Here is a 115,343-nt window from a genome sequence, read left to right on the forward strand (position 1 = left end):
GCGTGTGCGGCGGCGCGGCCGCACACGCCACGCCCACCGCTCGACGGTGCCTTCGCGACCGTCCTGCGACCGTCCTGCGGGCGGCCCAGGCGGCCCAGGCGACTCGGGGGATCGGGCGGTCAGGGGATCGGCCGGTCGCGGGATCAGGGGATCAGGACGACCTTGCCCAGGTTGCTCCTGCTCTCGATCGCCTCGTGGGCCCTGGCGGCCTCCTCCAGGGCGAACCGTCCGTGCACGGCGGGCCGCAGGCTGCCCTCGAAGAACAGCCGCCACAGCTCCTCGCGCCACCGCGCGTACCGCTCGGGCTGCTCGCGTGCCGTCCGCGCGATCTGGAACCCCGTCACCGACTTGGCGCCCACCAGCAGGTCGTACGCACGGACGGTGCCGCCTCCCGAGCTGTACGCCACGAGACGGCCGCCGGGCGCGAGCGCGGCGAGCGCCGGTGCGAGCAGTTCACCGCCCACCGCGTCGAGGGCGTAGTCGGCGGGCCCGCCCCACGACTCGTCGGCGTAGGCCACCACCTCGTCGGCGCCGAGTCCGCGCAGGAAGGGGGCCTTGGCCGGGTCGGAGACCGCGGCGACGACCCGCGAGGCGCCGTGCGCCCTGGCGAGCTGGACGGCCAGGTGGCCCACCCCGCTCGCGGCCGCCGTGACGAGTGCGCTCTCGCCCGGCCGGGGACGCGCCGCGTCGAGCGCGCCGAGGGCCACGAGACCGCTGCGGACGAGGGCCACCGCGTCGACGGAGTCGGCGCCGGCCGGCACGGGGCTCGCCATGGCCGTGTGCAGGAGGGCCAGGTCGGCGTAGCCGTGCCCGAAGCACAGGCCGACGACGCGGTCTCCCACCCGGTGTGCGGTGACGCCCTCGCCCACCGCCGCCACCTCGCCCGCCACCTCGCCGCCGAGCGGGATCGGCTCGGCGGCCTCGCGCACCTTCCGTACGACCGGGAGCGTGACGCCGACGGCCTCGGTGCGCACCAGGAGTTCGCCCGGTCCAGGTTCGGGTGCCGGGGCGTCCTCGACGAGCAGCGGGCCGCCCGGCCCCGCACAACGGATACGGCGCATCCGTGACCTCCTGTACGAGTGCGGCGTCCGGGGTGCCCGGCAGCCCTGGGTATCGTTGGGAGTACCAACGATACCCAGGTAATCATGGGGAGCACCAATGATTTAGGGATAGGCTGCTCCCATGCCCGCCACACCGCCCGCGCCGCGCAGCATCCGCTCCCTGCCCAGTTGGCTGCTCGGGCGTGCCGCGGCGCGGGGGCGGGGACTGGTCGCGGAGGTACTGGCGCGCGAGGGTCTGAAGATGTGGCACCACGTGGTGCTGTCCGCCGTCGTCGACCTCGGGCCGGTGGCCCAGGCCGAGCTGGGCCGCAGCATCGCGCTCGACCCCAAGGACCTGGTCGGCGTCCTCAACGACCTCCAGGACGCCGGACTGGTCGAGCGCACCCCCGACCCCGCGGACCGCCGCAAGAACGCGGTCACCGCAACCGCCGACGGCCGCCGGGTCGCTCAGCGGTGCGCAGCGGCGGCCCGGGAGGCGAACGCACGACTGCTCGCGCCCCTGACCTCTCAGGAACGCGAGCAGTTCATGGAGATGCTGCACAGGATCTCGGGCGTACGCGACTGACCTGCGCCCGCCACCGGTGCGCCCGGGGTGCCGGACGCCCGCTCGTGCCGGACGCCCGCTCGTGCCGTCCGGCGACCCGCAGGGGCGGGCCGCCGTGCCCAGGGCGGTCCCCGCGGCGGACGGGGCCCGGCCGGCGCAGGGGGCGCTCCCCGCCGGCCGGGTCCCCGCCTCGTGTCCGCGGGGAGCGGGGGGTCAGCCCTGGGCGGCCGCGGCCCGCAGGGCGATCCGCTGCTCGCCCGCGTACACGTTCATGGATGACCCGCGAAGGAAGCCGACCAGGGTCAGGCCGCTCTCCTCGGCCAGGTCGACGGCGAGCGACGACGGGGCGGAGACGGCCGCGAGGACCGGGATGCCCGCCATCACGGCCTTCTGCGCGAGTTCGAAGGAGGCGCGTCCGGAGACGAGCAGGATCGTACGCGCAAGGGGCAGCCGGCCGCTCTGCAGGGCCCTGCCCACCAGCTTGTCGACGGCGTTGTGCCGCCCGACGTCCTCGCGGACGTCCAGCAGTTCGCCCTCGGGGGTGAACAGCGCCGCGGCGTGCAGACCTCCGGTCCTGTCGAAGACCCGCTGGGCGGCACGCAGCCGGTCGGGGAGGGCCGCAAGCAGGGACGGTTCGAGCCGCACCGGGGGCGCGCCACCGGCCGTGTCGTCGATCGGGAAGCGGGCGGTCGTCCGTACCGCGTCGAGACTGGCCTTGCCGCACAGGCCGCACGACGAGGTCGTGTAGACGTTCCGCTCCAGGGTGATGTCGGGAAGCCGGACGTCCGGGGCGGTCACCACGTCGACGATGTTGTACGTGTTGCCGCCGGTGCCGTGCTCCGCCTCGTCCGCGCCGGAGGCGTCCCCGTACGTCGCCCCGGCGCAGTAGAGGATGTTCTGCAGGTCGTCCGCCGAGGCGAGCACCCCCTCGCTCACCAGGAAGCCCGCCGCGAGCGCGAAGTCGTCGCCCGGGGTGCGCATGGTGATGGCGAGGGGTTTGCCGTTCAGCCGGATCTCCAGAGGCTCCTCGGCGACGAGGGTGTCCGGGCGCCTGGAGATCTGCCCGTCCCGCACGCGGATGACGCGGCGTCGCTCGGTGACACGTCCCATGGTGTGATCAGTCCCGGTTCTGTACGTGCTGATAGCCGAAGCGGCCCTTGATGCAGAGGTTGCCGTGGGTCACCGGGTTGTCGTGCGGCGAGGTGACCTTGACGATCTCATTGTCCTGCACGTGGAGCGTGAGATTGCAGCCCACACCGCAGTATGCGCACACCGTGGTCGTCCGCGTCTGCTGGGACTCGTCCCAGGTGCCCGCCGCCCGCATGTCGAACTCGCTCTTGAAGCTGAGCGCGCCGGTCGGGCACACCTCGATGCAGTTGCCGCAGTACACGCATGCCGAATCGGTGAGCGGTGCGTCGTGCTCCACCGCGATCCGCGCGTCGAAGCCGCGGCCCGCGACCGAGATGGCGAACGTGTTCTGCCACTGGTCGCCACAGGCGTCCACGCACTTGTAGCACAGGATGCACTTGTCATAGTCGCGCACGTACAGGTCGTTGTCGACCTTCGGCCCCTCGTTCAGACGTGCCGCGTCCGGGCCGAAGCGGTCCGGCTCGGCCCCGTACTCCTTGAGCCACTCGGCGGCCCCCGGGGTCGTCGACAGGTCGACGGAGGACGCGAGCAGCTCCAGGACGATCTTCCGGCTGTGCCGGGCACGCTCGGTGTCGGTGCGCACCGCCATACCGGCCTCGGCGCGCCGCGAGCAGGCCGGCACCAGGGTGCGGGAGCCCTCCACCTCGACCATGCACACCCGGCAGGCGTTCTTCGGGGTGAGCGTGTCGCCCTGGCACAGGGTCGGGACGTCCTTGCCCCGGGCCCGGCAGGCGTCCAGGATCGTCGACCCCTCCGGGACCCGCACCGGCTCATCGTCGATGGTGAACTCCAGCAGCCGGCGCGGCGGGGCGAGCGGCACCGCGGTGCCGCGGGCCCCCTGTGCAGTGCCGCGGACGGGGCTTTCAGCGGTGGTCATGCGTACGCTCCCAGACGGTCGATGGCTGACTCGACGGCGTTCCACGCGGTCTGGCCGAGACCGCAGATGGAGGCGTCCCGCATGGCGCGGCCCACCTCACGAAGCAGGGCGATGTCGTTCTCGGCCTCGGCGCCCGTGCGCTCAAGGAGACGGGTGAGGGCCTCCTCCTGACGGACCGTGCCCACCCGGCACGGCACGCACTGGCCGCACGACTCGTCGCGGAAGAACTCCGCGATCCTCAGCAGGATGCGCGGCAGCGGCACCGTGTCGTCCAGCACGAGCACCACACCCGAGCCCAGGGTCGTGCCGGCCTCGCGGGTGCCCTCGAAGGTCAGCGGGATGTCCAGCTCGTCGGGTCGTACGAAACCGCCCGCCGCACCGCCGAGCAGTACCGCGCGCAGCCCCTGCGGCGGCCCGGCGAGCTCAAGCAGCTCCCCGAGCGTGGCCCCGAAGGGCAGCTCGTAGATGCCGGGGCGCGCCACGGACCCGGAGACGCAGAACAGCTTGGGCCCCGTCGACTTCCCGGTCCCGATCGCCGCGTACGCCTCGGCGCCCATGGTCAGGATCGGCAGGACGTTGACGAGCGTCTCGACGTTGTTCTCCGCGGTCGGCTTGCCGAAGAGGCCCTTCTCGACGGGGAAGGGGGGCTTGGAGCGCGGCTCGCCGCGGTAGCCCTCGATCGAGTTGAACAGCGCGGTCTCCTCGCCGCAGATGTAGGCGCCGGCACCGCGGCGTATCTCGATGTCGAAGGCGTACCCCTGGCCCAGCACGTCGTCGCCGAGCAGACCGCGGGCGCGTGCCTGCCCGATCGCGTGCTCCAGACGGGCCAGCGCGCGCGGGTACTCGCCGCGCAGGTACAGGTAGCCGCGGTGCGCGCCGACCGCGTAGCCCGCGATCGTCATGGACTCGATCAGCGCGTACGGATCGCCCTCCATGATCACCCGGTCCTTGAAGGTGCCGGGCTCCGACTCGTCGGCGTTGCAGACCAGGTAGTGGGGGTGGTCCGGCTGTGCGGCGGTCGCCTGCCACTTGCGGCCGGTCGGGAAGGCCGCGCCGCCGCGGCCGACCAGACCGGAGTCGGTCACCTCGCGGATCACCCCGGCGGGCCCGATGTCGAAGGCCCGGCGCAGCGCAGCGTAGCCGCCCTCGGCGCGGTAGTCGTCGAGTGAGGCCGGGTCCACGACCCCGACCCTGCGCAGCAGCACCAGCTCGGGGTCCCTCCCGGTCTTCTCGCACCCGGGGGAGGGCATGCCGGCCTGCGGCACGGCGAGGACGGCCGGAGGCTCCTCGTCCGCCGCGTCGGGCGAGGTGGCCGCGAGCACGGCGGACTCGGTGGTGGCGGGCGCGGCGACCGCCGTGCGCACCGGATCACCGGCCCGTACGGCCAGCGCCGCGGGCGCCCGCTCGCACAACCCCAGGCAGGGACTGCGCTCGACGTGCACCCCGCTGCCCGGCCCGAGCCGCTGCTCGACGCCGGCGCACACCTCGGCGGCGCCGCGTGCCGCGCACGCCAGGTCGGTGCAGACGTGCAGTACGGTCGCGGGGCGCGGCCGCACCGAGAACATCGAGTAGAACGTGGCCACCCCGTACGCCTCCGCGGGCGGCACCGTCAGCCGCCGGCAGAGGTAGTCCAGGGCCCCGTCGCTGATCCACCCGATGCGGTCGTTGATCGCATGCAGCCCCGGCAACAGCAGGTCGCGCCGGTCCCGTGCCGGGCGTCCCCCGCGCGCCCAGCGCAGATCGTCCGCCGAGCGCTCGACCCACTCGCCGGCGGGCGCCTCCCAGGCCGACTCGGGCGGGCCGAGCAGCGCGTCCACCGCGGCCCGCTCCTCATCGGTCGGTTTGCTGTCACCGAAGTGCAGATCCATGGTCCTGCCTCACCTGCCCCTACCTGATTGCCGCGATGGGCAGCTTGTCGATACGGATGGCCGCAGCCTTGAACTCGGCCGTCCCCGCGATCGGGTCGTTGGCCTCGATCGTGAGCCGGTTGGTGTCCACCTCGTCGGGGAAGTGCATGGTCATGAAGGCCAGCCCCGGCCGCAGTCCGGGGTCGATCCACACCGGAGCCCTGACCGAGCCGCGCCGCGAGGTGACCTGGACCTCCTCGCCGAGCACCACTCCGTACCGCTCGGCGTCCTCCGGGCACAGCTCCACGTACTCGCCGCGGCGCAGCGGGGAGGCGAACGAGCCGCTCTGCACCCCGGTGTTGTACGAGTCGAGCCGGCGCCCGGTGGTCAGCCTGATCGGGAACTCCTCGTCGGTGAGGTCCACCGGCGGGTCGTGCTGCACCAGGCCGAAGGGCGCGAGCGGGCCGCGCCGCCCCGGATCCGGATCCCACAGCCTGCCGTGCAGGAACGAGGGCTCCAGCGCCTCCAGGTCCGGGCAGGGCCACTGGATGCCCTGGTGCTCCTCCAGGCGCTCGTACGTCATGCCGTAGTGCTGCGGCGAGACGGACCTGAGCTCGTTCCAGACGGCCTCGGAGTCCGCGTACTTCCAGTCGTGGCCGAGCCTGGCCGCGATGTCGCAGATGATGTCGATGTCCTCGCGGGCCTCACCTGGCGGGTTGACGGCCTTGCGGACCCGCTGCACCCGGCGCTCGCTGTTGGTGGTGGTGCCCTCGGTCTCGGCCCAGCCGGCCGTGGCGGGCAGCACCACGTGGGCCAGCTCCGCCGTCTTGGTCAGGAAGATGTCCTGCACCACCAGGAAGTCCAGCGCCGACAGCCGCCGCACGGCCTGGTCGCTGTCCGCCTCGGACTGTGCCGGGTTCTCGCCGATGCAGTAGACCGCCTTGAGGGCGGCCCCTCCCGGCCGCGGTTCCATCGCCTCGAACATCTCGGTGAGGTTCAGCCCGTAGTGCGGCTGGAGCGTGGTGCCCCAGGCCGTCTCGAAACGGTGCCGGGTCTCCGGGTCGAGGACGTCCTGGAAGCCGGGCAGCCGGTTGGGGATCGCGCCCATGTCGCCGCCGCCCTGCACGTTGTTCTGGCCGCGCAGCGGCTGGAGCCCCGAGCCGTACCGGCCGACGTGGCCGGTGAGCAGGGAGAGGTTGATCAGGGCCCGCACGTTGTCGGTGCCGTTGTGGTGCTCGGTGATGCCGAGGGTCCAGCAGAGCTGGGCGCGTTCGGCACGTGCGTAGGCGTGCGCGAGGTCCTTGATCGCCTCGGCGGGCACGCCCGTGACCTTCTCGGCCAGCGACAGCGTCCAGGGCTCCACCAGCTTCCTGTACTCCTCGAAGCCGCTGGTGGCCCGCTCGATGAACGCCGTGTTGGCCAGGCCCGCGTGGATGATCTCACGGCCGATCGCGTGCGCCATCGGGATGTCCGTGCCCACGTTCAGGCCCAGCCAGCTCTCCGCCCACTCCGCCGTCGAGGTGCGGCGCGGGTCCACCGAGTACAGCCGCGCCCCGTTCCTGACGCCCTTGAGGACGTGCTGGAAGAAGATCGGGTGGGCGAAGCGGGCGTTGGAGCCCCACATCACGATCAGGTCGGTGTGCTCGATCTCCTCGTAGGAGGAGGTGCCGCCGCCGGAGCCGAACGCCGCCGAGAGGCCGGCCACGCTCGGCGCGTGACAGGTGCGGTTGCAGGAGTCGACGTTGTGGGTGCCCATCACGACCCGGGCGAACTTCTGCGCCACGTAGTTCATCTCGTTGGTGGCGCGCGCGCACGCGAACATGCCGAACGCGCCCCGGTGGGCCGCGAGCCCCTCGGCCACCCGGGTCAGTGCCTCCTCCCAGGTGGCGCGGCGGAACGGCTCGTCGCGTGAGTCGCGTACGAGGGGGTGGGTGAGACGTAGGTAGTTGCGCGGGGAGCGTTCGCGCTTCCCCGCCCTGGTGCTCCGGCCCGTGGGGCCGTTGGTGCCGTTCATGCCGCGCTCCTCATGCGGTCTGCCAGCAGGTCCGAAATGGCGTGGACGGTACGGAGCGTCGGCACCGGGACCCCGGTGATCTCCGCCAGTTCCACGACGGCCGCGAGCAGCACGTCGAGTTCGAGCGGTTTGCCGCGCTCCAGGTCCTGGAGGGTGGAGGTGCGGTGGTCGCCGACGCGTTCCGCGCCGGCCAGCCGCCGCTCGACGGAGACACCGGGGCGGCAGCCGAGTGCCTCGGCCACCGCGAGCGTCTCGGTCATCATGATCTCGATGACACGGCGTGTGCCGCCGTGCAGGCACATCTGGCGCATCGTCGCGCGGGAGAGCGCGCTGATCGGGTTGAAGGAGATGTTGCCCAGCAGCTTGATCCAGATGTCGCTGCGCAACTCCGGCTCCACGGGGCACTTGAGGCCCCCCTCGCGCATCGCCTCGCTGAAGTCGGTGCAGCGCTGCGAGAGCGAGCGGTCCGGCTCCCCGATGGAGAACCGGGTGCCTTCCAGGTGCCGGACCACGCCGGGCCCCTTGAGTTCGGTGGCGGCGTAGACGACGCAGCCGATGGCGCGCTCCGGGGCGAGCACGGCACTGACCGCCCCCTCCGGGTCGACGCTCTCGATGCGCGTGCCGTCGTGGGGGCCGCCGTGCCGGTGGAAGTACCACCAGGGGATGCCGTTCTGAGCGGCGATCACGGCGGTGGAGTCGTGCAGAAGGGGCTCGATCAGCGGCCCGCACGCCGCGTACGAGTTGGCCTTCAGGCCCAGGAACACGTAGTCGACCGGGCCGATGTCGGCCGGGTCGTCGGTGGCATGGGCGCGCGCGGAGAAGTCACCGCGGGGGCTGAGCACCTGGACGCCGTGCTGCCTCATGGCCGCCAGATGCGGTCCACGGGCGACGAGGTGCACTTCGGCGCCTGCGCGGTGCAGCGCGGCGCCGACGTAGGCACCGATCGCACCGGCGCCGAGAACTGCGACTTTCACGTGGGGCGCTCCGTTCGGTTGAGGGGACCGAGGGGATGTGTCCCGACGAGGGAGATGAAGCCGGTCCGTGCCGGTCTTCCACTGTGTCGACGAAATATTGTCTACAGTATGGAACCAACCCCAGCAAGGGTTCGGACGTCGCGGGCCCGGGTCTTGACAGAGTCATTGCACTGGGTCGGCGGCCCTGGCCGCCCTCGTCTATTTCTGTGCGACGACTTCCCAAGCACCCGGCCGGTTCTTATCGTTCCTGATCATGAGCACCTCCTCCCGTCCCCCGTCCCACCCGCCCTCCGCGGCGGCCGTGGAGCCCGCACCCGCCCGGCCGGGGGGACCCCTGGCCCCCGAGGGCTGGAGCCGCTGGCTCGTGCCACCCGCCGCCCTCGCCGTCCATCTGTCGATCGGTCAGGCGTACGCCTGGAGCGTCTTCAAGCCCGCTCTGGAGTCCGCGCTCCACCTCAGCGGCACGCAGAGCGCGTTGCCCTTCCAGCTCGGCATCGTGATGCTGGGCCTCTCCGCCGCCTTCGGCGGCACCCTGGTCGAGCGCCGGGGCCCGCGCTGGGCCATGACCGTCGCCCTCGCCGCCTTCTCCACCGGCTTCCTGCTCTCCGCGCTCGGCGCCGCCACCAGCCAGTACTGGCTGATCGTGTTCGGATACGGCTTCGTGGGCGGGATCGGCCTCGGCATCGGCTACATATCCCCGGTCTCCACGCTGATCAAGTGGTTCCCCGACCGGCCCGGCATGGCCACCGGCATCGCCATCATGGGCTTCGGCGGCGGTGCCCTGATCGCCTCGCCGTGGTCCGCGCAGATGCTGGACTCGTTCGGCTCCGACCACTCGGGCATCGCACTCGCGTTCCTGGTGCACGGGCTCGCCTACGCCGTCTTCATGACGCTCGGTGTGCTCCTGGTCCGGGTGCCGAGGAGTGCCGCGACCGGCGCGGCGCAGGGCGGGCCCGCGGCCGCGACCGGCGTGCAGGTCTCGGCCGCCAGCGCGCTGCGCACCCCGCAGTTCTGGTGCCTGTGGGTCGTGCTCTGCATGAACGTGACCGCCGGGATCGGCATCCTGGAGAAGGCCGCCCCGATGATCACCGACTTCTTCGCGGACACCGGCACACCGGTCTCGGCCGCCGCGGCGGCCGGCTTCGTGGCCCTGCTCTCCGCGGCCAACATGACGGGGCGCCTCGTGTGGTCCACCGTCTCCGACCTCATCGGGCGCAAGAACATCTACCGCTTCTACCTGGGTGCGGGCGCGCTGATGTACCTGCTGATCGTGGAGTTCGGCGACTCGGCCAAGCCCCTGTTCGTGCTCTGCGCCGCGGTCATCCTCTCCTTCTACGGCGGTGGGTTCTCGACCCTGCCCGCCTACCTCAAGGACCTCTTCGGCACGTACCAGGTGGGCGCGATCCACGGGCGGCTGCTGACCGCGTGGTCCCTGGCCGGCGTGCTGGGGCCGCTGATCGTCAACCATGTGGCCGACAGCCAGGAGCACGCGGGCAAGCACGGCTCCGGGCTCTACGGCCTCTCGCTGGTGATCATGATCGGGCTGCTGGTCGTCGGGTTCGTCGCCAACGAGCTGATCCGGCCCGTCCACCCCCGCCACCACGTCTCCGCCCAGAGGAAGGCCACCGCAGATGCCGACCCAGCCGTCTGAGTCCGCGCCGACCCCGGCAGCTCCGGCGCCGGCGGGCGGCGGTTCGCCGCGCGACCGCCGGTGGCTGATCCTGCTCTCGTGGCTGTGGGTGGGCCTGCCGCTCGCCTACGGCGTCTACGAACTTGTCCAGAAAGCGGCTCAGCTCTTCACGGGCTGATCCACCCCTCGCCGGAGGGAATTACTCCGGTTGTGACCGATTCGACCGGCGGTATGAGCCCGTGCCGCCGGTCGATGGTGTGATGAGGCCAACTCTCGTTCGGCTGATCTCTTATCCCAAACAGGGGTAAAGAATCGGTAGACTGTAGACGATAGCCAATCCATCTGGCTTCTCCGTATGCCCAGGAGGGGGACCGCGATGTTGTCCACAGGACTGCCCCAGGGGGCGGTACCCAGGCTCGAACGCCCAGGTCCACTGCGTGAGAGGGTCTACGAGGCCCTGCTCGAACTCATCACCACCCGCTCCCTGCGACCCGGCCAGCACCTCGTCGAGAGCGAGCTGGCCGGACACCTCGGGGTCTCGCGCCAACCGGTGCGCGAGGCGCTGCAGCGGCTGAACACGGAGGGCTGGGTCGACCTGCGCCCCGCCCAGGGCGCGTTCGTCCACGAGCCCACCGAGGACGAGGCGGACCAGCTCCTGACGGTCCGCACGCTTCTGGAGGCCGAGGCCGCCCGGCTGGCCGCCGCGAACTCCGACTCGGCCGGCATCGCCGTGCTGGAGGACCTCTGCGCCCAGGGCGACCAGGCTGTCGCCGACGGCGACGTGGAGCTGGTGGTGGCCGTCAACGCGGCCTTCCACCACAAGGTCATGGAGCTGGCCGGCAATCCCGTCCTCACCGAGCTGGCCGGCCAGGTCGACCGCCGGGTCCGCTGGTACTACACGCCGGTCGCCCGGCAGCGCGGCAAGCAGTCCTGGATCGAGCACCGCCAGCTCATCGCGGCGATCACCGCCCGCGACGAGGCACGTGCCACGGAGGTGATGCGCATCCACACGGAGCACACCCGCCGTACCTACCACCAGCGCAACGCCGCTTCCTGATCCTTCCCCGCGCCGCTCCCGGCCCCGCGCGCCCCACCGGGTGCCGCACGCCGAGCCCCGGCCGAGCCCTTCCCCCGGCCGACCGCCGGATCTTCTCCATCCCGCCGCGTACCCCGTGCCGCTTCCTGGCCCGTGCGCAGCGCCCGTGCCCCAGCGCCCGGTAGGCGCCCACCCCGCGCACCGCGGCCCGGGCTTCCCGGCAGGGGCTGCACCGGTATCTCCCGCCCGTTCCGGGTGCTCCACGCACCGCCCCGTGGCCGCCGCGCACCCGCGGCGGCCACGGCTGCGGGGTGCGCCGCATTCCCGCGGGCGCCCTGCCCGCCGTGGAGCCCGCCGCCCGGCCGGGGCGGCCGGTCCGGCCGAGCCCGGCCGGCCGCGCAAAAAGCGCCCGCCGGGACTCTTACATCTGGCCATGTGCGAGCACTACGGTGCGCGAAGATCGTCGTGCACGGTCGCGTGCCGCCCGTCCGCGGCAGGACGGGAGCGGTGCGGTTCGGCCCCCGGCCGCGCCGGGGGCCCGTCCCGCACGTGATCCCGTCGACGGCGGCGGTAGCGGCCGGTCCGCCTCCGCTTTGTCCTGTGACTGGAGAAAGTCTGACTGAAATCACGCTCAAATTCTTCCCACTGTGGGCATGCGCTGCTACGTTCCCCTCAAAAGCCCGACCGAGAGAGCCCAATGAGGCGGGGAGGGGCACGTGAGACGCATGACGGCTCGGCCCGCTAACACGCACCAGGCGCGGTTGCTCAGGCTGCTGCGCGACTCCGGACCCAACTCCCGTGCCCAGCTCGGCGACCAGGTCGACCTGTCCCGTTCGAAGCTGGCCGTCGAGGTGGACCGGCTGCTGGAGACCGGGCTCGTCGTGGCCGACGGACTCGCCGCCTCGCGCGGTGGCCGCCGTTCGCACAACATCCGTCTCGCGCCCGCACTGCGCTTCCTCGGCGTCGACATCGGCGCCACCTCCGTCGACGTCGCGGTCACCAACGCGGAGCTTGAGGTACTGGGGCACATCACCCAGCCGATGGATGTGCGCGAGGGTCCCGTCGCGGTCTTCGAGCAGGTGCTGTCGATGACCGCCAAGCTGCGTGCCTCGGGGCTCGCCGAAGGCTTCGACGGCGCCGGCATCGGCGTGCCGGGGCCCGTCCGCTTCCCCGAGGGCGTGCCGGTCGCCCCGCCCATCATGCCCGGCTGGGACGGCTTTCCGGTGCGCGAGGCGCTGAGCCAGGAGCTCGGCTGCCCCGTCATGGTCGACAACGACGTGAACCTGATGGCGATGGGCGAGCAGCACGCCGGTGTGGCGCGCTCGGTCGCCGACTTCCTCTGCGTCAAGATCGGTACGGGCGTCGGCTGCGGCATCGTGGTCGGCGGCGAGGTGTACCGCGGGACCACCGGCAGCGCGGGCGACATCGGCCACATCCAGGTCGAGCCGGAGGGACGGCCCTGCGCCTGCGGCAACAGGGGCTGCCTGGAGGCCCACTTCAGCGGGGCCGCGCTGGCCAGGGACGCGGAGGAGGCCGCCCGGCAAGGACGGTCGGCCGAGCTCGCCGGCCGCCTCGCCGACACGGGGATCCTCACCTCCGTGGACGTGGCCGCCGCGGCCGCTGCCGGGGACGCCACCGCGCTCGACCTCATCCGGGCGGGCGGCAACCGCACCGGCCAGGTCATCGCGGGGCTCGTCAGCTTCTTCAACCCGGGCCTCGTGGTGATCGGCGGCGGTGTGACCGGCCTCGGCCACACCCTTCTCGCCGCCATCCGCACCCAGGTCTACCGTCAGTCGCTGCCGCTCGCGACCGGCAACCTCCCCATCGTGCTGGGCGAGTTGGGTCCCACCGCAGGTGTCATCGGTGCGGCCCGGCTGATCAGCGACCACCTGTTCTCGCCGGCCTGACCGGCCCGTGCACCACTGCGCACCACCCCGCAGCTCCGCCGGACCGCAGGACCCGTACCGGCGCCCGGCCCCGTACCACCGCGCGAGCACCACCACGGCACGAGCACCACCACCGCACCGCCCGCACCACGGCACGAGCCGCACCACGGCACGAGACGCACCACGGCACGAGCCGCACCACCACCGCACACCGCACCACCACTGGCACTTCCTGAACACCCGCGCACACCGCACCGGCACCACCACCGGCACTTCCTGCACACCGGCACACCTGAACCCGCGCCACCGAACGGCCCGACCGGCACCACCGCACACGCGCACCGTTCACGACCCGCACACCCGCACACCGTGCCGCGCACTGCGCACCACCCGCCTCACCAGCGCACCACACGACCCCGTGCACCCGCACCACCCCGCCCGTGCACCGTCCGTCACCCCTGTCCCAACTGGCCGTACCCGCCGAGGGGAACTCGATGGCACCAGACGCACCGCTGCTCAGCATGACCGGCATCACCAAGGCGTTCCCGGGCGTGAGGGCCCTCGACGGCGTGGACCTCGACGTCCTGCCGGGGGAGGTGCACTGCCTGCTCGGGCAGAACGGCGCCGGGAAGTCCACCCTCATCAAGGTGCTCGCGGGCGCCCACCAGCCCGACGGCGGGCGGATCAACTGGCGGGGCGAGGACGTCACCCTCCGGTCGCCGATCGCCGCCATGCGGCTCGGCATCGCGACCATCTACCAGGAACTCGACCTGGTCGAGGGCCTGTCGGTGGCCGAGAACGTCTTCCTCGGCCACGAGCCCACCAGCGCGGGATTCGTGGTGCGCACGCGCGAGGCCAGGGCCGCGGCGGCCGCACTCCTGCGCCGCCTCGGGCATCCCGAGATCGGCGCCGGGCGGCTGGTGGGCGAGCTGTCCGCCGCGCAGCAGCAGATCGTGTCGATGGCGCGCGCCCTCTCGCACGACGTCCGCCTGATCGTCATGGACGAGCCGTCCGCGGCGCTCGACCCCGACGAGGTGGACAACCTCTTCCGCATCGTCGCCGACCTCACCGCCGACGGTGTCGCCGTGGTCTACATCTCGCACCGCCTGGAGGAGATCCGGCGGATCGGCGACCGGGTCACCGTCCTCAAGGACGGCCGGGCCGTCGCCGGCGGCCTGCCCGCGAAGTCCACCCCGACCAGCGACGTCGTCGCACTGATGACCGGCCGTACGGTCGAGTACGTCTTCCCGGAGCGCCCGTCCGCGCACCGCAGCCGCCCGGTGGCCGGGGCGCCGCGGGGTGCTTCGGCCACCGCCCCCGTCCTGCGGGTCCGCGGCCTCGCCCGCGACGGCGAGTTCGCACCGCTCGACCTCGATCTGCACCCGGGTGAGATCGTCGGCCTCGCCGGCCTGGTCGGCTCCGGCCGCTCCGAGATCCTGGAGACCGTGTACGGGGCGCGCAGGCCCAGCGCCGGTCGGGTGGAGGTGGACGGGACGCCGCTGCGGCCCGGCAGCGTACGCGCCGCCGTCCGCGCCGGGCTAGGACTCGCTCCCGAGGAACGCAAGGCCCAGGCCCTGCTGATGCTGGAGTCCGTCACCCGCAACGTGTCGGTGTCCTCCATGTCCCGCTTCTCGCGCGGCGGCTGGCTCGACCGGCGTGCGGAACGCGCCGCCGCGCAGCGCGCCGTCCGCGAGCTGTCCCTGCGCCCCGACAACCCCGACGTGCCCATCCGGGCGCTCTCCGGCGGCAACCAGCAGAAGGCCGTACTGGCGCGCTGGCTGCTGCGCGGCTGCCGGGTGCTGCTGCTCGACGAGCCGACCCGCGGCGTCGACGTCGGCGCCCGGGCCGAGCTGTACGCCGTCATCCGCCGGCTCGCCGCGGACGGCCTCGCCGTGCTGCTGGTCTCCAGCGAGGTGCCCGAAGTGCTGGGCCTCGCCGACCGCGTGCTGGTGCTCCGCGAGGGCCGGGTGGTGCACGCGGCACCCGCCCGGGAACTGGACGAATCCCGCGTACTCGACCTCGTCATGGAAGGGAGCCCGACATCATGACGCAGCCTGCCTCGCCGGCCCAGCAGGGCGGGCCCGACACCTCGGAGCGCCCCGCCGCCCCCGAGAAGGCCGGGCCCGCACGGAAGACCGCGGGCGCCGGACTCCTCGGCACCCTGCGGGAGCGCACCGACGTGCGCATCCTCTCGCTGCTCGGGGTACTCGCCGTGCTCGTCCTGATCGGGGGCGTCACCAAGCCGGACGAGTTCCTCGACACCAGGAACCTGCAACTGGTCCTCACCCAGTCGTCCGTCATCGGCGTGGTCACCGTCGGGGTCACCTTCGTCATCATGAGCGGCGGCATCGACCTGTCGGTGGGCGCCATCGTCGCGCTCGCGTCGGTGTGGGCGACCACGGTGGCCAGCCAGGAGTACGGCTTCTGGGGGGTGCTGTGCACCGCGCTCCTGGTGGGCCTCGGTTGCGGCCTCGTCAACGGGGTGCTGGTCGCCTACGGCGGCATGGTGCCGTTCATCGCGACCCTCGCCATGCTCGCCTCCGCCCGCGGCCTGGCCCTGCAGATCACCGGCGGCCGGACGCAGGTCGTCAGCATCGACGGCATCCTGCGCCTCGGCGAGCACGACTCCTACCTCCTCGGCATCCCGCCCCTGGTACTGGTCTTCGCGGCCGTGACGGTGGTCGGCTGGCTGGTGCTCAACCGCACCACCTTCGGCCGGCGCACCGTGGCCGTCGGCGGCAACGCGGAGGCGGCCAGGCTCGCCGGCATCGACATCCGGCGCCAGCGCCTGTACCTCTACCTGCTGTCCGGACTGTGCTGCGGCATCGCCGCCTTCCTGCTGATCGTCCTGTCCGGCTCGGGCCAGAACACCAACGGCAACCTCTACGAACTCGACGCCATCGCCGCCGCCATCATCGGCGGCACCCTGCTCAGCGGTGGCCGGGGCACCATCACCGGCTCCGTGCTGGGTGTGCTGATCTTCACCACGATCACCAACATCTTCGCCCTGAACAACCTCCAGACGGACGTCCAGCAGATCGCCAAGGGCGCGATCATCGTCGCCGCCGTCCTGGTCCAGCGCCGCACCTCCACCACGCCCTGAGACGTACGCCGCCCACACGCCCTGAGACGGGAAGGGTCCACCGCCATGCCAGAGATCACGAGCCGCAGAGGGCTGCTCTTCGGTACCGCAGCCGTGTCCGCGGGTGCGCTGCTCACCGCCTGCACCAGCAACGAGCCGTCAAAGGAGAAGTCCGACGAGACCCGGCCCGCCGCCGACGACAAGCCCGGCAAGCACGTCACCATAGGCTTCGCGGGACCGCAGGCCGACCACGGATGGCTGAACGCCATCAACGAGAACGCCAAGGACCGCGCCAGGACCTACTCGGACGTCACCATGGAGGTCACCGAGGGCTCCAACGACACCGCGGCGCAGATCGGGCAGATCGAGACGCTGATCAACAAGAAGGTCGACGTGATCGTCGTGCTGCCGGCCGACGGCAAGGCGCTCACCCAGGTGGGACTCAAGGCCATGCGCGCGGGGATCCCGGTGGTCAACCTCGACCGGGTCTTCAACACCCCGCAGGCCTACCGCTGCTGGGTCGGCGGGGACAACTACGGCATGGGCTTCAATGCCGGGCAGTACATCGGCGAGCAGCTCAAGGGCAGGAAGAACGCCCGTGTCGTGGAGCTGGCCGGCATCGACAACCTGGAGCTGACCCGGCAGCGCACGCAGGGCTTCGACGACGCCCTGAAGAACTACCCGAACATCAGGAAGGTCGCCCGGCAGTCCGCCGACTTCACCGTGGAGTCCGGCCAGAGCAAGATGGCGCAACTTCTCCAGGCCCAGTCGCACTTCGACGCGCTGTGGAACCACGACGACGACCAGGGCGTCGGCGCGCTGCGCGCCATCGACCAGGCCGGCCGCGACGAGTTCCTGATGGTGGGCGGCGCGGGCTCGCTCGCCGCCATGCAGCAGATCAAGCAGGGCAAGGGCGTGCTCCGGGCCACCGTCCTGTACCCGCCGACGATGGCTGCCTCGGCGATCGACCTGGCCCGCGCGCTCGGCCAGGGCAAGGGCATCGGCGGTCTGGCGGAGACCGAGATCCCGACCTCCATCACGCTCTACTCCGCCGTGGTGGACAAGCACAACGTCGACCAGTACATGCCCACCGGGTTCAAGTGATGCCCGCCCCCGCCCGCACAGCCGACGGGGATACCGTCACCGGCAGGAACGACGCGGCCTGCCGCGGAAGCGCCCGATTACCAGGCTGATCGGGGCGGATCCGACGGCAGCGCCGAGGGTGCCGACGCAGCAGCGAGGCCGCGGAGGCCGAGAGAAGGAGGAATTCCGTATGGGACAGCCGCAGGAGCCCGAGAGCGCGGCCGATCAGGACAGGCCCGCCCTGGGGGTGGGCATGGTCGGCTACGCGTTCATGGGCGCCGCCCACTCCCAGGGCTGGCGCACGGTCGGCCGGGTGTTCGAACTGCCGATGAGGCCGGTGCTCGCGGCCGTCTGCGGCCGGGACGGCGCGGCCGTGCGCGGCGCGGCCGACCGGCTCGGCTGGGCGGCCGCGGAGACCGACTGGCGTGCCCTGATCGCCCGCGACGACGTCGATCTGGTCGACATCTGCACTCCGGGCGACAGCCATGCGGAGATCGCCCTCGCCGCGCTGGAGGCGGGCAAGCACGTGCTGTGCGAGAAGCCGCTCGCCAACACGGTCGCCGAGGCCGAGGCGATGACGGCGGCGGCGGAGCGGGCCAGGAGCCGGGGCCGGATCGCCATGACCGGCTTCAACTACCGGCGGCTGCCGGCCACCGCCCAGGCCCGGCGGATGATCGCCGAGGGGCGGCTCGGCACCCTGCGGCACGTCCGCGTGGCGTACCTCCAGGACTGGCTCGTCGACCCCGACTTCCCGCTCACCTGGCGGCTGAACAGGGACAAGGCGGGCTCGGGGGCACTCGGCGACCTCGGTGCGCACATCGTCGACCTCGCGCAGTACCTCGCCGGTGAGGAACTGGCCGGGGTCTCCGCGCTCACCGAGACCTTCGTACGGGAGCGCCCCGTGCTTGACGGCGCGTCCGCGGGGCTCAGCGGCTCGGGCAGCGGCGAGCGCGGGCCGGTGACGGTCGACGACGCGGCGGTGTTCACGGGCCGGTTCGCCTCCGGGGCGCTGGCCTCCTTCGAGGCCACCCGGTTCGCGACGGGCCGCAAGAACGCCCTGCGGATCGAGCTGAACGGCTCGCTGGGCTCGCTCGCCTTCGACCTGGAGCGGCTGAACGAGCTGTCCTTCCACGACCACACGGAACCGGCGGCCACGGCCGGTTTCCGGCGCATCCTGGTCACCGAGCCCGACCACCCCTACCTGGAGGGCTGGTGGCCGCCCGGGCACGGCCTCGGCTACGAGCACAGCTTCGTCCACCAGGCACGCGACCTGGTGCGGGCCATCGCCTCCGACACCCCTGCCGAGCCCTCCTTCGCCACCGGGCTCCAGGTGCAGCGGGTACTGGCGGCGGTGGAGGAGAGCGCCGCGAAGAACGCCGTCTACACGCCGGTGCCACGGGCCTAGCACCGGCCGCCCCGGACCGCGCGGCGCCGCACCCCGCACACCCGCCGCCCTTCCGTCCGCGACAGCTCAGCCCGTACACGGAAGAACCAACAAGCCCGGCACACTTGGAGATCCGGTCATGCCACGTTCCTTCACCCTGTTCACCGGCCAGTGGGCCGACCTGCCCCTCGAAGAAGTCTGCCGGCTCGCCCGGGACTTCGGCTACGACGGCCTGGAACTCGCCTGCTGGGGCGACCACTTCGAGGTCGACAAGGCCCTCGCCGACCCTTCCTACCTCGCCTCGCGCCACGAACTGCTCGACAAGTACGGCCTGAAGTGCTGGGCCGTCTCCAACCACCTCGTCGGCCAGGCGGTCTGCGACCACCCCATCGACGAGCGCCACAAGGGCATCCTGCCGGCCCGTATCTGGGGCGACGGGGAGCCGGAGGGCGTGCGGCAGCGCGCGGCCGCCGAGATCAAGGACACCGCACGCGCCGCGGCCGCGTTCGGCGTGGACACCGTCATCGGCTTCACCGGCTCCTCGATCTGGCACCTGGTGGCGATGTTCCCGCCCGTCCCGGACGGCATGATCGACCGCGGCTACGAGGACTTCGCCACCCGCTGGAACCCGATCCTGGACGTCTTCGACGCCGAGGGCGTGCGCTTCGCGCACGAGGTGCACCCCAGTGAGATCGCCTACGACTACTGGACGACCCACCGCGCCCTGGAGGCCGTCGACCACCGGGCCGCGTTCGGGTTGAACTTCGACCCGAGCCACTTCGTGTGGCAGGACCTGGATCCGGTCGGTTTCCTGTGGGACTTCCGCGACCGGATCTACCACGTCGACTGCAAGGAGGCTCGCAAGCGCCTCGACGGCCGCAACGGCCGCCTCGGCTCGCACCTGCCGTGGGGCGACCCGCGGCGCGGCTGGGACTTCGTCTCCGGCGGGCACGGGGACGTGCCGTGGGAGGACGTCTTCCGGATGCTGCGTTCCATCGGCTACCAGGGACCCATCTCCGTGGAGTGGGAGGACGCGGGCATGGACCGGTTGCAGGGCGCTCCGGAGGCCCTCGCCCGGATGAAGGCGTTCGACTTCGAGCCGTCCAGCGCCTCCTTCGACGCGGCCTTCGGGGGCGGCGACTAGGGCCGGGGCGCAAGGAGGACCCGCAGGGCCCGGCGGCAGGTCAGGTGCCGCCGGGCCGATCCGTGCTGCCCGAGCACTGCTTTGTCCATTGGCTGGAAAAAGTCGAAGTTAACTGCTGCACAAGGGCTTTCCGGCCACGACAAAGCCCGCTACGGTCCTCTGATATGTACAGGACAAGCGCGCCGAGCTGACGCCATATCCCGCAGTCCCGCACACGCCTCGTACGACGAGCCCTCCCGGAGGGATCCGTGCACAGGAAACGTCTGAGACCGCGCAAGGCACTCGTGCCTGTGAACGGCGTACGGCTCGCGGGCGGCCCGCTCGCGAGCGCGGCCCCGGGCGCGGCGGGCCCCGCCGCCGCCGGCCTGATCGACGCCGCCGACGCCCCGGACCTGACCGCCGGGGCCGCCCCCTCCCCGCGGGCACCGGGCACCGGGGCCCGTGACAGGACGCTCCACCCGCCGGGCGAGTGGCACGGCCACGGGACCCGCGTCAGCGGCGAGCACCCGAAGCCCCTTTGCGACGGAGCCGGGACCCCCGCCCCCACGGACGCGGACCCGGCACGCAACCCCACCGGCCAGCGCCCGGGCCCCCGCGACCACGGCGCCGACGAGCAGGTGTCCTTCCGCACGGTCCGGCCGGAGGAACCGCCCGCGGAGGGCGCCTAGGACGGCGGCGGGCGGGAGACGCCGGACTCCCGCCCGCCGTCCCCCCTCCCCGGCGGGCCCCGCGGCCCTCCACCGCCGCGCCCGGCCCGCTCACGGGGGTCGGAACCCGTCTTCCGGCACCGGTTCGCGTACGACAAGGAGGCTGCCCATGTCCGCCGAACCCCGCCCCACCACGTCCCCGACCACGTCCGGCGCCGCGCGGGACGCGCGCCCGGCACCCGGCCCGGGCCCGGCTCCCGCACCCGTCGCCACCACCGCCGAGGACCGTGCCACCCGGGTCGGCGTCTGGCTGATCGGGGCCCGCGGGTCCGTCGCCACCACCGCCGTCACCGGCTGTGCCGCCGTGGCCGCCGGGCTGCACCCGCCGACCGGGATGCTCACCGAGGCCCCGCCCTTCGCGTCCTGCGCCCTGCCCGCCCTGTCGTCCCTCGTCTTCGGCGGCCACGACACCGTCGACTGCCCGCTGCCCAAGCGGGCCGAGGCGCTCGCCGCCGGCGGCGTGCTGCCGCACGGGCTGCCCACCGCGCTGGCCGCGGACCTCGCCGCCGCCGACCGCGAGATCACCGCAGGCGGCCCACTGCCCGGTGACATCAGAACCGAGGACCAGCTCATCGAGGCTTTCGCCGCGGACATGACCGCCTTCGTGCGCCGCAACGACCTGGCCCGCGCGGTCGTGGTGAACGTCTCCTCCACCGAGCCCGCCCCGGCCGGCTCCGCGCTGCCGCCCAGTTCCCTCTACGCGGCGGCCGCCCTGCGGGCCGGCTGCCCCTACGTCAACTTCACCCCGTCCACCGGCCTGCACCACCCGCGGCTGCGGGAGGCCGCCTCGGCCTGCGGACTGCCGTACGCGGGCCGGGACGGCAAGACCGGGCAGACCCTGCTGCGGTCGGTCCTCGGGCCGATGTTCGCCCAGCGTGCGCTGACGGTCCGCGCCTGGTCCGGCACCAACCTGCTGGGGGGCGGCGACGGCGCGTCCCTCGCCGACCCCGCGGCGGCCGCGGCGAAGAACGCCGGCAAGGAACGCGTCCTCGCCGACACCCTCGGCACCGTGCCCGAGGGCGAGGTGCACATCGACGACGTACCGGCGCTCGGCGACTGGAAGACGGCCTGGGACCACATCGCCTTCGACGGCTTCCTCGGTTCCCGCATGGTGCTCCAGACCACCTGGCAGGGCTGCGACTCGGCGCTCGCCGCACCCCTGGTGCTCGACCTGGCCAGGTTGGTGGCCCGCGCCCACGAGGCGGGCCTCACCGGGCCGCGGCCCGAGCTCGGCTTCTACTTCAAGGACCCGGACGACGGCGCGTCCTCGGCGCTGCCCCGGCAGTACGACGCGCTGCTGGCCTTCGCCCGGCGGCTGGAGCCGACCCGATGAGCCCTCGCACGCCCCGCCGCGCCACCGTGGTCGCTGCGGCCATCGCCGCGCTGGCCGGCGGGGCGGTGGCCGGACGGGGCCGGGGCACCGCCCGCGCCGGCGCGGCGGGCCACCGACCCGGCCGCTCGGGGACGGCGGGTGACCGCCGGGCCGCCGCCGCGGGCTCCCGTCCGGCGGCCGGGTCGGACCACGCCCCCGGGCGATCCGGGCGAGCGGCCCCGGCCGGGAGCCCGCGCCCGGGGCGCGCCGCGACCGGCCGCCCCCAGGTCCCGGGCGGTACCGGCCGCGGAACGCTGCGCGCCTGGGCCGAACTGCTGCGGCTGCCCGCCCTCTTCACCGTGCCCGGCGACGCACTCGCGGGCGCGGCCGCGACCGGCGCGCGGGCCGGCCGGCGCACCCTCCTGGCCATCGGCTCCTCCGTCTGCCTCTACGAGGCGGGCATGGCGCTCAACGACTGGGCCGACCGCGCCGAGGACGCCGTCGACCGCCCGCACCGGCCCCTGCCGTCCGGCCGTGTCCGGCCGGCGGCCGCGCTCGCCGCCTCTGGCGCGCTCACCGCGGCCGGCCTCGCCCTGGCCGCGGCCGCAGGCCGGCCCGCGCTGACCGTCGCCACCGGCCTCGCGGCCACCGTCTGGGCGTACGACCTCGGCCTGAAGCACACACCGGCGGGTCCCGCGGCCATGGCCGCGGCCCGTGCGCTCGACCTGCTGCTCGGTGCGGCGGCCACCGGGGGCGGGATCGGTCCCGCGCTGCCGTCGGCGACGATGCTGGGCAGCCACACCTTCGCGGTCACCGCCGTATCGCGCCATGAGGCACAGGGCGGTGCGGCGGGTGCCCCGTCGGCCGCGCTGGCCGCGACCGGTGTGCTGGCCCGGGCGGTCGTCGGTGGGCGCCTCGCCGTACGGCGCGACCCCGCGCACCCGGCACCGGCCGCTCCCTCCGCGCTCCCGGCAGGCCGGCGGGCAGCAGCCGCCCCCGGCCTGCCGGGCCCCGGGGCCGGGGCGCTCCGAGGTGCCGGGAGCACCACGCGGGGCCGGGCCGCGAGCACCACGGGCTCCTCCAGTGCGGCGGACGGCGGGGGCCGCGCCCCGTGTGCCGCGCCGGGCACCCGCCGCCGGGGCGCTCGGAGGCCCGCAGGAGCGTCCGGAGCGGCGCCGGGCCCGTCCGGTGCGGCGGGTCCGTCCCGGGCCGCGGTGGGCGCACCGCCCGGTCCGGCCCCGGGCCGCGCCGCCCCCGTCCTCGTGGGCCTGCGCGTCCGGAGCCCGTCCGACGTGCTGTGCGCCCTGCTGTGCGCGAGCTACGGGGCCACCACCGCGGGCCCCCTGCTGCACGCCGCGCTCAATCCCTCGCCGGAGCTGACCCAGCGCGCCGTCGGCGCCGGCATCCGGGCCACCATCCCGCTCCAGGCCGCGCTCATCGCGCGTGCCGGCAACAGCCGCACGGCCCTGCTGACCGCCGCCCTCGCCCCGGCCGCCCGGGCGTTCGCACGGAAGGTGAGCGTGACATGACCGAACCAGGCACCGCGCTGCGGCCCGCCACGGCAGCCGGGGCCCCCGGCGATCCCCGGGCGCTCCGCTTCGGCTACGGCACCAACGGCCTGACGGACCTCCGTCTCGACGACGCCCTGGGCCTGCTCGCCGACCTCGGCTACCGCGGCGTCGGGCTCACCCTCGACCATATGCACCTCGATCCGCTGGCCCCCGACCTCGCCGAGCGCACCCGGCGGGTGGCCCGCAGGCTCGACCAGCTCGGACTCGGCGTCACCGTCGAGACGGGCGCCCGCTATGTGCTCGACGCCCGCCGCAAGCACGGCCCGTCCCTGCTCGACCCCGACCCCGAAGGACGCGCCGCGCGCATCCGCCTCTTGATCCGGGCCCTCCAGGTGGGCGCCGAACTCGGCGCCTGCGCGGTGCACTGCTTCAGCGGCACCGCCCCGGCGGGCACGGACGGCACCACCGCGTTAAGACGCCTCGCCGAGGGCTTCGGGCCGGTGCTCGACGCGGCCGCCGCCGCGGGTGTCCCGCTCGCCGTGGAACCCGAGCCCGGCCACCTCCTGGCCACGCTCGCCGACTTCCACCGGCTGCGCGCCGAACTCGGCGACCCCGAGCTGCTCGGCCTCACCCTGGACATCGGCCACTGCCAGTGCCTGGAGCCGGAGCCGCCCGAGGTGTGCGTACGAGCCGCGGCGCCCTGGCTGCGGCACGTCCAGATCGAGGACATGCGCCGCGGCGTCCACGAGCACCTCCCGTTCGGGGACGGGGACATCGACTTCCCGCCCGTGCTGTCCGCCCTGGCGGCCACCGGCTACCGGGGGCTGACCGTCGTCGAACTGCCCCGCCACTCGCACGCCGGGCCCGCCCTCGCCCAGCAGTCCCTGCGGTTCCTGCGCTCCGCGGCCACCGCTGCGGCCCGCGCCGAGGCCCCCGCCCACCGGCTCCCCACCCCGGAAGGAGGCACACCGTGACCGGTTCGGATCGCCGCACCGCCGGCACACCGGACCCGCACCGGGCGCCCGCCGTCCCCCGGAGCCCGAGTGCGGGCACCGGCCCCGCGGGGCCACCGCACCCCGGCCGCACCCTGACCGGGGCGGCCGCGGGAGCCTTTCGCACCGGTGCCCAGACGGCCACCGAGACCGCGGGTACGGGTACCTCCGGCACCGCGGAGGCACCGGGCCGCCTCCGCGCCCGACTGGACGCCCGGCTCACCGCCGAAGCGACGGCGTGGCTCGACCGCGCCCTCGCGCAGGCGGCGCAGGCCGGGGGAGCCGGTGAGGCCGCGCAAGCAGCCCGCCCCCCGGCAGGCGCGGCGCCCGCCGGGGCCCCGGCGGCCGCCTCCGGGGCAGCAGCCGGCCCTGCCGCCGCCCCCCGACCCCCTCGCCGGCTCCCCACCTGGGAACTCCGCTTCGCGGAGGCCGGGCGCCGCTGCGGCCCCGAACTCGCCGACGCCGCCCGGGTGCTGCTGCTGTACACGGCCCGTCCCGACGGCTCCGCCGCCACCCGCCTCTACACCCAGGGCAGCGCGGCCGAGCGGCGTGCCGTGCTGGCGGCCCTGCCGTACCTGACCGACGGTCCCGGCGGTCTTCCGCTGGTCGAGGACGCCCTGCGCACCAACGACACGCGGCTGGTCGCCGCGGCCGTCGGACCGTATGCCGCCGCGCACCTCGATCCGCACGGCTGGCGGCACGCGGTGCTCAAGTGCCTGTTCACGGGCGTGCCGGTGGGCGCCGTCGCCGGGCTCGCGGCGCGCGCCGAGGGCGACGCCGAACTCGCCAGGATGCTCGGCGACTACGCCGAGGAACGCCGCGCCGCGGGCCGGCCCGTGCCGGACGACCTCTACCGCGTCCTGGACCTGACGGGCGTCACCGCCTCCCCCGAGGCCCGCACCGCCCCCGGACCGCCCCCGGCGCCCGCGCCCGCCCCGGCCCCCGCGACCGCCCGGGCCCGCACGGCCCCACCGACCGGCGAGGAGTCATGATGCGCATCTTCGACCCCCACATCCACATGACGTCACGCACCACCGACGACTACGAGGCCATGTACGCAGCAGGTGTCCGCGCTGTCGTCGAACCCGCCTTCTGGCTCGGGCAGCCCCGCACCTCGCCGGCGTCGTTCCTGGACTACTTCGACTCGCTGCTCGGCTGGGAGCCCTTCCGCGCCGCCCAGTACGGCATCGCCCACCACTGCACCCTCGCGCTCAACCCCAAGGAGGCCAACGACCCGCGGTGCCTGCCCGTCCTCGACGAGCTGCCGCGCTACCTCGTCAAGGACAACGTGGTCGCCGTCGGCGAGGTCGGGTACGACTCCATGACCCCCGCGGAGGACACCGCGCTCGCCGCACAGCTCCAGCTCGCCGCGGACCACGAGCTGCCCGCCCTGGTGCACACCCCGCACCGCGACAAGCTCGCCGGACTGCGCCGCACCCTGGACGTGGTGCGCGAGTCCGCCCTGCCGCCGGATCGGGTGCTGCTCGACCACCTCAACGAGACCACCGTCAAGGAGGCCAAGGACGCCGGATGCTGGCTCGGCTTCTCCGTCTACCCGGACACCAAGATGGACGAGGAGCGGATGGTGGCCGTGCTCCAGGAGTACGGACCTGAGAAGGTACTGGTCAACTCGGCCGCCGACTGGGGCAGGAGCGACCCGCTGAAGACCCGCAAGGTCGGTGACGCACTGCTTGCGGCCGGCTTCCGCGAGGACGACGTCGACCGTGTGCTGTGGCGCAACCCGGTCGCCTTCTACGGAACCAGCGGGCGGCTCGCGCTCGACGTCGCCGCGCCGGCGCCCAGCCACGAGGGCAACTCGATCCTGCGCGGCGTCCCCAAGGAGCAGCAGCCCGCCGCGAGCCCCCGAGGCGGCCAGGACTCCCGGTGCGGCGGCGGGCGCGGCGCCGCACCGGCGGCGGGGGAGTGAGGCATGCGCTTCCGCCACCCCGACGGCTCCGTCGTCCACCTCGCCTACTGCACCAACGTCCATCCCGCCGAGACGCTGGCGGGCGTCCTCGCACAGCTTCGGGACCACTGCGAGCCCGTCCGCAAGCGGCTGGGCCGCGACCGGCTCGGCATCGGCCTGTGGCTGGCCAGGGATGCCGCGCAGACGCTGGTCACCGACCCCGCCGCGCTGCGCGGCCTGCGCGCCGAGCTCGACCGGCGCGGCCTCGAAGTGGTCACCCTCAACGGCTTCCCCTACGAGGGCTTCGGCTCCGAACAGGTCAAGTACCGCGTCTACAAGCCCGACTGGGCCGACGCCGAGCGACTCAGGCACACCACCGACCTGGCCAGGCTGCTCGCCACCCTGCTGCCGGACGATGTCACAGAAGGCACCATCTCGACCCTCCCGCTGGCCTGGCGCACCGGCTACGACACGGCCAGGGCCCGTACCGCCCGCACCGCCCTCGCCACCCTCGGGGAGCGCCTGGACGCACTGGAGGAGCTGACCGGGCGTTCCATCAGGATCGGCCTGGAGCCGGAGCCCGGCTGCACCGTCGAGACCACCGGCGACGCCATCGCTCCGCTCACCGGGATCGGCCACCCCCGTATCGGCGTCTGCGTCGACACCTGCCACCTCGCCACCTCCTTCGAGGACCCGGCCACCGCCCTGGGCGCGCTCACCGCCGCCCGCGTCCCCGTCGTCAAGTCGCAGCTCTCCGCGGCCCTGCACGCCGAACACCCCCACCGGCCCGCGGTGCGCACCGCGCTCGCGGCCTTCGACGAGCCGCGCTTCCTGCACCAGACCCGCACCCGCACCCCGGCCGGGCTGAGGGGCACCGACGACCTCGGCGAGGCGCTGGCCGGCGGCGCCCTGCCCGACACCGGCCCCTGGCGGGCGCACTTCCACGTCCCCCTGCACGCGGCCCCCGCCGCCCCGCTCACCTCCACGCTCCCCGTCCTCACCGACACCCTCACCCGGTTGGTCGGCGGGCCGGCGCCCCTCACCCGCCACCTGGAGGTCGAGACCTACACCTGGCAGGCGCTCCCCGCCGAGCTGCGCCCGCGCGCCCGCACGCAGCTCGCCGACGGCATCGCCGCCGAACTCACCCTCGCCCGCGACCTCCTGACGGACCTCGGCCTGAAGGAACTCCCATGACACCCCCCGAAGCCGCGCCCGCCCCGGGCGCCCGCCAGGACCCCGCCGCCCCCGCGGCGCCCACCCCCCTGCTCGTCGTCGACGTGGTCGGGCTCACCCCCCGGCTGCTCGGCCACATGCCCCACCTCGGCGAGCTCGCCCGCACCGGCTCCCACGCCGAGCTCGGCACCGTGCTCCCGGCGGTCACGTGCACCGCGCAGTCCACCTTCCTCACCGGCACCACCCCCGCCGAGCACGGCATCGTCGCCAACGGCTGGTACTTCCGCGAGCTGGGTGACGTACTGCTGTGGCGGCAGCACAACGGCCTGGTGGCCGGCGACAAGCTCTGGGACGCCGCCCGGCGCACCCACCCCGGCTACACGGTCGCCAACATCTGCTGGTGGTACGCCATGGGCGCGGACACCGACTACACCATCACCCCCCGGCCCGTGTACTACGCGGACGGCCGCAAGGAACCCGACTGCTACACCAGGCCCCCGGCCCTGCACGACGAACTCACCGCCGAGCTCGGCACCTTCCCGCTCTTCCACTTCTGGGGCCCGGGCGCCGACCTCGTCTCCAGCCGGTGGATCATCGACGCCACCCGCCACATCCTGCGCACCCGCCACCCCGACCTGGCCCTGTGCTACGTCCCCCACCTCGACTACGACCTGCAGCGCTTCGGCCCCGACGACCCGCGCTCCCACCGTGCGGCGGCCGACCTCGACGCGGCGCTCGCACCGCTGCTCCGGGACGCCCGGCGTGAGGGCCGCACCGTGGTCGCCCTGTCCGAGTACGGCATCACGCGGGTGAGCCGGCCGGTCGACATCAACCGCGCCCTGCGCCGTGCCGGGCTGCTCGAGGTGCACACCCAGGACGGCATGGAGTACCTGGACCCGATGGCCTCACGCGCCTTCGCGGTCGCCGACCACCAGATCGCGCACGTCTACGTACGGCACCCGCAGGACCTGGAGGCGACCCGTGCCGTGCTGAGCGAGCTGCCCGGGATCGACGAACTGCTGGACGACGAGGGCAAGAAGGCCCACCACCTGGACCATCCCCGCTCGGGCGAACTGGTCGCCGTGGCGGAACCGGACGCCTGGTTCACCTACTACTACTGGCTCGACGACGCCCGTGCACCCGACTTCGCGCAACTGGTCGAGATCCACCGCAAGCCCGGGTACGACCCCGCCGAGCTGTTCATGGACCCGCAGGATCCGTACGTCCGCCTCAAGGCCGCGGGCGCGCTGGCCCGAAAGAAGCTCGGCATGCGCTACCGCATGGCGGTGGTGCCCCTGGACGCCTCGCCCGTGCGCGGCAGCCACGGCCGCCTCCCCGCGAGCGGTGACAGCGCAGGCGGTCCGCTCATCCTGTGCTCCGTCCCCCGTGCCGTCGGTGGCCGTGTCGAGGCCACCGACGTGAAGTCCCTGCTGCTGCGGCTGGCCGGTCTGAAGTGAACGACCCGCCGCCGACGACGGCGCCCCGTGCCGCCGAGCGGGCCCTCTCCACCACCCCTCGCCACGCCACCCCTCATCACGCCACCCCTCGCCACGCCACCCGATTCCGAGGAGTTTCCGCATGACCCACCGTTCCGGCCGTGCCACCGAGTCCAGCAAGGCGTACGACCCCGAGATCGCCCACCGGCTCAGCAGACGCGGCATGCTCGGCGTGGCCGCGGGCGCCACCGCCGCCGCCCTGCTCGGGGCGCCCGCCGCCGCGGCCCAGGCCGCCCCGGCCCACGGCAGGGGCCGCGGTCACGGACCCGGCGCCGTCCCCAAGGGGCGCCTCGGCATCCAGCTCTACACGCTGCGCGACAAGGTCGCCTCCGCCGGGTTCGCGGCGGTCTTCGACGAACTCGAGCGGTACGGCTACGACGAGATCGAGTTCGCCGGCTACACCCAGGGCACGGGGCCGCTCACCCTGGCCGAGCTGAAGGGCCTGGCCGACGACCACGGCCTCACACCCATCGGCAGCCACGTCGGCTACTACGACGACAACAACCCGTCCGCCTACACGTTCGCGCAGAACCTCACCCAGGTCCTCGACGACGCCGAGGCCCTCGGTCTGCCGCACGTCGGCACCGCGTCCAACCCCGGCCGCTACGGCCCGACGGTGGACGGCTGGAAGCGGGCGGCACAGGAGTTCAACGCCTACGGCGCCGCCGCCAGGGAGCGCGGCATCAAGTTCTACCAGCACAACCACGCGGAGGAGTTCGCCTTCGCGACCGACCGGCCCGACGTGCGCCTGTACGACGTGCTGCTCGCCGAGACCGACCCGGACCTGGTCTTCCTGGAGATGGACATCTACTGGGCGTTCTCGGGGCAGTTCCGCTTCTCCCGGCGCGCCGACGGCACCCCCGCCCCGTTCGAGCCGATCGACTACGTCCTCAGGCACCCGGGCCGCTACCCGCTGTTCCACGTGAAGGACGGCGTACACGACGAGTCCGCCACCGACGGCTACGACATGGTGGACGTCGGGGACGGAGACATCGACTACCAGTCCTTCCTCACCGCGGTGAACCGCACCCACAGGGGCCGGGACCACCACTGGCAGGTCGAACACGATCAGCCGGCCGACTCCCTGAGCACCGCCCGCCGTTCCGCGGCCTACTTGCTGGAACTGAACGAGGGGCGCTGCTGAGAGCCGGCCGGCTCCGTCTCACACCACTTCCCTGCTGATCGGCTGCGGGTTCGGGGTGATCCTCTTGTTGCCCCGGGGCAGGCCCGGGTGCCTCAGGAAGAGCGCCAGACCCGCGGCCACCAGGGAGACCACACCGGCGGTGGTGTACGCGCCGTCGTATCCCCAGGTGTCGATGACCATCGACCCGAGGCCGCCGCCGAACAGACCGCTGACCACCTTTCCGCTGTAGGCGATCCCGTAGTTGGTGGCGTTGTTGTTCTCACCGAAGTAGTCCGGTGTGAGCGAGGCGAACATCGGATAGAACGCACCGCCGCCGAACCCGGAGAAGAAGGCGAACACCAGGAACAGGGTCTCGTTGTTGATGTTGCCCGCCCACAGCACCCCGAACTGCGAGAAGCCCAGCACCAGGATCACGAAGATCAGTGCGTTCTTGCGGCCCCAGAGGTCGGAGAGCCAGCCCACGACGCCGCGGCCGATGCCGTTGACCACCGCGAGGATGCCCGCCGAGTTCGCCGCGACGAGCGGACCGAAGCCCACATCCTTGGCGAAGGGCACCTGGAAGGAGATGCCGAAGATGGAGACACCGGCGGTGATGACCAGCAGCAGCCAGATGAGCGGAAGCTGACCGGTCCTGAGGGCCTCGATCGGGGTGTACTGCTTGGTCGCCGGAGGGTTCTTCGCGAGGCTCCGGGCGGTCTTGCTGCCGGCCTGCTGGTACTTCAGCGGATCGACCTCCGCCGGCCACCAGTTCTTCGGCGGGTCCATGAAGAACCAGCCGCAGACCGCGACCACGACCAGCACGAACACCCCGATCAGGTCGAGCACTTCCTGGTAGTCGCTGGTGTCGAAGGCGAAGTTGAAGACGAAGATGAACGGCAGGGAGCCGTAGGCGAACCCGCCGTTGACGAATCCCGTCTTGCCGCCCCGCTTCTCCGGGAACCACTTGCCCACCATGTTGATGCAGGTCGAGTAGACGAACCCGGACCCGACACCGCCCAGCACGCCGAATCCGAGGATCGCCATCCAGACGTTGTGGAAGTGGGATATCGAGAGGAATCCCAGCAGGGCGAGTACGGAGCCGGCGAGCATGGCTCCGCGCGCCTTGAGGATGCCCCTCTCCCGCATCCATCCGGTCGGGAAGGAGACCCCGGCCTGGAAGAACGTCCAGACGCTCAGGATCCAGAAGGTGTTGCTCTGCGTCCAGTGGTGTGCCGAGGAGAGCGTGTCCTCCGCCGACCCGTAGGCGTACTCGAAGACACTGATGGCCATCATCGCGACCCACGGCAGGTACACCATGAGCTTGCGTGAGTGACCGAGGATGTCCCGGTCGGACTCACCGATGCGATACACGCGGCCCTTGCCGTCCGTCACTTCCCGGTACGGGGCCGTCGCCACGTCCGGTTGTTCAGCTGTGCTCATGTCGTCCCCTTGCTTTCGAAAGAACTGGCCAGCGCCCCCTGTCCAAACCTTTCGCCCGCTCGGGAAGGGCTAGGTGAGCAGCCCGGCAGCCCTTGCCCAGCGGTATTTCGCACCGAGCACCTGAACCGGCTTCTCGGTGGTATAGGGGTAGGCGACGACACCGCGCTCGTAGAGGTAGGCGCATGCCTCCTCGACCTCGGTGTCGCCCGCCAGCGAAGCCACGACCGGCTTCTCGATGCCGCGCTCGCGGAACTCGGCCACCACGCGCGCGGTCAGCTCGGCGAAGACCATCGGCGGGGTCACGATCGTGTGCCAGTAGCCCAGCACCAGCGCATGGATGCGCGGGTCCTCAAGGCCCAGCCTGATCGTCGCCTCGTACGTCGACGGGGGCTCGCCGCCCGTGATGTCCACCGGGTTGCCGGCCGCGCCGAAGGGCGGGATGAACTCGCGGAACGACGCGTCGAGGTCGTCCGGGATCTCCATCAGCGACAGGCCGCTGTCGGTGACCGCGTCGGACAGCAGCACGCCGCTGCCGCCGGCACCCGTGATGATGACGATGTTGTCGCCCTGCGGGGTGGGCAGCACGGGCAGCGCCCGCGCGTACTCCAGCATGTCGTTCAGGCCGGGAGCGCGGATCACACCGGCCTGCCGCAGGATGTCGTCGTACACGGCGTCGTCGCCCGCGAGCGCGCCGGTGTGCGAGCCGGCCGCCTTGGCGCCCGCCGCCGTCCGGCCGGCCTTGAGGACCACCACGGGCTTCTTGGGCACCGTCGCACGGGCGGCGTCGAAGAAGGCACGGCCGTCCTTGAGGTCCTCCAGGTGCATGGCGATGCACTCCGTGTGCGGGTCCTCGCCGAACCAGGTGAGCAGGTCGTCCTCGTCGATGTCGGACTTGTTGCCAAGACCGACGATCGCCGAGACCCCGGTCCTCGTGGTCCTCGCGAAGCCCAGGATGGCCATGCCGATGCCACCGGACTGCGAGGTCAGCGCCACCCCGCCCTTGACGTCGTACGGGGTGCAGAACGTGGCGCACAGGTCCTGCCAGGTCGCGTAGTAGCCGTAGATGTTCGGCCCCAGCAACCGGACGCCGTGCTCCTCGGCGATCGAGACGATCTCGTCCTGCATCTCGTGCTCGCCGGTCTCGGCGAAGCCGGAGGGGATCAGGACCGCGTTCGGGATGCCCTTGCGGCCCACCTCCTTCAGCGCCGACGCCACGAACTTGGCGGGGATCGCGAAGACTGCCACGTCCACGTCGCCGGGCACGTCCGTGACGGTCTTGTACGCCTTGCGGCCCAGGATGTCGTCGGACTTGGGGTTCACCGGGTGGATCTCCCCGGAGAATCCGCCGTCGATGAGGTTGCGCATCACCGAATTGCCGATCTTGCCCGCCTCGTTGGAGGCGCCGATCACGGCGATCGAGCGGGGCTCCATGAGCCGGCGCATCGAGACGAGGATCTCCTCGCGCCCGTACGTGCGCCGCTTCTTCGGCGTGCCCTCGGCAAGGATCACCCGGATGTCCGCGGCGACGGCGCTCTGCGCGGTGGCGATCACCGGGTTGAGGTCCACCTCGGCGATCTCGGGGAAGTCGGTGACCAGCTCGGAGACCCGGCGGATCTGCTCGGCGAGCGCCGCGCGGTGCACCGGCTGCCGGCCGCGCACCCCGCGCAGGATCTCCGCGGCCCGGATGGAGTCGAGCATGGACTCCGCCTCGTCGGCGTCCACCGGCGCGAGACGGAACGTGACGTCCTTGAGGACCTCGACCAGCACCCCGCCGAGGCCGAAGGCGACCACCTTCCCGAACGTCGGGTCGGTCACCGCCCCGACGATCACCTCCTGCCCCTGGGGCAGCAGCTCCTGCACCTGGACGCCCTCGATGCGGGCCTGCGGCGCGTAGGCACGGGCATTCTCGATGATCTTGTGGAAGGCGGCCCTGACGTCCTCCCCGCCCTCCACGCCGACGATCACACCGCCGGCGTCGGTCTTGTGCAGGATGTCCGGCGAGACGATCTTCATGACGACGGGGCCGTCGAAGCGGGCCGCGAAGGCCACCGCCTCGTCGGCGTCCTTCGCCAGTTCCTCACCGGGAACAGCGATGCCGTAGGCGTCCGCGATCACCTTGCCCTCGGGCGCGGTCAGCGCGGTGCGTCCCTCTGCCCGTACGGCATCGAGGAGGCCCCGCACCTTCTGTACGCGGTCTTCGGCCAACAATTCAGATCACTCCGTTCGACTTGAGCAGGCGCAGTTCCTCGTCCCCGAGGCCCAGTTCGCCGACGAACACCTCTTCGTTGTGCTCGCCCAGCAGGGGCGAGCTGGTGATCTCGACGGGGGAGTCGGAGAGCTTCAGGGGGGAGCCGACCGTGGTGAAGGAACCACGCTCGGGGTGGGCGACCTCGACGACCATCTCGTTGGCGACCAGCGAGGAGTCCTCGATGATCTCCTTCGTCGACAGGATCGGGCCGCACGGGATGTTGTGGGCGTTGAGCTTCTCCAGCACCTCCCACTTGGGGAGCGTGGCGGACCACTCCTCGATGAGCTGGAACATCTTGCCCAGCTTCGGCAGCCGGGCCTCCGGGGTCGCCCACTCGGGGTCCTCGGCCAGCTCGGGCCGGCCGATCAGCTCGCAGATGGGCGTCCAGCCGACCGGCTGCACGATCACGTACACGTAGTCGTTCGGGCCGCCCGGCGAGCACTTCACGGCCCAGCCCGGCTGGCCGCCGCCCGACGCGTTGCCGGACCTCGGCACCTCGTCGCCGAAGTCGTCGTTGGGGTACTCGCGCAGCGGGCCGTGCGCGAGGCGCTGCTGGTCGCGCAGCTTGACGCGGCACAGGTTGAGGACCGCGTGCTGCATGGCGACGTTCACCCGCTGTCCGCGGCCGGTGTTCTCGCGCTGGAAGAGCGCCGCGAGGATGCCGGCCACCGCGTGCACACCGGTGCCGGAGTCGCCGATCTGCGCACCGGTCGCCAGCGGCGGACCGTCCTCGAAGCCGGTGGTGGACATCGAGCCGCCCATGGCCTGGGCCACCACTTCGTAGGCCTTGAACTTGGTGTAGGGCCCCTCGCCGAAGCCCTTGATCGAGGCGTAGACGATGCGCGGGTTGATCTCCTGGATGCGGTCCCAGGTGAAGCCCATCCGGTCGATCGCGCCCGGGCCGAAGTTCTCGACCATGACGTCGGAGCGGCGGATCAGCTCGGTCAGCAGCTCCTTGCCGCGCTCCGACTTGGTGTTGAGGGTGATGCTGCGCTTGTTGCAGTTGAGCATCGTGAAGTACAGCGAATCGACGTCCGGCAGGTCCCGCAGTTGCTTGCGGGTGATGTCGCCGGTGGGCGCCTCCAGCTTGATGACGTCCGCCCCGAGCCAGGCGAGTAGCTGGGTTGCGGACGGACCGGACTGGACATGCGTCATGTCGAGGACGCGGATGCCCTCAAGTGCCTTGGTCCCGGTGCTGGTCATGTGGCGTCCACCTCACTTGTACATGGTCTGGTTCATGGTTCCTGGTGCGTACGCGTCGGGGTCGACCCAGACGTTGATCAGGGAGGGCTTGCCCGACTCGCGCGCCCGGCGCAGCGCGGGTCCGATGTCCGCGGGGTCGCGGACCTCCTCGCCGTAACCGCCGAGCATCTGGGCGAACTTGTCGTAGTGCACGTCGCCCAGGGTGTTGCCGATCCGCTCCCGCTCCGCGCCGTACTTGACCTTCTGGCCGTAGCGGATCTGGTTCATCGACGAGTTGTTGCCGACGATGCCGACGAACGGGAGGTCGTAGCGGACCAGGGTCTCGAAGTCCCAGCCCGTCAGGCTGAAGGCGCCGTCGCCGAAGAGCGCGACGACCTCCTTGTCGGGACGCGCCTGCTTGGCGGCGAGCACGAACGGGATGCCGACGCCGAGGGTGCCGAGCGGGCCCGGGTCCATCCAGTGGCCCGGCGACTTGGGCTGGACGACCTGCCCGGAGAAGGTGACGATGTCGCCGCCGTCGCCGATGTAGATCGAGTCCTCGGTGAGGAAGTCGTTGATCTCGCTCACCAGGCGGTAGGGGTGGATGGGCGAGGCGTCGGACCTGAGGTTCGGCAGCCGCTTCTCCAGGGCCGCCTGCTCGGCCGCGCGCAGCTCGTCCAGCCACTCCTTGCGCCGGGAGGCACCGCCGTTGATGCGCCCGGAGGCGGCCTCGGCGACGGACTTCAGCACCAGGCCCGCGTCGCCCACGATGCCCAGGTCGATGTCGCGGTTCTTGCCGACGGTGCGGTAGTCCAGGTCGATCTGCACGACCGTGGCGTCCTGCGAGAGCCGCTTGCCGTAGCCCATGCGGAAGTCGAAGGGCGTGCCCACGATCACGATGACGTCGGCGTTGGAGAAGGCGTAGCGCCGGGAGAGCTGGAAGTGGTGCGGGTCGCCCGGCGGGAGGGTGCCGCGTCCCGCGCCGTTCATGTACGCGGGGACGTTCAGGGCGCGCACCAGCTCGATGGCCGCCTCGGTGCCGCGGGTCGTCCAGACCTGGCTGCCCAGCAGGATCGCCGGCTTCTCGGCGTGCACCAGCAGGTCGGCGAGCTTCTCGATCGCCTCGGGGTCGCCGGCGCTGCGGGTGGAGGCGCGGTACTGCCCGGCCTTCGGGACGCGGGCCTTGCCGACCGGCACCTTGGCGTCCAGGACGTCCCGGGGGATCTCCAGGAACGACGGGCCGGGGGCGCCGTGGTAGCACTCGCGGAAGGCCATCGACACCATGTCCGCGGCGCGTGCGGTGTCCGGCACCGTCGCGGCGAACTTGGTGATCGGCGTCATCATGTCGACGTGCGGGAGGTCCTGGAGGGACCCCATCTTGTGCTGGGTGTGCGCGCCCTGGCCGCCGATCAGCAGCATCGGGGACTCGGCGCGGAACGCGTTGGCGACACCGGTGACGGCGTCGGTGGTGCCGGGTCCCGCGGTGACGACCGCGCAACCGGGCTTGCCCGTGATGCGCGCGTACCCGTCGGCCGCGTGGGCCGCGACCTGCTCGTGGCGTACATCGACGACCTCTATGCCTTCGTCGACGCAGCCGTCATAGATGTCGATGATGTGGCCGCCGCAGAGGGTGTAGATGACGTCGACGCCCTCTGCTTTGAGCGCCTTGGCGACCAGATGCCCGCCGGAGATGAGGTCGGGGGTCGTGTCGCTGCTCTCGTCGGACATGGCGGAGTCCTGTCCCTTCGTAGGGGAGGGGCGAGTGCTCCCGTGCTGCTCGTAGGGGCTCTCACCGGGTGTGCTGCCGGCTTCTGCTGTGGCGTTGTCTGCGGTATTGAGTAGATTGCATACAGTCGACGAATACTGTATGAAGCTTGTTATCCCGCATTCCGGTGGGTGGTGTCCAGGGGGCGTGCACCACTTTTCGAGCCGCAGAGGGATCTTCACCCGGCGGCCACAGCAGTCAGGAGCCGAGATGGACCTGTACGAACACCAGGCAAGGGAACTCCTCGAGGAACACGGCATCGTGGTACCGAAGGCGGAGGTCACCGACGTCCCCCAGGGGGCCCGCGAGATCGCCCGCCGGCTGGGCGGACGCGTCGTCGTCAAGGCGCAGGTCAAGACGGGGGGCCGCGGCAAGGCGGGCGGAGTGAAGATCGCCGCCGATCCCGCGGCCGCCGAACTCACCGCCCGGCAGATCCTCGGCATGGACATCAAGGGCCACACCGTGCGCAAGGTGATGGTCGCCGAGCCGGTCGACATCGAGCGGGAGTACTACGTCTCCTACGTGCTCGACCGCGCCACCGGCCGCTTCCTCGCCATCGCGTCCGCCGAGGGCGGCATGGACATCGAGGAGGTGGCCGCCACCCGCCCGGAGGCCGTCGCGCGCATCCCCGTCGACCCCGGGGAGGGCGTCACCACGGCTCGCGCCGCCGAGATCGCCTCCGCCGCTGGACTGCCGCCGCAGACGGTGGACGTCCTCGTCAGGCTCTGGGACGTGCTGGTGCGCGAGGACGCCCTCCTCGTCGAGGTCAACCCGCTGGTCCGCACCGTGCAGGGCCGGATACTCGCCCTGGACGCCAAGGTCACCCTCGACGACAACGCGCGCTTCAGGCAGACCCGCTGGGGCGACGACCTCGCCGCCCTCGACGACGAGGGCGACGCACTGGAGGCCGCTGCCGCCGAGAAGGGCCTCAACTACGTCAAGCTCGACGGCGAGGTCGGCATCATCGGAAACGGCGCGGGCCTCGTCATGTCCACCCTCGACGTGGTGGCCGGCTGCGGCGCCCGCCCCGCGAACTTCCTGGACATCGGCGGCGGCGCGTCCGCCCAGGTGATGGCCGACGGCCTCGGCGTCATCCTGGCCGACCCCGGCGTCAAATCCGTGTTCGTCAACGTCTTCGGCGGCATCACCGCCTGCGACGCCGTCGCCGACGGCATCGTGCAGGCCCTGGAGACGGTACGGCTCACCAAGCCCCTCGTCGTACGGCTCGACGGCAACAACGCCGTACGGGGCCGCACCATCCTCGACGCGCACCGCCACCCGCTCGTCGAGCAGGCCACCTCCATGGACGGCGCGGCGCGCCGCGCCGCCGAACTCGCCCACGCGCACTAAGGAGCCGGGACATGGCCATCTACCTCACCAAGGAGAGCAAGGTCCTCGTCCAGGGCATGACCGGTGGCGAGGGCATGAAGCACACCCGCAGGATGCTCGCCGCCGGCACGAACGTCGTCGGCGGCGTCAACCCGCGCAAGGCGGGCCGCACCGTCGACTTCGACGTCCCCCGGGACCTCGAAGGTCTGGCAGGCGCCCCCAGCGCGGTCCCCGTGTACGGATCCGTGCGCGAGGGCATGGACGCGACCGGCGCCGACGTCAGCGTGGTCTTCGTACCGCCCGCCTTCGCCAAGGCCGCGGTCGTGGAGGCCGCCGACGCCGGCATCGGCCTCGCCGTGGTGATCACCGAGGGCATCCCGGTGCACGACGCCGTCGCCTTCCAGGCCCACGCCAGGGCCAGGGGCACCCGGGTCATCGGCCCCAACTGCCCGGGGCTGATCACCCCGGGCCAGGCCAACGCCGGCATCATCCCCGCCGACATCACCAAGCCGGGCCGGATCGGCCTGGTGTCCAAGTCCGGCACCCTCACCTACCAGCTCATGTACGAACTGCGCGACATCGGCTTCTCCACCTGCGTCGGCATCGGCGGCGACCCCGTCATCGGCACCACCCACATCGACTGCCTGGCCGCCTTCCAGGAGGACCCCGACACCGACCTGATCGTCCTCATCGGGGAGATCGGCGGCGACGCCGAGGAGCGCGCCGCCGCCTACATCCGCGACCGCGTCACCAAGCCCGTGGTGGGCTACATCGCCGGCTTCACCGCCCCGGAGGGCAAGACCATGGGCCACGCCGGGGCCATCGTCTCCGGCTCCTCGGGCACTGCGGCCGCCAAGCAGGCCGCGCTGGAGGCCGCCGGCGTACGGGTCGGCGCCACCCCCACCGAGGCCGCCCGACTCGTCCTCGACCAGTTGCGGACATGACACCGGCGCATGGCGGTGCCCGCCCCGTGCGGGTACCGCACCCCCGGCCCGATCGCCACGGACGAGTCCGGCGAGCCGGGCCGTGCGGACGATGGGACCCATCCCGCCCCGACTGTGCACCGTGAGCGGAGACCCCCCATGCCACCCACCCTGACTCTGAAAGCCCGCACTTCCTGGTCCGACGCCTGGCAGCGCTGTGTGGCGATCGCGCCGCAGGCGTTCCGCGACGACCGCGTCCTCAACCTGTGGGACTCCACCTGGCAGGCGGACGGCCGGGCCCTGCCCGCCGCCAGCCCCGTCGACCAGACCCCCGTCGCGGGACCGCCCCGCCTCGACCCCGACACCGCACAGCGGGCCGTGCGCGCCGCGCTCGACCAGCACCGCGCCTGGCGGCACATCGCGGTCGGCGAGCGCCGCGCCCGGGTCGCCGCCACGCTCGACGCCCTCACCCAGCACCGCGAGCTACTGGCCCTGCTGCTGGTCTGGGAGATCGGCAAGCCCTGGCGGCTCGCGCAGGCCGACGTCGACCGTGCCATCGACGGCGTGCGCTGGTACGTCGACGGCATCGAGGCGATGCTCGAGGACCGGGTCCCGCTGGACGGCCCGGTCTCCAACATCGCAAGCTGGAACTACCCCATGTCCGTGCTGGTGCACGCCATGCTGGTGCAGGCACTCGCCGGCAACGCAGTGATCGCCAAGGCGCCGACCGACGGCGGTGTCTCCTGCCTCACCCTGGCCTGTGCGCTCGCCGCCCGCGAAGGCATCCCGGTGACCCTGGTCAGCGGCAGCGGCGGACAGCTCACCAAGCCGCTGGTGCGGGCACCCGAGATCGGCTGCGTGTCGTTCGTGGGCGGCCGCGACACCGGTGCCGCCGTCGCCACCGCCGTCGCCGACCTGGGCAAACGCCACATCCTCGAACAGGAGGGACTGAACACCTGGGGCATCTGGAACTTCTCCGACTGGGACCGGCTCGCCGCCACCGTCCCCAAACTCTTCGACTACGGCAAGCAGCGCTGCACGGCCTACCCCCGCTTCGTCGTCCAACGCTGCCTGTTCAACGACTTCCTCGACGCCTACCTGCCCGCCGTACGCACCGTGCGGATCGGGCACCCGCTGGCCGTCGAGCAGCGCGACGACCCCTGCCCGGACCTGGACTATGGTCCCCTGATCAGCGCCGCCAAGGCCAAGGAGCTCAACGACCAGGTGGCGGAGGCCGTCGACCGCGGGGCCGTGCCCCTGCACCGCGGGACCCTTGAGGACGGCCGCTTCCTGCCGGGCCAGGACACCTCCGCCTACCTGCCGCCGGTCACCCTCCTCAACCCGCCCCCGTCCTCCCCGCTGCACCACGCGGAGCCCTTCGGCCCCGTCGACACCATCGTCCTCGTCGACACCGAGGCCGAGCTGCTGGCCGCCATGAACGCCTCGAACGGCGCGCTGGTCGCCACCCTGGCCACCGACGACCGCTCGGTGTACGAGCGTCTGGCCCCGCAGGTCCGCGCCTTCAAGGTCGGCCACGGCACGGCGCGCTCCCGCGGCGACCGTGACGAGCTCTTCGGCGGCTTCGGCGCGTCCTGGCGCGGTGCCTTCGTCGGCGGTGAGCTCCTGGTGCGGGCCGTGACGCAGGGGGCGAGGGGGGAGCGGCTGCCGGGGAACTTCCCGGAGTACCAGCTCATGCCGTGATCCGCCGGGTTCCGGTCACCCACCGCGGCCGGGAACTCGCGGACGGTGTCCGCGGGTACCCGGCCGCACCCGCCGCCTGCCTCCGCCGAGGCGGGCAGATACGCAGGTGAAAGCCGCTCCGAAAGCTTGGTATTGTTGTGTGTGTCGCCGCGGGGATCACCCCGCGAGCGGCGCACCTGGTCCGGGTGGCGGAATGGCAGACGCGCTAGCTTGAGGTGCTAGTGCCCTTTATCGGGCGTGGGGGTTCAAGTCCCCCCTCGGACACCAACCGATTCCCCGCGGTCGCTCTGCGACCGCGGGGAATCTGCATTGTGCGGGACCGTGAGGTGGGACCCGTCCGCGGGAACTCCCGCATGCTCGCGGTGTTCGGTGGCGTCCGAACTCGGCGGGGTGCGCGCAGGTGGCGGCGAGTCGGTGGCCCCGGCTCAGCGCGAGCGATGGTGTCGGCGGCCTCCGCGAAGGCGTTGAGGTCGAGACCGGCAGGACGGTCCCTGGCACGGCGGCGCACGCTCGGCCCGCGCGGTGTTCGCCCCACGGGTGAGCGGTGACGTGCCGAGCTGCCTCGATCCGCCCGGAGCGCCACCGCTGTTCCGACCGAAGGTGGATGACGGACCCCGGGCCCACCCGCGAGGATCTGCCGTTCGCCTTCGGTGCCGACGGGCTTGCCGTCCCGAGCAGCCAAGGACACCGCCCCGGGACACCCTGGGTGCGGCACTCCGGCTCCCGGTCCTCGCACCGCCGGCCGGGGCGCCGGGTCACACAGCCTTGACCTCGCCTCCGTCCATGCGCAGCGCCGACCCGGTCATCCACCTCGCTGCCGGCGAGACGAGAAAGGCCATGAGCTCGGCGATCTCCTCCGGTTGACCGAAGCGTGCGATGCCGGCTCTCCCGGGGAACCGGTCGATCGCCTCCTCGACGGTCATCCCGTGAGAAGGAGCCCACTTCTCGAGGAACGAACGGCGGCGGCCGGTCATGACCGCCCCCGGCAGGACGCTGTTGACGCTGACGCCGTCATCGATGCCGCGCTCGGAGAACGCCTTCGCGAGGGCGGCGATCGCGGCGTTGATCGTGCCCACGGCCGCGGCGGCGGGCTCGGGGGAAACAGCGGTGTTACCCGACATAAGGACGACCGAGCCCTTCGCCTCGGCCAGTGCCGGCCATGCCGCGACCGTCAGGCGCCGGGCGCCGTGGAGTTTGAGTTCCATCCCCGCGTCCCACTGCTCGTCGGTCATCTCGAACAGATCGATCTGCGGGACGGCGCCCGCGATGTTGACCAGGGCGTCGATACGGCCGAACGCCTCCCTCGTCCGTGCCACCACCGCCCCGGCCGCTGAGCGATCCGCGAGGTCCAGGTCGACGGCGAGAGCTTCTGCTCCGGCCGCCCTGACGCGGGAAGCGGTGTCCTCCAGACGGGATCGACTGCGGGCGACGAGAACGACGTGGGCGAAGTCCCGCGCCAACCGGATCGCCGTGGAACGGCCGATACCTTGGCTGGCCCCGGTGACCACTGCTACGGAGTCCGGCATTCGACTCCCCCTTCGCTGTGTGCGGATGTGCCGGCGGTCCGCCATGTCGACCGACCCCCGAACGGATGAAAGCGCGGCTCGGAACCCCGCCCTGCGGCGCTCAGGCCGTGAGGAACTCCCGGATCGCGGCCGCGATCTCCTCGACGTGTGTCTCCAGGGCGAAATGACCGGTCTCCACGAAGCGGACATCGGCCTGGGGGATGTCGCGCCTGAACGCCTCGGCTCCGGCCGGCAGGAAGAAGGGGTCGTTCCTGCCCCACACGGCGAGCAGCGGCGGTCGGCTGGTCCGGAAGTACTCCTGGAACCGCGGGTACAGCGCGACATTGGTCGCGTAGTCGAGGAACAGGTCGAGCTGGATGTCCTCCGCACCGTTGCGCGCGAGGTAGTGGTTGTCCAGCCCGTAGCCGTCCGGGCTGACCCGGCTCGCGTCGGGGACACCGTGCGTGTACTGCCAGACGGTCGTGTCCGGCTGCACGAGCATCCGGATCGCGTCCCGATTGGACTGCGACGGCTCCGCCCAGTACGCCTGGACGGGACCCCACGCGTCGCTCAGCCCCTCCTCGTACGCGTTGCCGTTCTGCGAGACGATGGCGGTGATCCGCTCGGGGTGCCTGGTGGCGATCCGGAACCCGACCGGTGCGCCGTAGTCGAACACGTACATGGCGAAGCGGTCCAGGCCGAGGATCTCCGTGAGCCGATCGATCACATCCGCGAGGTGCTCGAACGTGTAGTCGAATTCCTCCCGTGCGGGCATGCCCGACCTGCCGAAGCCGGGAAGGTCGGGAGCGACGATGTGGAACCGGTCGGCGAGCAGGGGGATCAGCTCCCGGAACATATGGCTCGCGGACGGGAAGCCGTGCAGCAGGAGCAGCGTCGGTGCGTCGGGTCGGCCCGCCTCGCGGTAGAAGACCTCAAGGCCGTCCACGTCCGCCGTGCGGTAGGCGATGTCGGTCATGTCGGTTCACCTTTCTCCAGGGATGCGGCCGGCGGGGTGCGACCGCCGGCGTGTGTAGATTTCAAGTAACTTCTTTGTAAGGTATGGGCTGGTTATGGGCGAGGCGACATGGCGCTTTCCCCGCCTGATGCGTCCTTGTGTGCGAGTGCCGCACGGGCCGTCCGGTGGGTCCGTCAACGACCCGGATCGACCTCGCGCACGGCTTCCAGCACGATGTCGGTGACCACGGATGGCGCCGTGAGCATGGGCATGTGGTCGACGGGCGCCGTGCGCACCTTCGCGCCCATGCGCTCGGCCGCGAAGCGCTGGGTCTCCGCGGGGATCATGCGGTCCTCCTCGGCCACCAGGAACCAGCTCGGCCTGTCCCTCCAGACCGGGCGCCCCACCGGGACCCCGATGCTCCGGGCCGCCAGCGGTCGCTGGGCGGCGGCCAGCTCTGCCTGCTCCTCGGCCGTCGCCTGCTGGGCGAAGGCCCTGGCGAACGCGTCCTCGGGCAGCCAGATCAGCTCGTGTCGATCAGGGCCGAGCTGCGGAGCATCCGGATGCGGCCGCGCCCGGTAGAAGAGGTCGGCCACGGTCTCGCCCTCGTCCGGCGCCAGGGCTGCGACGTAGACCAGTGACGCGACCTTCCGGTCGGCCGTCGACGCGATGACCGCGCCCGCGTACGCATGCCCGACCAGCACCGCGGGCCCGTCGACCAGCTCCAGGGTGCGATCGAGCGCGGCGACGTCATCTGCCAGCGAGGTCAGCGGCAGCGGTGCGGCGACGGCTCTCACCCCTTTGGAACGCAGTCCGGCGACCACCCTTCTCCAGCTCGAACCGTCGGTCCAAGCGCCGTGTGCCAACACCGCTACGACGTTGCTCCCGGGCATTCCCCACTCCTTTCGGATGGTCGGCCATGGTGGCTAACCGTCTTGTTCACGCTGAGGAGGTTACGAAAGCGGGAGTAACTTGTCAACGACCCGCAGGGGGGTTACCTTTCTGAGGGAAGGTGGCACAGGACAGGGAGGGATCAGGCGGGATGGTTCAACAGACTCCGGCGTTTTTCATCGCCGACACGCTCGGCCTGGACTTCCTCAACTCGATCGCCACGCCGGTGGACACCGAGGTCGACTGGGTCGAGGACGGCGACGGCCTCCTGGCCTGGCTCGAGCAGGCGCGGCTGGTGCCGCCACACGTGCTCGCCACCCTGCGGGAGCAGGCCCTGCCCGGCGAACTCGACACGGTAGCGGCACAGGCGCGGACCCTGCGGGAGGAATTCCGGGGCTTCGTCCGCACGCACATGGGCAAGCCCCTCAGTCCCGAGGACCTACCGGAACTGGCCTCACTGAACCGGCTGCTCGCACGTGACGAAGGGTTCCTCCAGGTCGTGGCCGCCGAGCAGGAAGACCCTCCCGGCCTCCGGATACGGGCGACGCGCCGCTGGCGGTCACCGGACTCGCTGCTCCTGGCCATCGGGGAGGCCCTCGCGAGGTCCCTCACCGAAGAGGACTTCTCGCACATCAAGGTCTGCGAAGGCCCGACATGCACACTCATGTTCGCCGACCACACACGCGGACGCGTCCGCAGGTGGTGCAGCATGGCGCTCTGCGGCAACCGCGCGAAGCAGGCCGCGCATCGCAACCGCCACAGGAAAGGCGCGGGCGCCACGGCCTGAACCCCCGACGACCGCCCGCCGGGCGCCCCCGGCACGTGCGGGCCCGCACACAGGCGGACAACGCACCGAGGCGATGCTCTGCCTGGTCACGAACATGCCCGTCCCCTGCGGCCTGAGCCCGGCGACCTCCGCGGAGCTGCGCGCCCCGCGGTTCCGCTACGTCGCCCCCCGCAACCCGCTGCGCGTCCCGCGCCGCACTGCTCCGCCCTGGCGCCCCTCGGCCTTTCCGCCGAGGGGCACCGCCACCTCGGTGATCACGCGCTCTGCGCTCGCCCCCGCGGATCACCCCGTCGGCAAGGCGCGCCCGCATCGGTGCCGCGCCCCAAGCCGGCGCAAAGGTGTTGCCCGGGCCCGCCCAGCCGGAGAAGGATCACCTGCTGAGGTGCGGGAGGGCGGCCGGGCAGGAGCGGTGGTTCGGCGAGAGCAAGGGGATCGACATGGCCCCGCCTGCCTCCGGACCGCACGGGCAGAGGCCGCACGACTCGCATGCCGGGGCCCCGTCGCCCGGGAGCCCCCTGGCCACGTACACGGGGAGAACCCTGACCAACCGCTCCGGACGGGTATGTGCACCGACAACGAGGGAGGACGGTATGGAACCGTGGGAACTGCGCCGCGCGGTCGAGGCAGGCCGGGCGACCGCTTCGGAGCTGGGCCTTCAGGTCGACGATGTGGTCGTCATCCACAACTCGGACCGCGTCGCGCTCCGCCTGGTTCCCTGCGATGCCCTGGTCCGGGTCGCACCCTCGGCGCACCTGGCTGATTCCGAGTTCGAGGTGGAGGTTGCGCACCGTCTCGCGGGCGTCGACGCTCCGGTGGGCGAGCTGGACCCGCGGATCGATCCTCTGGTCCATGTGCGTGATGCCTTCGCCATCTCGTTCTGGACCTACTACGAACCCGTGGGGTCGGGGATCGCGCCGGGCGACTACGCGGACGCGTTCGCACGGCACCACGCAGCCCTGCGTCGGATCGATCTGGACGCACCGCACGTCACCGATCGGGTCGCCGTGGCGCTGAGGGAGGTGAACGACCGGCAGCGGTCCCCCGAGCTGCCCGATTCCGACCGGGAGCTCCTCAGCGACACACTCGGCGGTCTGGGCGCCGCGATCGGCATCGGCCGAGCAGGCGAGCAGTTGCTGCACGGCGAGCCGCACCCGGGCAACCTCCTGAACACGAGGAGGGGGCCGCTCTTCGTGGACCTCGCCACGTGCTGCCGCGGGCCGATCGAGTTCGATCTCGCCCATGCGCCCGAAGAGGTGGGAAAGCACTGTGCGGGGGCCGACGACGAGCTGATCCACCAGTGCCGCGCCCTGAACTGGGCGCTGTTCTCGGCCTGGCGCTGGCGCAGGGACGACCACATGCCCGACCGGGGCCACTGGAGGGCGGAGGGGCTCAACCAGGTCCGTACTGCACTCGGTCGCCGCGGGCGTGGCTGAACCGGAGCCCGAGGGCGCGTCGGGAGCGGTGCCGCCGGTCAGGACGCGTCCCGTGCTGGATGCGACCGCGGCCAGGGCGCTGTCCCGTGCAGCCTCGTTGATGACCGGCCCGACCTGGCGCGTTCCGCGCGCGTCACCTCGCCGCGTGCCTCGGTGATCGGCTTGCCGACCTCGCGGGAGACCAGGTCGGCTAGCCGGTCGGAGGCGGCGGCGATGTCGTCCGCGACCCGGGTCAACGCGCTCGCGCGCTCGGGTGCGGGAGTGTGCGCCCAGTCGCGGCCCGCGTGAGCGGCGAGTTCCAGCAGGGCCGGGAGCCGGTCGGCGGGGGTCGCGGGGACCTCGGCCACCGTCTCCCCGGGTGCGTGCGGGTTGGTGCTGCGTACGGTGCTCATACGGGACTCCTGTGCGGGCGGGTTCACGGCTGGTAGGCCGCGAAGACCTTGTCCGACACGAACAGGTGCGACCCCACGAACTCCGACCAGGTCGGCACGGGGCGGCCCAGTTCGCCCATGGCACCCAGCAGCGCCCACCAGTTGAGCAGTTCCTGCTGGCCGGCGGCCTCCGCCTGGGCGAGGCCGGTGGACCGCCACACGTCCAGGTCGCCGTCCACCAGGGCCTGGTACAGCCGCCGGTCGGCCGCGGTGTCCGGGAAGAGGTGGTGGGTGGACTCCACCAGGAAGCTGTGCGACCAACTGGAGGAGGCGATCAGTGCGACACGCCACGGGCTCTCGGCCGCCGCACGGGCGACTGCCGCGCCCATCCGCATGACGCGCGAGGGCGAGGGGCTCGGCGGGTCGAGCTCGCGGACGTCGCCGAGGGCGCTGATGTTGCCCTGGTAGCTGATGACCCGGCGGCCGTAGCAGTTGATGGGGAAGGCCACGACGGGGTAGTCGAAGCCCTTGCGCTCGTAGTCGAGGTAGAGGACGGTGTTGAGGAAGGCGTGGGCGAAGCCGGGGTGGTGCAGCGGCTGGTAGGCGTAGCTGACGTCGATGTCCTGCTCGATCAGCGATCCCGCGAAGTACCTGGCCGCCTCACGGTGCCCCCTGACCAGGACCTCGTGTTCCTTCGGCTCGTTCCACACGTTGCGCTCGCCCATGACGTTGGACGCGGCCGAGTGCTCCCACGGCCGGACCGTCAGATCCTCGTAGGCCAGCACTGAGTACGGCGGAACGAGGTCCTCGCGGAAGTTCTCGTACTGGTCGTCGCCCCAGATCAGAACGACGTCGGGGTTGAACTCGTCGAGCGCCTTCCGTGCCCTGGCGAACTGCGCGACCAGGGCGTCGCGATGACGGCGGCCGGCCCGTGCGCCCTCGTCCGAGGACCACTCGGCGCGGGCCTCCGCGGGCCAGTTGGCCGGGTCGCGGGCCTCCGCGGGCAGTAGGGGGTCGCCGAGGGCCCGCTGGAACACACGGGTCAGGTTCTCGTTCGTGCCGCTCAGCGGCGGGTAGTGGGTCACTCCCAGACCGAGTACTTCTGCCATGGTCTTCACCCTTCGGGGCTGGTGGTGTGGTGTGGTGTGCGGGGGCGGGTGGGCCGGTCAGTCGAGCAGCGACTGCCAGCGGCGCCAGAACGCACGCATCTGGAGTTCGTCGCTGGCGAGGCTGGGCTGTCCCGTGTGCTCGCGGTGCATGCCGCGTGAGATGTCCGACCAGGCCACGTCCGGGGCGGTGCGCAGTCCTGCCTGGCACGCCTCGCAGGCTTCGAGGTCGTCGGGGGTGGCCAGTCCCGCGGGTCCCTGGAAGGCGATGTAGCTGTCCAGGCGTCGCGCGCGCAGGTCCGGGTCCTCGCCGGCCGTCGCCAGGGACCACTGGTAGATCTTGGTGTGACCGGCCGAGGTGGGTGTGATCGTGCGGATCACGATCCCCATGATGTCGTTGATGATCAGGTTGGGGAACACCAGCAGGTTGCGGTCGGTGTGCCCGATCATCTCCGCGCGCTCGGGTCCGTAACGCTCCACCAGCTCCTGGTACTTCGCCTCGATCCCCGGGCGGTTGTGCTCGCCGAGCGCCGGCGCCCAGCGGGCCACGGGCCGGGCCCAGGGGCCGTGCACCCGGATGACGGCGTGACCGTTGCCCAGGTCCACGGCCTCGGTGGCGTCATTGCGGTCGAGGGTGTTGCCCTCGTGCTGCTCCAGGTACGTGAAGTACGTCTTGTGCAGCGGCAGCAGGTGGTAGCCGTCCAGGCTGTTCTCCACGAACAGTTTCCAGTTGGCGTCCATGGAGTACTCGTGGACACCGGGCACGACCTCGAGGTCGTCCGCCTGGTCGGCCACCAGGTCGATGTACTCGGCGGCACCGGCCAGGTACGTCTTCAGGTCGACCGCGTCGGGGTCGAAGCAGACGAAGTGGAAACCGCGGTAGCTGTCGACCCTGGGCGGTGACAGCAGCCCCATGCCCTCCCGGTCGAAGTGCTCGCCGTACCCCTCGTCACCCGGCACGCCGTTGAGCGCGCCCGTGCTCGCGTACGTCCAGGCGTGGTAGAAGCAGCTCATACCGCGGGCGTTGCCCTCGGGCACCCGGCACACCAGCGCACCACGGTGCCGGCAGGTGTTGTACAGCACGCGCCGGACCCCGTCGTGGCCGTGCCAGAAGATCAGCGGCCGGTTGCCGACGTCGCGGGCCCTGAAGTCGCCGGGGCGCGGAATCTCCGACTCGTGCCCCACATAGAGCCAGCACCGGGCGAACACCGAGGCCATCTCCCGCTCGTACACGGCGCTGTCGACCAGGGTCGTCCGGTCGACGCGGAAGGTGCCCGCCGCGACGTCCTCGACCACCCACTCCTTCGCGGACGCGGTACGTGTAGCCCAATCGTGGTTCACGGTCATGGTCAACGCCTCCTTCGGCGAGGACGGGACGGGTCAGAGCAGCACACTCAACTGCCCGCCCGCCGATTCGATGCTGTGGTCGAGGACGGCCCGCCGGCGCATGATCAGCCAGTCGGGCTCCGTGCCCGACCTGGGCACGAGCGTGTGCTCGTACACACCGGCGTAGCGGTCGACGACCCCGCCGCGGACCCGGACGACCTGGAAGACGCTGCGCACGTCCAGCCCGTCCAGCCGCTGCCAGACGCGGACGTTGCCGATGTGGCGCCGTGTGCGGGAGCGGGGGCTCTCGGCGTGGGCGTGCTTGCTCTTGAGCCGTTCGACCCGGCCGGCGAGGGTGGGCACGGTGTCGTGCACCAGGTGCAGCGTCGTCGCCGGGTCGCCGCCGAGGTCCTCCGGCGTGGGGACGAGGTAGACGGCGTCCGGGTGGAACAGGGACAGCCACGCGTCGAGGCGCCACTCGTCCAGCAACGCGGCCTCCTCGAAGAGGAACTGCGACACGGCACAGATGAGAGCGGGCTCGCGCACCGCCCTGGCGGCGTCGGCCGGCGCGGTGCGAGCGATCACCGGGGACGTGAGACCGGTGGGGATCATCGAATCGACTCCTGGGTCGGGGTGCGGGGTTCGCCGCCGCCGTCCCCGGCCGTGAGCAGTTCGGCCAGGGCAGCGGGGCGGGACCAGAAGGGGGAGTGCGAGGAGCGCAGGTGGTCCACGCGCGCACCGAAGCGGTCAACGGCCGTCCGAGCGCCCCAGCCGCCCGAGACCGCGCGATCCTCCTCGCACACGACGTACCTGGTCGAAGAGGGGACCCCGCCCTCCCAGGGGGTCGTCTCGCCCAGCACGGTGGCGGCCTGGGGCCGCAGCCGGGCGGCTGCTTCGGCCGCCTCCTCCGGTGGGCAGTCGTGGTAGAAGAGCTCTGCGGCGGTCTCCGGTGCCCAGTGGCTGCGGCCTCGTTCGTCCTTGCGCTGCCGGGGCAGGAACGTGGTGTAGAAGTCCTCGGCCATCGGCCGGGACCCGGCCAGTTGGTCGCGCCAGCTCGCCCCCGGCAGCGGCAGCAGACAGGCGAGCAGCACCAGTTCGCGTACCGGCCGCCGCTCGGCGTACACCGGGGCGATCAGGCCGGCCATCGAGTGCGCGACGAGCACGGTGGAGCCCGGATCCGCCACGTGGGCGTCGATGGCGCGCAGATAGGCCTCGCTGTCGGCGGCCGGGTCGTCCGAGGGCAGTTCCACCGCGACGGCCCCGTGCCCCCGTGCCCGGAGTTCGGGCAGGACGCGGTCCCAGCACCATGCGCCGTGCCAGGCCCCGTGCACCAGGACGAACGTACTCATGACGAGGCCCTGGCCGCGGCAGCCTGCTTGTCGGCGAGGACCGTGCCCCCGGCCATGATCTCGCCGGCGTCGACCTCCACGACCCACACCCGCACCGCAGCCTCGGGAGTGCCCGTGGCCCGGGCGGCGGCCGCCGACACCTCGCGCAGCAGCTCCCGCTTCTGGTCGGCGGTGCGTCCCTTGGCCATCGTGATCTGGATGAACGGCATTGTTCCGGTTCCTTTCAGGGGGTCGCGGTCACCGGGCGCGCACGCTGACGCCGCCGAGTCGGCTGAAGTCCGCGCTGACGCAGTCGCCCGACCGCAGCGGCACCGCGGCGGTCAGACCTCCCGACAGCACCAGCCAGCCGGGCTTGAGCGCGGTGCCGCGCCGTCCGGCCGCGTTGGCCATCCACGCCACCGCCTGCGCGGGATCGCCGCAGACCGCCGCGCCGGCCGCGGTCGCGACCTGCTTGCCGTTGACCTGGAGCAGGCAGCCCAGCAGGGACAGGTCCCCGGACGGTTCGACGAACTCGTTGCCGAGCACGAACAGGGCGGAGGAGGCGTTGTCGCTCACCGCGTCCTCCAGGGTGAACTTGAATGCCTGGTAGCGGCTGTCGATGATCTCCAGGCCGGCGCAGACCGAGGCGGTCGCGTCGAGGACGTCACCCGGGGTGATGCCGGGGCCGGCCAGTTCCTCCTTGAGCACGAAGACGATCTCCGGCTCGACGCGCGGGTGGATCAGCGTGGACAGGTCCACCGGCGCGGTGGCGTCGTGGAGCATGCCCGACGTGACGAAGCCGTACAGCGGGTTGTCCACGCCCATGTCGATCTGCTTCGCCCGCGAGGTCAGGCCGAGCTTGCCGCCGATGATCCGTTCGCCGCGCTCCTCCTTGGCCCGCAGCACCTCGCGCTGGACGAGGTAGGCGTCGTCGACGGCCAGGTCCACGTCCCGGCTCAGCGGGAGGACGTCGGTGCGGGTGTCCTCGGCGGTGATCAGGCGGGCCGCCAGGCCGCGGACGTCGAGGGTGGTCGTCGCCTTGGGCACGTTGCCGCTCATGCGAACACCACTCCCACCGAACCGACCTGTCCGAAGTCCGCGCGCACGTGGTCGCCGGGGGAGACCGGCAGGGCGCGGGTGCAACTGCCGGGAAGCACGACGGACCCCTCGTCGAGGGTCACGCCGAACTCACCCAGCTTGTTGGCCAGCCAGGCGACGGCCGAGACGGGGTTGCCCAGCGCGGCACCGGTGGCCCCGGTCTCGGCGATCTCGCCGTTGCGGCGCAGGACGACGCCGAGCAGCCTCGGATCGATGTCGCGCACGTCGGTGGCCGTGCCGCCCAGCACCACGCGGGCCGAGGAGGCGTTGTCCGCGATGGAGTCGTGGACGGTGATCTCCCAGTTCCGGATCCGGGAGTCGATGATCTCCAGACTGGGCGTGACGAACGCGGTGGCCCGCAGCACGTCGGCCACCGTCACCCCCGGCCCGCCGAGCGGACGGTCCAGCACGAAGGCGAGCTCGGGTTCGACCCGGGGCGCGAGCAGGCTGCCCGCGGGGACCTCGCTGCCCTCCAGGAGGAACATGTCGTCGAGCAGGACGCCGTAGTCCGGCTCCGAGACGCCGAACTGCTCCCGCATGACGGCGGCGGTCAGACCCACCTTGTGGCCGCGCACCCGGGCGCCACCGGCGATGCGCTCGGCGATGACCGCCCGTTGCACCTCGTAGGCGGCCGGGATGTCGAGACCGTCGTACGTCTGGGTGAGCGGTGTGATGGGCGTGCGGCTCCGCTCGGCTTCGGTGAGCCGACGGGCGGCCTCCTCCAACTGGTTCTGATGCATGCTCGGAGTCTCTCCAGGGCTATGAGCAGGAACAATCAAGTCGGCCCACCGAGTGGACCGCAGCGGTGAGCGGTGTGCCCGGCGCGGTGAGCCGCGCCTGACGGAGGGTGGCGGCGCCCGTCGGGGGCGCGGGGGACCGCGCGGCCGGGACGACCGCCCCCGCACGGCCGGCCCGCCGGGCGCCCCCTATCGGGGCTGGTCCGTGGAGTGCCCCGGGAAGAGCGCCGCCTCCGGGTTGATCACGGTCATGGCGTTGTTCACGGCGGTGGCGGCCTCGCCGAAGCCCACGGCGATCAGCCGCACCTTGCCCGGATACTCGGTGACGTCGCCCGCGGCGAAGACGCCGGGCACGTTCGTCGCCATCCTGGTGTCGACGAGGATGTGGCGGTCGCGCAGCGCGACGCCCCACTCGGCGAGCGGGCCGAGGTCGGCGACGAAGCCGAGCGCGGCGACCAGGGTCTGGCACGCGAGCCGGCGTTCGTTGCCCTGTTTGTCGGCGACCCGCACGCTCTCCAGCGCAGGGGTGCCGCCCGCCTCGACGACTTCGTGCTCGACCAGGACCTCGATGGACGGCGACGCCATCAACTGCGCCACGCTGTGCTCGTGGGCGCGGAACCGGGCCCGCCGGTGGACCAGGGTGACCGACCTGGCCACGCTGTCGAGTGCCAGGGCCCAGTCCACGGCGCTGTCACCACCGCCGACGATCACGACATCCCTGTCGGCCAGGTCCTGCGGACGTGTCACGAAGTACATCAGGCCGCGGCCTTCGTACGGGCCGCCCGCAGGCAGCTCACGCGGGGTGAACGTGCCCACCCCCGCGGTGACGACGACCGCACGGCACATGACCCGGCTGCCTGCCGAGGTGGTCAGCGTCAGCACGCCGCCGTCGTCGCGGTGCAGTTCCACCGCCTGCTGGCCGAGCAGGTACAGCGGCCCGAACGGCGCGGCCTGGCGCGTCAGGCCGTCGATGAGGTCCCTGCCGCGCACCGAGGGGAAACCCCCGATGTCGTAGATGGGCTTCTCCGGGTACATCGCCATGACCTGGCCGCCGGGCTGCGGGAGCGAGTCGATCACGGCCACGCGTAATCCGCGGAACCCGCCGTAGTAGGCCGCGAACAACCCGGCCGGTCCCGCGCCGACGATGACGAGATCCACCACGTGGTCCCGGTCAGATGGGTCAGCCATCCCTCACTCCTAGCGTCGTTCATGGTCACGTCGGAATCGTGAGCAGCCGGCACCCGGACGACGCGACGGGTCCACTGCGTGGACCCCTGGTCGCCACCGTCCTCCGGCACCGGCTGCGGTGCCGCCGTCCTCAGTGGAAGACGGACTTCGGCTGCTGGTACCGCGCCAGGGCGTGCGGGCCGAGTTCACGCCCGATGCCGCTGCGCTTCACACCACCGAACGGCGCGCCCGGATCGGGGAGGTAGCCGTTGATGCCCACGGAACCGGTCCGCATGCGCCGGGCGACGGCACCCGCGCGCTCGGGGTCCGCGCTCCACACGGTGCCGGCGAGGCCGTACTCGGAGTCGTTGGCCAGGCGGACGGCCTGTTCCTCGTCGTCGTAGGGGATGACGGAGAGCACCGGGCCGAAGACCTCCTCCCGGGCCAGGCGGCTGCCGTTGTCGACGTCGGCGAAGACGGTCGGTTCGACGAACCACCCCTTGTCGAGGCCGGCGGGGCGGCCGCCGCCCACGACGAGGCGGGCGCCGTCGGCCCGTGCCTGGCCGATGCGGCCCACCACGCGGTCCCGCTGGGCACGGCTGACCACGGGCCCCATCTGGGTGTCGGGATCCAGCGCGTCGCCGACACGCAGGGAGGAGGCGAGCGCGGCGAAGGCGTCGACGACCTCGGCGTACCGGGAGCGGGGGGCCAGGACACGGGTGCTGAGGAAACAGGTCTGGCCGTTGTTCAACAGCGTCGCGGAGTAGAGCCGTTCGCCCATCACGGAGAGGTCCAGGTCGGCGTCGTCCAGGACGATCGCGGCGGACTTCCCGCCGAGTTCGAGCGTGACAGGACGCAGCAGAGGTGCGCAGATCTCGGCGATGCGCCGGCCCACGGCGGTGGATCCGGTGAAGGCGACCATGTCGACGCCCGGGTGACCGACCAGGTAGGCAGCCGTCCCGGCCGTCACCGGGAGCAGGTTGAGGACACCGGGCGGCAGCCCGGCCTCCGCGGCGGCCTCCATCAGGTGGAACGCGTCGAGCAGCGTGCTGGGCGAGGGTTTGAGGATCACCGTGCAGCCCGCGGCGAGCGCGGGCGCGTACTTGGTGGCCGCCAGGCTCTGCGGGAAGTTCGACGGTGGTATCGCGGCCACCACGCCGACGGGCTCCTGGTACACGGTGGTGGTGCCGGCGACCACGTGCGGTCGACTCTCCTCGAACGGTGCGGTGCGGGCCAGTTCGGCGTAGTACCGCACGATCACACCGGTCAGCCATGATTCGAGCTGGCGCGAGACGGTGATGGGCATCCCGTTCTGGGCGGAGACGGCACGACTGATGAGCTCGGCGCGCCGTTGCAGCGCGTCGGCCAGCCGGTCAAGGGCCTCACCGCGCCGCGACGGCTCCCAGTGGGCCCACCCGTCCGGGGCGTCGAAGGCCGCACGGGCCGCCGCGACTGCGGCGTCCGCGTCCGCCCTGCCGCCCAGTGCGACGGTGCCCAGCACCTCCTCGGTGCTCGCGGACAGCAGGGTGATCCGCTCCTGTTCGCGCCCGGGGCTCCGGGACGATGCCCAGTGACCGTCCAGGTACAGCGACTCCGTTGTGTTCACCGCAGGGGCCTCCTGAGAACGGCGGACGCGACGGTGCGCCCACGTGGTCCGGCCGCGGCGTCCCATGCCGTCGGCCGGTGGTGGTGGAGCGAAGGTGTTGCCGTGGTCGGTGCGGGCGCCCGTGCGGACCGGTGCCGTGGCACGGCGTGGTCCCGAGCGGGGGCACCCCGGACGCCCGGCGCGGCACTGGCGGGCGGCGATGGTCGGGCGGTGCGTTCCGCTCGCCGCCGCGGTGCCGCGCTGCCCACTCTCGGGCCGTGCCGAGGACGGAACAAGGTCATCGGTTCACTGCCCGGACCGCTCGTCTTCCGGCCCGCCGGGCGCCTGGGCAGGCTGGGCGTGCCGTCCCCGGTGGGAAGGGCGAACAGCCCCGGTGGGAAGAACGAGCAAGAGGATGTGCACGCCCATGGCACGCGCAGGACATACGACAGCCTCAGCGGACACGGACACGGACACGGCCGTCGGCACGGCACGTGGCGGGGCATGGGCCGCGCGGCAGGCGTCACTGCTGCTGGCCGCCCGCCGCCAACGCGTCCTGCTGGAGCCCCTGTCCGAGAGGGAGCCGCTCGACCTCGGCGATGCCTACCGCATCCAGGACAAGGTGAACGAGGCCCGGCTGCGCAGTGGCGACCGGCCCGCCGGCTACAAGCTCGGGTACACCTCCAAGCCGATGCGGGAACAGATGGGCGTCAGCGCGCCGAACCACGGTCTGCTCACCGACCGGATGCTGCTGCCCAACGACGGCACCACCGACCCCGCTCTTCTCCAGCCGCGGGTCGAACCCGAGGTGGGGCTCGTGCTGGGCCGGCCGCTGGCCGGCCTCATCACCCGCCACGAGGCACTGCGGGCCGTGAAGTACGCGGCGGCCTGTCTGGAGGTGGTCGACTCCGTCTGGGCCGACTACCGGTTCACCGCCGAGGACAACACCGCGGACGGCTCGTCGGCCGCCCAGGTCGTGCTCGGGCCGCTGCTGCCGGTCCTACCGCACTCCCTGGCGCACACCGGCGTCGTCCTCCACCGCAACGGTGTGACGGTGGCGACCTCGTCGGCCGCGGCCGCCTCCGGGAACCCGATCGACTCACTGGTGTGGCTCGTGCACCGGCTCCACGAGCAGTCGACCGGTCTTGAGCCGGGCATGCTGGTGATCACCGGCGGGCTGACCCCGGCCGTCGAGCTCGCCCCCGGGGACGTGGTGGAGGCCGAGTTCCAGTCCGGGTGCAGGGTCGGCGTCCGACGCCTGCCGCACACCCGCAACGCCACGCGTGCACACACCCGTGACGCCGTGCGTGACGGTGGCGTCGGCTGATGCCCGCGCCGCGGTCACACGTCGTCGACGGGGCCGTACAGCAGTTCCTCCGCCCGTTGCTGGTGCCGCCTGGGCAGTGCCTGGAGGGTGGCATGCGCGTTGACGGCCCGGGAGAGGGCGAGGGAGGTGGTGCGCACGGCGGTCGCGAGGCGCGGCAGCCCCATGCGGTAGGAGGGGCCGGTGATCGACAGGGCGACGATCGGCAGCCCCTCCGGATTGAGGACCGGCGCGGCCACGCACGAGACCTCCGGATGGCCCTCCTCGCGGTCGTAGGCGACACCGCAGTCACGGACCCGATCGAGCTCCTTGCGGAACAGGACGGGGTCGGTGATGGTGCGCGGGGTGCGTGGCGGCAGGCCCCCGGACAGCACACGCTCCACGACGGCGTCGGGGCTGAAGGCGAGAATGGCCTTGCCGAGGCCGCTGCAATGTGCCGGGAAGCGCTCGCCGACGCCTGAGGGGGCCCGATAGCTGCGGTGGCCGGCGAGCTTCTCCAGATACACGATGTCGGTGCCGTCGAGCACCGCGAGTTGCACGATCTCGTGGCTGTTCTCGTACAGGTCCTCCATGTAGGGCTGCGCCGTGTTGCGCAGCAGCCGGGAGATCTGCACGTGATGCCCCAGTTCGAAGGTGCGGAACCCCAGTCGGTAGCCGTAGACACCCCGGTCGAGCATGCGACGCTCGACGAGCTCGGTGGCCAGTCGGTGGACGGTGGCCTTCTTGAGACCGGTCCGCCGCGCCAGCTCGCTCAGTCCCACTTCGCCGGGCTCCGCGGCCACCTCGTCCAGGATGGCCATGACACGCCCGATGACGGACCGGTCCTCTTCTTCTCCGTTGACTCTCATGAGGTGTCTCCATCCGGTGCCGGGCGTGGCGCGGACTCAGCCGGCTCCGCACGGTCACCGCCGACGGATCCCGGCGGCTGAGCGGCGTTGCCCGATGACAAAGAGGTTGAAGAGATCGAAGGCGTCAGGGTGTGGAACGCGTGCATGCATGCGTGGAACACAACGGGTTTCCGGGTCACAGACCGAGCAGCCGTTTCGCGGTACCCCGTTGAATGGATTCGATCGCGGCCGCTCCGAGATGCGGTAGATGGTCGAGCAGGGCCAAAGGATCGTGCTGCATGAACGGCTTGTCGGATCCGACCACGATCCGGCCGGCCCCGACGGTGTCGATCAGCAGCTCCAGCAAGGGCGCCGAGAAGACGAGGAGGTCGTAGAAGATGCTCCGGGCGTACTCTGCGGGGTCGCGCGGCATCAGCACGCGGGCCCGTTCGTGGTTCTTCGCGATGAAACGCAGCCGGGGCAGCAGGCTGACCAGCGAGCCACCGCCGTGCGAGGCCAGCAGTCTCAGGTCGCCGGAGCGCTCCAGAACTCCTTCGGCGATCAGTCCGCCGATCGCCTGCCCGATCTCGTTGGGAAACGTCACGCCATTGCCGGCCATCGGATCGGAGAAGGTGGTGATCCCCGGCGGATGGAAGGCGTGGACGAACACCACGAGTCCCAGTCGGGCCGCCTCGTCGAAGAAATCGGCGTACCGCGGATCGTGCAGGGCGACGCCGGCGATGTTGCTGCCGATCTCCACACCGGACAGTCCGAGCGCCGCGATCCGTGGCAACTGGCCGCAGGCCACGTCCGGATCCTGCATCGCGGTGATGCCGAAGCCGCGGAAGGTGTCCGGGAACGCGGTCACGCCGGCGGCGATCCACTCGTTCACGGACGCGCAGTAGTCGGCCGTCGCCCTCGGTGCGCCCCAGTAGGAGAAGAGTTCCGGCATGGGGGAGAGCACCTGCATGTGCCCGGGGGGCAGGTGCTCGGCACGGTGCCCGAGGTCGTGCGCCGCGCGGGACACCGTGCGAAAGACACGCCCGGCGACCAGGACGTCGGCCGTGGCCTCGGCCCGCTCGACGAGAACGGGCCAGCGCTCGTCGCCGTCCGGGGCCGGCAGGCCCGCCGGGACGACATGCGTGTGCATGTCGATGACCCTCATGCCAGGTCCCTCTGCGCTGCGACCTTGGGGGTGTCGACGCCGACGACGCCGGTGCGGCGTGAGCCTCCGGGATTGCCGAGGGCCGCGCCACGCCCCGGGAGGGGCTCGGCGAAGAAAGCAGCGTTGTCCGCCACCCACGACGCGTCCGGGTCGCCCCGCAGGGTCGAGGAGATCGCCTCCACCGGGCAGACCGTCTCGCAGGCGCCGCAGTCGATGCATTCGGCAGGATTGATGTAGAGCTTTCTGTCGCCCTGGTAGATGCAGTCCACGGGACACTCCTCGGTGCAGGACTTGTCCATCTCGTCGATGCAGGGCTGGCCGATGTAGAAAGGCATGGGGGGTCTCCTGGGAATGCGGCACTTTGCAGGGCGGAGCCGACCGGTGTCGGGGAACGGTGCGGCCGCGGAAGGGGGCCGCCCGCGTACGGCTGCGGGTTATTCGTCTCAGCGCTGGTTCCGCCGTCGACCGGAACACACACGGCTGACGGGGCTTCTCGTGCCCGGTCGGCTCAGGTCGTGACGGCCGTGGCGACTGTGGGCAGGACAACGGTCGTGTCTCAGCGGCTGCGGCTTCATCGCCCACTCCTTCGGCCCGGTCACATCCAGGATCACCTTGGGCGACGGCGCCGTGCGGCAGCAATGACATCGGTCCACTCAGCGGTCCCCGTGCTCCGTCGCGCGACGGAGCGCCGCACACGGCGGGGGAGAGATCGCACCCTCAGGCGCGAATCGCTCCCGCTGACGCGGATGGGCCTTGAGGGTCACGCGCACCGGAGGCAGGCGCAGTCAGGTGGTGACCGGCGTGGTCAGGGTGATGAGCGGTGCCGATGGGCGGTACGGACCACGGAGTGACCGTAGCAGATGGAATGAACGTTCTGTATACTGCCGTCATGAAGGAGACCACGGCAGGGAACGCCGCAGTGGGGACCAGGCCGCCGTCGGCAGCGCGGGAGCGCTTGCTGACGACGGCGAGCAGGCTCTTCTACACGGAGGGGATCCGTGCTGTCGGCGTCGACCGCGTCATGGCCGAGGCGGAGGTTGCAAGGGGCACGTTCTATCGTCACTTCGAAGGCAAGGACGATCTGGTGCGGAGCTACCTGGAAGCAAAGGACATGGGCATCCGGACCCAGGTGGCCGCCGCGACCCGTGCGACGGGAGGCGGAGCCGCCCTGCTCCACGGGATCGCGCACTCCATCGGGGAGGACGTCTGCGGTCCGGGCTTTCGCGGCTGTCCCTTCATCAACGCTGCCGCTGAGTACCCGCAACGGGAACACCCGGTGCACCAGGCCGTGTTGGCCCATCGCGCCTGGTTCCACCAGGTGGTCGAGGACGCGTTCAGGAGTGTCGGGCACTCGGAGCCCGAGCAGTCGGCAGCCACCATGGTTGCCCTGCGGGACGGAGCGATGGTCGCGGGCTACCTGAACGACGCCGGGGCCGCGGCCCGCACCATGGTGCACGGCGCGGCCATGCTCATCGCCGCGGGCTGATCCGGTCCGCGCCGGACGCGCACCGGGCGGTCGGATAGCGGCCCTCGCGCAGGCAAGGCTGCGGCAGTCGTGCAGGCCGGCTGCGGCACTCGCGCAGTCCGAAGCCCTTCGCCCCATCCCCGCCCTTGTGGCCGGGGTGCTCCCGGGTCGCACGGCGCGGCCGGGAGTGCCCGCGGCGCGCGGCAGTCCTGCCCGCCGTCGAAACCCGGCCGGAACCCTCGTCGCGCACCCCGTACGACCGGCTTCCTGCCGCGGCGGCCCGAGGCCGTGGTGCGCGGCGCAGCCGGGGGCCGGCGGCCTCGCCTCGAAGGCACTGGAGGCTGCGCGTTCCGCCGCGGTGCTCCCGCCGGAGGCCGGTCCGCCGTCCTTCGGCCCCCGACGCGTCGCCGCCACGCTCGACGGCCACCGGAGCGGCTGTCGCCATGACCGGCCGTGCTGCCCGGAGCGGCTGTCGCCATGTCCGACCGTGCCGCCCGATCAACTGCCGCGTGCCCTCGGCGCCCGCTCGTTGATGCGCGGAGCAGCCGCCTTCCACCCTTCGCGTGACCGTGTGCGAAGCATTCGCCGCCTGTGACCGCGGCTGCTGGCGCACGGCCCCTTCCTGGTCGGTCGACCCACCGCTCGGTGGCGTGCCCGCCCCGCACGGAACCCTCTCTGCCTCGACGGCATCGACACACCGCGCCGCCGCCGGCCTCCCTCCGCAGATGGCCGGGCGGTCCGGCGCGGGCGGACGGTCGAGCAGCCCGGCACGGGCCGACGACCTGTCAAGGGCCATGACCCGGTGCCTTCCACCGGAGTCCGCAGTCACCCCTGAAGGCCCACGCTGTCCCTGCGGCCCGGTGAGTGACGTGGGTCACCCGCCGGCGTCTTGTACCCGGCTCGGAGTCTGCTAGCCTCTGTATAGAACGTTCTAGTCACTGGGACGCCGCCTCCGATCCGGTCGAAGGTGAGAAAGGGCCGACGGGCGACACCCTGCGCCCAAGCGGTAGTTCCTGCTCTCAGGCACACGTCCATCGTGGGCCGTGGCTTCACCTGCAATTCCACACAGCACTTCCGGTACTCACGGGGCCGCTTCTGCCCCTTGACACCGTTCGCGCCGTTCCTGCGTTGGCAGGAAACCCAAACGCCCCCATCACGCCAGGAGAATCCCGTGATCAGCCGCCGTACCTTCCGTGTTTCCGCCCTCGCCGCCACAGGCGTCGCCATTGCCGTCGGAATGACCACATTCGCGTCCGCCGTGCCTTCGCGGTACGCCACCTCCGACACGAAGCCGACCGTCGTTCTCGTCAACGGGGCCTGGTCCGACTCGGCAAGCTGGAGTGGCGTGATCGACCGTCTGCAGTCCAAGGGCTACACGGTCACCGCCCCTCCCACGGCTCTGCGCGGCCTCTCCGACGACTCCACATACCTGGCCTCCTACCTGAAGACCATCCAGGGGCCCATCGTCCTGGTCGGGCAGTCGTACGGCGGGTCCGTCATCACCAATGCGGCCACGGGCAACACCAACGTCAAGGCCCTCGTCTACATCTCGGCCTTCGCGCCGGACAAGGGGGAGAGTGCGGCTCAGTTGGCAGGGAAGTTCCCCGGTAGCCACATCACCGACGACCCCACCGCGCCTGTTCCGACCGCACTCAACGCGGTGCCCTACACCCTGGCCGACGGCACCGGTGGAGTCGACCTGTACGCCAAGGCGGACAAGTACCGGGACCTGTTCCTGAGCGGCCGCCTCGACGACAAGACCGCCGCCGAACTCGCCGCCACACAGAACCCCATCGCGCTGCAGGCCCTGGGTGATCCCTCTGGTGTGCCGGCTTGGCTGACCATTCCCTCCTGGTACCTGGTCTCCAAGGACGACCACCTGATCCCCCCGGCAGCCGAGAGCTTCATGGCCGCACGAGCCCACTCCCACACCGTCGAGGCCGACACGCCCCATGCCGCACAGGTGACCGACCCGGGCATCGTGACGAACCTCATCGAGCAGGCCGCCAAGGCTGCTCACTGACGGACCCCGGGGGCGTGGCCGGGTCCTTTCCGCCGGGCGGCTTCCGGTGGGGGAGGGGCCGGTCCGCCGGGTGCTGCCCCTGGCTGTACGGGCTGCCGGCCCGAGGGCCGCTCTCAGGGAGCGCTCCGGATCGGCCGTGGAGCCGACGTACCGCCCGAACCGGTGGCTCTGTTGAGCGAACGCCCTGAAGTGCCGCTGGTCCCGGCCCTGTGGCCGTGGCGGTGGATGGAACATGTGATGGAAACAAGGAGTGATCAGTCATGAGTGGAAAGTTCGAAACGGTTACCGAGATCGATCGGCCCATCGAAGAGGTCTTCGCCTTTCTTGCGGACGGGACGAACGATCCCAAGTTCAGCCCTCGGGTGCAGCAAATCCAGAAGAGCCCGGCCGGGCCCACGGCGGTCGGCACGGTTTTTCGGAGCACCGTCAAGGATGCGGGTATGAAGTCGAAGCGTGAAATGGTGATCACCGAATTCGAGGCCCCTTGGCGGATCCGCTGGGCGGAGACCTCCAAGAACTCGGTGACCACCCCGGAGGGCGGCTACGACCTACAGGAAACCGCGAGCGGTGGGACACGGGTTCGCCTGTTCAACTCCCTTGAGGGGCACGGAATCGGAAAGCTGCTGGTGGGCTTCGCGCTCAGCGCCGTCCGTAAGGACGCACCGGCCCTCGGCGAGCGGATCAAGAAGGCCGTCGAAGCTTCCTGATCGACTTCGGATGCGGTTGCCGGCGGTCAGGGACCGGACGTCCGATCGCGTCCGGTTGCGTCGCGGGTGACGAGCCCTGCCTGCGGGCGGCAGGGCCGGCACCGGCCGGCAGGCATCGGTGGGACGGAGGCGACCGGGGCGGACGCCTGCGCCCGGTCGCACGGCAGGGCCGGATCGCCGATGGCCCCGCCTCCGTCGGCGAGCGACACCACCAGGTCGACCGTGCCACCGCTCGGGTGGGTCCCGGTGCCGGGCGGCCGAAGCCGGTGCAGTACGTCGATGCAGGCCCGATGAGCCGCGGTGCACCGTCTCGTCGGGCAGGCGCCGTTGCCGTGCGGAGGCCGGGGCGGAGGTGGAGACGAGTGCAGTGGCAACCATATGGTTTACCGCTCAACCAAAATGGTTTATGCTTCAACTGGTTAGTGGTCGGCGAGTCAACTGCCGGGCACAGCAAGCCTGTTACTCAGCCCATGGCCGTACGCGAGCGCTCAGGGAGTGTCAGTGGTGGACCCGAGCTGCTTGCGCAACCGGCGGGGCAGCGGCGAAGCCCCCGGTGCGGCGGAGGAGTACCCGACGCACCCAACGTGCCCGTGGCCCTCGGCGCCCCGGAGTGCCGGACGGCCACTCATCGGGAGCCGCCGAAGGCAAGCGCCCGTCAACCGCGACCCGGCCGTCGGCCCGGGCCGCCCGAACCACCTGCGGAGGATCCATGAACACCGAGTCCGGTGAAGCTGCGAACTCGAATCGGCGAGCGTTCCTGAGGCGTGCGTCCGTCGCCGCTGCCGTGCCTGTGGCGGGCACCCTGCTGGGCGGGGCGCTGGCTTCCCCCGCGGCGGCTGCCGAAGCATCCGACCTGCCCGACTACGCGCCGATCCCTTCGGCGTCGCTCGGGCCGGCGCTCAACGCGGACGGTTACTTCGTCGGCCAGATCAAGGGCAACCTCTACTGGGTCACCGATGCCTACTACCAGGCCATGTTCCTGACCACGCGGGAGGGTGTGGTGCTCGTCGACGCACCCCCCACGATCGGGCACAACCTGTTGCGCGCGATCGACGATGTGACGCGAGCCAACGGAATGCCGTCCCAGGTCACCCATCTGGTCTACTCACACTCCCACGCTGACCACATCGGGGCTTCCGCCCTCTTCGGCAAGCAGGTGATACGGGTAGGCCACAGCGAGACACGTCGCATCCTGCGCAGGGCGGCGGACCCCAATCGCCCGGAACCCACGGAGACGTTCGACGACAACTACGTCCTCACGGTGGGCGGGGAACGCCTCGAACTCGCCTACCACGGTCCGAACCACTCGCCCGACAACATCTACATCTACGCCCCCGGCCAGGCGACGTTGATGCTTGTGGACGTGCTCTTCCCCGGGTGGGTCCCCTTCAAGAACCTTGCCGTCTCCGAGGACATCCCCGACTGGATCAACGCCCATGACATTGCTCTGGGTTATCCCTGGAAGACGCTCGTCGGCGGGCACCTCGGCCGACTCGGGGTTCGGGCCGACGCCGTTCTCCAGAAGCAGTACATCACCGATCTGAAGGCCGAGGTCACCTCCGTCATCGGATCGCTCGACCCGACGCCCTATTTCCAGAAGTACGGGACGACCGGCAACTCCTGGGCCATTTTCAAGACCTATCTCAATGCCGTCGCCGAGCAGGCGGCCGCCCCCGTCACCAGCAAGTACGTCGGCACATTGGCTGCTGCGGATGTCTTCACCGTCGACAACGCCTCCGTCCTGCTCGAATCGGTACGCATCGACAACGGCATTCTGGGTCCGTTCGGTATCCACGCGTAACCGCAGGGGAAATCCCAGGAGGTGATCGTCCGCATGGCGCAGGCGGCGCCGTCCGCGGACGGACGCGGTGCCCTTCGGGGCGATGCGGTGGCGGGATCCCGCATTCGGGCCCGTCAGCGGGCACTGGGGCGCACCGCACCGCCGGTCGAGCGGGTCGAGTACCTGGCTGATGTCCGCCGGAAAAAAAGATCCTGATATCGGTGTGCGCGAAACGGCGGCTGCCGCGCCGGCAGCCGCCGTTTCGCGATGCTCCAGACCGGCGATCACCGGTAACAGCGAGGCCGGGCCGTACCCAGGCGGGTCGCTGTCCTTTCTGAAGTGGAGCTACTCGGCGGCAGCGTCGGCGACAGCGATCGAGTAATCGGGCTCGCATTTCTCCGAACCATCGATACCTCCAGGGTATCCACCCTTGCCGGAACGCTCATAGCTCTTGATCGCCCCAGGTGGTCCAATTGGCACAGGAACACGAAAGGAACATGCGAATCATGAGCGACGAGCGCAAGGTGCAGGAGGTCCTGGCGCGCTATGTCCGCGCCACCGACCGCCGCGACGGCACGACGCAGGGCGCCCTCTTCACCGACGACGCGACCGTGCAGATCTACGCCAAGACCGGACCCGACACCTACGAGGAGGTCGGCGAGCCGATCGTGGGCGGCGCGGGTGTGGAGTACGCGGTCGACCACTTCATGGCGCCGCACCCCGAGGGCGGCTCGAGCCACCACACCACGTCGGACCACCTCATCGAGGTGGACGGCGACTCGGCGCACCTGAACGCGCAGTTCGTGGTCTTCGAGGTGCGCGCCACCCCGCGCCCGGCAGGCGGCTGGCCGGAGGGCGTCTTCGGCGCTCAAGGCACCGTGCGGCCCCTCGAGTCCGGCTACTACGACACCGATCTGCGCCGCGTCGAAGGCGCGTGGAAGATCGTCAGGCACCGCATCCTGATGGACATGCCGATGGCGATCCCGGGGGCCGGAGCGTGAGAGCTGTCGTGTACCGCCGTTACGGCGGACCGGAAGTCCTGGAGCTCGCCGAGCTGCCGGAGCCGAAGACCCACGTGGACTCGGTCCTGATCCGGGTCAAGGCCGCCGGGCTGAACCGCGCGGACGCGGCGATCCAGGCCGGGGCCCTGGACGGCGCGGTGGAGACGTTCTTCCCGGTGGTTCCTGGCTGGGACGTCGCCGGCGTGGTGGAACGCTCAGGGCCCGGAGCGAAGGAGTTCGCACCGGGCGACGAGGTGGTCGCCTACGTCCGCGGTGACGTGCAGCGGGCGCACGGCGGCTTCTGCGAACTTCTCTCCGCGGACGTGCTGACGGTCGCGCACAAGCCGAGCACCATGTCCTTCACCGAGGCCGCGGGCCTGCCGCTGGCCGGCCTCACCGCCTTCCAGGGCGTGGTGCACGCACTGGGGGTGCAGCCAGGCGAAACGCTCCTGGTGCACGGGGCAGCCGGCGGTGTGGGATCGGTTGCCGTGCAGATCGCCCGTGCCCGGGGCGCCCGCGTCATCGGCACCGCCTCACCCGGCAACCATGACTACCTCCGTACGCTCGGGGCCGAAGCCATCGCGCACGGCGAGGGTCTGACCGACCGGGTGCTCAGCCTGGCCCCGAACGGTGTGGAGGCCGTGTTCGACACGGTCGGCCACGGGACCCTCGCCACGTCGGCGGCAGCCACGCGCCCCGGCGCCCGAGTCGCGTCCATCGCCGACCCAGGTGCCCCCGGCTCCACGGACGTCTTCGCACGGATGGATCGCGCCGACCTCGCGGCGGTCACCGCGCTTGCCGAGGCCGGCCTGCTCTCCGTACGCGTCGGCGCCGTCTTCTCCCTGGAGAAGGCAGCCGAGGCACAGCGGGCCTTCGCCGCCGGGGACATCAGCGGCAAGGTCGTCCTCGACATCGGCTGAGCCACGGCCCGGCGCCCCCCGCGCCCCCACGCCTCAAACGGCGCGACGCGTCCGGCGAACTCGGCCCCGTGGCCGTCGAGGCCCGTTCGGCAATCGAGCAGGTCGTGCCGGACCGGCAGCCGGACGCCGCGGCCGCGTTCCGAGCGGCGTGTCCCGGCGCGTCCCGCCGAACGGCCCGGCAGGGGGGACACCCGTCGGGCGGACGTCGGGTCGGAGGTTCCGGCCGGCAGCCCGGAGGGAGTCGAGCCGGCGCAGCAGGCGCGCTCCTTCCGGGGTCATGGTGTCCGGGTTGCGTGGGGGATCGGCCAAGAGCGGACATGCGCTGGAAGGCGTAGACGAGTGTGAGGGACGGATCGTCCGGTTCGGGCAGGCCCAGCTCGCGGAGCCGGTCTGCGGTCCATCGAGCAGCCCTCGGACGAGCGCGCCGGCCTCCGCGTCGAGGACACCGTCGGCGCGCGTTGTCGGATGTGGACGGGGACCCCACTGTCGCCCGCACTCATCAGCACGCGGCTGGGACGCGTGAAAAAGGGCGGAGCGGAAGGAACCTCCCGGCAGCCACTCCATCCGGTTCGGACGCACGCGACCGGTACGCTCCGCCGCTTCCGCCCGGTCTTCCTGAACACCTGGCCGGCAACCCCTCGACGAACCGCGCGAACGCCGCCCGCGGCACCGCAGGTCGAGCGAGTCCCTCGACGCCGCCGATTCGTCGAGCGGGTGACGAAGGCGTCCAGGTCCAGGCGGCCCTGTAGGCAGAGCTCGACGAGCACGGGGAAACTCGCGGGACGGGAGGCAGCCGCCGTACCAGCCGCGCGACGAGTGGTTCCACTCGGTCTTGTCGTCGGACTTCGAAATCACTCCTCCAGCGGCGGCATGACGTCGTCGTCGGTGAGCCGCGCGGCGACGGCTCAGGGAAACCCGGAATGTGACCGAACCGGGGCGCCCGGCATCATTCGGTGGGAATGATGTTGGGCCGGTCCACCACCTCTTCGACGACCGTCAGGGTCTGTGTCGATCTCACTCCCTGGATGCTCTGCAGCCTTTCGAATACAAAAGCGCGCAGGGCGTCCGTGTCGCGAACCCTCACGAGGAGCACGATGTCGAAGCCTCCCGTGAGGTATCCCGCGAACCGGACCTCGGGCAGGGCCGCCAGTTCACTGCTCATCTCCCGCCATCTGAACTGGCCGGCGGAGACCAGCACGAGAGCCGTGACTTCCAGGCCCAGCCTGTGTTCGTCGACATCAACCGTGAAGCTGCGGATCACTCCTGCCCGTTGAAGCCTCTCCAGACGTGAGTACACCGTGCCACGTGACACGTTCGCCTTTGCGGCCAGCTCGGATGCGGACAGGCGCCCGTCCGCGTTCAGTGCACGCAGCAGGGCCAGATCAATGTCGTCCAGGTCCACGCGGATTCCTCGGCATGCCTCAGAGGTCGAGGGTCAGGTGTTCGCCTCTGCATCGGGACACACAGACGAGCATGAGGTCGCCTCGCTCCTTCTCTTCGTCGGAGAGCACCTGGTCGCGGTGATCCACCGCACCTTCCAGGACCGCAGTCTCGCACGATCCGCAGATACCTTCGCGGCAGGTGGACGGAACCATGACCCCTGCTTCTTCCAGCGTTTCAAGGAGTGTCCTGTCAGCCGGAACCATGAGTTCCTTCTGGGTGCGAGCCAGTCGGACGCTGAACGCCCGGCCGCCGGACGCTGCGGCGGCGGCGCCGGCCGGTGAGCCGAACCGCTCCACACGCAGGCTGATGCCGGAGTACCCGGTGACCGAGGCCGTGAGTTCGTCCAGCAGCCCTGAGGGGCCGCAGGCGTACACCTGACCGCCCTGTGGAAGGGCGCCCAGCCATTCCGTCAAGACCGGTCGGCCTCGGTCCTTGGTCGTCCATATCTCGGCTGCGGGGCCCAGCGCTTCCACTTCGTCGAGAAAGGGTATCGAGTCTCGGTCGCGGCCGATGTACAGGAGCTGCCACGACGCGCCGGACGCCGCCAAGGACCGGGCCATGGGAAGCAGCGGAGTGATGCCGATCCCTCCTGCTACCAGGAGGCAGGCGGGGGCGGTGGTCAGTGCGAAGGCGTTGCGGGGCGGCGCCGCTTCCAGGCGGGCGCCTGTCATGAGCTCTTCGACGAGGAATGCCGAGCCGCCGCGCGACTGAGCGGCCCTGCGTACGCCGAAACGCCATGTGGATCGGTCGGCGGGGTCACCGCACAGTGAGTAGGACCTGCGAAACGTTCGCCCGGCGTGATCGAACGTGAGATCGACATGCGCTCCGGGGGTCCATGGAGGCAGCTCGCCGCCCTTTTCACGCCCGACGGTGATGATCGCCGTGTCACCGCTGGATCTGTCGATGTCGAGAACGCGCAGCGGGACGGCAGGCGCGGAGTGAGCGGCAACGGCCAGAGCGCCGACCGACGGTCCGGACGCGTTTCCGAGCCTGACCTTCAACTGGGTCGGACCTCGGAACTCCCACCCCCGGATCACCGGTTCTTCGGCGAGCTGGATGGCCGGGTAGGCCGTGAGGAGCTCTTCCAGCGCCGTGTGTGCCTGAGCACGTGCCAACATGGAGCCCACACATGCGTGCACCCCCGCGCTGAAGGACAGATGCTGGTTGTGCCCACGCAGCAGACGGAACTCGTCCGGCTCGTCCCAGTGCGTGGGGTCCCGGTTCGCGGACGCGAGGACGGCGAGGACGAGCGACCCCTCGTCCAGGAGCTGCCCCGCAACGCGGGTCGGCTTGGTCACCCGCCTGGTGACGGTTCCCACCGGAGCGCCGATCCGGAGAGCCTCCTCGATCAGGCGGGCGATCATGGTCTTGTCCCGGTCGATCTCCTGACGGACGGCAGGATCGGTCAGGTAGGCGATGAGGGCGTGCCCGAACAGGTCTCGCGGCTCCTGCATGCCGCCGATGATCAGCAGCTTGGTCGTTGCGGCGATCTCTTCGAACGTGGCACCGCTCGCCGTGAGGCCCGCCAGCAAAGTGCCCGGCTTCGGGCCGAGTCGCAGCCGGTCGCGCAGCATGTCGTCCACGGCGGCGCTTGCCTCGTCCGCTCGCCGCTGCTTGTCCGGGTCACGCTCGTAGTTGGCGGCGCCAGCGGCGATCCCGTCCACCCATTCCGTAAACACCGCGACGGGCATCTCGGGCAGCCCGGTCACCCTCTGCAGGACTCGAACAGCGAGGGTCTGGGCGAATCCGGTGACGAGGTCCACCACCTCGCCGGGACGGAATTCCGCGAGCAGACCGCGGACAGTGTCCCGGATGGCACCTTCCATGGTCCGTTTGATCACCGAGGGGCGCAGGCCTTCCGTCAACGGCGCGCGCAGACGATCGTGATACGCGCCGTCGCTGTGCAGGAGGTTCGGTCCGATCGACTGTGACAGAGGGGAGTCATGGACCGCGGCGCTGAATGTCTCGGCGTCGCGGCATATGCGGTGGACGTCGTCCCACCTCGTGATCAGATAGGCATGGGCCGCGGGAACCCACGCGACTGGCTCCTCGTCGCGGAGGCGCTGGTAGATGGTGAACGGGTCGTCGTCGAGGGCTTCGATCGTGATGGCCGCACCGAGCGAAGCCCGCTTGGCCGACCCGGTCGTGGAAGTCGGGGTCCTCATGGCGCAAGAGTGACCGCTGATGGACCGATCGAGCCGCGGAGCCCCTCAGTGATGATCGATCGGCTGAATTCTCCGCGAAGCGCTGAACGATCGTTCCGTATGGGCCGCGTTCTTCTGCACAAGCGGCAAGCAACCCCTGGGGACGGAGCACATCCGGCCGTCCGCGGGCGCCGGATGCCCTCAGACCTCCCGGTCGTCCGCCGGGCGCCTCCCACCCGGTGCGCGGTGGCCACGGCGGTAGGCCGGGGCCCGTCCCCCGGCGCGTGCGTGCGCTTCGAGCGGCGGAAGGGAACGAGTCTCGACCACAGTCGAAAGAATCACCACGCTCATGGAGCGCGCGATGTTCGGTGAGCGGTTGATGTCCAGCAGCGCCTGCTGGAGCTCCTCCTGGCTGCGGGCGGCCATCCGGCACAGGACGTCACCCGTTCCCGTGGTGGCGAAGGCTTCCACGACGGAGGGATGGCCCTCCAGCTCGCCCTGGACGGCGTCCAGGGCGCCTTGCGCGATCTCCAGCGTCACGAAGGCCTGCACGGTGTAGCCGGCGGCGCGCAGATCGACGTCCGGCCCGTAACCGGTGACGATGCCCGCGCTCTCCAGTTTGTGGATGCGCGCCTGAACGGTCGCTCGTGCCACACCGGTCAGCCGGGACACTTCCAGATGTCCGGCCCGGGGGTGATCCCTGAGCGTCTTCAGCAGGGCCACATCGAGTTCGTCGAACACGGCAAGTCACCCTCGTTCCCCATCGAAGTGCATGAGCTATGCGCTCTGTATAGCACTGTGCTGGCTTGGATAGCAGAAATGAGCACCTTGTCTAGCGAGAACTGGACATGTTGCACATCGACCAGCTCTTGGACTCATACTCCCGGCCATCCCTCACCGCATCGTCGTATCCAGCCAACGGAGGAACCATGAGCCTTGAGCAGAACCTCACCGATCAGGAGCGTCTGGCCAACCTCGGTCTCGACGAGCTGAAGCAACTGGTCGGCCTCGTCTCGTACGACGACTCGGCCGACCCCTTTCCGGTGACCGGGTGGGACGCCGTGGAGTGGGTGGTCGGCAACGCCACACAGTCGGCGCACTTCTTCCAGTCGGCGCTGGGCATGGAGCTGGTGGCCTACTCGGGTCCGGAGACGGGCAACCGTGACCACCACGCGTACGTGCTCAAGAGCGGTGCCGTGAGGTTCGTCGTCAAGGGCGCTGTCACGCCTGGCAGCCCGCTGCTCGACCACCACCGCCGCCGTGGGGACGGAGTCGTCGACATCGCCCTGGAGGTGCCGGACGTCGACCGCTGCGTCGAGCACGCCCGGGCCCAGGGCGCCACCGTGGTGGAGGAACCCCACGATGTCAGCGACGAGCACGGGACGCTCCGGGTCGCGGCCATCGCCACCTACGGCGACACCAGGCACAGTCTGGTGGACCGTTCCCGCTACCAGGGCCCCTACCGGCCCGGCTACGGGGCGCGGGCCTCGTCCTACACCAAGCGTCCGGACGCGCCGAATCGCCTCTTCCAGGCCCTGGACCACGTGGTGGGCAACGTGGAGATGGGCCGTATGGACGAGTGGGTCGACTTCTACCACCGCGTCATGGGCTTCACCAACATGGCGGAGTTCATCGGGGACGACATCGCGACGGAGTACTCGGCGCTGATGTCGAAGGTGGTGGCCAACGGCAACCACCGGGTCAAGTTCCCGCTGAACGAGCCGGCCGTCGGCAGGAAGAAGAGCCAGATCGACGAATACCTGGAGTTCTACCAGGGCCCCGGCGCCCAGCATCTGGCCCTGGCGACGAACGACATCCTGCGTACCGTCGACTGCCTGCGCGCGGAGGGCGTCGAGTTCCTCGCCACGCCGGACTCCTACTACGAGGACCCGCAGTTGCGGGCGCGTATCGGTGAAGTGCGGGTGCCCATCGAGGAGTTGCAGAAGCGCGGCATCCTCGTCGACCGCGACGAGGACGGCTACCTCCTGCAGATCTTCACCAAGCCGATCGGCGACCGGCCCACGGTCTTCTTCGAGTTCATCGAGCGTCACGGCTCGCTCGGCTTCGGCAAGGGCAACTTCCGGGCGCTCTTCGAGGCCCTGGAGCGCGAGCAGGAGCGGCGCGGAAACTTCTAGCCGCCCAGGTCACGATACGACACCTCCTGCGAGGAGCATCTGATGGCTCATTACCTCAGCGTCGGGAACCTCCCGCGCAAGCGCCACACCCAGCACCGCGGCCCGGCGGGCACGCTGTACTACGAGGAGCTGATGGGCGAGGAGGGCTTCTCCTCGAACTCATCCCTGCTGTACCACGTCGGTATCCCGTCGGCTCTCACCGACGCCCGGCCGTGGGAACTGCCCGATCACTCGACCATCGCCAACCAGCCCCTCCTGCCACGGCATCTGCGGCTCCACGACCTCTTTCCCGGGCAGGCAGGGAAGTCCGTCGACGCGGTGACCGGTCGGCGCCTGGTCCTTGGCAACGATGACGTGCGGATCGCCTACGTTGCCGCCGACCGGCCCTCTCCGCTGTACCGGAACGCGACCGGCGACGAGTGCGTCTTCGTGGAGTCGGGCTCAGGGACGGTGGAAACAGTCTTCGGCGACCTGCGGGTGGGAGCCGGCGACTACGTGATCCTGCCCCGGGCCACCACACACCGGTGGGTGCCCCACGGCCCGTACCCCCTGTGGCTGTACGTGATCGAGGCGAACAGCCACATCACCCCGGCAAGGCGGTTCCTGTCGCATCACGGGCAGTTCCTGGAGCACGCGCCGTACTGCGAGCGCGACCTGCGGGTGCCCGCCGACCCGCGCGTGGTGGAGGAGCAGGACGTCGAGGTCTACGTCAAGCACCGCGGATCCGGTCCCGGCGGGCTGGCAGGAACCGTGCACGTCGTGCCGGACCACCCCTTCGACGTGGTCGGGTGGGACGGGTGTCTCTACCCGTACGCGCTCAACATCTCGGACTACGAGCCGATCACCGGGCGCATCCACCAGCCGCCGCCGGCCCACCAGGTCTTCGAGGGGGCGGGCTTCGTCATCTGCAACTTCGTGCCCCGCAAGGTGGACTACCACCCGCTGGCCGTCCCCGTGCCCTACTACCACTCCAACGTCGACTCCGACGAGGTGATGTTCTACGTCGGCGGTGACTACGAGGCCCGCAAGGGATCCGGAATCGGTCCCGGCTCGGTGTCCCTGCACCCGGGAGGCCACGCGCACGGACCTCAGCCCGGCGCCGTCGAGCGCAGTCTGGGGGCCGAGTTCTTCGACGAGCTGGCGGTCATGGTCGACACGTTCCGACCGCTGGAACTGGGTGAGGTCGGTCAGGCCGCCGACGACGGGGTGTACGCCTGGTCCTGGTCTCAGGGGCAGGTGTCGCCATGACGCCCTCGTCCACCCCCGCACACCTGGCTCCCGCGCAGGAGCCTCTGCCGGGACATTTCCGCGGACTCTTCGACGACGCGGCGCTGTTCCCACCCGGAAACGCCCCCATGACCACGGCGGTCACGCGTCACTTCGAGCACCGGACAGCCTGGTACGGCCCCATGGTGGGGCCCTTCGTCTGCACCGACCGCCGGTGGCGCGAACTGGCTTACGGACTCGCCGTGCCGGGTCCCATGTTGCCGTTGTCGCTGGTGGTGCGGGAGTGGGAGGCGCTGCCCGAGACGCCGGCCGCCGTACGGGCCCATCCGCGAGTCCGGCTTGAGGCGGTGGAGTTCCTGCTGGAACCCGCGCACTCGGGCTACGGTCCGGCGTACTTCGCCGCCGAGCTGCCCCGCACAGCGACCGTCTACGCCGAGGTGCCCCTTGGTGCGGAAGTGCCCGCGGACGTGCGGATGGCAGCCGAGGCCGGGTGGCGCGTCAAGTTCCGTACGGGCGGTACCGAGCCAGGGGCCTTCCCCAGCGAGTCGGCCCTGGCCAAGGGTCTGGTGCAGGCCGTTCGGGCGGGAGTTCCCTTCAAGCTCACCGCGGGCCTGCACCAGGCCATCCGCCACACCGGCGCCGCCACCGGGTTCGAGCATCACGGCTTCCTCAACGCACTCGCGGCCACCGCCGCGGCCGGTGACGGCGCGGACGCACACACCGTCGCCCGCGTACTGGCCGACAGAACGGCCGACAGGGTTCGAGCCGCCTGCACACCGGCCCGCCTCGCCGCCGCACGCACCTGGTTCACCTCCTTCGGCACCTGCAGCATCGACGAACCCATGACCGGCCTCGGCGCTCTGACACTGATCGGAAAGGACTGACATGCCGACCCGCCCGACCACACGGCCGAGCCGCTCATGGGTGCCCATGCGCCCGGACCACCCCTTCGGACCGCAGACCCTGCCGTACGGCTCGTTCACCGGACCTGACAGCCTGCCGCACGTCGGTGTGGCGATCGGGGACCACATCCTGGATGTGACGGTGGCCTGGCGGATGCTGGCCGTCACCGACGAGGACCTCTTCGCCGCGGGCTCACTCGACCGGTTCCTCGCGGCCGGCCCGGCGACCTGGAGCCACGTCCGGACCGCACTCATCGAGTGGCTCTGCGACGCCTCGTACCGGGAATCCGTATCCCCGTTCCTGCTGCCCGCCCACGACGTGTCGATGCTGCTGCCGTTCACGGTCGCGGACTACGCCGACTTCTACGCCTCCGAACACCATGCCGCGAATCTGGGCAGGATGTTCCGGCCCGGTTCAAAACCCCTGACGCCGAACTGGAAGCACATGCCGATCGGCTATCACGGCCGGGCCGGGACCGTCGTGGTGTCCGGCACCCCGGTGATCCGCCCCCGAGGGCAGCGGCGCTCCGCGGCGGGGGACGTCACCGTCGGGCCCAGCCTGCGGCTGGATATCGAAGCGGAACTCGGCTTCGTCGTCGGCGTGCCGACCGCCATGGGGGAGACCGTCGCCCTCGACGACTTCGACAGCCACGTCTTCGGAGTCTGCCTGGTCAACGACTGGTCGGCCCGCGACCTTCAGGCCTGGGAGTACGTCCCGCTCGGGCCGTTCCTCGGCAAGTCCTTCGCCACGTCCGTCTCGCCCTGGGTCGTCCCGCTGTCCGCTCTCCGGTCGGCACGCGTCGCTCCCCCGCCCCGGGATCCGAAACCGGTCCCCTACCTCGACGACAGCCAGGAGGCCGCCTGGGGCCTGGACGTACGGCTGGAGGTCGCTCTCAACGGGACCACGATCAGTGAGCCGGGTTTCGCCCAGATGTACTGGACGGCAGCGCAGCAGCTCGCCCACATGACGGTCAACGGCGCCCGACTGCGCACCGGGGACCTCTTCGCTTCGGGCACCATCAGCGGCCCCACCAAGGACAGCCGCGGTTCCCTCATCGAGCTGACGTGGAACGGTCTCGAACCCCTGACCGTGCCCGGAGGCCGCCGCACCTTTCTGGAGGACGGCGACGAGGTGGTCATCACCGCCACCGCTCCCGGCCCGGCCGGCACCCGTGTCGGCCTGGGCGAGGTCAGAGGCACCGTGCTGCCACCGCCGGCACCGCCCGCCCGGTCAGGGGCACCATCCGCCCATGAAGGGACCCGATAGTGGACAAGGTTGTTTCCTCCGCCGGTGAAGCCATCGCCGGCATCGGCCACCGGGCGTCCTTGGCGGTGGGCGGATTCGGACTCTGCGGAATCCCCAGCGCACTGATCCACGCCCTGCACGAGGCGGGTGTGGGCGATCTGGAGATCGTCTCCAACAACTGCGGTGTGGACGACTGGGGCCTGGGGATTCTGCTCCGTGACCGCCGCATCCGCAGGGTCGTCGCTTCGTACGTGGGAGAGAACAAGGAGTTCGCACGGCAGTACCTGGCTGGCGAGCTGGAGGTCGAGCTCACCCCGCAGGGCACCCTCGCGGAACGACTGCGGGCCGGCGGCGCGGGCATCCCCGGCTTCTACACCCTCACCGGCACCGGCACGCAGGTCGCCGACGGCGGCCTGCCGTGGCGCTACCACCCCGACGGCAGCGTCGCCGTGGCCTCCCCGCCCAAGGAGACCAGGGACTTCCACATCGAGGGGAACACCCGCAGCTACGTGCTGGAGGAAGCCATCGTCGCCGACTTCGGCCTCGTCCGGGCCTGGAAGGGCGACCGCCACGGCAACCTCGTGTTCCGCCGCAGCTCCCGGAACTTCAACCCCCTGTGTGCCATGGCCGGACGCGTCACCATCGCCGAGGTCGAGCATCTGGTGGAGCCCGGTGAACTGGCCCCGGACGCGATCCACCTCCCCGGCATCTACGTCCATCGCGTCCTGCCCCTCACACCCGAACAGGCTGGAGACAAACGCATCGAGCGCCGCACCAACAGGCAGCGCCCGGCCCCGGACGGGCTGTCCGCGGCGGGCGACGCCCCACAGGACAGGAGACCGTGACCGTGACCTTGACCCGAGAGCAGATGGCCGCCCGTGCCGCCCGGGAACTCCGTGACGGCGCCTACGTCAACTTGGGCATCGGCCTGCCCACACTCGTACCGAATCACATCGCCGAAGACATCGAGATCGTGCTGCACTCGGAGAACGGCATCCTGGGCGTCGGCGCCTACCCGTACGAGGGAGACGAGGACCCCGACCTGATCAACGCCGGCAAGGAGACCGTCAGTGTGCGCCGGGGCGCCTCCTTCTTCGATTCGGCGACGTCCTTCGGGATGATCCGCGGCGGCAAGGTCGACACCGCGATCCTCGGCGCCATGCAGGTCTCCGCCGACGGCGACATCGCCAACTGGGTGATCCCCGGCAAGATGGTCAAGGGCATGGGCGGGGCCATGGACCTCGTCCACGGAGCCAAAAAGGTCATCGTGCTCATGGAGCACACCTCCAAGGGCGGCGCCCACAAGGTCGTCCGGGAGTGCTCCCTGCCGCTGACCGGCCGCCGCGTCGTCCAACGGATCATCACCGATCTCTGCGTCTTCGACGTCACCGCCTCCGGGCTCGTCCTGCGCGAACTCGCCCCCGGTGTCACGGTCGACGAGGTCCGGACCCTGACGGAACCGGACTTCGCCGCCTGCCTCGGCTGACTCCGCCCGGGAGCACGCCCCCAGGTCCCTTTCCCCTTTGCCTTCTCTGCCCGCCCTTTGAAGAGGAATCATGAAAAACCTGCTTGCCCAATTCGAGAACGAAGCACCAGAGATCGTCTTCGAGTGGAACGACTCCGAAACGCCCGCCAAGGGGTGGGTCGTGATCAACTCTCTGCGCGGTGGCGCCGCCGGAGGCGGAACGCGTATGCGCCAGGGACTGGACCGCCGCGAGGTCGAGTCCCTGGCGAAGACCATGGAGATCAAGTTCACCGTGGCGGGACCGCCGATCGGCGGAGCGAAGTCCGGTATCGACTTCGATCCTTCGGACCCCCGCAAGCATGAGGTGCTGCGCCGCTGGTACAAGGCGGTCACCCCGCTGCTGAAGGAGTACTACGGCACCGGCGGTGACCTGAACGTCGACGAGATGCAGGATGTCGTGCCGATCACAGAAAGCCACGGACTGTGGCATCCGCAGGAAGGAGTGGTCAACGGCCATTTCGGAGGAGGCACACGAGAACTCATCCAGCGCGTCGGCCAGCTCCGCGAGGGCGTGTCCAAAGCCGTCGAGGACCCGCGCTTCACCCCCGACGCGCTGCGCAGGTACACCGTGGCCGACCTCGTCACAGGCTGGGGCGTGGCAGAGTCCGTGCGGCACTACTACGCCACCTACGGCGGTGACATCACAGACAAGCGCGTCATCGTCCAGGGCTGGGGCAATGTCGGGGCCGCCGCCGCCTACTACGCGGCGCAACAGGGCGCGCGCGTGGTCGGCGTGATCGACCGCAACGGCGGGGTGGTCAACCCCGACGGATACAACTTCTTCGAGATCCGCGAACTGTTCCTGGCCAGAGACGGCAACACGCTGCGAGCCGACGGCCTCGTGCCCTTCGGTGACATCAACACAACCATCTGGGACACGGGCGCGGAGATCTTCCTGCCGTGCGCCGCCTCACGCCTGGTCGACCAGGAGCAGGTCGATCGTCTGGCCGCTCACGGCCTGGAAGTCATCGCCAGTGGCGCCAACGTGCCCTTCGCCGACGCGGAGATCTTCTACGGACCGGTCTACGAACACGCGGACCACAGCGTCGCCGTCATTCCGGACTTCATCGCGAACTGCGGCATGGCCCGCACCTACGCCCTTCTGATGCAGAACGACCTCGAGATCACCGACGAGGCGATCTTCAACGACGTGTCATCCACGATCGCCACCGCACTGCGTCAGTGCCACGCACGCTCACAGGCACCCGTCCGAGTCGCCGGCACCGCCTTCGAGATCGCCCTCAACCAGCTCCTGTGAGCCAGGCGCCCGCCGACCCGGGAACTCAGCCACGACGAAATCCCAGTACGTGAGGCACCAGGCACGGAACCTCCCACGACCGTGCGCACCCCGGCCGTCTCGCGGCCCCTCCCAGGCCACCCCTGATGTTGTCGATCGACTGGCCGTCGACATGGGCAGTCCGTCCGGACCTGAGCGGCCTGACCCCCGGCGGCGCCCTGCTGGGGAAGCGGACACGCCTTCGCGGCAATCCCGCAGCAAAGGCCGACAATGATCCTGCTCAATGCGCCCGCCACCGAGGTCGACGTCCTGACCCGGCTGGTGCGCGCGACAACCTTCATCCACACCGGTGTCGACCTCAAGCACTCCGGCCTCTTCCTCGAAGGGCACCGGCGGCCGCCGCGCCACCCGGACCGCCGGCCGCAACCTCCTGCTCCACATGACTCCCTACGGCATCCGGACCAGGGCAGAGAAAGAGGACTGGGTCTCCGTCATCACCGCGATGGAAGCGCGGTCCTGGCCCTGACGCGGGGCTCGGACCGCTGTTCCGGGTGGCGGTCCCGGTGCGGATGCCTGTCTCCAGTGCCCGGTCGGAAGCGCGGGTGCCTCGTCGTATCCGCTCTCCCAGCCCGACATGGCATCGAACCGCCCGTGACAAGCATCCGGTTCACTCCGTCCGCCACCAGTCGCGCAGCCGGTCCGCCTCGGCCGCAGCCTGGGCACGCCCTGCCTCGGCCGCGCGTGCGGTGGCCGACGGATCCGCCATGGTCCGGATGCCTTTGGCCAGCGACGCGCGGCTCCTCTCGTCCGGGACCACCGTGACCACCTCGGCGCCCGTCTTCCGCACGAGGGCCGTCTCGACGTCCAGGGACGGCATGACCACCGGAGCCAGTACGAGGACTCTGCCCGCGCGTTCCGGCGGCGAAGTGATCAGATCGACGTTGGTGCAGGACCGTGCGCCGCCGTCCACCCATGTCCGCCCGCCGAGGAGAACGGGGGCCACGGCCCCGGGCGCGGCCGTGGACGTGGCGACCCCGGTCGCGGGCGTCAGCCCGTCGCCCTGCTGCCACACCCGTGGCCGGCCGGTCGCGGCGTCGACGCAGACCATCCGCAGCAGGCGCGGCCAGGGGGTGTCCGGTAGCCACTGCGCCCACTCGGCCGCGACCTCGTCGGCGGCCCGGGGCGGTATGCCCTTCGCGGCGGCCTGTGCCACCTGCCGGATCTCCTCCTCGGTGGGATGTCCGCCTCCCGCGGTCCGGCCCACGCGGGCCAGCAGAGCGGGATCCGTGCCATGAGACTGACGGGAGTGCCACAGGGCCCGGTCGCGCATGGCGTCGAGGAAGTCGCTGAGCGGCTCCCCGCTCGACAACCAGGTGCCCAGCGCTGCGCCCGCGGAGGTCCCCAGGATCTCCGTGGCCGCCCGCACATCCACCCGCCGGTGCAGCAGCCCCTCACTCAGCCCGCCGAGCCATGCCGCCCCCACTGGGCCGCCCCCGCCCAATACCAGTGTCCGCATCAGTGATCCTCACTTGTTGGCTTTTGACTGCCCGTTGATATATATGTGCCGCCTGATACATGTATGCCGCTCCTGCGGCGCGTACGGTGCTCGCGGTCGGCCGTCCAGGTCCGGCCCTTCTCACCCGGGGCCGATGCCTCGTGCGTGTCGCTTCGGCGAGAGGCGGCGCGGACCGGTCGGCTCGCGGCACGGCCGTGCGTCAGGCGAGGGGCGACCGCAGGGGCGGAACCGTCGGAACTTCGGACGCGTTCTCGATCTCGTCCGCGGTCATCCTGAAGCCGTCGGGATAAGCGTCGCGGCTGCTGCGCCGGGCCGGTTCGCTCGTCCGCCACATGTACAGGCACCGCCCGCACTGCAGCACGTCCCAGACGCCCGGGACGGGCGAGGCGAAGATGTGCTCGACGGTTTCGTCCGCACATCGCGGGCACACACGCGGGGGAGCGGTCATGTCGTGCTCCGATTTCCGGGGAGTCAAGGGGTGTCCGAGGTCAGCCGCGGTCAGCGAGCCGCTGGAGCCGGTCGAGCCACTCGGCCGCCTCCGGCAGATCGCGCACCTGGTTGCCGTAGTGGCCGCGGTCGTCGGGAGGGACCGGGGTGGTCGCGTCCATGATGAGCTTGTCGACCAGGCCCGGTGACTGGGCCTGGGGGGCGAGTTGCATGACGGGAAGGTTGGGGACGGTGATCAGGTCCCCGGAGGGGTTCATCTTGGTGGACAGCGCCCACATCACCTGGGGCAGGTTGAAGGGGTCGACGTCCTCGTCCACGACGATCACGGTCGAGGCGTAGCCGAGGCCGTGGGGCGTCGTGAGCACTCGCATGCCGACCGCCTTGGCGAAGCCCCCGTACCGCTTCTTCGTGGAGACGATGACGACCAGCCCGTGCGTGTACATGGCGTTGACCGCCTGCACCTCGGGAAAGTCGGCCTTCAGTTGCTGGTACAGGGGTACGCAGGTGTTCGCCGCGATCAGGTAGTCGCACTCGGTCCACGGCATGCCGAGGAAGAGGTGTTCGAAGACGGGGTCGGTGCGGTGGGAGATGCGGTCGACCCGGATCACCGGCATGCTCCGGCCACCTGAGTAGTGGCCGGTGAACTCGCCGAAGGGACCCTCGATCTCCCGCCTGCGGCCCTCGACGACGCCTTCGATGACGACCTCGCTGCCCCAGGGCACCGGCAGCCCGGTCAGTGGCGCCCTCGCGATCGGCGCGGGCGCCCCGCGCAGCGCACCGGCGAGTTCGTACTCGTTCTCCTCGTACAGCATCGGCGTCGACGCGACGATGGAGATCACCGGGTCGTTACCGAGCGCGATGGCCACGGGGAGGTCCTCGCCCCTTTCCTCGGCCGTGCGCAGGTGCAGCGCGATGTCGTGCACCGGAACCGGTTGCAGGGCCAGCTTCCGGCGGCCCTTGACCTCGATGCGGTAGATGCCGACGTTCTGCTTGCCGCTGTGCTCCGGGTCGTCGGGGTCCTTCGAGACGACGGCGGCCTTGTCGATGTAGAAGCCGCCGTCGCCGTCGTTGAGCCGGATCAGTGGAAGCACCTGGAAGATGTCGACGTCGTCGCCCTCCAGGGTGTTCTCCGCCCACAGGGGGTTCTCACGCCACTCCGGTTCGACGGGGAACCGCTCCCAGCGGCGGATGAACTCCTCCACCTGCTCCTTCGTCCCGGTCTTCTTGGGGAGACCGAGGGCAAGCGCGTGATTGGCCCACGAACCGTGCACGTTCATGGCGATGCGGGCGTTCGTGAAGCCCCTGATGTTGTCGAAGTACAGGGCCGGAGCCGCATCACCCAGACGTGGCACGGCGTTTGCGGCGGCCGCGACGTCCGGCTCCGGCAGCACCTCGTCGGTGATGCGGAGGAGCTGGCCCTGCCCGTCCAGCGCGTCGAGGAAGCCGCGCAGGTCGTCATGAGGCATACGGAGTCCATTCACCCGAGGAATCGGGGCAGAGAGCGGGGCCCGTGCCGCGGGCGGCGCGGATACCGGCCCAGCGCCTCACGGCCGGTGCGGGCAGGTCGTTACGTCAGGGATGCGCGAGGTGACGTGGCTGACCGTGTCCTTCGCCGACCGCGGGGCTGTGGAGAGCGGTACGTGCGGCGCTGTCCGCGGCTCGGCCGAGTGCGGGAGAACTCGTCCCGCCGCAGCAGAGCAGGACCCCGGGCACGGCACCCGCCGTACCTGGTACGCCCGCGATCAGCCGCACGGTGCTCGACTCCCTCGGTCTTGTGGTGGAGTGGGAGTGATGACCCTTTCGGTCACCTCCCTTTGACCTTAGACCTGCTCTGGCAGGCTCTTCTTGTCCATTCAGGTCACGCGACAGACCGAAACGGACACGACCGAAACGGCGGCGCCGGCCCCCCCGGAACGCCCGTACCGGAGCACCGCCGGGGTCACGGCCCGGGGCTCTCCCGCTCCCGTCCTTCGCCCGCCCCGGGGTCGAGAACGGATGGCTCCTCCTGGCGACGAGCACCCTCCTCGAACCCGATGCGGATCCCGCCCGGCCCCCGCGCCCCGATCCGGTCCTCCGCGATCCCGCCCCGCCGCCGTGCCGGTGCGTTCTCAGAGGTTGGAGAAGCGGCCGGCCTGGTCGAGGAGCCGGTCCGCGTCGTCGAGCGCGGGATAGATCCACTGCGTGTTGATGTCCTGCTTGAGGCGCTTGGCCTCCTCGCCGACCATCTCGACCACCCTCTCCCAGCCACGGGTGGAGACCGCGCCGGCCGGCCCGAGGTCCAGGGTCGTGGTGTAGGGGTCCGGCGCGAAGGGCAGGGGGTCGGCTCCCAGGAGGTCGGCCGCCACGTTGTGCCCGGCGAACTTCCCCATCGGCAGGGCGTGCTGGCAGCTCAACATCGTGGTGTGCCCGTCCTCCGCAGGCGCGGCGGCGACGTCTCCGGCCGCGTAGACGTCCAGAACCCCGGCCACCCGCAGGTACGCGTCCACGCTCAGCCGCCCCGCCCGGTCCCGCTCTGCCGGGATCTGGGCGGTCAGCGGGCTTGCGGCGATGCCGGCCGTCCACACGACCGTCGCCGCGGGGATCACCTCGCCGTCCGAGAGCGTGACCGCTTCGGGCGTCGCCGAGGCCACGGTGCGCCCCAGCCGACGTTCGATCTTCAACTCGTCCACGGCACCCTCGATGGCCCTGCGGGGCCCGGCCCCGAGCTCCGGGCCGAGCGCCTCGCCGCGGTCGACCAGCACGATCCGCACCTCTTCGCCCGCATCCTGCCGGTCGGCGATCGCGCGCAGCCGCTCGCCGAGGCCGGTGGCCACCTCCAGCCCGGTGAACCCCGCGCCCACGACGACCGCCGTGTACCGGCCCGCGGACGCGGCACGCCGGGGCAGCCGCCGCAGGTGGTGGTCGAGCGCGGCGGCCGCGGGCAGGGTGTCGACGTCGAAGAGGTGCTGCGCGCCGGGGAAGCCGGGGCGCACCAACTGGCTGCCGGTCGCCAGGACCAGCTTGTCGTACCGCAGGGTCAGCTCCCCGCCCGTGCGCTCGACGGCCCGGACGGTACGGGCCCGGGTGTCGATGCCCGTCACCGTCGCGGTGACACGGCGGACGCCGATCGGGCCGAGGACGCGGTCGAGAGGCACCCGCATGCTCTCCGGGTCGTCCTCGTACAGGCGGGGCCGCACCACCAGGTCGTCGCCCCCGCTGACCAGGGTCACCCCGAGATCCTCACCGCCGCCGATCTCCCGCGCGGCCCGTACGGCTCCCGCGGCGGTCCACACGCCTGCGAAGCCGCCGCCGACCACCAGGACACTCTTCATCGTCTCTCCCCAGCCTCCGAAGGCCGCTCCACGGCCCCTCACCACCAGTGACCGGGTGCCCCGCCCATGTGTGACAGGCGCGGCCGACGCACTTCGCCGGGCGCGTTCACCCGTCGGTGCCGGGGCGGGTGGGGACCGCGAACCCGCTGTGTCCGGTGGCGTCGATCGCCGACACGTCGTTCTCCATGTGCACCACCTCGTCCTGTGGGGATGTCTGAAGACGGGGGCCGACTGCACGGGTGACGCGGGAACAGCGGGTCTTCGGCTACGGGAACCGGTGACCGCGCGACCGCGGCAACCGGCTCCCCGCCCGCACCGGTGAGGGGCCGTCACACGGACGACCGCGAGGCCGTGCGGATTCCGGCCGCCTTCCGTTCAATGAACGTTCAACCTGCCGTCCCCGCCTGTGATGTGTGCCGTCCCTAGGGTCCTTGAAGCAGTGGAAGAAGGGACTCATGGATACACTCCGCGCAATCCGGGCTCGCGGGATCACCAAGTGTTTCGGCGACGTCGTCGCACTCGACGGCATCGATCTGGATGTGACGCAGGGGCAGATCCACGGTCTGGTGGGACCGAACGGCGCCGGCAAGACGACCCTGCTCGGCCTCCTGCTGGGCCTGGCCGTCGCCGACGGCGGCAGCCTGGAGATCCTGGGCACGCCGGTCGGCCGGGCGCTCGCGGCACCCGACGGCGTCGCCGGCTTCGTGGACGGGCCCGGCCTCTACCCCTCGCTCACCGCCAGGCAGAACCTCGCCGCACTCGCCGCACTCCGCGGCCACGACGCGCGGACGGCGGGGATCGAGGACGTGCTCGACCAGGTCGGGCTCACCGACGTCGCCGACGACCGGGCCCGCGGCTTCTCCCTGGGCATGCGCCAGCGGCTCGGGCTCGCGGCCGCCCTGCTCACCAGGCCCCGGCTGCTCGTGCTCGACGAGCCGTCCAACGGCCTCGACCCGGCGGGCAAGAAGCACGTTCACGGTGTGCTCGGCCGGCTCGCGTCGGAGGGGACCGCCGTCGTGCTCTCCAGTCACCGCATGGACGACCTGGAGGCGCTGTGCTCCGAGGTCACCATCCTCGCCACCGGACGGGTCGCCTTCTCCGGCCCGCTGGGCAAGCTGGCCGCCGAGAACCGTGAACTCGACTACCGGCTGCTCACCTCCGACCCCGAGGCCGCCCGCCGGCTGGCCGCCGACACGGCCGGGGTCCGGGTCGCCGACGCCGTGGGGGCGGGGCACGACGCCGAGGTGCTCGTCGTGCGCGCGCTGGTGCCCGCCCTCGACGAACTGGTGGTGCGGCTCGTGCAGGCGGGCATCGCGCTGCGCGAACTCGCCCCCGTTGTCTCGCCGCTGGAGGCGGCGTTCCTCGCCCTCACCGAGCAGCAGGAGACCGGCCGATGACCGTGACCACCGCCGACGACCCGGCGACCACCGCCGACGACCGCGCCGCCGTCGCCCGCCGCGTCTCGGTGGCGCGCTGCTACCGCTTCGAGCTGGTCAAGCTGGTCTCGCAATGGCGGATCCGGCTGCTGGTCCTCGCCTGCTGGATCGCGCCGGCGCTCTTCGTCGCCGCCGTGAGCCAGCAGAGCTCGCTGCCCGTCGACACCCTCTTCGGCCGCCTGATGCACGCCACGGGCTGGGCCGGACCGCTGGTGACGCTCGGTTTCGCGGGAAGCTGGGCGCTGCCGCTGCTGACCTCGGTGGTCGCCGGCGACGTGTTCGCCTCCGAGGACCGGCTCGGTACCTGGCGCCATCTGCTCGTTGCGGTCCGCTCGCCCCGAGCGATCTTCGCGGCGAAGGCACTGGCCAGTCTCACCGTCATTCTGCTGCTCGTGGCCGGGTTGGCCTGTTCCAGCGCGGTCGGCGGAGTCCTGACGGTCGGCAACCAGCCGCTGGTCGGCCTCGACGGCCACCTCCTGACGTCGGCGGACGCCGCCGGCAAGGTCCTGCTCGCCTGGGCCTGCGTACTCGCCCCGACGCTGGCCCTCGCCGCGATCGGACTCCTCGGTTCCGTCATGCTGGGGCGATCCCCGATGGGACTGCTGCTGCCGGCGCTCGTCGCCCTCGCGATGCAGCTCGCGCAGATGCTGCCGCTCCCGGTCGCCGGGCGGCTCGCCCTGCCCGGCTACGCCTTCATCGCCTGGAACGGGCTGTTCACCAGCCCGGCGCAGGTCGGTCCGCTCCTGATCGGCGTCGTGGTCGCCCTGGTGTGGGCCGTGACCGCGACGGCGCTGGCCTGTCTGCTCTTCGTGCGGCGCGACTTCACCAACCCGAGCTACGACGGCTCGGGCAGCAGGGCGGTCGCCGTCGGGGTCCTGCCGCTCGTCGGACTGGTCGCCGCGGCGGTCGCGGTCGTCGCCGCCACGACCTCGGCCACGGGCTCCGGTATCGAGCAGGACAAGGTCCAGCGCTCGGTCGCCACGGCGTTCGCCCACCTCTACCGCATGCAGACCGAGCAGCTCCATCGCCCCCACGTCACCGAGGCGCAACTGAGGGCCACGGCGGCGTGCACCAAGGGCGGCGTCCAGGACGGCGCCCAGGGGCCGGGCAACGACTGGCGCTGCGTCGTCTCCTGGCACCTCCCCGACGTCGAGGCCACGGGGACGGCCATCTACCAACTCGACGTCACTCCGGACGGGCGGTTCGTGGCCGATGGCGACGGACCGAAGGAAGTGAACGGCTACTTCCTGGTGCGGACCCCCACCGGGGACGCACCGAACCCGCTGTGGCAGTTCGACGGAAACGTCGAACTGCTGGCCAACACCCCGAAGGGATAACTCCATGCAGGTAACGCGCCGTCGTCGGCGTGTCGAGGAGAATCGTTCCGGCCTCCTCGGTAGACGCATCGGCCGCCGGGTGCCCCTGGTGACGGCAGGCATCACCGCCGTCGCCGTCGTCGCCGCCGGCACCGCTTTCGCCCAGACGCGCCAGTTCGGCAGCGAGCAGGTGGGCCAGACCACCGATCAGGGCCAGGTCCTCCCCAGCGACCAGTACATCGCCCCGTACGGCGACCGCCTGGTCATCAACAACGGCAAGATCATGTCGTCCACGATCAGCCCGGACGGCACCCACCTCGCGGCCTCGGTCACCGACGGCGGGGCGGCGCTGTCCATAGTGGACCTGAAGAACTGGAAGGTGCAGCAGCTCGTCGGCAACTCCGCGTCGTCGACCCCGCGCATCAGCGGCAACGACGTGGGACAGGAAGGCCCCACGTACTCGCCCGACGGCTCGCAACTGTGGTTGGGCCAGACCGACGGCTACACCCGGTTCACCGTGAACCCGGACGGCAGCGTCGCCAACCCGACGTCCATCAAGATCCCGGCGGACGGGCCCAAGCACGCACTGGTGGGCGAGCCGGTGTTCTCGGCCGACGGCTCCACCGTGTACTCCGCCGTCAATGGCCAGAACCGGGTGGTCGCCCTCGACGCGGCGACCGGAGCCGTCCAGCGGAGCTGGGCCGTGGGCAACGCCCCGCGCGACATGGTGCAGATCGGCAGCAGGCTCTACGTCAGCAACGAGGGCGGGCGTCCGGCCAAGCCCGGCGACACCACGATCAACTCCTACAACACCCCCGTGCCGGCCGACCCGGTGACCGCCGCCACCACCACCGGCACGGTCAGCGTCATCGACCTGGCGAACCCGTCCGCCTCCGTCGCGAGCATCGACGTCGGGCTGCACCCGACCGCCCTGTACGCCAGGAAGGGCGCGCTGTTCGTCACCAACACCGCCACCAACGACGTGTCGGTCATCGACACCGCCAAGAACAAGGTCGTGCAGACCATCGCCACCCGGCCGTGGCCCGAGGCGTCGGTGGGCTACGAGCCCGACGCGGTGACGCTCACCGACGACGGCCACCTGCTGGTGACGCTCGGCCGCGCCAACGCGGTCGCCGTCTACCGGTACACGAGCCCGCAGGAACCGGTCGGCTACGTCGGCCTGCTTCCGACGGACTACTTCCCGGCGGAGATCGCCACCGTCGGCAAGCAGGTGCTGGTCTCCAACACCCGGGGTATCGACGCCCGCCGCCCCACCAACAGCGCCGGGCACGGCACTCACGACACGACGTCGAGCGTGCAGCGCTTCACCCTGCCGAGCGACAAGGTCATCAAGTCCGAGACGGCCAAGGTCTTCAAGCAGAACGGCTGGGACAAGGGCTCGGTCGACCTGGCCGGGAGCAAGGGCCATGCGAAGCCGGTGCCGGTTCCCGCGCGGCTCGGCGACCCCTCGACGATCAAGCACGTCTTCATGATCGTCAAGGAGAACCGCACCTACGACCAGGTCCTCGGTGACCTCCCGCAGGGCAACGGCGACCCGTCGCTGACGGAGTTCGGCGAGAACGTGACGCCGAACCAGCACGCCCTGGCCCAGCAGTTCGGGCTGTACGACAACACGTACGACATCGGTACGAACTCCGCCGAGGGCCACAACTGGTTGATGCAGGCGGACGACCCGGAGTACACCGAGTCCTCGGCCGGTGAGTACCTGCGCAGCTACGACACCGAGGACGACGCCCTCGGCCACCAGCGGAGCGGCTTCATCTGGACCGGTGCCCAGGCGGCCGGGAAGTCCGTGCGGGACTTCGGCGAGTTCCAGCAGTTCCTGACCAAGCCGTCGGGCGCGAGCTGGCAGAACCTGTACTGCGACAGCAAGAACATGGCGTCGAGCGGTCAGGACACCGCCTACCCCCTGGTCTCGTCCTCGCCGATCCCGTCGCTCAACGACGTGTCGGTGCACGGCTTCCCCAAGTTCGACACCAGCGTCCCGGACGTCTACCGGGAGCAGATCTGGAAGCGTGACTTCGAGAAGAACGGCCCGGCGAACCTGAACATGTTCTGGCTCTCCAGCGACCACACCGGCGGTCCGGCGAACGCGGCCGCCCAGGTCGCGGACAACGACCTCGCGGTCGGCAGGATCGTCGACGAGATCTCGCACAGCAAGTACTGGAAGGACTCGGCGATCTTCGTCGTCGAGGACGACTCCCAGGCCGGCCTCGACCACGTCGACGGCCACCGTGCCCCGATCCAGATCATCAGCCCCTACGCCAGGCACGGCGTCGTCGACAGCCACTACTACTCCCAGATCACGATGATCCGGACCATCGAGCAGATCCTCGGGATCCACCCGATGAACCAGAAGGACAGCGCGGCGACGCCGATGAGCGGGGCGTTCACCAAGAAGGCGGACCTCACGCCGTTCAAGGCGCTGCCCAACCGGACCTCGCTGACCGCGGGCCTTGCGACGCCGCCCGCCTGCGGCGTGGACACCCCGGCGCCCCAGGACCCCTCGGCGGCGGCCGTGCCGTCGGCGAAGGTGCCGGCGGACAAGCAGCAGGTGGCGGCGGAGTGGGACGAGTGGAAGTCCCACCAGCGGCTGACCGGGATCCACGCCCAGGCCGACTTCGCGAACCCCGCGCAGATGAACCACTTCACGTGGTACCAGACGCACGAGTGGACGAAGCCGTACCCGGGCGAGGACAAGATCTTCGCGCCGAAGGACGTCCCGGGCGCCTACATCCCGTCGCCCGAGTCCGATGACTGACGGTTGACGGCTGACGCGGACTGTTCGTGTCGAGGGGCCCCCGGTCGGCATCACCGCCGGCCGGGGGCCCCTCGACGCCTCCACGCAGCAGATGGCGGGCGCGGACCGCCGCAGCGGATACCGGCCTGAGCACCGGCGGTGGGCGGGGAGCGGCCGCGCCGCGCCCGCCCGGGCCGCGGGCCGAGCGGGCCCGCCGCCACGGCCGCCGCCCCGCGGGCCGCGGGGGGTCCGATCAGGCGGTACCCAGGGCCGTGCGCAGGACCGCGACGGCCTGGTTGACGGCCGCTTCGGCGGCGTGGGTGCCGCGCGCCTTTCCTGCTCCAGGGCGCGCCCGCACCCTCACTCGCTGCCGCGGCGCCCGCGTCGGGCGATCACCGTCGCGACGCCGATGGCCGCGGCAACCGGCCATTCGACCGCGCCGGCGACGGCGAGTGCGCCGAGACCGCCGTAGAAGGCCAGCCGCTCCGGCGGCGGCATCCTGACGTCCGGCAGCGCGGATTCGGCGGCATGCACGTTGGCGGAGAGGTCCGCCCTGGTCACGTAGGGGACGGGGATCGAGGGGTGCGCCGTGTGCATGTGCAGGCGCTGCTCCTCCCCGGCCTCCCCGGACCGGCCGCGGCGCCCCGCGGTGCGGGTGCCGGTCCCGGACTTCTCGCGGGCGCTGGTCGTGGACTTCCTGGGGCCGGACGTGCGCGGCGCGGCCTTGCCCGTCGCCTTGCTCTTCCGGCCGGCGCTCGCGGTGCTCGTCATACGACTCGCCTCCTCGATGCAACGTCTCATGAACGCGTACCAGGGCCGCATGGGTGCAAACACATGGGTGCAATCCAGCACATATCACTACATTCGGTTTATCCAAGGGTACGCTCGGCTCATCGGCGAGGTGTGGGCGGTGGTACATGAAGGCCCCGGCAATCGGGCTGCTGAGCGGGTTCGCCACCGCCTGCGCCCGGATCACCGGTCGCTCCGCGGCCGACACCGCCGCCGGCTCCCGTGTGGTGCACTTCGGGGACGGGCGCCGCCACATCCTGGTGCGAGGACTGCGGGGCCCGCGGGCGGAGCGGATCGTCGAGGAGCTGGAGCGGCGGCTTGCCGCTCACCCCGCCGTGCGGTGGGCCGCCGTGAACACCCCGCTCCAGGCGGTGGTGGTCGCCGTCGCGGGGGCCGGCGGCGGTACGGAGGGCGACGTCGCGCTCCTCGACGAGCTGCTCGGTGTCGTCGAGGAGGTCGAACGCGCACATGGCGCCGACGGCGAGTCGCTGCCCGCCTCGCACCCGGCCGCGCCCCGGCCCACCGGCAGGGCCGTCTGGTCGCTGGCCCTGCAGGCAGCCGCGCTGCCCTTCGCCGCGGTCAGCCGTGTCGTGCGCTTCTCGCCGCTGCCGCCCGAGGTCGCGGCCGTCATCTCGGAGATCGACTACGAGCCCCGGCTGCGCCGCCTGGCCGATGCGGCCCTCGGCCACGAGAACGTCGGAGTGGTGCTCGCCGCGCTCAGCGCCGTCCTCCAGGCAGGTGCGGGCGGAGTCCTCGGCCTGACCGTCGACGTCGTCCGGCACGGGCTGTGGGTCGCGGAGCTCAACGGCGCACGCACCGCCTGGCGCAAGGCGGAAGCCGGCCTGACGGGAGCCAGCGAGCGCGCGGCCGCCGGCTCGCCGCCCAAGGTGCCGGCACGTGGGGCGCCGCTGCGGGACGGCCCCGTGGAGCGGTACGCGGCCAGGTCGGGCTACGTCGCCGGCACCGGGTTCGCCGGGGTCCTCGCGATCGGCCGCCGCCCGCGCGCAGCGGTGGCCGCGGCGCTCGCCGCGATCCCCAAGGCGCCGGTACTGGCGCGGGAGGGCTTCGCCGGAATCCTCGGCGGTGCCCTGAGCGCGCGCGGCACACCGGTGCACACGCCGCAGGCGCTGCGCCTGCTCGACCGGATCGGGGCGCTCGTGCTGGACACCGGCGCCCTGGCCGACGGCGCCTACCGGCTTGCCGACCTCGTGCCGCTGGACGACGGTGCCCCGGTCGGGCAGCTCGCGGCGACCGGGCACCGGCTGTTCGACCCGGGCGCCCCCGGCCGGCTCGCCGAGGCCGACGGCTGGCGGCTCGGCCCGCTCGGGGAGCTGCCGGTCCGCGGACGCACCGGCAGGTCCGAGGCCGCCGCGCTCGCGGAGGACGACGCCCGTCTGCTCGCCCTCGCCGAGGGGGACCGGCTGGTGGCCGTCGTCAAAGCCGTCCCCGAAGTGCCCGACGCCGCCCGGCTGCTGGTGGCCGCCGCCCACCGCTCCCGGCTGCGCGTCGTCGCCTGCGGGCCCCGGGCCCGCGCCGTCGTCCCCGGTGCCGACGAGATCGCGCCGGACGGCGAGACACCCGCCGCCACCGTCCGCCGGCTTCAGTCGGGCGGGCGCGGCGTGCTGCTGGTCTCCTCCGACCGCGCGGCCCTCACCTGCGCCGACCTCGGCGTCGGTGTGGCCGGTGCGGACGGTCTGCCGGCCTGGGGAGCGCACGTGCACGTCTCGTCCGCCCGAGAGGGCCTGCTGCTCGCCGAGGCGTGCGGTCCCGCACGGACGGTCTCCCGGCGAGCCGTACGCCTCGCCCAGGCCGCGGCCGGAATCGGCGCCGTGACGGCGCTGGCCGGACCGGAGTACCGCCCGGCCGCGCGCAGCATGGCAGCCGTCAACGGCGCCGCCGCGCTCGGTATGGCCTACGGCGTCTGGACCGGCGTCCAGGTGCTGCGCCGCCCGCCGGATCCGCTGCCCGCCCGGGAGCCCTGGCACGCGATGCCGGTCGAGACCGTGCTGGCGCGCACCGGAAGCCGACCCCACGGCCTGACCGACGCGGAGGCCGCGCGGCGCGCCGCCCCCGGTCAGGACGGGCCCCGGCAGCCCTCCCTCGTACGGTCCGTCGCCGCCGAACTGGCCAACCCCCTCACCCCCGTGCTGCTCGGCGGCGGCGCGCTGTCCGCGGCGGTCGGGGGCCTCGTGGACGCGGCCATCGTCATCGGTGTGACGCTGCTGTCCGGCGTGATCGGCGGCACGCAGCGCCACTTCACCGAGCGCGAGGTGCGCAGGCTGCACAAGCAGTCCCAGACGACCGCCCTCGTCGTGCGCGACGGGCAGGAGCGCACGGTGCCCGCCGGTGAACTCGTCGTGGGCGACGTCATCCGGCTCGGCGGAGGCGATCTGGTGCCCGCCGACTGCCGGTTGGCGGACGGCCGCGGCATGGAGGTGGACGAGTCCGCGCTCACCGGTGAGTCCATGCCGGTCACCAAGAGCCCGGAGCCCGTGCTCGCCGCCGACGTCGCCGAGCGGGCCAGCATGGTCTACGAGGGCACCACCGTCGCCACCGGGCACGGTACGGCCGTCGTCATCGCCACGGGAGCCGACACCGAGGCGGGACGGAGCGCGCGGACGGCCCGCGGTGCCGCGCCCGCCGTGGGCGTGGAGCGCAGGCTGGCCCGTATCACCCGCACCGTGCTGCCCGTTGCGCTTGGCTCGGCGGGCGCCGTCATGGCCGCCGGGTTCCTGCACGGCCGCGCGGTGCGCCAGAGCATCGGAGCCGGTGTGGCCCTCGCCGTCGCCAGCGTGCCCGAGGGCCTGCCGTTCCTGGTCTCCGCCGCCCAGCTCGCCGCCTCCCGCCGCCTCGCGGCGCAGGGGGTGCTGGTGCGCGACCCGCGCACCATCGAGGCGGCGGGCCGCACCGACGTGCTGTGCTTCGACAAGACCGGCACCCTCACCCAGGGCCGCATCGAACTCACCGGCGTCGACGCCGGCGCGGACAGCCGGCCGCTCACGCACCTGCGGTCCGCGCAGCGCGCGGTGCTGGCCGCCGCCCTGCGCGCCACCCCGCGGGCCCGCGGCGGCCGGCCGCAGGAGCACTTCACCGACCGTGCCGTCACCGAGGGCGCGCGGCGCGCCCGCGTGCACGCCTGTGGCGGCGCGCCCCACTGGCACGCGGAATCCCATCTGCCCTTCGAGCCCAGCCGCGGCTTCCACGCCGCCCTCGGCCGCGCGGGACGGACCAGGCTGCTGTCCGTCAAGGGCGCCCCGGAGGAGGTCGCCAGGCGCTGCGCCACCGACGGGGGCCGCCCGATCGACACCGCGGCACTACTGGCCCGCGCAGAGGACCTGGCCCTGGCCGGGAACCGGGTGCTCGCGGTCGCGGAGCGCCGGGAGGCGGCCCCCGGAGAACTCGACGACGAGGCCGTGACCGGCCTCGACTTCCTCGGTTTCCTGCTGCTCAGCGAGGAGGTGCGCAGCGGCGCGGCCGACTCGGTGCGCGCACTGGCGGACGCCGGTGTGCAGATCGTCATGATCACCGGTGACCACCCGCAGACCGCCGAGGCCATCGCGCGCGAACTGAAGGTGCTCGACGGCCGCCGGGTCGTCACCGGCGCCGAGCTGGACGCACTCGACGACGACGCCCTGGACGCGCTGCTCCCCGCGGTCGGCGTCGTGGCCCGCGGTACTCCCGCCCACAAGGTCCGCGTCGTGCAGGGCTTCCAGCGCCTGGGCCGCACCGTGGCCATGACCGGCGACGGCTCCAACGACGCACCCGCGATCCGGCTCGCCGACGTCGGGATCGCGCTGGGCCGGCGGGGCACACCGGCCGCCCGCGCCGCCGCCGATCTCGTCGTCACCGACGACCGCCTGGAGACGATCCTGGCCGCGCTCGTCGAAGGCCGTGCGATGTGGGCCTCGGTCCGCCGGGCCCTCGCCATCCTCGTGGGCGGCAATCTCGGGGAGATCGCCTTCACCCTGGCCGGCTCGGCGGTCAGCGGTTCCTCGCCGCTGACGGCCCGTCAGCTCCTGCTCGTCAACCTGTTCACCGACCTGGCCCCCGCCATCGCCGTCGCCCTGCGCAGTCCCGAGGCGGGTACGGCGCAACGGCTGCTGCAGGAGGGCCCCGAGGCGTCACTTGGCACCGTTCTCACCCGTGAGATCACCGTGCGGGCGACCGCCACCGCGGCCGGCGCGGGCGCGGCGTGGCTGGCCGGGCGGGCCACCGGCCGTCCGGCGAGGGCCAGGAGCATCGCCCTGGCGGCCCTCGTGGGCACCCAACTCGCCCAGACCCTGCTGGTCGGGGGGCGCAGCCTGGCGGTCGTCGGATCCGTGGCCGTCTCCGCCCTCGCGCTCGTCGCCGTCATCCAGACGCCCGGCGTCAGCCACTTCTTCGGCTGCGTCCCGCTCGGCCCGCTCGCCTGGTCGACGGCGCTGGTGTGCAGCGCGGCGGCCACGGCCGGGTCCCTCCTGTTCGCCCCGGTGGCCCCGGGGCACCGCCCGGCCCCCACCACCGCCACGCCCTGAAGGCCGCCGGCCGTCGCGTCTGCGAGGCGACGCCGGGCGTGGGGGCGGCGCCGACCGGCCGGGGCCGCCGCGCTGCCGGCGCGGGACATCGGGGGTCATATGCCCGCCCGGGGGAGCGGGCGGGCACGGGGGCCGCCTCAGTCGCGGAGCGCCGCCGCCTCGCCGAGTGCCCGCACGACGGCGAGGGAGTCGAGACGGCCGCCGGTGGACGATCCTGCGGTCCCTGACCGTGCTGATCGACACGAACCCGTTGCGGTGCTCCGCGCCGGTGCCCACGCTCTTCCCCTCGACGGCGCGCTCCAGGACCACCACCGACTGCTCCCGGCCGTGGAGGGCGCGCAGGTCGTGGCGCGCGTCAGCCGGATCAGGTCGCCGTAGCACGGGTACAGCTCCGTCAGGGCGGCCCGGCCGTCGACCCGCCGGGGCAGGAGGGCACGGTGGCCACGTACTCGGTCACCGCGTCCGCGGCGAAGAAGTGCCCCCGTCCGCTCACCCTGGCCGCGCCGCCGCGCGTCCGCCCCCCGACGACCTGCGCGACACGTTGCGCCGCGAACCGCGCGCGCATCCCGGAGCACCCGGTCCCGGTGGTCCCGGCGCTCGCGCCCCGAAGCGGGAAGGGAACAGCGGGAAGCCGCACGGGGCGAGGCGGATGCGGCCGGCGCCGGGTGGCCGCGTCCGCCCGCGGGCCGGGCGTGGTGCCCCGGCCCCGGGATGGGTAACGTCGACAGGAACGTGCGACAGCGCCGGGGCAGGCGGGCACGGCGGATCCCGGCCTGCTGAAGGCATTCGGCGGCGGACTCCGCACGGCCTGCGTCCCGGACACGTGACGTGGCAACGAGAGGACGCCGATGCCGGCCGAGACGAAGCGCACCCACCCGGGTCCCATGAGCGGCGACGGCCGAAGCCCGCTGCCGCTGCCCGCCAACCGGCCGGCGAACCGTCCGTACCGGGGAGGCAGCGGGATCGCCCGGTTCCGCGGTATCGACCTGCCCGACGACCGTCGCCCCGAGGACTTCCTGGCCTCGACGACCGAGGTCTTCGCGGGCGGGGGCGTCGGGCTCACCGTCCTGCCCGACGGGCGGACGCTGCGCGCGGCCGTCGAGGAGGACCCGGCGACCTGGCTCGGGCCCGCACACGTCCAGCGGTTCGGCACGGACACGAAGCTGCTGGTGAAACTACTGAGCACGGACGAGCGGCTGTTCGTCCACTACCATCCCGATGCGCGTTTCGCCGAGCGCCACCTGGGCCGGGACACCGGCAAGACGGAGGCGTGGATCGTCCTGGACACCGTCGGCGACGGGTACGCGCTCATCGGCTTCACCGACGACGTCACCGCGTCCCGGGTCGAGTCGTGGGTGGCCCGCCAGGACCGGGACGAGATGCTCGCGGCCATGCGGAAGGTGCCGCTGCGACCGGGGGACACGCTGCTCGTCCCGGCCGGGACCCCCCACGCGATCGGCCCGGGGGTGACGCTCGTCGAACTCCAGGAGCCGACCGACCTCTCCCTGTTGCTGGAGTACGAGTCCTTCGGGCTGACGGTAGACGAGGCGTTCCTCGGCCTTCCGCCCGCCACCGCGCTCGCGGGACTGGACCGGGGCGCGCTGGACGACACCCGGCTCGCCGGCCTGCGCAACGCCCCCGGCGGGGGCTCCGGGGCCGCGGAGGAACTGCTGACGCGTGGTGCCGCACCGTTCTTCCGGGCCCTCCGCCGCAGGGTCGACGGCACCGGTCACATCGACCCGGGCTTCGGTGTACTCGTCGTCGAGGAGGGCGAGGGATGGCTCGAAGCACACGGACAGCGGCTCCCGCTGACCACCGGCGCCTGCGTCCTGCTCCCGTACGGGGCGGGCCCGATCACGCTCGGCGGGCAGCTCTCCGCGATCCACTGCGCACCTCCCGCGCCGGACGCGCCCCACTGACCGGTGCGGCGGCCGGACGATCAGGACCGCGGCGAGAGCGGCGGCGGCCCCCTTGCGCGACCCCTGTCCCGGCGGGCCCCGGGGAGGCGCCCGCGCCTCCCCGGGGCCCGTGAGGCGCCCGCGCCCGCGGCCGAGCGCTGCCCGGCGGAACCCGCCGCGCCCCTCGGCACGCGCAGTCGACGGCACCGGGCAGGACGGCCCCGGCGGCGGCCGAGGACGGCGGCCCGGTCCACCGCCTCACCATGTGACCGGTACGCCCTCGGGAACGCGGAAGGCCACGTCCCGCCGCCACCGCACCCGGTCGGCGGGCACGGCGAGCCGCACCTCGGGAGCGGCCCTGCCCGCCAGCACCCCCACCACCGCCCCCAGTTGCATCCGCGCCAGACGGTTGCCGGGACAGTGGTGCTTTCCGTGGCTGAAGCCGAGGTGGGGGCCGTCGGCGCGGGACGGGACGAAGCTGTCCGGATCGGGGAAGGCGGCCGGGTCGTGGTTGGCGGATTCCAGCGAGAGAAGAACGCACTCCCCGGCCCGGACGGTCATGCCGTCGATCTCCACGTCCCTGGTCGCCACGCGTTTGGCGCCGCCGGTCGCCATGGGGGTGTGGCGCAGCAGCTCCTCCACGGCCGCCGGGACGAGGGCGGGATCCGCACGCAGCGCCGCCAGCGCCTCGGGGTGCCGCGCCAGCGTCACCAGGGCGTTGGCCAGGAAGCTGGACGAGGTGCGGTAGCCGGCGATGAAGAAGGACGTGGCGAGTTCGGCCAGGTCGTCCGGGCGCAGGCGGCCTTCGCCGTCCGCCTGGGCCAGGCGTTTGACCAGGTGCTCGCCGGGAGCGTCGCAGAGGTGCGGCAGGCGGTCGAGGAAGAACCGGTGCACGGCGTTGATCGCGGCGGTCTGCTCCTGCCGGGTGGGGCCCCGCCAGGTGAGGATCGTGTCGCACCACGCGTCCAGCCGCTCCCGCGCGTCCACCTCGAGCGGGCCGAGCAGCACGCGGCAGGCCACCGCGAAGGGCAGGCGTACGGCGAGTGCGGGGTAGAGGTCGGCGGGCGGGCCGTGGGCGATCAGCTCCGCCATGGTGTCCTCGGCCTGTCCGCGCGTCCACTCCTCGTGCCGGCGAACGGCGCGCAGCCCGAGGGCGTCGGCCATCAGCTTGTGCAGCCCGACTTCCCGCAGTCTCGTCACGGAGTCACCGCTGCCGCCCTCGGCGCGCAGCGGGACCGGTTCCTGGCGTGGCGCGTCCGGCTCCAGAGCCGCCGCCATGCTCAGCCCGGGCTCGGCGAGGAGTCTGCGCACCACGTCGTAGCGGGTGGCGAGCCAGACACGGTCGCCGGTCACGGTGACGACCGGGTGCAGCGGTGCGCGCGCGGCACGCAGGTGTGCGTAGCGCGGCGAGAGCTCCTGTCCCCAGTCGCCGAAGGGGAAGGCGAGGGGCGGGCGGCCGGGCCGTGTCCGGTCGAACGGTTCGGTCACGGCCGCTCCTCCCCGGGCCGGGGCGCGTCCGCCGCGGGCGGCCGCTCGGCGTCCTCGCGGGGCCGGACGAGGGCGAACGCCTGGTGGGGCGAGGCGAACAGGCTCCCGAAGCCGAGCGGGACGAGGGGGAGCATGCGGTGGTAGACGTGCACCGACGACGGCACCCCCAGAATGCCCGGTGTGTCCGTGACCAGCGGCATCTCGGCCATCAGATACCGCATGCCCTCCTCGACCTGGGCCGGCGTGGGTGCGGTCGGGTCGAAAGCGGAGGACCTGGCCCTCAGTTGTGAGGCCAGCGCGCTCTCGGTGGCCCGGCGGAAGACGCTGCGGACCGCCGCGTCACTCTCGACCGTCTCCTCGCAGCGGGCGAGGAGTTCCCGGTACCGGGGGTGGTGGACGAACTCGGACAGGGTGCGGACGTGGTGCCGCTCCGCCGGGGCGCCGCTGGCCTGCCAGGCCCGCGCGATACGGCGGCAGGTCTGGCGCGTGGCGCGCTGGGCCTGTATGTCCGCCTGTTCGGGTGTGGCGCCCAGAGCCCTGTAGGTGTGGACGAGCGCGCTGTCGGCGACGATCGCGTCCACCCGTGCGAAGACCCCGTCGGCCCAGCGCAGCAGACGGCTCAGCCGCGCCTGGCTGAAGTAGCCGTTGCCGGGGCTCACGCCGATCAGGACGTGGTCGGCCCGGGCGTAGATCGCCCGGCAGTTGGCGGTGTACGGCTCGACGGTGAACTCTGCCGGATCGCTCTCTTCTGCGGTGTGATCCATGTCTCTCCTGCGCATCGATGCGGAGAACCCGGCCCGTGGCGCGCACCGGCGGCCGAGTCCGCGGACGGCTCTCACACCACGTAAGGGCTCGAACGCACAGCGTTGCAACGCGCTTGCGGTGGCCCGCGGAAGCGCGCTCCTCCGCCGGGAGCATCCGGCTCACCCCTCGGCTGCCACAGCAAGCGCCCGGAGCACACGGGCATCACCTCGTGCGGGCCGCGGCACCGCCCCGGCCTCGTCGCGGACCCTTCGAACGCCGCCGCCGGCGCCGGCACCTGCTCCCCGGGAGTCCGCAGCATGTCCGAAACGCTTAAGCGGCGCTGCCCCGCACCCGGGCGGAACGCTCCACTCCCGTCACTCGCGCCCCGGCCCCCTCGACCAGGATCGATCCGCCCCGACGGGGTGCCGAGCCGGCGGACCGGGGGCCCTGCGACCGCTCCGCAAGGCGGATCGACCGCTCTTGACGGCCTCTTGACTGACCGGGACCGTCTTGCGGCTGCAACCGGACGTGCATAGCCTGACGAGGCCGTGGTGTTCGGGAAGACCGGTGGCGGCTCCGTGCAGCGGAGCCGAGTCCGGGGCGGCCCTCGCCACTGTGATCGGGTCCCGCGCCACGCCATGGCGATGGGAGACCGCGTTCCATTACGGCCACTGGCCGGCCCGCAGTACGGGCGGCCGGGAAGGCGGAGCGCCGGTGCACCCGTAAGCCAGGAGACCGGCCACGGCATCTCAGGAAACGTCCACGAGGTGCTGGAGTTCAGTCGGTGACACACCCTTCCTCTGCTCGAACAACCCTTTCGCCCGCGACCGGCGGGCCCGCCCCCCTGCTCCGCTGGCGGCGCGAGGACACCGTGCGCACGGTCGTACTGCTCGCCGCGGTCGCCGGGCTGCACGTCGTCGCGTTCGGGGTGCTGCTTCTGCTGGTGGTGCCGGGGCACTACGAGATCGGGTCGAAGACATTCGGTTTCGGGCTCGGCATCACCGCCTACACCCTCGGCATGCGGCACGCCTTCGACGCCGACCACATAGCCGCCATCGACAACACCACCCGCAAGCTCATGGCCGACGGCAAGCGGCCGCTGTCCGTGGGCTTCTGGTTCGCCCTCGGGCACTCCAGCGTGGTGGTCGTCCTGTCGGCCCTCGTCGGCGGCGGTGCCGCACTCGCCGGAACACTGCTCGACGACGACTCGGCGACCCACCAGACGCTCGGCGTCGTCGGTACCACCGTCTCCGGCTCCTTCCTCTACCTCATCGCCGCGTTCAACCTGGTGGCGCTCGCCGGGATCTGGCGGGTCTACCGCTCGATGCGCTCGGGCGACATCGACGAGGAGCGGCTCGAACGGCACCTCGACGAGCGCGGGTTCATGAACCGCATCCTCGGCCGCTTCACCCGGTCCGTGTCCCGGCCCGGCCAGATGTACCCGCTCGGCTTCCTCTTCGGCCTCGGCTTCGACACGGCCACGGAGGTCACGCTCCTGGTACTGGCCGGAGGCGGCGCCGCAGCGGGCATCCCGTGGTACGCGATCATCGTTCTGCCGCTGCTCTTCGCGGCGGGCATGAGCCTGTTCGACACCCTCGACGGCACGTTCATGAACGTCGCCTACCAGTGGGCCTTCTCCAACCCGGTCCGCAAGGTGTACTACAACCTCACCATCACGGGGCTGTCCATCGCCGTCGCGTTCGTCATCGGCACCATCGAACTGGTCGGCGTGCTTCACGAGAAGCTGCACCTCGACGACGCCGCCACGAGCTGGATCGCGGACATCGACCTGGACAATGTCGGCTATGTCATCGCGGGCCTCTTCGTCGTGGTGTGGGCCCTGGCCCTGGGCTACTGGAAGGTGGCAGGCGTGGAGAAGCGCTGGGCGGCACGGGTGGCCGAGCGAAGCTGAGCCCGTCCGCCCTCCCGGCCCGTCCGGCACCCGCGGACGGGCCGGGGGCCGGGGCCAGGGCTGCCACCGCGCCGGCGGGCCCCGGCGCCCCGCTCGCACCGGGTCATCGCCCGCTGACGCACGTCCTCAGCAGGCTCTAGGCTGTCAGCCGCCACCGGCCTCACCCCAGGAGGGCACGCGATGTTGGATCCCGTCCGGAAGCACCCCTACCCCGACGCCCTCCGCCCGGAGGAGGCACCTGCACCGCACGCACTGCTCGCGCCGGTGATCGGGTTCCTGGGCACCTGGGTCGGCCGGGGCCGCGGCGAGTACCCGACGCTCGACGAGGGTTTCACCTACGCGCAGGAGGTCACCTTCCGTCATGACGGACGCCCCTTCCTGCAGTACGAGGCGCGTGCCTGGCTGCTCGACGAGGACGGCACCCCGCTGCGGCCGTCGGCCCGCGAGAGCGGCTGGTGGCGGTTGCAGCCCGACGGGCGCCTTGAGGCGTTGATCACCCAGCCCACCGGTATCGCGGAGATCTCCACCGGCCGCGCGGGCGGCAATGCGGTCGACCTCACCACCGATCAGGTCGCCCTCGCTCCCACCGCCAAGGAGGTCAACGCCACCCGCCGCCGTTACACCCTGACGGACGGGGACATGCTCGACTTCGTCCACGACCTCGCCGCGGTCGGCCAGCCTCTGCAGCACCACCTGTCGGCACGTCTCCACCGCGGGGGCGCAAGCTAGGCCGCGCCGCCGCGGTGGCCGGGCGGGGCGATCGGCGCCTCCCGCGGCGGGCCGAGCGCGCGGGCCCTGTGGGGGTGGTGGCCGCCACCACCCCCACAGGGCCCCGGCCGGGTCATGGACTCCTTTCAGGCGGACGTGTCGATCCGTGCGGGCCCACGGTCGAGCACGGAGTTGAAGGCACCGCGATAGAAGAGCAGCGGCTGGGCGTCGGGCCGCCGGGCGGCATGTTCGACGCGCCCCAGGAACACGAGGTGGTCGCCGCCGTCGTGGTCGGCCCACGGCGAGCAGAAGAGGGTCGCAAGCGAGCCGCTCAGGGCGGGGGCCAGGCCCCCGGGCGCGGGCTGCCACGGGGGAGGAGGCGCGGCGGCCCCCAGCCTTCCCGCGAACCGGAGCGCGAGGTCACGCTGCTCCTCGGACAGCACGTTGACCGTGAACGGGCGGCCGGGCAGCAGACGGGCGGCCTTCGATGCCCGGTCGAGGCAGACCAGGACGAGCGGCGGGTTCAACGAGACGGAGGTGAAGGCGTTGACAGTGGCACCGTGGAGCGTCCCGCCCACCGCGCAACCGACGACGGTGACGCCGGTGGCGAAGTGGCCGAGGCAGGCGCGGAGTTGCTGTGGATCGATCGCCACCGTGTCTCCTTGTCGTGGCACGGGAACGGATGGTGTTCCATCTCAGCCGGTCCAGCCCTCGGCGGGGCGGTCGAACCAGAGGTGCACCTGGCCGGTGCCGATGGCGCTCTCGTAGTCGCCGTAGCGGCGGGCAGGGGCGGTGCACCGCGAGCCGCCGAGGGCGCCCGCGAGCATCAGGTAGTGGCCGAAGCGGCCCTCGGGGGCGTGCCTGTGGTACTCCGGCATCGTGGTGATGACCTGGTCGTGGCGGCCTGCTTCCAGCCAGGCGATACGCTGCTCGTCGGCGGCCCGGGCCTCGGCGGTCAGGATGTTCGACGGCTTCCCGGCCATCCGTTCGCGGAGTTCGGACAGGGGCCAGAACCTGTGCGACAGGCCGCCGGAGGCGATCAGCAGGACGTTCCGGGCGAGGCCGGCGACGGCCTCGGCGAGGGCCTTACCGACGCGCAGGAAGTCCTCGGTGGTCGCGGTCTGGCAGACCGATACCGAGAGCCACGGCACGCCGGAGCGGCCGAGGTGGCTCCAGAGGTTGAGGGTGGCGTAGTGCAGGGGGAGGTGGGGGTCGTCGTTGGCGGTCAGCCAGAGCGAGTCCTTCCGCCCTGTCGACGCCACGGCGTGGGCCAGTTCCGGGTCTCCGGGGATGGCGTACGGAATCCGGCTGAGTTCGCTGGGCATCTCGTCGGACGTGAAGTGCCCCGAGCGGTCGGCATGGGCGGTGATGATCGTCTCGGTGGTGGTGGCCCAGTGGGTGTCGAGCACGATCACGGCGTCGTGGCCGGCCGTGTCGACCACCTCGCGGCGCAACCGGGCGAGGCCGGTGACGAGGGTGAAGTCGCGGCCGCCGTTGGCCTCGACGCGCAGGGGCTCGGGGAACATGATGACGGGGGCGTGGGAGAGCAGTCCCGCGCCGGTGATGGCGCCCATGGGCGGTTCGCCTTTCTGCCGGGGAGGGGCCGGGTCACGGGACGAGGAGCAGCTTGCCGGTGGTGCGGCGGGCGGCGAGGTCGGCGTGCGCGTCGCGGGCACGGGCGAGCGGGTACGTGCCGCCGACGGTGATGCGCAGGGTGCCGTCGGCGATCCCGGCGAAGACCTCACCGGCGCGCCAGGTGAACTCCTCGACGGTGGCCCGGAAGTGCTCGAGGTAGGGGCGGGTGACGGTCAGCGATCCGCCCCACAGCAGCCGCATCACGTCGACGGGCGGCACGGGGCCGCTGGCGCCGCCGAAGAGGACCAGCGTGCCCCGGCGGCGCAGGCTGTCCAGACTGGCGTCGAAGGTGGCGGCGCCGACACCGTCGTACGCCGCGTGCACGCCCTCGTCGCCGGTCAGCCGCCGGACCTCGGCCGCGACGTCCGGGCGGCGGTCGTAGCGGATGACCTCGTCCACGCCGTTGGCCGTCGCCAGGCTTTCCTTCTCGTCGGTGGAGACCGTGCCGATCACACGCACTCCGCGTCGCTTGAGCAACTGGGTGAGGAGCAGCCCCACGCCGCCCGCGGCGGCGTGCACCAGCACCGTCTCGCCCTCCCGGGCCCGGTAGGAGTCGTTGACCAGGTAGTGGGCCGTCATGCCCTGGACGAGTGCGGCGGCGGCGGTGTGCAGGTCGATGCCGTCGGGGACGACGACGGCCTTCTCCTCGGGGACGAGGACCTGTCCCGCGTAGCTGCCGGGGACCGTGGTCCAGGCGACCCGGTCGCCCACCGCGAACCGGGTGATGCCGGGACCGACGGCCAGCACCGTGCCGGAGCCCTCCTCCCCGGGCACGGCGGGCAGGGACAGCGGATAGCGGCCCTCGCGGCGGTAGATGTCGATGAAGTTGACCCCCGCGGCGGCGAGCGCCACCAGGATCCGGCCTTCCCCGGGCTCGCCGGGGGCGGGCCTGTCGACGGGCAGCAGGACGTCGGGTCCGCCGGTCTCCCGGATCTCTATCGCGGGGACGAGGGCGGCGGTCTGCGTGGTCATCAGTTCACTCCTTGCAGGCTGAGGCGGTCGGTGTCCAGGTCGAGATCCACCCGGTAGGCGCGGAGCCACGCGCCGAGGCGGACGGTGGACTCCAGGAGGATGCGCTGGAACTCGGAGAGGCTGTCGGACGTCGTCCGGTCGGTGAGCCGGCGCACCGCGACCGGGTCCAGGTAGTCGGCGAGCGGGGTGTCGTCGCCGAGGGCCTCGGCGGTGAGGTCCCCGATGAGGGCGCGGTCGTAGGCGGGGTCCTGGATGGAGGGGTAGGCCGCCTTGGTGCGGCGCAGCACGGACTGCGGCAGCAGATCGGCGACGGCCTCGCGGAGCAGGCCCTTTTCCTGGCCGGTGACGGTCTTCATGCCCCAGGGGACGTTGAAGAGGTACTCGACGAGACGGTGGTCGCAGAACGGAACCCGCCCTTCCAGGCCGTTCGCCATGCCCATCCGGTCCTTCTTGTCGAGCAGGATGGGCAGCCACCGGGTGAGCGTGAGATAGCCGAGTTCACGGGTGCGCCGCTCCTCGGGGCCCTCGCCGTCGAGACGGGGCACCTCGGCCAGCGCGCTCCGGTAGAGGTCGGCCTGGTACGTGGCGAGGTCGATTCCCTCCACGAACCCGGGACGGAACAGCGCCCGGGGATCGAGGCCGCGGTGGGCGCCGAGCTTCAGCCAGGGAAAGGTCTCCGCGGCCCGTGCCCCGGGGTCGGAGAACCAGAGGTAGCCGCCGAAGACCTCGTCGGCGCCCTCGCCCGAGAGCGCCACGGGGGCGTGCTCGCGGACGGCGCCGAAGAGCTGGTGCAGCGAGACGTCCAGGTCGGCGAAGTTGAACGGCAGGTCCCAGGCCGCCAGCACGGTCCTGCGCACGGCCGGGTCGAGCAGCCGGGAGCGGTCCAGGGTGATCGTGCGGTGGTCGCTGCCGACGTGCTCGGCGACCGCGCGGGCGTAGGGGCCGTCCGGGGTGGGGCGGATGGCATCGCCCCGGAAGTTCTCGCTGTGGCCGGTGAAGTCGACGGCGAAGGTGGAGATCCGCCCGCCCCCGGCGGCACGGGTACGCTGCGCCAGGGCGGTCACCGTACTGGAGTCCAGACCACCGGAGAGCAGTGAGACCAGGGGGACGTCCGCGATCATCTGCCGGGGCACGATGTCGTCCAGCAGCTCCCGGACGGTGGCGGTGGTGGTGGGCAGGTCGTCGGTGTGCGGGCGGGCCTCCAGGGCCCAGTACCGCTCCTCGCGCAGGCCGCCGCGGCCCACCGTCAGCAGATGGCCGGGTTTGAGTTCGCGCATGCCGCGGAACGGCACGCGGCCGGGGGTGCGCAGGAAGAGCAGTGCGTCGCACAGCTCCTCGGCGCCGGCACTCGGCGTGACCAGGGGGTTCGCCAGGATGGCCTTGGGTTCCGAGCCGAAGAGCACACCCTGCGGGGTCGGGTGGTAGTAGAGGGGTTTGACGCCGATGCGGTCGCGGACGAGGAGCAGTTCCTCGCGGGCGGTGTCCCAGATCGCGATGGAGTACATGCCGTTGAGACGGTGCACGAAGTCGGCACCCCACTGGAGGTAGGCGCGCAGCGCCACCTCGGTGTCGCCGGCCGTGCTGAACCGGTGTCCGTACAGGGCGAGTTCGCCGCGCAGTTCCCGGTAGTTGTAGATCTCGCCGCCGTAGGAGATCACGGCCCGCGGCAGGTCGCCGCGCGGGCCGCGCTCCGGGCTGGCCATGGGCTGGGCGCCGTGCTCCAGGTCGATGATCGCCAGCCGCCGGTGGCCGAGCGCCGCATGGGTGTCCAGCCAGCCGCCGCCGGCGTCGGGGCCGCGGCGGATCAGGGTCCGCACCATGGCGTCGAGCGTGCCGGCCTCGGCGCTCAGGTCGCGGGAGAAGTCGACCCAGCCGGTGATGCCGCACATGGTCCGCTCCTTTCTCGTTCGTGGTCGGTGTCTCAGTCCTGTTCCGGCGCGAGCCAGGGGCCCCGCCGCCAGCCGTCGGTGTCGTAGTCGTCCAGGCACTCCTGGACCAGCGCCTCGTAGCGGTCGAGGCTGCCGCGGCCGGTGGCCCAGCGCAGGGCGTCCAGCCGGACCTGCTCGCCGTTGCCGGAGTAGTTGCGCTCGTACAGCTCGTGGCGCGCCCCGAACTCGGTGCCGATGGCATCCCAGACCAGCTTGAAGAGCTTGATCCGCTCCAGTGCGGACGAGTCGGAGCCCCGGTAGTAGCGGTCGATGAGCGGACGCAGTTCGGGGTCGGCGAGGTCGCGGACGCTGGAGGGGACGACCAGCGGCGAGCCCCCGAGCAGGGTCTCGAAGAGCTCGTGCACCCGGCTCCAGACATGGGCGTTGGCCATGCGCATCGACGAGGCGTGCTCCAGACGCGGCAGGACGGTGCCGCCGGGGCCGGGTTCGGTGTCGTGGGCCATGGCGGAGGTGAGCGCCCACACCAGGTCCCGCAGGGTGACGAGTTCGCCGAGACCCGCCTGGACACCGCGGAACACGTCGGTGCCGTTCGCCCTGGCGGCCCGGGAGAGGAGCCCGGCCATCAGCTCCAGCTTGACGCCCAGCCGGATCCCCGACTGGAAGTTGTAGAGCTGGGGGAAGCCGGACCTGGCGTAGAAGCCGGTGGCCCGCTCGATGTCGCGGTGGACGAGCACGTCCTCCCAGGGAATCAGGGCCTCGTCCAGCAGCAGCACGCTGTCGTTCTCGTCGAACCGGCTGCTGAGGGGATGGTCGAAGGGGCTTCCGGCGCGCCGCTCGTACGGGGTGCGGCAGACGAGCCGCACGCCGGGGTTGTCCATCCGGACGAAGAAGACGAGGGCGAAACGCTCCGCCTTGCCCTTCTCCAGCCGGGCCGAGCCGACCGGCGCGACGAAACCGGCGTTGGTCAGCGCTGAGCCGGTGGCCAGCATCTTCGCCCCGCTGACCACCACCCCGGCGTCCGTCTCCCGCACCGCGTGCACGAAGACGTCCTCCATGTCGTGGACGGCGCGCTTGCGGTCGATCGGCGGGTTGATGATGACGTGGTTGAGGTGCAGCGCCTTGCTCGCGAACCTCCGGTACCAGGCGCCGGCGTTGGCGGCGAACGGGCCGTAGTAGTCCGCGCCGACGCCGAGCCCTGCCATGAAGGCGGCCTTGTACTCGGGGGTGCGGCCCAGGAAGCCGTAGCTCATCCGCGCCCAGGTGGCGATCGCCTCCCTGGCCTGGACGAGTTCGGCTGCGGAACGGCTCGGCTTGAAGAAGCGGTGGGTGCGGATGCCGAGGTCCGGGTCCACGCCGGTGAGCACGTCGGCGGTAGCGGGGTCGTGCAGGGCGTCGTAGAGCCGGGCGATGGAGCGGGCCGCGTTGCGGAACGCCGGGTGCCTGGTCACGTCCTCGACCCGTTCACCGTCCACGTGGACCGAGCGGCCGTCGCGCAGGCTCTCCAGGTACTCCTCGCCGGTCATCAGGGAGTTGGTCCCGGTCGCCGGGGCGCCCGGTCCGGCCGTCAGGGCGCCGCATCCGGCCGTCAGGGCGCCGGTGTCCGTCCGCGGGCGCGTCATCGGACCAGCCCCGGGTTGGCCAGCGGCGGGTTGCCGAGGACCTGCACACGGCGCAGGTGCCGCGGTGCACCGCTGGTGAACGCGTTGCGGCCGTGCAGCAGCGTGTAGTTGTCGGCCACCACCAGGTCACCGGTCCGCCAGACGTGTGCGTAGAGATGGGCGGGGTCGTAGAGGGCGGAGCGCAGGCTGCGGTGCAGTTCGGCCAGTTCCGCCTCGTCGGCGAGACCGGAGAACTCCAGGTCGGGATGGTTGACGAAGTCCTCGCCGGCCTCGGCGGTGGGCTCGTGGTAGCGGATCACCGGCGTGCCGTTGACCGGGTGGGCCGTCACCACGGGGGAGACGGTCGTGCTGTTGTAGTACTCCATTTCCCGGTGGTACGTGCCGGTGGCACGGGACCACAGGCGGCGCGTGGCCGGATCGGCGTCGGCGAGCACCGCCGGGGTGTCGCAGAACGTGGTCTCGCCCGCGTGGTCCGCGCCGGGCGCGTGCACGCACTGGAAGATCTGGAACTCGGGTATGTGCTCCCGGTACATGCCGTCCCAGTGCATCGGCATATGGCTGTGGTCGAAGATGTGGTCGGCCGGGTCCTCCTGCTGGACGAGTTCCAGCACGGTGCCGAACGGCCACCTGGCGGGCTCCCCCCAGCGCTCGGCGTAGGCGGAGAGTCCGGCCGGCTCGGCGAACGCCGCGAAGCCGCGCAGCAGCAGCAGACGGTGTTCGCGTACCAGGTCGCGCAGCGGCGGGACGGGGAGCTCGGCCAGTGGACGGCCGGGGTCGGGAGCGTGGACGGCCACCCCGAAGGGTTCGAGGGCGGTGACCGCCAGACGCGGATCGCCGAGCAGGTCGTGGTCAACGGGCATGGCGGAGGACTCCAGTCGCCGGGGCGGGTACGGGGGCGGCGGTGCGGGGCCGAGCGAGCACTAAGTGGCTGGGGCGGCCGCGGACCGTCACCAGCCGGGCTCCCGCGGCCTCGGCCTCGGCTCGTTTCATCAGCGTGAAGCGTCCGTCGCCGGTGTCGACGGCGGCGCTGTGCCAGGGCGTGAGCCAGACGTCGGGAGTGTCGGCGAGCAGCAGTCCGATCTTCCGCGTGCTGCACGGCTGCGGGTGGATCGAGAGGCGGACGGCGTCCGGGAACAGCTCGGCCAGCAGCTCGTCCCAGGCGCGGCTGCGGGCGATGACGCCGTAGGCCAGCTCGCGGCTTCGGCGCTGCAGGGCCGAGCGGCTGCCGGTGTGTCCGGGGACGGACAGGTCCTCCAGCATGAACCGGGTGATGCCCCGGTACATGTGGACCAGGTCGCCGCCCCGGCGCACCTCGGCCCGCAGCGCGTCCGTGTGCGGCCCGCGGCCGGCCGTGAGCTCGGCGCGCATCCGCGCGTGGTCGGCGCCCGGATAGACGTCGTCCAGGGTGAACTGGGACAGGTGGACGGCGCCGATCCGGGCGATCATGCGGTTCAGCTCGTGGACGTAGCGGGTGACGTTGTCGTCGCCCACCCCGATCAGGTCGTTGAAGACCCGTCCGTCGGAGCATACGCGGATGCGGGCACCGGGCGGGTAGACCTCCGCGATGCGCTCGCAGAGCGACTCCAGGAACCGCAGCGCGAGTTCCTCGGCCAGGTCGGGCAGTGGCCCGAGGACCTTGGCCGGGTTGGGGGACTTGGTGGGGAAGGCCGGGAGCAGGAAGTCGATCGGCCGGCCGTGTGCCATGGCCGTCGCGACCGCGTCGCGGTGGTGTCGTACGCACCGCAGGCAGACCCGGCCGGCGCAGCCGCCGTCGCGCAGCCTGCGCTGGAGGACCAGCACCTCGCGGATCACCTCGATGGCGGCCAGTTCGGTGTCGAGCATGGCTGTTTCGTGCACAGGGCCTCCTGTCGTGGATTTCCTCCACTCTCGGCACCGGGCGCACATGAAACGCACAAAGCCCTCGTGGCGCGGTACGGCACGGTGGTTCGGGCGGTCCCGACCGGTCAGCAACCGAGGTCGGCCAGTTCGCGCCGGGTGCGCTTCTCCCAGTCGGGCATGCGCAGCGCCCGGAACGCGGTCAGGGCCGCGTTGAAGCGCCCCAGCGCCCGCTCCCGACCGTCGAGAGCGGCGTACGCGCGGCCCAGCAGGAAGGCGGTGACCGCCTCGCCGCGGACCTCGCCGAGTTCCGCGAACATCTTCGAGGCCTGCGCCAGCGGGCCGAGCGCCGCAGCGGCCCGCTCCGGACTGCCCGGCCCCTGGGCGAGTCGTAACCGTCCGATGGTCGTGAGCGCGTACGCCTCGCCGGGTCGGTGCCGAACCCCGCGGTAGTGGGGAAGTGACCGGCTCAGATGGCCGGCTGCCGCCCCGTAGCGGCCGAGCGCCAACTCGGCGACGGCCAGTGCCTGCAGGACATCGGCGAGAGCGAGCGGCTCGCCCAACCGCTCCGCCGCCTCCAGTGCTCTCCTGAGGACCTGCTCCGCCTCGGCCTCGCGGTGCCCGCTGATGAGCGCGGATCCCAGACTGCGCAGCGCCAGTACCGTTCCGCGCAGGTCACCCAGCGCGCTCAGCACGGACACGGCCGCGGCCGCGTCGGCGCGGGCCGCCTCGGCCCTGCCCCGGTCCGCGGTCGCGAAGCTGCAGTAGACGCGGAGGTAGGCGGCCTGACGCCGCTCTCCCAGCGCGTCCGACACTTCGATGGCGGACGTGAACCAGCGCAGCGCCTCCGCCGCCCTGCCGCGTCCGGCACCGGCACGGGCCAGTGAGCCCTGCGCCATGGCGATGCGTCTGCGATCGCCGTCGGCCGTCGCCCGGTGGAGCGCCGCCCGCGCCATGCGCTCCCAGTCATCCCACCAGTTGCACAGGTGGCATATGTCGTCCATGGCGGAGGCGAGATCGCTCGCCCGTTCGCCGTGACCGGCCCGGGCGGCGAACTCGACGGTGGCCACGAGGCCGCTGCGTTCGTGCTCCAGCCAGGCGATGTCCGCCTCCGCCGCCCCCCGGACCAGTTGCCCTCCCGCACGGCGGATGCGGTGCAGCCAGCCGTCCAGGACGCGTGCGACCGTCTCCCGCTGCCGCGCCGGGGGCTCCTCCGCGGCGGCGCGTTCCGCGGCGTAGGCGCGTAGCAGATCGTGCATGCGGTAGCGCGGCCGGCCCGCGGGGTCGATGAGGTCGGCCTGGACGAGATTGGCGTGCACGAGGGTGTCGAGGACGTCGTTCGTCCAGTCGTCCGGTTCCTCCTGTCCGGCCGCGCGGGACATCAGCGCCGCGGGGGCCCAGTGGGGGAACTCGCTGACGGGCAGCAGGCCGAGCGCGCGGAACAGCCGGGCGGAGTCCGGGGCCAGCCCGTGGTAGGCGGTGCCGACACAGGCGCGCACGGCCAGGTCGTCGGCGTGCAGCTCGCCCAGGCGGCGCTGCTCGTCGGCCAGCCGGTCGGCCAGCCAGCGCACCGGTCGGTGCGGGTTCCCGGCGAGCCGGGCACCGGCCACCCTGAGTGCCAGGGGGAGGCCCGCGCAGTCCGCCAGCAGGTGCTCGGTCGCCTCGGGCTCGGCCGCCAGGCGCCCGGCGCCCGCGATGCTGCTCAGCAGGGCGTGTCCGTCGGTGTCGTTCAGCGGTTCCACGTCGAGCAGGTGTGCGCCCGGCACCGCGGTGAGGCGTGCCCGACTGGTGATCAGGACGGCGCAGCCGTCACCCCCGGGCAGCAGGGGCCGGATCTGGGACGGGTCCCGGGCGTTGTCCAGCACGACCAGCACCCGGCGGCCCGCGAGCCTGGACCGGAACAACGCGGCGCGCTGGGATTCGCCCTCGGGGATCGCCGATCCCGGCACCCCGATGCTGAGCAGCAGATCCGCGAGGACGGCGGCGGAGGCGCGGCCCTCTTCACGGGTGCCGTCGAACTGGACGTAGAGCTGTCCGTCGGGGAAGGTGCCGCGGAGCCGGTGGGCGATGTGGGTGGCCGCGACGGTCTTGCCCATCCCCGGCAGGCCGGTGAGGATCACCGTCGGCACCACGGGCGGTGAGCCTTCGGTGTTCGAGGGGACCAGCAGCGTGGCCGCGAGGGCGAGTAACCGCTCTCGTCCCACGAAGTCCGCCGTCGCGGTGGGTAACTGACAGACCGGCCACACACCAGCGGAGCGCCGTTCGGCGGCCGGGCCGGCGGACGAAGGGACGTACGGGGGCAGATCGCGCGCGAGGACGGCCCGGTGCACCTGCCGCAGTTCCGCTCCGGGGTCGAGCCCGAGTTCGTCGCGGAGTGTGCGACGGGCCAGCGCGTAGGAGCGCAGCGCGTCCCCCGGCCGCCCGCACTGGTACTGGGCGGTCATCAGCAGCACCCACAGCCGCTCGCGCAGCGGGTGGGCCGCCGTCTGCGCCTTCAGCGCGGGCACCACGTCCTCGTGTTCGCCCAGGGCCAGGCGGACCGCGGCGTAGTCCTCCAGGACGGAGAGCCTGGTCTCCTCCAACCTCGACGCCTCCGTGTACAGCGTGTCGTGATGCTCCAGGCCGTCGAAGGCGCCACCTCGCCACAGGCCCAGAGCGGCGCGCAGCCGTTCGGCCGCGGCCCCGTGATCGCCGTGGGCCATGGCCGCCCGGCCCCGCGCCACCAGCTCGTCGAACCGCCACAGATCCAGCTCGCCCGGCTGCACCCGCAGGGTGTACCCCCGATGGCCGTGGCTGAGCCGGTCACCTCCGGAGGCCGCGTTGAGCACCTGGCGCAGCCGAGCCGCGTAACTGCGCACGTTCGCGTAGGCGGAGGCGGGCGGGCTGCCGGCCCACAGCATGTCGCAGAGCTGCTCCATGGTGACGGGGGCGTTCGCTCTCAGCACGAGGGCTGCCACGACGGTGCGCGGCTTGGGTCCGCCGAGCGGGATCGTCCCGTCGGCGCCGATGGCCTCGACACGTCCCAAGGTCCTGAATTCCACACGGCACAGCTCCACTGCGACAACCCCTCCGTCCCTGGCGGGGGAGCATTTCCCGCAGGGGCGGGCCTTTCGCCGCGGCGAAGCACACAGTTTGACGCGCAGGTGGTCGTGGCGGCACCGGCGGAAGCCTGATCGGGGGGTCACGGGCGCCCGAGCGCATGGGAGCGGGTCAAGGGCCGGGCCCGGGCGACACGGAGGAGCGCCCCACCGGGGGCGCGGCCTGGCGCTCCCGCGTACCGGGGCGCTCGGCGCCGGGGCCGAACGGATATCGGCGGCGGGTCCATGGGGAGCCGAGAGCTGTTCACACGTTCGGCGAAGCCGCCCCGAAGGTGCCGTGCAGGTGTGGACCGTCTTCCCGCAGGCGTCTGTGGTGTGGGCGTACGCGCTCTTGACGGGCCTGCCCGACAAGACGCCCGACCGAACGCGGCAGGTGTCCGTGCCGGGCCCGGCCGTTGTGCACGCGACGGTGGCGCCCGGCAGCCGCAGCCGCCGAACGCCACCCGGTGCACGCGCGCGTGGTCAGCGGCGGGTGCCGGAGAAGTAGTCGGGCTGCGTCTGGACGTTCAGTTCGCCCAGGTGTATCCGCTTCGCCGGGTCGGTCCGCCGGTCGTCGAGCTTCAGCACGTCGAAGCCCTTGGCGATGTCGTTGGAGTAGATGTAGCCGTTGTAGTAGTAGGCGGACCAGGAGCCGCCGAGGGTGAGGGTGTCCGTCGAGAGCGGACCGCGCTCGAAGTAGCCGATCTCCTTGGGCTTGGTGGAGTCGGTGAAGTCCCATACCGAGACACCGCCCTGGTACCAGGCCTGGACCATGAGGTCGCGGCCCTTGACCGGGATCAGCGAGCCGTTGTGCGCGACGCAGTTCTCGGTGTCCGCCTGGTGGCGGGGGATCTTGTAGTAGCCGCGGAAGACGAGCCTGCGCCCGTCGCCCTTGCCGACGATGTCGTAGATGCCGTCGGCACCGCGGTCCGGGCCGATCGCCGTGTTGCAGGTCGCCGCCCCGCCACCGCCCAGTTCGTCGGTGAACACGACCTTGTCCGCCTTCTGGTTGAAGGTGGCCGAGTGCCAGAAGGAGAAGTTGACGTTGTCCTCGACCCGGTCGATCACCCTGGGCGCCGCCGGGTTCCTGATGTCGAACAGGATGCCGTCGCCCATGCAGGCGCCGGCCGCGAGGTCCTCGGAGGGCAGCACCGTGATGTCATGGCACCCGGTCGTCTTGGCGACCCCCGGGTTCGTGGGGGCGCCGGGGTTGCCGCCGTCCGGGAAGAGCACGGGGAAGTCGACGACCGCCGCCTGGGCAGGGGCCTTGCGCGGCACCTTGATGACGGAGATGCCGTCGTGCGGGGGCTGGCAGTCGGGGAACGCCGCGCTGGGCGAGTACGAGGACACGTAGATGTACACGTCGTCGCGCTCGGGGACCAGCGTGTGGGTGTGGGAGCCGCAGGACGTCTCGACGGCCGCGACGTAGCGCGGGTTGCGCTTGTCGCTGATGTCGAAGATCTTCATGCCCTCCCAGGACGACTTCTCCGTCGCCGGCTGGGAGGTGCTGTTGCAGGAGTTGTCGCTGCGCGAGGAGTCCGTGGACAGGAAGAGCAGGTCACCGGAGACGGAGACGTCGTTCTGCGAGCCCGGGCACAGGACCTGGGCGACGGTCTTCGGGGACTCCGGGTGGCTGATGTCGAAGATCCGGAAACCGCTGTAGTTGCCGGCGAAGGCGTAGGTGCCCTGGAAGGCGAGGTCGGTGTTGTAGTCGGTCAGCGCATCCTTGGGGATGTTGGTCAGATGCGTGATGTTGGAGCTGTGGACGACCTCGTCCACAGCGGGTATCTCGCCGTCCCGGATGGCCGTCTCGGCTTCGGCGGCCTGCGCGGCGGAGACGTCGTGCCGTGTCCCGGCGTCGCCGGGGTCGGGTGTGGCGAGCGCGGGCCCGGCCGCGAGCAGCGTCACGAGGAGCCCGGTGGCGGCCGCGGCCACTCCCAGGCGTCTGTGCCGCGTTCGGATGGTGTACGGGATCACTTCGTCCTCCTTGTGTCCGTTCAGGACCGAACGAGGTCATGCTGCTGGCAGTATCGTCCTTACATGTACATCTCAATAGATGGCAGGAGAGTCACGTTGGGGGACTTCGCCCCGTCCGGCGGGGAAGTGTCCTGCCGTGCCGCTCACCGCGCCACGTGCCGCAGGAGGCCGCCGTGTTGATCCCGAGCAGACGTCCGCATGCCGTCGGTGCGGCGCTCCTTGCCGCCCTGCTGCTCACCGCCGGCTGCGACTCCGGAGCCCGGGGGACCGGCGCGAAGGAGCACGGGACGGCGGGTACCGTGGTGGCGCCGGGGAAGCCGGGTGAGCCGGCGAAGAGGCTCTCTCCCGAGCAGGCGGCGAAGGCGGTCCCTGACAACAGGCCGAACAGCGCCGACCTGGCGTACGCCGAGATGATGATCGTGCACCACCGCCAGGCACTGAGGATGACCCGGCTCGCCGGGGAACACGCGCACTCGGACGCGGTCGAGAGGATCGCCCGGCGCATAGCGGCCTCCCAGCAGCCCGAGATCGAGGCGATGCAGGGCTGGCTGGAAAGCAATGGCGCATCCGGGAGCACGGGCGGCCATATGCACATGGACATGCCCGGGATGGCCACCGAGGCCCAACTCGAACGGCTCGAGGACGCGCGGGGAGAGGCGTTCGACGACCTCTTCCTCAAGCTGATGATCACCCACCACCAGGGCGCGGTCACGATGGCCACCGACGTCCTGTCCCGGGGCAGGAACGTGCGGATCGCGGAGATGGCCACCGATCTGATCGCGCAGCAGACCCGCGAGATGAGCAGGATGCGCGCGTTGTGACGCGGGGGCGGCCCACTCACCCGCCCGTGTCGAGACCGGCGCCCTCCTCCTCCCACGCGCGTGCCCCAGGCCGTGAGCGGGCGGCCTCCGACCCGCCCGCCCCGGACGTCCCACCGCCCGGACGGGCCCGGAAGGGCCCGCCCGGACCGGGCAGCGGTGCTTCGTCAGGAGCCGGCCCGCTCCCAGACAGGGGGGATGCCAGGGGCGAGCACGGTGTGGTCGGGTGCCTCGCGCAGAGCCTGCTCAGCGCCGCCCGGCGAGTACACCGCGATGATCCTCAACTGCCGCCAGCCGGTGTTGAAGGTGGAGTGCACCGTTCCCTTCGGCACGAACACGAAGTCCCCGGCCCGCACCGGGAACTCGCCCGAGTCCCCCACGGTCTGGACGCCCTCCCCGTCGATGAAGTACAGGACCTCGTCGGAGTACGGGTGGGTGTGGAGGTCGTGCCCCCTGGCGGGGTTGACCGTCACCTCGCCCGCGGTCAAGGGCGCGCCCGCGAAGAGGTCCGCGCTCACCCCCCACTTGATGCTGCCCCAGTCGAACACCTCGGTCGGCAGCCGCGACTGCACGGTGTGCACCCGCGTCTCGCGCTCGCTCATGTCTGGTCTCCTCACGCCTGTGTGAGCCCTTCGGCCGTGCACGCTCAGGGCTGGAAGGTGATGGACTTGAATGCCTCGGTCTGCCGGCGGATGCCCACTTCGGTGGGCAGGCGCTCGATCGAGCTTGCGCCGAAGAAGCCCACGACCCCCCGTGTGCGCGCCAGCACGTGCTGTGCGTCCGCGGGCTCCGCGATGGGGC

General features: G+C 71.8%; 94 protein-coding genes, 1 tRNA gene and 1 riboswitch (1 of these 96 running past the window's edge). Of the genes, 48 read left to right on the forward strand and 47 right to left on the reverse strand.

Going from position 1 to position 115,343, the window contains the following annotated elements; genetic code table 11:
• Positions 1–143: 143 nt before the first annotated feature.
• Positions 144–1,061 (reverse strand): quinone oxidoreductase family protein, encoded by a 918-nt coding sequence (locus IE313_RS19800; RefSeq protein ID WP_189934061.1) that lies wholly within the window; start codon positions 1,059–1,061, stop codon positions 144–146.
• 121 nt (positions 1,062–1,182) lie between these two features.
• Here IE313_RS19800 and IE313_RS19805 point away from each other — a divergent pair, with 121 nt between their 5' ends.
• Positions 1,183–1,626, forward strand: a complete 444-nt coding sequence (locus IE313_RS19805; protein ID WP_189934063.1) for a MarR family winged helix-turn-helix transcriptional regulator — start codon at positions 1,183–1,185, stop codon at positions 1,624–1,626.
• Positions 1,627–1,818: 192 nt separating this feature from the next.
• Here IE313_RS19805 and fdhD read toward each other — a convergent pair whose 3' ends face one another.
• The 5 genes from fdhD to IE313_RS19830 are packed head-to-tail and all read right to left on the reverse strand — an operon-like array spanning position 1,819 to position 8,466.
• Positions 1,819–2,715 carry a formate dehydrogenase accessory sulfurtransferase FdhD gene (gene fdhD, locus IE313_RS19810; RefSeq protein WP_189934065.1) on the reverse strand — a complete coding sequence of 299 codons (897 nt, stop codon included), beginning with the start codon at positions 2,713–2,715 and terminating at the stop codon, positions 1,819–1,821.
• 7 nt (positions 2,716–2,722) lie between these two features.
• Positions 2,723–3,631, reverse strand: a complete 909-nt coding sequence (locus tag IE313_RS19815; protein ID WP_229924794.1) for a 2Fe-2S iron-sulfur cluster-binding protein — start codon at positions 3,629–3,631, stop codon at positions 2,723–2,725.
• Positions 3,628–5,499 (reverse strand): NAD(P)H-dependent oxidoreductase subunit E, encoded by a 1,872-nt coding sequence (locus tag IE313_RS19820; protein ID WP_189934067.1) that lies wholly within the window; start codon positions 5,497–5,499, stop codon positions 3,628–3,630. The genes IE313_RS19815 and IE313_RS19820 overlap by 4 nt, the downstream gene beginning before the upstream one ends.
• Positions 5,500–5,518: 19 nt before the next feature.
• The gene (locus tag IE313_RS19825; RefSeq protein ID WP_189934069.1) at positions 5,519–7,492 is read right to left on the reverse strand and encodes a molybdopterin oxidoreductase family protein; all 1,974 of its coding nucleotides are present in this window, start codon (positions 7,490–7,492) and stop codon (positions 5,519–5,521) included.
• Positions 7,489–8,466, reverse strand: a complete 978-nt coding sequence (locus IE313_RS19830) for a 2-dehydropantoate 2-reductase (RefSeq protein ID WP_189934071.1) — start codon at positions 8,464–8,466, stop codon at positions 7,489–7,491. The genes IE313_RS19825 and IE313_RS19830 overlap by 4 nt, the downstream gene beginning before the upstream one ends.
• Before the next feature lie 253 nt (positions 8,467–8,719).
• Between IE313_RS19830 and IE313_RS19835 the strand changes: the two genes are divergently transcribed.
• The 18 genes from IE313_RS19835 (at position 8,720) to IE313_RS19920 (ending at position 29,952) form a co-directional block, all read left to right on the forward strand.
• Entirely contained in the window at positions 8,720–10,117 is a 1,398-nt protein-coding gene (locus tag IE313_RS19835) for an OFA family MFS transporter (protein WP_189934073.1), read from the forward strand.
• Positions 10,098–10,274 (forward strand): MFS transporter small subunit, encoded by a 177-nt coding sequence (locus tag IE313_RS19840; protein ID WP_189934503.1) that lies wholly within the window; start codon positions 10,098–10,100, stop codon positions 10,272–10,274. The genes IE313_RS19835 and IE313_RS19840 overlap by 20 nt, the downstream gene beginning before the upstream one ends.
• Positions 10,275–10,472: 198 nt before the next feature.
• Positions 10,473–11,153: a GntR family transcriptional regulator gene (locus IE313_RS19845; protein ID WP_189934075.1), complete on the forward strand. Its 681-nt coding sequence runs from the start codon at positions 10,473–10,475 to the stop codon at positions 11,151–11,153.
• Positions 11,154–11,857: 704 nt separating this feature from the next.
• Complete coding sequence (locus IE313_RS19850; RefSeq protein WP_189934453.1) at positions 11,858–13,039, forward strand: ROK family transcriptional regulator; 1,182 nt, start codon at positions 11,858–11,860, stop codon at positions 13,037–13,039.
• 473 nt (positions 13,040–13,512) lie between these two features.
• A complete protein-coding gene (locus tag IE313_RS19855) occupies positions 13,513–15,066 on the forward strand; it encodes a sugar ABC transporter ATP-binding protein (RefSeq protein WP_189934077.1) in 1,554 nt (517 codons plus the stop codon).
• Positions 15,063–16,121 carry an ABC transporter permease gene (locus IE313_RS19860; protein ID WP_189934079.1) on the forward strand — a complete coding sequence of 353 codons (1,059 nt, stop codon included), beginning with the start codon at positions 15,063–15,065 and terminating at the stop codon, positions 16,119–16,121. Before IE313_RS19855 ends, IE313_RS19860 begins: the two co-directional genes overlap by 4 nt.
• Positions 16,122–16,166: 45 nt before the next feature.
• The gene (locus IE313_RS19865; RefSeq protein ID WP_189934081.1) at positions 16,167–17,204 is read left to right on the forward strand and encodes a substrate-binding domain-containing protein; all 1,038 of its coding nucleotides are present in this window, start codon (positions 16,167–16,169) and stop codon (positions 17,202–17,204) included.
• A gap of 169 nt (positions 17,205–17,373) precedes the next feature.
• A complete protein-coding gene (locus IE313_RS19870) occupies positions 17,374–18,588 on the forward strand; it encodes a Gfo/Idh/MocA family protein (protein WP_189934083.1) in 1,215 nt (404 codons plus the stop codon).
• Positions 18,589–18,706: 118 nt separating this feature from the next.
• Positions 18,707–19,711, forward strand: a complete 1,005-nt coding sequence (locus IE313_RS19875; RefSeq protein ID WP_189934085.1) for a sugar phosphate isomerase/epimerase family protein — start codon at positions 18,707–18,709, stop codon at positions 19,709–19,711.
• 290 nt (positions 19,712–20,001) lie between these two features.
• On the forward strand, positions 20,002–20,379 hold the full coding sequence (locus IE313_RS19880) for a hypothetical protein (protein WP_189934087.1): 378 nt from the start codon (positions 20,002–20,004) through the stop codon (positions 20,377–20,379).
• A 148-nt stretch (positions 20,380–20,527) separates the two neighbouring features.
• Positions 20,528–21,751 (forward strand): inositol-3-phosphate synthase, encoded by a 1,224-nt coding sequence (locus tag IE313_RS19885; protein WP_189934089.1) that lies wholly within the window; start codon positions 20,528–20,530, stop codon positions 21,749–21,751.
• Positions 21,748–23,259, forward strand: coding sequence for an SCO3242 family prenyltransferase (locus tag IE313_RS19890; protein ID WP_189934091.1), 1,512 nt, complete (start codon positions 21,748–21,750; stop codon positions 23,257–23,259). The genes IE313_RS19885 and IE313_RS19890 overlap by 4 nt, the downstream gene beginning before the upstream one ends.
• Complete coding sequence (locus IE313_RS19895; protein WP_189934093.1) at positions 23,256–24,215, forward strand: sugar phosphate isomerase/epimerase family protein; 960 nt, start codon at positions 23,256–23,258, stop codon at positions 24,213–24,215. Before IE313_RS19890 ends, IE313_RS19895 begins: the two co-directional genes overlap by 4 nt.
• A gap of 224 nt (positions 24,216–24,439) precedes the next feature.
• A complete protein-coding gene (locus IE313_RS19900) occupies positions 24,440–25,225 on the forward strand; it encodes an EboA domain-containing protein (protein WP_189934456.1) in 786 nt (261 codons plus the stop codon).
• On the forward strand, positions 25,225–26,160 hold the full coding sequence (locus IE313_RS19905; RefSeq protein ID WP_189934458.1) for a TatD family hydrolase: 936 nt from the start codon (positions 25,225–25,227) through the stop codon (positions 26,158–26,160). Before IE313_RS19900 ends, IE313_RS19905 begins: the two co-directional genes overlap by 1 nt.
• 3 nt (positions 26,161–26,163) lie before the next feature.
• Positions 26,164–27,333, forward strand: coding sequence for a metabolite traffic protein EboE (eboE, locus tag IE313_RS19910; RefSeq protein ID WP_189934095.1), 1,170 nt, complete (start codon positions 26,164–26,166; stop codon positions 27,331–27,333).
• Positions 27,330–28,769, forward strand: a complete 1,440-nt coding sequence (locus IE313_RS19915) for an alkaline phosphatase family protein (protein WP_189934097.1) — start codon at positions 27,330–27,332, stop codon at positions 28,767–28,769. Before eboE ends, IE313_RS19915 begins: the two co-directional genes overlap by 4 nt.
• Positions 28,770–28,890: 121 nt before the next feature.
• Positions 28,891–29,952 carry a sugar phosphate isomerase/epimerase family protein gene (locus tag IE313_RS19920; protein ID WP_189934099.1) on the forward strand — a complete coding sequence of 354 codons (1,062 nt, stop codon included), beginning with the start codon at positions 28,891–28,893 and terminating at the stop codon, positions 29,950–29,952.
• An 18-nt stretch (positions 29,953–29,970) separates the two neighbouring features.
• On the opposite strand, the gene IE313_RS19925 is transcribed toward IE313_RS19920, so the two are convergent.
• The 4 genes from IE313_RS19925 to IE313_RS19940 all read right to left on the reverse strand — a co-directional run bounded on the left by IE313_RS19925 (position 29,971) and on the right by IE313_RS19940 (position 36,529).
• Positions 29,971–31,371 (reverse strand): OFA family MFS transporter, encoded by a 1,401-nt coding sequence (locus IE313_RS19925; RefSeq protein WP_189934101.1) that lies wholly within the window; start codon positions 31,369–31,371, stop codon positions 29,971–29,973.
• 69 nt (positions 31,372–31,440) lie between these two features.
• The gene (locus IE313_RS19930; protein ID WP_189934460.1) at positions 31,441–33,576 is read right to left on the reverse strand and encodes an acetate--CoA ligase family protein; all 2,136 of its coding nucleotides are present in this window, start codon (positions 33,574–33,576) and stop codon (positions 31,441–31,443) included.
• Between the two features lie 4 nt (positions 33,577–33,580).
• The gene (gene frc, locus IE313_RS19935; RefSeq protein WP_189934103.1) at positions 33,581–34,822 is read right to left on the reverse strand and encodes a formyl-CoA transferase; all 1,242 of its coding nucleotides are present in this window, start codon (positions 34,820–34,822) and stop codon (positions 33,581–33,583) included.
• 12 nt (positions 34,823–34,834) lie between these two features.
• On the reverse strand, positions 34,835–36,529 hold the full coding sequence (locus IE313_RS19940; protein ID WP_189934105.1) for a thiamine pyrophosphate-binding protein: 1,695 nt from the start codon (positions 36,527–36,529) through the stop codon (positions 34,835–34,837).
• 247 nt (positions 36,530–36,776) lie between these two features.
• Between IE313_RS19940 and sucC the strand changes: the two genes are divergently transcribed.
• The 4 genes from sucC (at position 36,777) to IE313_RS19960 (ending at position 40,786) form a co-directional block, all read left to right on the forward strand.
• Positions 36,777–37,916 carry an ADP-forming succinate--CoA ligase subunit beta gene (gene sucC / locus IE313_RS19945; RefSeq protein WP_189934107.1) on the forward strand — a complete coding sequence of 380 codons (1,140 nt, stop codon included), beginning with the start codon at positions 36,777–36,779 and terminating at the stop codon, positions 37,914–37,916.
• A gap of 11 nt (positions 37,917–37,927) precedes the next feature.
• Complete coding sequence (gene sucD, locus IE313_RS19950) at positions 37,928–38,839, forward strand: succinate--CoA ligase subunit alpha (protein WP_189934109.1); 912 nt, start codon at positions 37,928–37,930, stop codon at positions 38,837–38,839.
• A 138-nt stretch (positions 38,840–38,977) separates the two neighbouring features.
• A complete protein-coding gene (locus IE313_RS19955; RefSeq protein WP_189934111.1) occupies positions 38,978–40,519 on the forward strand; it encodes an aldehyde dehydrogenase family protein in 1,542 nt (513 codons plus the stop codon).
• A 179-nt stretch (positions 40,520–40,698) separates the two neighbouring features.
• Positions 40,699–40,786 (forward strand) — tRNA-Leu (locus tag IE313_RS19960).
• Between the two features lie 488 nt (positions 40,787–41,274).
• Here IE313_RS19960 and IE313_RS19965 read toward each other — a convergent pair.
• The 3 genes from IE313_RS19965 to IE313_RS19975 form a co-directional block, all read right to left on the reverse strand.
• The gene (locus IE313_RS19965; protein WP_189934113.1) at positions 41,275–42,045 is read right to left on the reverse strand and encodes an SDR family oxidoreductase; all 771 of its coding nucleotides are present in this window, start codon (positions 42,043–42,045) and stop codon (positions 41,275–41,277) included.
• Positions 42,046–42,145: 100 nt separating this feature from the next.
• Positions 42,146–43,000 carry an alpha/beta fold hydrolase gene (locus IE313_RS19970; RefSeq protein ID WP_189934115.1) on the reverse strand — a complete coding sequence of 285 codons (855 nt, stop codon included), beginning with the start codon at positions 42,998–43,000 and terminating at the stop codon, positions 42,146–42,148.
• Between the two features lie 173 nt (positions 43,001–43,173).
• Positions 43,174–43,872: an alpha/beta fold hydrolase gene (locus IE313_RS19975; RefSeq protein ID WP_189934117.1), complete on the reverse strand. Its 699-nt coding sequence runs from the start codon at positions 43,870–43,872 to the stop codon at positions 43,174–43,176.
• Between the two features lie 149 nt (positions 43,873–44,021).
• On the opposite strand from IE313_RS19975, the gene IE313_RS19980 reads away from it, so the two are divergent.
• Together IE313_RS19980 and IE313_RS19985 are read left to right on the forward strand one after the other, a co-directional pair.
• Positions 44,022–44,657 carry a CGNR zinc finger domain-containing protein gene (locus IE313_RS19980; protein WP_189934119.1) on the forward strand — a complete coding sequence of 212 codons (636 nt, stop codon included), beginning with the start codon at positions 44,022–44,024 and terminating at the stop codon, positions 44,655–44,657.
• A 590-nt stretch (positions 44,658–45,247) separates the two neighbouring features.
• A complete protein-coding gene (locus IE313_RS19985; protein WP_189934121.1) occupies positions 45,248–46,090 on the forward strand; it encodes a phosphotransferase in 843 nt (280 codons plus the stop codon).
• 38 nt (positions 46,091–46,128) lie between these two features.
• On the opposite strand, the gene IE313_RS19990 is transcribed toward IE313_RS19985, so the two are convergent.
• The 10 genes from IE313_RS19990 to IE313_RS20035 form a co-directional block, all read right to left on the reverse strand.
• A complete protein-coding gene (locus tag IE313_RS19990) occupies positions 46,129–46,482 on the reverse strand; it encodes an aldehyde dehydrogenase family protein (RefSeq protein ID WP_189934123.1) in 354 nt (117 codons plus the stop codon).
• Between the two features lie 23 nt (positions 46,483–46,505).
• On the reverse strand, positions 46,506–47,570 hold the full coding sequence (locus tag IE313_RS19995) for a DODA-type extradiol aromatic ring-opening family dioxygenase (RefSeq protein WP_189934125.1): 1,065 nt from the start codon (positions 47,568–47,570) through the stop codon (positions 46,506–46,508).
• A 57-nt stretch (positions 47,571–47,627) separates the two neighbouring features.
• Positions 47,628–48,914, reverse strand: a complete 1,287-nt coding sequence (locus tag IE313_RS20000; RefSeq protein WP_189934127.1) for an aromatic ring-hydroxylating oxygenase subunit alpha — start codon at positions 48,912–48,914, stop codon at positions 47,628–47,630.
• Positions 48,915–48,947: 33 nt separating this feature from the next.
• Positions 48,948–49,505, reverse strand: coding sequence for an aromatic-ring-hydroxylating dioxygenase subunit beta (locus IE313_RS20005; protein WP_189934129.1), 558 nt, complete (start codon positions 49,503–49,505; stop codon positions 48,948–48,950).
• Complete coding sequence (locus IE313_RS20010) at positions 49,502–50,242, reverse strand: alpha/beta hydrolase (RefSeq protein ID WP_189934131.1); 741 nt, start codon at positions 50,240–50,242, stop codon at positions 49,502–49,504. The genes IE313_RS20005 and IE313_RS20010 overlap by 4 nt, the downstream gene beginning before the upstream one ends.
• Positions 50,239–50,451 (reverse strand): tautomerase family protein, encoded by a 213-nt coding sequence (locus IE313_RS20015; RefSeq protein WP_189934133.1) that lies wholly within the window; start codon positions 50,449–50,451, stop codon positions 50,239–50,241. Before IE313_RS20015 ends, IE313_RS20010 begins: the two co-directional genes overlap by 4 nt.
• A 28-nt stretch (positions 50,452–50,479) precedes the next feature.
• Positions 50,480–51,280, reverse strand: a complete 801-nt coding sequence (locus tag IE313_RS20020; RefSeq protein WP_189934136.1) for a 2-keto-4-pentenoate hydratase — start codon at positions 51,278–51,280, stop codon at positions 50,480–50,482.
• On the reverse strand, positions 51,277–52,059 hold the full coding sequence (locus IE313_RS20025; protein WP_189934138.1) for a 2-keto-4-pentenoate hydratase: 783 nt from the start codon (positions 52,057–52,059) through the stop codon (positions 51,277–51,279). Before IE313_RS20025 ends, IE313_RS20020 begins: the two co-directional genes overlap by 4 nt.
• Before the next feature lie 186 nt (positions 52,060–52,245).
• Positions 52,246–53,244 (reverse strand): NAD(P)/FAD-dependent oxidoreductase, encoded by a 999-nt coding sequence (locus IE313_RS20030; protein ID WP_189934140.1) that lies wholly within the window; start codon positions 53,242–53,244, stop codon positions 52,246–52,248.
• Between the two features lie 130 nt (positions 53,245–53,374).
• Positions 53,375–54,895, reverse strand: coding sequence for an aldehyde dehydrogenase (locus IE313_RS20035; RefSeq protein WP_189934142.1), 1,521 nt, complete (start codon positions 54,893–54,895; stop codon positions 53,375–53,377).
• Between the two features lie 340 nt (positions 54,896–55,235).
• Here IE313_RS20035 and IE313_RS20040 point away from each other — a divergent pair, with 340 nt between their 5' ends.
• On the forward strand, positions 55,236–56,135 hold the full coding sequence (locus tag IE313_RS20040) for a 2-keto-4-pentenoate hydratase (RefSeq protein ID WP_189934144.1): 900 nt from the start codon (positions 55,236–55,238) through the stop codon (positions 56,133–56,135).
• A gap of 14 nt (positions 56,136–56,149) precedes the next feature.
• Here IE313_RS20040 and IE313_RS20045 read toward each other — a convergent pair whose 3' ends face one another.
• From IE313_RS20045 to IE313_RS20055, 3 genes are all read right to left on the reverse strand, one after another.
• Positions 56,150–56,980, reverse strand: a complete 831-nt coding sequence (locus IE313_RS20045; protein WP_189934146.1) for an IclR family transcriptional regulator — start codon at positions 56,978–56,980, stop codon at positions 56,150–56,152.
• Between the two features lie 175 nt (positions 56,981–57,155).
• Positions 57,156–58,124: an amidohydrolase family protein gene (locus IE313_RS20050; protein ID WP_189934148.1), complete on the reverse strand. Its 969-nt coding sequence runs from the start codon at positions 58,122–58,124 to the stop codon at positions 57,156–57,158.
• Positions 58,121–58,459, reverse strand: coding sequence for a ferredoxin family protein (locus tag IE313_RS20055; RefSeq protein ID WP_189934151.1), 339 nt, complete (start codon positions 58,457–58,459; stop codon positions 58,121–58,123). The genes IE313_RS20050 and IE313_RS20055 overlap by 4 nt, the downstream gene beginning before the upstream one ends.
• Positions 58,460–59,013: 554 nt before the next feature.
• On the opposite strand from IE313_RS20055, the gene IE313_RS20060 reads away from it, so the two are divergent.
• From IE313_RS20060 to IE313_RS20085, 6 genes are all read left to right on the forward strand, one after another.
• Positions 59,014–59,610, forward strand: a complete 597-nt coding sequence (locus tag IE313_RS20060; RefSeq protein WP_189934153.1) for a TetR/AcrR family transcriptional regulator — start codon at positions 59,014–59,016, stop codon at positions 59,608–59,610.
• 1,216 nt (positions 59,611–60,826) lie between these two features.
• A complete protein-coding gene (locus IE313_RS20065) occupies positions 60,827–61,612 on the forward strand; it encodes an alpha/beta fold hydrolase (RefSeq protein WP_189934155.1) in 786 nt (261 codons plus the stop codon).
• Positions 61,613–61,872: 260 nt separating this feature from the next.
• The gene (locus IE313_RS20070) at positions 61,873–62,319 is read left to right on the forward strand and encodes an SRPBCC family protein (protein WP_189934157.1); all 447 of its coding nucleotides are present in this window, start codon (positions 61,873–61,875) and stop codon (positions 62,317–62,319) included.
• Between the two features lie 709 nt (positions 62,320–63,028).
• Positions 63,029–64,120: an MBL fold metallo-hydrolase gene (locus IE313_RS20075; protein WP_189934159.1), complete on the forward strand. Its 1,092-nt coding sequence runs from the start codon at positions 63,029–63,031 to the stop codon at positions 64,118–64,120.
• A gap of 485 nt (positions 64,121–64,605) precedes the next feature.
• Positions 64,606–65,100 carry a nuclear transport factor 2 family protein gene (locus IE313_RS20080; RefSeq protein WP_229924796.1) on the forward strand — a complete coding sequence of 165 codons (495 nt, stop codon included), beginning with the start codon at positions 64,606–64,608 and terminating at the stop codon, positions 65,098–65,100.
• The gene (locus IE313_RS20085) at positions 65,097–66,020 is read left to right on the forward strand and encodes an NADP-dependent oxidoreductase (protein WP_189934163.1); all 924 of its coding nucleotides are present in this window, start codon (positions 65,097–65,099) and stop codon (positions 66,018–66,020) included. Before IE313_RS20080 ends, IE313_RS20085 begins: the two co-directional genes overlap by 4 nt.
• Positions 66,021–66,966: 946 nt before the next feature.
• Here IE313_RS20085 and IE313_RS20090 read toward each other — a convergent pair.
• From IE313_RS20090 to IE313_RS20100, 3 genes are all read right to left on the reverse strand, one after another.
• Positions 66,967–67,422, reverse strand: a complete 456-nt coding sequence (locus IE313_RS20090) for an Lrp/AsnC family transcriptional regulator (RefSeq protein ID WP_189934165.1) — start codon at positions 67,420–67,422, stop codon at positions 66,967–66,969.
• 19 nt (positions 67,423–67,441) lie between these two features.
• Positions 67,442–69,628 carry a cytochrome P450 gene (locus IE313_RS20095; protein ID WP_189934167.1) on the reverse strand — a complete coding sequence of 729 codons (2,187 nt, stop codon included), beginning with the start codon at positions 69,626–69,628 and terminating at the stop codon, positions 67,442–67,444.
• Between the two features lie 180 nt (positions 69,629–69,808).
• Positions 69,809–70,348 carry an Lrp/AsnC family transcriptional regulator gene (locus tag IE313_RS20100; RefSeq protein WP_189934169.1) on the reverse strand — a complete coding sequence of 180 codons (540 nt, stop codon included), beginning with the start codon at positions 70,346–70,348 and terminating at the stop codon, positions 69,809–69,811.
• A gap of 188 nt (positions 70,349–70,536) precedes the next feature.
• Between IE313_RS20100 and hppD the strand changes: the two genes are divergently transcribed.
• The 7 genes from hppD to IE313_RS20135 all read left to right on the forward strand — a co-directional run bounded on the left by hppD (position 70,537) and on the right by IE313_RS20135 (position 77,900).
• A complete protein-coding gene (gene hppD / locus IE313_RS20105) occupies positions 70,537–71,742 on the forward strand; it encodes a 4-hydroxyphenylpyruvate dioxygenase (protein WP_189934171.1) in 1,206 nt (401 codons plus the stop codon).
• A 42-nt stretch (positions 71,743–71,784) separates the two neighbouring features.
• The gene (locus IE313_RS20110) at positions 71,785–72,990 is read left to right on the forward strand and encodes a homogentisate 1,2-dioxygenase (protein ID WP_189934173.1); all 1,206 of its coding nucleotides are present in this window, start codon (positions 71,785–71,787) and stop codon (positions 72,988–72,990) included.
• On the forward strand, positions 72,987–73,853 hold the full coding sequence (locus tag IE313_RS20115; protein ID WP_229924797.1) for a hypothetical protein: 867 nt from the start codon (positions 72,987–72,989) through the stop codon (positions 73,851–73,853). Before IE313_RS20110 ends, IE313_RS20115 begins: the two co-directional genes overlap by 4 nt.
• Position 73,854: 1 nt before the next feature.
• A complete protein-coding gene (gene fahA / locus IE313_RS20120; protein ID WP_189934175.1) occupies positions 73,855–75,138 on the forward strand; it encodes a fumarylacetoacetase in 1,284 nt (427 codons plus the stop codon).
• Complete coding sequence (locus IE313_RS20125; RefSeq protein ID WP_189934177.1) at positions 75,138–75,962, forward strand: CoA transferase subunit A; 825 nt, start codon at positions 75,138–75,140, stop codon at positions 75,960–75,962. Before fahA ends, IE313_RS20125 begins: the two co-directional genes overlap by 1 nt.
• Positions 75,963–75,964: 2 nt before the next feature.
• A complete protein-coding gene (locus IE313_RS20130; RefSeq protein ID WP_229924798.1) occupies positions 75,965–76,603 on the forward strand; it encodes a CoA transferase subunit B in 639 nt (212 codons plus the stop codon).
• Positions 76,604–76,673: 70 nt separating this feature from the next.
• Positions 76,674–77,900, forward strand: coding sequence for a Glu/Leu/Phe/Val dehydrogenase dimerization domain-containing protein (locus tag IE313_RS20135; RefSeq protein WP_189934179.1), 1,227 nt, complete (start codon positions 76,674–76,676; stop codon positions 77,898–77,900).
• Between the two features lie 646 nt (positions 77,901–78,546).
• On the opposite strand, the gene IE313_RS20140 is transcribed toward IE313_RS20135, so the two are convergent.
• From IE313_RS20140 to IE313_RS20155, 4 genes are all read right to left on the reverse strand, one after another.
• Positions 78,547–79,395 carry a patatin-like phospholipase family protein gene (locus IE313_RS20140; RefSeq protein WP_189934181.1) on the reverse strand — a complete coding sequence of 283 codons (849 nt, stop codon included), beginning with the start codon at positions 79,393–79,395 and terminating at the stop codon, positions 78,547–78,549.
• Between the two features lie 199 nt (positions 79,396–79,594).
• Entirely contained in the window at positions 79,595–79,843 is a 249-nt protein-coding gene (locus IE313_RS20145; RefSeq protein WP_189934183.1) for a non-oxidative hydroxyarylic acid decarboxylases subunit D, read from the reverse strand.
• Positions 79,844–79,883: 40 nt separating this feature from the next.
• Positions 79,884–81,308: a non-oxidative hydroxyarylic acid decarboxylases subunit C gene (locus IE313_RS20150; RefSeq protein WP_189934185.1), complete on the reverse strand. Its 1,425-nt coding sequence runs from the start codon at positions 81,306–81,308 to the stop codon at positions 79,884–79,886.
• A gap of 642 nt (positions 81,309–81,950) precedes the next feature.
• Positions 81,951–83,153 carry an NAD(P)/FAD-dependent oxidoreductase gene (locus IE313_RS20155; RefSeq protein WP_189934187.1) on the reverse strand — a complete coding sequence of 401 codons (1,203 nt, stop codon included), beginning with the start codon at positions 83,151–83,153 and terminating at the stop codon, positions 81,951–81,953.
• A gap of 455 nt (positions 83,154–83,608) precedes the next feature.
• Between IE313_RS20155 and IE313_RS20160 the strand changes: the two genes are divergently transcribed.
• The 3 genes from IE313_RS20160 to IE313_RS20170 are packed head-to-tail and all read left to right on the forward strand — an operon-like array spanning position 83,609 to position 88,687.
• The gene (locus IE313_RS20160) at positions 83,609–84,550 is read left to right on the forward strand and encodes an ABC transporter ATP-binding protein (protein WP_189934189.1); all 942 of its coding nucleotides are present in this window, start codon (positions 83,609–83,611) and stop codon (positions 84,548–84,550) included.
• The gene (locus tag IE313_RS20165; protein ID WP_189934191.1) at positions 84,547–85,926 is read left to right on the forward strand and encodes an ABC-2 family transporter permease; all 1,380 of its coding nucleotides are present in this window, start codon (positions 84,547–84,549) and stop codon (positions 85,924–85,926) included. Before IE313_RS20160 ends, IE313_RS20165 begins: the two co-directional genes overlap by 4 nt.
• Before the next feature lie 4 nt (positions 85,927–85,930).
• Complete coding sequence (locus IE313_RS20170) at positions 85,931–88,687, forward strand: alkaline phosphatase family protein (protein WP_189934193.1); 2,757 nt, start codon at positions 85,931–85,933, stop codon at positions 88,685–88,687.
• 339 nt (positions 88,688–89,026) lie between these two features.
• On the opposite strand, the gene IE313_RS20175 is transcribed toward IE313_RS20170, so the two are convergent.
• Positions 89,027–89,437, reverse strand: a complete 411-nt coding sequence (locus IE313_RS20175; protein WP_189934195.1) for a hypothetical protein — start codon at positions 89,435–89,437, stop codon at positions 89,027–89,029.
• Positions 89,438–89,583: 146 nt separating this feature from the next.
• On the opposite strand from IE313_RS20175, the gene IE313_RS20180 reads away from it, so the two are divergent.
• The 3 genes from IE313_RS20180 to IE313_RS20185 all read left to right on the forward strand — a co-directional run bounded on the left by IE313_RS20180 (position 89,584) and on the right by IE313_RS20185 (position 95,888).
• Positions 89,584–93,969 (forward strand): cation-translocating P-type ATPase, encoded by a 4,386-nt coding sequence (locus IE313_RS20180; protein ID WP_189934197.1) that lies wholly within the window; start codon positions 89,584–89,586, stop codon positions 93,967–93,969.
• 255 nt (positions 93,970–94,224) lie between these two features.
• Positions 94,225–94,347: a hypothetical protein gene (locus IE313_RS36020; RefSeq protein WP_268256721.1), complete on the forward strand. Its 123-nt coding sequence runs from the start codon at positions 94,225–94,227 to the stop codon at positions 94,345–94,347.
• A gap of 470 nt (positions 94,348–94,817) precedes the next feature.
• Positions 94,818–95,888: a class I mannose-6-phosphate isomerase gene (locus tag IE313_RS20185; RefSeq protein WP_229924799.1), complete on the forward strand. Its 1,071-nt coding sequence runs from the start codon at positions 94,818–94,820 to the stop codon at positions 95,886–95,888.
• 237 nt (positions 95,889–96,125) lie between these two features.
• Here the strand turns inward: IE313_RS20185 and IE313_RS20190 are convergent, their stop codons facing one another.
• Complete coding sequence (locus IE313_RS20190; protein WP_189934199.1) at positions 96,126–97,355, reverse strand: cytochrome P450; 1,230 nt, start codon at positions 97,353–97,355, stop codon at positions 96,126–96,128.
• Positions 97,352–98,119, reverse strand: a complete 768-nt coding sequence (locus IE313_RS20195; RefSeq protein ID WP_189934201.1) for a tRNA-dependent cyclodipeptide synthase — start codon at positions 98,117–98,119, stop codon at positions 97,352–97,354. Before IE313_RS20195 ends, IE313_RS20190 begins: the two co-directional genes overlap by 4 nt.
• 512 nt (positions 98,120–98,631) lie before the next feature.
• Positions 98,632–98,857: riboswitch (cobalamin riboswitch) on the forward strand.
• 26 nt (positions 98,858–98,883) lie between these two features.
• Between IE313_RS20195 and nicT the strand changes: the two genes are divergently transcribed.
• Together nicT and IE313_RS20205 are read left to right on the forward strand one after the other, a co-directional pair.
• A complete protein-coding gene (nicT, locus tag IE313_RS20200) occupies positions 98,884–100,011 on the forward strand; it encodes a Nickel transporter NicT (protein ID WP_189934203.1) in 1,128 nt (375 codons plus the stop codon).
• A gap of 180 nt (positions 100,012–100,191) precedes the next feature.
• Positions 100,192–100,740, forward strand: coding sequence for a nitrobindin family protein (locus IE313_RS20205; protein WP_189934205.1), 549 nt, complete (start codon positions 100,192–100,194; stop codon positions 100,738–100,740).
• A gap of 125 nt (positions 100,741–100,865) precedes the next feature.
• On the opposite strand, the gene IE313_RS20210 is transcribed toward IE313_RS20205, so the two are convergent.
• From IE313_RS20210 to IE313_RS20250, 9 genes are all read right to left on the reverse strand, one after another.
• Complete coding sequence (locus tag IE313_RS20210) at positions 100,866–101,372, reverse strand: flavin reductase family protein (RefSeq protein WP_229924800.1); 507 nt, start codon at positions 101,370–101,372, stop codon at positions 100,866–100,868.
• A gap of 42 nt (positions 101,373–101,414) precedes the next feature.
• A complete protein-coding gene (locus IE313_RS20215; RefSeq protein ID WP_189934207.1) occupies positions 101,415–102,293 on the reverse strand; it encodes a DODA-type extradiol aromatic ring-opening family dioxygenase in 879 nt (292 codons plus the stop codon).
• 34 nt (positions 102,294–102,327) lie between these two features.
• On the reverse strand, positions 102,328–103,326 hold the full coding sequence (locus IE313_RS20220; RefSeq protein WP_189934209.1) for a quinone oxidoreductase family protein: 999 nt from the start codon (positions 103,324–103,326) through the stop codon (positions 102,328–102,330).
• Positions 103,326–105,215 carry an asparagine synthase (glutamine-hydrolyzing) gene (gene asnB / locus IE313_RS20225; RefSeq protein WP_189934211.1) on the reverse strand — a complete coding sequence of 630 codons (1,890 nt, stop codon included), beginning with the start codon at positions 105,213–105,215 and terminating at the stop codon, positions 103,326–103,328. Before asnB ends, IE313_RS20220 begins: the two co-directional genes overlap by 1 nt.
• Before the next feature lie 32 nt (positions 105,216–105,247).
• Positions 105,248–106,834: a 4-hydroxyphenylacetate 3-hydroxylase family protein gene (locus tag IE313_RS20230; RefSeq protein WP_189934213.1), complete on the reverse strand. Its 1,587-nt coding sequence runs from the start codon at positions 106,832–106,834 to the stop codon at positions 105,248–105,250.
• Positions 106,831–107,694: a TauD/TfdA dioxygenase family protein gene (locus tag IE313_RS20235; RefSeq protein ID WP_189934215.1), complete on the reverse strand. Its 864-nt coding sequence runs from the start codon at positions 107,692–107,694 to the stop codon at positions 106,831–106,833. The genes IE313_RS20230 and IE313_RS20235 overlap by 4 nt, the downstream gene beginning before the upstream one ends.
• On the reverse strand, positions 107,684–108,691 hold the full coding sequence (locus IE313_RS20240) for an isocyanide synthase family protein (protein WP_189934217.1): 1,008 nt from the start codon (positions 108,689–108,691) through the stop codon (positions 107,684–107,686). Before IE313_RS20240 ends, IE313_RS20235 begins: the two co-directional genes overlap by 11 nt.
• A gap of 107 nt (positions 108,692–108,798) precedes the next feature.
• Positions 108,799–111,696: an AfsR/SARP family transcriptional regulator gene (locus IE313_RS20245; RefSeq protein ID WP_189934219.1), complete on the reverse strand. Its 2,898-nt coding sequence runs from the start codon at positions 111,694–111,696 to the stop codon at positions 108,799–108,801.
• Between the two features lie 534 nt (positions 111,697–112,230).
• Positions 112,231–113,724: an LVIVD repeat-containing protein gene (locus IE313_RS20250; RefSeq protein ID WP_189934222.1), complete on the reverse strand. Its 1,494-nt coding sequence runs from the start codon at positions 113,722–113,724 to the stop codon at positions 112,231–112,233.
• Between the two features lie 176 nt (positions 113,725–113,900).
• On the opposite strand from IE313_RS20250, the gene IE313_RS20255 reads away from it, so the two are divergent.
• On the forward strand, positions 113,901–114,545 hold the full coding sequence (locus IE313_RS20255) for a DUF305 domain-containing protein (RefSeq protein WP_373317030.1): 645 nt from the start codon (positions 113,901–113,903) through the stop codon (positions 114,543–114,545).
• A gap of 164 nt (positions 114,546–114,709) precedes the next feature.
• On the opposite strand, the gene IE313_RS20260 is transcribed toward IE313_RS20255, so the two are convergent.
• Entirely contained in the window at positions 114,710–115,144 is a 435-nt protein-coding gene (locus IE313_RS20260; protein ID WP_189934226.1) for a cupin domain-containing protein, read from the reverse strand.
• Positions 115,145–115,188: 44 nt separating this feature from the next.
• Positions 115,189–115,343 carry the 3' portion of a phosphoenolpyruvate hydrolase family protein gene (locus tag IE313_RS20265; protein WP_189934228.1) on the reverse strand. It continues 673 nt past the right edge of the window, so only the last 155 of its 828 coding nucleotides appear in the window; its start codon lies off the right edge, out of view; it ends in the stop codon at positions 115,189–115,191.

The organism is Streptomyces sulfonofaciens (genome assembly GCF_014656295.1).
Taxonomy (GTDB): Bacteria; Actinomycetota; Actinomycetes; order Streptomycetales; family Streptomycetaceae; genus Streptomyces; species Streptomyces sulfonofaciens.

Bases quoted from the DNA above. Each gene is read 5' to 3' on its own strand.
- IE313_RS20150 (WP_189934185.1), bottom strand. From the start codon at position 81,308: ATGCCTCATGACGACCTGCGCGGCTTCCTCGACGCGCTGGACGGGCAG.
- IE313_RS20140 (WP_189934181.1), bottom strand. From the start codon at position 79,395: ATGCGGACACTGGTATTGGGCGGGGGCGGCCCAGTGGGGGCGGCATGG.
- IE313_RS20110 (WP_189934173.1), top strand. From the start codon at position 71,785: ATGGCTCATTACCTCAGCGTCGGGAACCTCCCGCGCAAGCGCCACACC.
- IE313_RS20195 (WP_189934201.1), bottom strand. From the start codon at position 98,119: ATGGATCACACCGCAGAAGAGAGCGATCCGGCAGAGTTCACCGTCGAG.
- frc (WP_189934103.1), bottom strand. From the start codon at position 34,822: ATGACCAGCACCGGGACCAAGGCACTTGAGGGCATCCGCGTCCTCGAC.
- IE313_RS20165 (WP_189934191.1), top strand. From the start codon at position 84,547: ATGACCGTGACCACCGCCGACGACCCGGCGACCACCGCCGACGACCGC.
- IE313_RS19970 (WP_189934115.1), bottom strand. From the start codon at position 43,000: ATGACCGACATCGCCTACCGCACGGCGGACGTGGACGGCCTTGAGGTC.
- IE313_RS19995 (WP_189934125.1), bottom strand. From the start codon at position 47,570: ATGGCAGAAGTACTCGGTCTGGGAGTGACCCACTACCCGCCGCTGAGC.
- IE313_RS19965 (WP_189934113.1), bottom strand. From the start codon at position 42,045: ATGCCGGACTCCGTAGCAGTGGTCACCGGGGCCAGCCAAGGTATCGGC.
- IE313_RS19865 (WP_189934081.1), top strand. From the start codon at position 16,167: ATGCCAGAGATCACGAGCCGCAGAGGGCTGCTCTTCGGTACCGCAGCC.
- IE313_RS19955 (WP_189934111.1), top strand. From the start codon at position 38,978: ATGCCACCCACCCTGACTCTGAAAGCCCGCACTTCCTGGTCCGACGCC.
- IE313_RS20205 (WP_189934205.1), top strand. From the start codon at position 100,192: ATGTTGGATCCCGTCCGGAAGCACCCCTACCCCGACGCCCTCCGCCCG.
- IE313_RS20035 (WP_189934142.1), bottom strand. From the start codon at position 54,895: ATGGGACGCCGCGGCCGGACCACGTGGGCGCACCGTCGCGTCCGCCGT.
- IE313_RS20160 (WP_189934189.1), top strand. From the start codon at position 83,609: ATGGATACACTCCGCGCAATCCGGGCTCGCGGGATCACCAAGTGTTTC.
- IE313_RS19840 (WP_189934503.1), top strand. From the start codon at position 10,098: ATGCCGACCCAGCCGTCTGAGTCCGCGCCGACCCCGGCAGCTCCGGCG.
- IE313_RS20010 (WP_189934131.1), bottom strand. From the start codon at position 50,242: ATGAGTACGTTCGTCCTGGTGCACGGGGCCTGGCACGGCGCATGGTGC.
- IE313_RS19825 (WP_189934069.1), bottom strand. From the start codon at position 7,492: ATGAACGGCACCAACGGCCCCACGGGCCGGAGCACCAGGGCGGGGAAG.
- asnB (WP_189934211.1), bottom strand. From the start codon at position 105,215: ATGTGCGGCATCACCGGCTGGGTCGACTTCTCCCGCGACCTGAGCGCC.
- IE313_RS20055 (WP_189934151.1), bottom strand. From the start codon at position 58,459: ATGCCTTTCTACATCGGCCAGCCCTGCATCGACGAGATGGACAAGTCC.
- IE313_RS19990 (WP_189934123.1), bottom strand. From the start codon at position 46,482: ATGAGCACCGTACGCAGCACCAACCCGCACGCACCCGGGGAGACGGTG.
- IE313_RS19850 (WP_189934453.1), top strand. From the start codon at position 11,858: ATGACGGCTCGGCCCGCTAACACGCACCAGGCGCGGTTGCTCAGGCTG.
- IE313_RS20060 (WP_189934153.1), top strand. From the start codon at position 59,014: ATGAAGGAGACCACGGCAGGGAACGCCGCAGTGGGGACCAGGCCGCCG.
- IE313_RS20005 (WP_189934129.1), bottom strand. From the start codon at position 49,505: ATGATCCCCACCGGTCTCACGTCCCCGGTGATCGCTCGCACCGCGCCG.
- IE313_RS19805 (WP_189934063.1), top strand. From the start codon at position 1,183: ATGCCCGCCACACCGCCCGCGCCGCGCAGCATCCGCTCCCTGCCCAGT.
- IE313_RS19915 (WP_189934097.1), top strand. From the start codon at position 27,330: ATGACACCCCCCGAAGCCGCGCCCGCCCCGGGCGCCCGCCAGGACCCC.
- IE313_RS19905 (WP_189934458.1), top strand. From the start codon at position 25,225: ATGCGCATCTTCGACCCCCACATCCACATGACGTCACGCACCACCGAC.
- IE313_RS19920 (WP_189934099.1), top strand. From the start codon at position 28,891: ATGACCCACCGTTCCGGCCGTGCCACCGAGTCCAGCAAGGCGTACGAC.
- IE313_RS19885 (WP_189934089.1), top strand. From the start codon at position 20,528: ATGTCCGCCGAACCCCGCCCCACCACGTCCCCGACCACGTCCGGCGCC.
- IE313_RS20040 (WP_189934144.1), top strand. From the start codon at position 55,236: ATGGCACGCGCAGGACATACGACAGCCTCAGCGGACACGGACACGGAC.
- sucD (WP_189934109.1), top strand. From the start codon at position 37,928: ATGGCCATCTACCTCACCAAGGAGAGCAAGGTCCTCGTCCAGGGCATG.
- IE313_RS20115 (WP_229924797.1), top strand. From the start codon at position 72,987: ATGACGCCCTCGTCCACCCCCGCACACCTGGCTCCCGCGCAGGAGCCT.
- IE313_RS20155 (WP_189934187.1), bottom strand. From the start codon at position 83,153: ATGAAGAGTGTCCTGGTGGTCGGCGGCGGCTTCGCAGGCGTGTGGACC.
- IE313_RS19855 (WP_189934077.1), top strand. From the start codon at position 13,513: ATGGCACCAGACGCACCGCTGCTCAGCATGACCGGCATCACCAAGGCG.
- IE313_RS19985 (WP_189934121.1), top strand. From the start codon at position 45,248: ATGGAACCGTGGGAACTGCGCCGCGCGGTCGAGGCAGGCCGGGCGACC.
- IE313_RS19845 (WP_189934075.1), top strand. From the start codon at position 10,473: ATGTTGTCCACAGGACTGCCCCAGGGGGCGGTACCCAGGCTCGAACGC.
- IE313_RS19820 (WP_189934067.1), bottom strand. From the start codon at position 5,499: ATGGATCTGCACTTCGGTGACAGCAAACCGACCGATGAGGAGCGGGCC.
- IE313_RS20050 (WP_189934148.1), bottom strand. From the start codon at position 58,124: ATGAGGGTCATCGACATGCACACGCATGTCGTCCCGGCGGGCCTGCCG.
- IE313_RS20145 (WP_189934183.1), bottom strand. From the start codon at position 79,843: ATGACCGCTCCCCCGCGTGTGTGCCCGCGATGTGCGGACGAAACCGTC.
- IE313_RS20235 (WP_189934215.1), bottom strand. From the start codon at position 107,694: ATGCCCGTTGACCACGACCTGCTCGGCGATCCGCGTCTGGCGGTCACC.
- IE313_RS20185 (WP_229924799.1), top strand. From the start codon at position 94,818: ATGCCGGCCGAGACGAAGCGCACCCACCCGGGTCCCATGAGCGGCGAC.
- IE313_RS19860 (WP_189934079.1), top strand. From the start codon at position 15,063: ATGACGCAGCCTGCCTCGCCGGCCCAGCAGGGCGGGCCCGACACCTCG.
- IE313_RS20260 (WP_189934226.1), bottom strand. From the start codon at position 115,144: ATGAGCGAGCGCGAGACGCGGGTGCACACCGTGCAGTCGCGGCTGCCG.
- eboE (WP_189934095.1), top strand. From the start codon at position 26,164: ATGCGCTTCCGCCACCCCGACGGCTCCGTCGTCCACCTCGCCTACTGC.
- hppD (WP_189934171.1), top strand. From the start codon at position 70,537: ATGAGCCTTGAGCAGAACCTCACCGATCAGGAGCGTCTGGCCAACCTC.
- IE313_RS20230 (WP_189934213.1), bottom strand. From the start codon at position 106,834: ATGACGCGCCCGCGGACGGACACCGGCGCCCTGACGGCCGGATGCGGC.
- IE313_RS19925 (WP_189934101.1), bottom strand. From the start codon at position 31,371: ATGAGCACAGCTGAACAACCGGACGTGGCGACGGCCCCGTACCGGGAA.
- IE313_RS20215 (WP_189934207.1), bottom strand. From the start codon at position 102,293: ATGGGCGCCATCACCGGCGCGGGACTGCTCTCCCACGCCCCCGTCATC.
- IE313_RS20045 (WP_189934146.1), bottom strand. From the start codon at position 56,980: ATGAGAGTCAACGGAGAAGAAGAGGACCGGTCCGTCATCGGGCGTGTC.
- IE313_RS20030 (WP_189934140.1), bottom strand. From the start codon at position 53,244: ATGGCTGACCCATCTGACCGGGACCACGTGGTGGATCTCGTCATCGTC.
- IE313_RS20025 (WP_189934138.1), bottom strand. From the start codon at position 52,059: ATGCATCAGAACCAGTTGGAGGAGGCCGCCCGTCGGCTCACCGAAGCC.
- IE313_RS19895 (WP_189934093.1), top strand. From the start codon at position 23,256: ATGACCGAACCAGGCACCGCGCTGCGGCCCGCCACGGCAGCCGGGGCC.
- IE313_RS20180 (WP_189934197.1), top strand. From the start codon at position 89,584: ATGAAGGCCCCGGCAATCGGGCTGCTGAGCGGGTTCGCCACCGCCTGC.
- IE313_RS20020 (WP_189934136.1), bottom strand. From the start codon at position 51,280: ATGAGCGGCAACGTGCCCAAGGCGACGACCACCCTCGACGTCCGCGGC.
- IE313_RS20135 (WP_189934179.1), top strand. From the start codon at position 76,674: ATGAAAAACCTGCTTGCCCAATTCGAGAACGAAGCACCAGAGATCGTC.
- sucC (WP_189934107.1), top strand. From the start codon at position 36,777: ATGGACCTGTACGAACACCAGGCAAGGGAACTCCTCGAGGAACACGGC.
- IE313_RS20000 (WP_189934127.1), bottom strand. From the start codon at position 48,914: ATGACCGTGAACCACGATTGGGCTACACGTACCGCGTCCGCGAAGGAG.
- IE313_RS19980 (WP_189934119.1), top strand. From the start codon at position 44,022: ATGGTTCAACAGACTCCGGCGTTTTTCATCGCCGACACGCTCGGCCTG.
- IE313_RS20080 (WP_229924796.1), top strand. From the start codon at position 64,606: ATGAGCGACGAGCGCAAGGTGCAGGAGGTCCTGGCGCGCTATGTCCGC.
- IE313_RS20065 (WP_189934155.1), top strand. From the start codon at position 60,827: ATGACCACATTCGCGTCCGCCGTGCCTTCGCGGTACGCCACCTCCGAC.
- IE313_RS20170 (WP_189934193.1), top strand. From the start codon at position 85,931: ATGCAGGTAACGCGCCGTCGTCGGCGTGTCGAGGAGAATCGTTCCGGC.
- IE313_RS19800 (WP_189934061.1), bottom strand. From the start codon at position 1,061: ATGCGCCGTATCCGTTGTGCGGGGCCGGGCGGCCCGCTGCTCGTCGAG.
- IE313_RS19835 (WP_189934073.1), top strand. From the start codon at position 8,720: ATGAGCACCTCCTCCCGTCCCCCGTCCCACCCGCCCTCCGCGGCGGCC.
- IE313_RS19815 (WP_229924794.1), bottom strand. From the start codon at position 3,631: ATGACCACCGCTGAAAGCCCCGTCCGCGGCACTGCACAGGGGGCCCGC.
- IE313_RS19940 (WP_189934105.1), bottom strand. From the start codon at position 36,529: ATGTCCGACGAGAGCAGCGACACGACCCCCGACCTCATCTCCGGCGGG.
- IE313_RS20095 (WP_189934167.1), bottom strand. From the start codon at position 69,628: ATGAGGACCCCGACTTCCACGACCGGGTCGGCCAAGCGGGCTTCGCTC.
- IE313_RS19870 (WP_189934083.1), top strand. From the start codon at position 17,374: ATGGGACAGCCGCAGGAGCCCGAGAGCGCGGCCGATCAGGACAGGCCC.
- IE313_RS19975 (WP_189934117.1), bottom strand. From the start codon at position 43,872: ATGCCCGGGAGCAACGTCGTAGCGGTGTTGGCACACGGCGCTTGGACC.
- IE313_RS20075 (WP_189934159.1), top strand. From the start codon at position 63,029: ATGAACACCGAGTCCGGTGAAGCTGCGAACTCGAATCGGCGAGCGTTC.
- IE313_RS20015 (WP_189934133.1), bottom strand. From the start codon at position 50,451: ATGCCGTTCATCCAGATCACGATGGCCAAGGGACGCACCGCCGACCAG.
- IE313_RS20220 (WP_189934209.1), bottom strand. From the start codon at position 103,326: ATGACCACGCAGACCGCCGCCCTCGTCCCCGCGATAGAGATCCGGGAG.
- IE313_RS19875 (WP_189934085.1), top strand. From the start codon at position 18,707: ATGCCACGTTCCTTCACCCTGTTCACCGGCCAGTGGGCCGACCTGCCC.
- IE313_RS19890 (WP_189934091.1), top strand. From the start codon at position 21,748: ATGAGCCCTCGCACGCCCCGCCGCGCCACCGTGGTCGCTGCGGCCATC.
- IE313_RS20070 (WP_189934157.1), top strand. From the start codon at position 61,873: ATGAGTGGAAAGTTCGAAACGGTTACCGAGATCGATCGGCCCATCGAA.
- fdhD (WP_189934065.1), bottom strand. From the start codon at position 2,715: ATGGGACGTGTCACCGAGCGACGCCGCGTCATCCGCGTGCGGGACGGG.
- fahA (WP_189934175.1), top strand. From the start codon at position 73,855: ATGCCGACCCGCCCGACCACACGGCCGAGCCGCTCATGGGTGCCCATG.
- IE313_RS20175 (WP_189934195.1), bottom strand. From the start codon at position 89,437: ATGACGAGCACCGCGAGCGCCGGCCGGAAGAGCAAGGCGACGGGCAAG.